The organism is Delftia sp. 60, from assembly GCF_002754395.1.
GTDB classification, from domain to species: Bacteria; Pseudomonadota; Gammaproteobacteria; order Burkholderiales; family Burkholderiaceae_C; genus Comamonas; species Comamonas acidovorans.
In genome coordinates this window covers 4,747,237-4,856,565 of record NZ_PEFD01000001.1, presented here as the reverse complement: position 1 = coordinate 4,856,565, position 109,329 = coordinate 4,747,237, and the positions used below count along the sequence as shown (strand labels likewise).

Annotated in this window: 105 protein-coding genes, 3 tRNA genes, 1 other RNA gene and 4 pseudogenes (2 of these 113 cut by a window edge); 51 read left to right on the top strand and 62 right to left on the bottom strand. The window is 66.1% G+C overall.

Going from position 1 to position 109,329, the window contains the following annotated elements; translation table 11 throughout:
• The 14 genes from CLV01_RS22040 to gyrA form a co-directional block, all read right to left on the bottom strand.
• Nucleotides 1-481, bottom strand: partial view of a Na+/H+ antiporter subunit E gene (locus CLV01_RS22040; protein ID WP_013801620.1) — the 5' portion only. 11 nt of this gene lie to the left of the window's left edge; only the first 481 of its 492 coding nucleotides appear in the window; the start codon lies at nt 479-481; its stop codon lies off the left edge, out of view.
• A complete protein-coding gene (locus tag CLV01_RS22035; RefSeq protein WP_012206530.1) occupies nt 478-2,274 on the bottom strand; it encodes a monovalent cation/H+ antiporter subunit D in 1,797 nt (598 codons plus the stop codon). Before CLV01_RS22035 ends, CLV01_RS22040 begins: the two co-directional genes overlap by 4 nt.
• The gene (locus tag CLV01_RS22030; protein WP_012206529.1) at nt 2,271-2,636 is read right to left on the bottom strand and encodes a Na+/H+ antiporter subunit C; all 366 of its coding nucleotides are present in this window, start codon (nt 2,634-2,636) and stop codon (nt 2,271-2,273) included. Before CLV01_RS22030 ends, CLV01_RS22035 begins: the two co-directional genes overlap by 4 nt.
• Nucleotides 2,636-5,614 (bottom strand): monovalent cation/H+ antiporter subunit A, encoded by a 2,979-nt coding sequence (locus CLV01_RS22025; protein WP_099733200.1) that lies wholly within the window; start codon nt 5,612-5,614, stop codon nt 2,636-2,638. The genes CLV01_RS22030 and CLV01_RS22025 overlap by 1 nt, the downstream gene beginning before the upstream one ends.
• A 139-nt stretch (nt 5,615-5,753) precedes the next feature.
• Nucleotides 5,754-6,155, bottom strand: coding sequence for a ComEA family DNA-binding protein (locus CLV01_RS22020; RefSeq protein ID WP_071956410.1), 402 nt, complete (start codon nt 6,153-6,155; stop codon nt 5,754-5,756).
• A gap of 260 nt (nt 6,156-6,415) precedes the next feature.
• Nucleotides 6,416-7,591 (bottom strand): lipopolysaccharide assembly protein LapB, encoded by a 1,176-nt coding sequence (gene lapB, locus CLV01_RS22015; RefSeq protein WP_043820625.1) that lies wholly within the window; start codon nt 7,589-7,591, stop codon nt 6,416-6,418.
• Complete coding sequence (locus tag CLV01_RS22010; RefSeq protein ID WP_013801625.1) at nt 7,581-7,901, bottom strand: LapA family protein; 321 nt, start codon at nt 7,899-7,901, stop codon at nt 7,581-7,583. The genes lapB and CLV01_RS22010 overlap by 11 nt, the downstream gene beginning before the upstream one ends.
• A gap of 80 nt (nt 7,902-7,981) precedes the next feature.
• Complete coding sequence (locus CLV01_RS22005; protein ID WP_013801626.1) at nt 7,982-8,323, bottom strand: integration host factor subunit beta; 342 nt, start codon at nt 8,321-8,323, stop codon at nt 7,982-7,984.
• A gap of 90 nt (nt 8,324-8,413) precedes the next feature.
• The gene (gene rpsA, locus CLV01_RS22000; protein WP_288124655.1) at nt 8,414-10,117 is read right to left on the bottom strand and encodes a 30S ribosomal protein S1; all 1,704 of its coding nucleotides are present in this window, start codon (nt 10,115-10,117) and stop codon (nt 8,414-8,416) included.
• 167 nt (nt 10,118-10,284) lie between these two features.
• Nucleotides 10,285-12,312 (bottom strand): bifunctional 3-phosphoshikimate 1-carboxyvinyltransferase/cytidylate kinase, encoded by a 2,028-nt coding sequence (locus CLV01_RS21995; protein WP_099733201.1) that lies wholly within the window; start codon nt 12,310-12,312, stop codon nt 10,285-10,287.
• Between the two features lie 114 nt (nt 12,313-12,426).
• Nucleotides 12,427-13,305, bottom strand: coding sequence for a prephenate dehydrogenase (locus CLV01_RS21990; protein WP_012206521.1), 879 nt, complete (start codon nt 13,303-13,305; stop codon nt 12,427-12,429).
• Nucleotides 13,305-14,405 carry a prephenate dehydratase gene (gene pheA, locus CLV01_RS21985; protein WP_013801628.1) on the bottom strand — a complete coding sequence of 367 codons (1,101 nt, stop codon included), beginning with the start codon at nt 14,403-14,405 and terminating at the stop codon, nt 13,305-13,307. Before pheA ends, CLV01_RS21990 begins: the two co-directional genes overlap by 1 nt.
• Before the next feature lie 19 nt (nt 14,406-14,424).
• Nucleotides 14,425-15,534, bottom strand: a complete 1,110-nt coding sequence (gene serC / locus CLV01_RS21980) for a 3-phosphoserine/phosphohydroxythreonine transaminase (protein ID WP_012206519.1) — start codon at nt 15,532-15,534, stop codon at nt 14,425-14,427.
• 123 nt (nt 15,535-15,657) lie between these two features.
• Nucleotides 15,658-18,324: a DNA gyrase subunit A gene (gene gyrA, locus CLV01_RS21975; protein ID WP_034395021.1), complete on the bottom strand. Its 2,667-nt coding sequence runs from the start codon at nt 18,322-18,324 to the stop codon at nt 15,658-15,660.
• A 229-nt stretch (nt 18,325-18,553) separates the two neighbouring features.
• Between gyrA and ompA the strand changes: the two genes are divergently transcribed.
• From ompA to ssrA, 4 genes are all read left to right on the top strand, one after another.
• Complete coding sequence (gene ompA / locus CLV01_RS21970) at nt 18,554-19,213, top strand: outer membrane protein OmpA (RefSeq protein WP_013801631.1); 660 nt, start codon at nt 18,554-18,556, stop codon at nt 19,211-19,213.
• A gap of 84 nt (nt 19,214-19,297) precedes the next feature.
• A complete protein-coding gene (ubiG, locus tag CLV01_RS21965; RefSeq protein ID WP_012206516.1) occupies nt 19,298-20,020 on the top strand; it encodes a bifunctional 2-polyprenyl-6-hydroxyphenol methylase/3-demethylubiquinol 3-O-methyltransferase UbiG in 723 nt (240 codons plus the stop codon).
• A gap of 5 nt (nt 20,021-20,025) precedes the next feature.
• Nucleotides 20,026-20,691, top strand: a complete 666-nt coding sequence (locus CLV01_RS21960; RefSeq protein ID WP_099733202.1) for an HAD family hydrolase — start codon at nt 20,026-20,028, stop codon at nt 20,689-20,691.
• 12 nt (nt 20,692-20,703) lie between these two features.
• Nucleotides 20,704-21,081, top strand: a transfer-messenger RNA (tmRNA) gene (gene ssrA / locus CLV01_RS21955).
• Between the two features lie 142 nt (nt 21,082-21,223).
• On the opposite strand, the gene CLV01_RS21950 is transcribed toward ssrA, so the two are convergent.
• Together CLV01_RS21950 and CLV01_RS21945 are read right to left on the bottom strand one after the other, a co-directional pair.
• The gene (locus CLV01_RS21950; RefSeq protein ID WP_013801634.1) at nt 21,224-21,442 is read right to left on the bottom strand and encodes a hypothetical protein; all 219 of its coding nucleotides are present in this window, start codon (nt 21,440-21,442) and stop codon (nt 21,224-21,226) included.
• 96 nt (nt 21,443-21,538) lie between these two features.
• The gene (locus tag CLV01_RS21945) at nt 21,539-21,835 is read right to left on the bottom strand and encodes an H-NS histone family protein (protein WP_071956406.1); all 297 of its coding nucleotides are present in this window, start codon (nt 21,833-21,835) and stop codon (nt 21,539-21,541) included.
• Between the two features lie 456 nt (nt 21,836-22,291).
• On the opposite strand from CLV01_RS21945, the gene CLV01_RS21940 reads away from it, so the two are divergent.
• Nucleotides 22,292-26,110 carry an ExeM/NucH family extracellular endonuclease gene (locus CLV01_RS21940; protein WP_099733203.1) on the top strand — a complete coding sequence of 1,273 codons (3,819 nt, stop codon included), beginning with the start codon at nt 22,292-22,294 and terminating at the stop codon, nt 26,108-26,110.
• 982 nt (nt 26,111-27,092) lie between these two features.
• Nucleotides 27,093-27,419 carry a tetratricopeptide repeat protein gene (locus tag CLV01_RS21935; protein ID WP_099735076.1) on the top strand — a complete coding sequence of 109 codons (327 nt, stop codon included), beginning with the start codon at nt 27,093-27,095 and terminating at the stop codon, nt 27,417-27,419.
• Between the two features lie 43 nt (nt 27,420-27,462).
• Here CLV01_RS21935 and CLV01_RS21930 read toward each other — a convergent pair whose 3' ends face one another.
• A complete protein-coding gene (locus CLV01_RS21930; RefSeq protein ID WP_099733204.1) occupies nt 27,463-27,927 on the bottom strand; it encodes a ribonuclease HI family protein in 465 nt (154 codons plus the stop codon).
• Nucleotides 27,928-28,029: 102 nt separating this feature from the next.
• Here CLV01_RS21930 and CLV01_RS21925 point away from each other — a divergent pair, with 102 nt between their 5' ends.
• Complete coding sequence (locus CLV01_RS21925; RefSeq protein WP_099733205.1) at nt 28,030-28,653, top strand: glutathione S-transferase family protein; 624 nt, start codon at nt 28,030-28,032, stop codon at nt 28,651-28,653.
• A gap of 71 nt (nt 28,654-28,724) precedes the next feature.
• Here the strand turns inward: CLV01_RS21925 and CLV01_RS21920 are convergent, their stop codons facing one another.
• The 3 genes from CLV01_RS21920 to infA form a co-directional block, all read right to left on the bottom strand.
• Entirely contained in the window at nt 28,725-29,159 is a 435-nt protein-coding gene (locus tag CLV01_RS21920; protein WP_099733206.1) for a YbaY family lipoprotein, read from the bottom strand.
• A gap of 258 nt (nt 29,160-29,417) precedes the next feature.
• Nucleotides 29,418-29,494: transfer RNA gene (locus CLV01_RS21915), tRNA-Pro, on the bottom strand.
• A 60-nt stretch (nt 29,495-29,554) separates the two neighbouring features.
• A complete protein-coding gene (infA, locus tag CLV01_RS21910; protein WP_012206460.1) occupies nt 29,555-29,803 on the bottom strand; it encodes a translation initiation factor IF-1 in 249 nt (82 codons plus the stop codon).
• A gap of 450 nt (nt 29,804-30,253) precedes the next feature.
• On the opposite strand from infA, the gene asd reads away from it, so the two are divergent.
• Entirely contained in the window at nt 30,254-31,108 is an 855-nt protein-coding gene (gene asd, locus CLV01_RS21905) for an archaetidylserine decarboxylase (protein WP_012206459.1), read from the top strand.
• Nucleotides 31,109-31,153: 45 nt separating this feature from the next.
• Here asd and CLV01_RS21900 read toward each other — a convergent pair whose 3' ends face one another.
• The 8 genes from CLV01_RS21900 to CLV01_RS21865 all read right to left on the bottom strand — a co-directional run bounded on the left by CLV01_RS21900 (nt 31,154) and on the right by CLV01_RS21865 (nt 38,443).
• Complete coding sequence (locus tag CLV01_RS21900; protein WP_224986237.1) at nt 31,154-31,426, bottom strand: hypothetical protein; 273 nt, start codon at nt 31,424-31,426, stop codon at nt 31,154-31,156.
• Nucleotides 31,427-31,513: 87 nt separating this feature from the next.
• A complete protein-coding gene (locus CLV01_RS21895; protein WP_099733207.1) occupies nt 31,514-32,566 on the bottom strand; it encodes an NAD(P)/FAD-dependent oxidoreductase in 1,053 nt (350 codons plus the stop codon).
• 13 nt (nt 32,567-32,579) lie between these two features.
• Nucleotides 32,580-32,909, bottom strand: a complete 330-nt coding sequence (gene fdxA / locus CLV01_RS21890) for a ferredoxin FdxA (RefSeq protein WP_012206456.1) — start codon at nt 32,907-32,909, stop codon at nt 32,580-32,582.
• A 164-nt stretch (nt 32,910-33,073) separates the two neighbouring features.
• The gene (locus CLV01_RS21885) at nt 33,074-34,465 is read right to left on the bottom strand and encodes a sulfate adenylyltransferase subunit 1 (protein WP_099733208.1); all 1,392 of its coding nucleotides are present in this window, start codon (nt 34,463-34,465) and stop codon (nt 33,074-33,076) included.
• Nucleotides 34,465-35,397, bottom strand: a complete 933-nt coding sequence (cysD, locus tag CLV01_RS21880) for a sulfate adenylyltransferase subunit CysD (protein ID WP_013801646.1) — start codon at nt 35,395-35,397, stop codon at nt 34,465-34,467. Before cysD ends, CLV01_RS21885 begins: the two co-directional genes overlap by 1 nt.
• A 41-nt stretch (nt 35,398-35,438) precedes the next feature.
• Nucleotides 35,439-36,197, bottom strand: a complete 759-nt coding sequence (locus CLV01_RS21875; RefSeq protein WP_099733209.1) for a phosphoadenylyl-sulfate reductase — start codon at nt 36,195-36,197, stop codon at nt 35,439-35,441.
• 1 nt (nt 36,198) lies between these two features.
• Nucleotides 36,199-36,582: a DUF934 domain-containing protein gene (locus tag CLV01_RS21870; RefSeq protein ID WP_012206452.1), complete on the bottom strand. Its 384-nt coding sequence runs from the start codon at nt 36,580-36,582 to the stop codon at nt 36,199-36,201.
• 28 nt (nt 36,583-36,610) lie between these two features.
• The gene (locus tag CLV01_RS21865) at nt 36,611-38,443 is read right to left on the bottom strand and encodes a nitrite/sulfite reductase (RefSeq protein ID WP_099733210.1); all 1,833 of its coding nucleotides are present in this window, start codon (nt 38,441-38,443) and stop codon (nt 36,611-36,613) included.
• Between the two features lie 264 nt (nt 38,444-38,707).
• Here CLV01_RS21865 and CLV01_RS21860 point away from each other — a divergent pair, with 264 nt between their 5' ends.
• Nucleotides 38,708-39,751 (top strand): hypothetical protein, encoded by a 1,044-nt coding sequence (locus tag CLV01_RS21860; protein ID WP_099733211.1) that lies wholly within the window; start codon nt 38,708-38,710, stop codon nt 39,749-39,751.
• On the opposite strand, the gene CLV01_RS21855 is transcribed toward CLV01_RS21860, so the two are convergent.
• The 9 genes and pseudogenes from CLV01_RS21855 to CLV01_RS21815 all read right to left on the bottom strand — a co-directional run bounded on the left by CLV01_RS21855 (nt 39,748) and on the right by CLV01_RS21815 (nt 49,426).
• Nucleotides 39,748-40,542 carry an ABC transporter ATP-binding protein gene (locus tag CLV01_RS21855; RefSeq protein ID WP_099733212.1) on the bottom strand — a complete coding sequence of 265 codons (795 nt, stop codon included), beginning with the start codon at nt 40,540-40,542 and terminating at the stop codon, nt 39,748-39,750. The two genes, CLV01_RS21860 and CLV01_RS21855, sit on opposite strands and share 4 nt — an antisense overlap.
• Nucleotides 40,535-41,547 (bottom strand): annotated as a pseudogene (locus CLV01_RS21850) (FecCD family ABC transporter permease). The gene CLV01_RS21855 and the pseudogene CLV01_RS21850 overlap by 8 nt, the downstream one beginning before the upstream one ends.
• Nucleotides 41,547-42,608 carry an iron ABC transporter substrate-binding protein gene (locus CLV01_RS21845; protein ID WP_099733214.1) on the bottom strand — a complete coding sequence of 354 codons (1,062 nt, stop codon included), beginning with the start codon at nt 42,606-42,608 and terminating at the stop codon, nt 41,547-41,549. The pseudogene CLV01_RS21850 and the gene CLV01_RS21845 overlap by 1 nt, the downstream one beginning before the upstream one ends.
• A gap of 112 nt (nt 42,609-42,720) precedes the next feature.
• Nucleotides 42,721-43,101: pseudogene (locus CLV01_RS21840) on the bottom strand (DUF2478 domain-containing protein); the annotation flags it as partial.
• A 92-nt stretch (nt 43,102-43,193) separates the two neighbouring features.
• Nucleotides 43,194-44,069, bottom strand: coding sequence for a tungsten ABC transporter permease (locus tag CLV01_RS21835; RefSeq protein ID WP_099733215.1), 876 nt, complete (start codon nt 44,067-44,069; stop codon nt 43,194-43,196).
• Nucleotides 44,070-44,092: 23 nt separating this feature from the next.
• A complete protein-coding gene (locus CLV01_RS21830; RefSeq protein WP_099733216.1) occupies nt 44,093-46,174 on the bottom strand; it encodes a TonB-dependent receptor plug domain-containing protein in 2,082 nt (693 codons plus the stop codon).
• 191 nt (nt 46,175-46,365) lie between these two features.
• Nucleotides 46,366-48,297 (bottom strand): FAD-dependent 5-carboxymethylaminomethyl-2-thiouridine(34) oxidoreductase MnmC, encoded by a 1,932-nt coding sequence (mnmC, locus tag CLV01_RS21825; RefSeq protein WP_099733217.1) that lies wholly within the window; start codon nt 48,295-48,297, stop codon nt 46,366-46,368.
• Between the two features lie 15 nt (nt 48,298-48,312).
• Nucleotides 48,313-48,981, bottom strand: a complete 669-nt coding sequence (locus CLV01_RS21820) for a trimeric intracellular cation channel family protein (RefSeq protein WP_099733218.1) — start codon at nt 48,979-48,981, stop codon at nt 48,313-48,315.
• A 172-nt stretch (nt 48,982-49,153) separates the two neighbouring features.
• Nucleotides 49,154-49,426, bottom strand: a complete 273-nt coding sequence (locus tag CLV01_RS21815; protein ID WP_013801659.1) for an oxidative damage protection protein — start codon at nt 49,424-49,426, stop codon at nt 49,154-49,156.
• 144 nt (nt 49,427-49,570) lie between these two features.
• Here CLV01_RS21815 and CLV01_RS21810 point away from each other — a divergent pair, with 144 nt between their 5' ends.
• From CLV01_RS21810 to CLV01_RS21780, 8 genes are all read left to right on the top strand, one after another.
• On the top strand, nt 49,571-50,593 hold the full coding sequence (locus tag CLV01_RS21810) for a sulfate ABC transporter substrate-binding protein (protein WP_013801660.1): 1,023 nt from the start codon (nt 49,571-49,573) through the stop codon (nt 50,591-50,593).
• An 81-nt stretch (nt 50,594-50,674) separates the two neighbouring features.
• The gene (locus tag CLV01_RS29250) at nt 50,675-50,845 is read left to right on the top strand and encodes a hypothetical protein (RefSeq protein ID WP_180288444.1); all 171 of its coding nucleotides are present in this window, start codon (nt 50,675-50,677) and stop codon (nt 50,843-50,845) included.
• Nucleotides 50,846-51,001: 156 nt separating this feature from the next.
• Entirely contained in the window at nt 51,002-52,003 is a 1,002-nt protein-coding gene (locus tag CLV01_RS21805; RefSeq protein ID WP_016448337.1) for a sulfonate ABC transporter substrate-binding protein, read from the top strand.
• Nucleotides 52,004-52,026: 23 nt separating this feature from the next.
• Nucleotides 52,027-53,082 (top strand): aliphatic sulfonate ABC transporter substrate-binding protein, encoded by a 1,056-nt coding sequence (locus CLV01_RS21800; RefSeq protein WP_099733219.1) that lies wholly within the window; start codon nt 52,027-52,029, stop codon nt 53,080-53,082.
• 38 nt (nt 53,083-53,120) lie between these two features.
• Nucleotides 53,121-54,281, top strand: coding sequence for an FMNH2-dependent alkanesulfonate monooxygenase (gene ssuD / locus CLV01_RS21795; protein ID WP_099733220.1), 1,161 nt, complete (start codon nt 53,121-53,123; stop codon nt 54,279-54,281).
• 82 nt (nt 54,282-54,363) lie between these two features.
• Complete coding sequence (gene ssuC, locus CLV01_RS21790; protein WP_180288484.1) at nt 54,364-55,143, top strand: aliphatic sulfonate ABC transporter permease SsuC; 780 nt, start codon at nt 54,364-54,366, stop codon at nt 55,141-55,143.
• Nucleotides 55,144-55,158: 15 nt separating this feature from the next.
• Nucleotides 55,159-56,142, top strand: a complete 984-nt coding sequence (locus CLV01_RS21785; protein ID WP_099733221.1) for an ATP-binding cassette domain-containing protein — start codon at nt 55,159-55,161, stop codon at nt 56,140-56,142.
• 54 nt (nt 56,143-56,196) lie between these two features.
• Nucleotides 56,197-56,412 carry a TOBE domain-containing protein gene (locus CLV01_RS21780; protein ID WP_099735077.1) on the top strand — a complete coding sequence of 72 codons (216 nt, stop codon included), beginning with the start codon at nt 56,197-56,199 and terminating at the stop codon, nt 56,410-56,412.
• A 41-nt stretch (nt 56,413-56,453) separates the two neighbouring features.
• Here CLV01_RS21780 and CLV01_RS21775 read toward each other — a convergent pair whose 3' ends face one another.
• From CLV01_RS21775 to CLV01_RS21760, 4 genes are read right to left on the bottom strand one after another with little or no spacing between them, the layout of a single operon-like run.
• The gene (locus CLV01_RS21775; RefSeq protein WP_034395341.1) at nt 56,454-56,933 is read right to left on the bottom strand and encodes a DUF2269 family protein; all 480 of its coding nucleotides are present in this window, start codon (nt 56,931-56,933) and stop codon (nt 56,454-56,456) included.
• A complete protein-coding gene (locus tag CLV01_RS21770) occupies nt 56,930-57,334 on the bottom strand; it encodes a DoxX-like family protein (RefSeq protein ID WP_034395344.1) in 405 nt (134 codons plus the stop codon). The genes CLV01_RS21775 and CLV01_RS21770 overlap by 4 nt, the downstream gene beginning before the upstream one ends.
• The gene (locus CLV01_RS21765) at nt 57,327-58,196 is read right to left on the bottom strand and encodes an NAD-dependent epimerase/dehydratase family protein (RefSeq protein WP_099733222.1); all 870 of its coding nucleotides are present in this window, start codon (nt 58,194-58,196) and stop codon (nt 57,327-57,329) included. Before CLV01_RS21765 ends, CLV01_RS21770 begins: the two co-directional genes overlap by 8 nt.
• 32 nt (nt 58,197-58,228) lie before the next feature.
• The gene (locus CLV01_RS21760; RefSeq protein WP_012206430.1) at nt 58,229-58,789 is read right to left on the bottom strand and encodes a GbsR/MarR family transcriptional regulator; all 561 of its coding nucleotides are present in this window, start codon (nt 58,787-58,789) and stop codon (nt 58,229-58,231) included.
• Nucleotides 58,790-58,976: 187 nt separating this feature from the next.
• On the opposite strand from CLV01_RS21760, the gene CLV01_RS21755 reads away from it, so the two are divergent.
• The gene (locus CLV01_RS21755) at nt 58,977-59,294 is read left to right on the top strand and encodes a hypothetical protein (protein ID WP_013801667.1); all 318 of its coding nucleotides are present in this window, start codon (nt 58,977-58,979) and stop codon (nt 59,292-59,294) included.
• A gap of 76 nt (nt 59,295-59,370) precedes the next feature.
• A complete protein-coding gene (gene rlmD / locus CLV01_RS21750) occupies nt 59,371-60,843 on the top strand; it encodes a 23S rRNA (uracil(1939)-C(5))-methyltransferase RlmD (protein ID WP_088164226.1) in 1,473 nt (490 codons plus the stop codon).
• Between the two features lie 101 nt (nt 60,844-60,944).
• Here rlmD and CLV01_RS21745 read toward each other — a convergent pair whose 3' ends face one another.
• Complete coding sequence (locus CLV01_RS21745; RefSeq protein ID WP_099733223.1) at nt 60,945-61,373, bottom strand: hypothetical protein; 429 nt, start codon at nt 61,371-61,373, stop codon at nt 60,945-60,947.
• A 66-nt stretch (nt 61,374-61,439) separates the two neighbouring features.
• Complete coding sequence (locus CLV01_RS21740; RefSeq protein ID WP_012206426.1) at nt 61,440-62,132, bottom strand: Bax inhibitor-1/YccA family protein; 693 nt, start codon at nt 62,130-62,132, stop codon at nt 61,440-61,442.
• Between the two features lie 190 nt (nt 62,133-62,322).
• Between CLV01_RS21740 and CLV01_RS21735 the strand changes: the two genes are divergently transcribed.
• On the top strand, nt 62,323-62,730 hold the full coding sequence (locus CLV01_RS21735) for a GlcG/HbpS family heme-binding protein (protein ID WP_063325750.1): 408 nt from the start codon (nt 62,323-62,325) through the stop codon (nt 62,728-62,730).
• 261 nt (nt 62,731-62,991) lie between these two features.
• Here the strand turns inward: CLV01_RS21735 and hemP are convergent, their stop codons facing one another.
• The 8 genes and pseudogenes from hemP to CLV01_RS21695 form a co-directional block, all read right to left on the bottom strand.
• Nucleotides 62,992-63,213 (bottom strand): hemin uptake protein HemP, encoded by a 222-nt coding sequence (hemP, locus tag CLV01_RS21730; protein WP_012206424.1) that lies wholly within the window; start codon nt 63,211-63,213, stop codon nt 62,992-62,994.
• Between the two features lie 200 nt (nt 63,214-63,413).
• Nucleotides 63,414-63,827: an ExbD/TolR family protein gene (locus CLV01_RS21725; protein ID WP_013801671.1), complete on the bottom strand. Its 414-nt coding sequence runs from the start codon at nt 63,825-63,827 to the stop codon at nt 63,414-63,416.
• A 3-nt stretch (nt 63,828-63,830) separates the two neighbouring features.
• Complete coding sequence (locus CLV01_RS21720) at nt 63,831-64,553, bottom strand: MotA/TolQ/ExbB proton channel family protein (RefSeq protein ID WP_012206422.1); 723 nt, start codon at nt 64,551-64,553, stop codon at nt 63,831-63,833.
• A 15-nt stretch (nt 64,554-64,568) separates the two neighbouring features.
• Nucleotides 64,569-65,269 (bottom strand): annotated as a pseudogene (locus CLV01_RS21715) (energy transducer TonB).
• A gap of 101 nt (nt 65,270-65,370) precedes the next feature.
• The gene (locus tag CLV01_RS21710) at nt 65,371-65,643 is read right to left on the bottom strand and encodes a (2Fe-2S)-binding protein (RefSeq protein WP_012206420.1); all 273 of its coding nucleotides are present in this window, start codon (nt 65,641-65,643) and stop codon (nt 65,371-65,373) included.
• 106 nt (nt 65,644-65,749) lie between these two features.
• The gene (locus CLV01_RS21705) at nt 65,750-66,877 is read right to left on the bottom strand and encodes an alpha-hydroxy acid oxidase (protein ID WP_099733224.1); all 1,128 of its coding nucleotides are present in this window, start codon (nt 66,875-66,877) and stop codon (nt 65,750-65,752) included.
• 117 nt (nt 66,878-66,994) lie between these two features.
• Entirely contained in the window at nt 66,995-67,294 is a 300-nt protein-coding gene (locus CLV01_RS21700) for an SWIB/MDM2 domain-containing protein (RefSeq protein WP_012206418.1), read from the bottom strand.
• A gap of 216 nt (nt 67,295-67,510) precedes the next feature.
• Complete coding sequence (locus tag CLV01_RS21695) at nt 67,511-68,461, bottom strand: DMT family transporter (RefSeq protein WP_071956350.1); 951 nt, start codon at nt 68,459-68,461, stop codon at nt 67,511-67,513.
• A 362-nt stretch (nt 68,462-68,823) separates the two neighbouring features.
• Here CLV01_RS21695 and aceA point away from each other — a divergent pair, with 362 nt between their 5' ends.
• The 10 genes from aceA to CLV01_RS21645 all read left to right on the top strand — a co-directional run bounded on the left by aceA (nt 68,824) and on the right by CLV01_RS21645 (nt 78,644).
• A complete protein-coding gene (gene aceA, locus CLV01_RS21690) occupies nt 68,824-70,155 on the top strand; it encodes an isocitrate lyase (protein ID WP_013801675.1) in 1,332 nt (443 codons plus the stop codon).
• A 308-nt stretch (nt 70,156-70,463) separates the two neighbouring features.
• Nucleotides 70,464-72,395: a threonine--tRNA ligase gene (thrS, locus tag CLV01_RS21685; protein ID WP_099733225.1), complete on the top strand. Its 1,932-nt coding sequence runs from the start codon at nt 70,464-70,466 to the stop codon at nt 72,393-72,395.
• A gap of 80 nt (nt 72,396-72,475) precedes the next feature.
• Nucleotides 72,476-73,093, top strand: a complete 618-nt coding sequence (gene infC / locus CLV01_RS21680) for a translation initiation factor IF-3 (protein WP_012206414.1) — start codon at nt 72,476-72,478, stop codon at nt 73,091-73,093.
• Between the two features lie 203 nt (nt 73,094-73,296).
• A complete protein-coding gene (gene rpmI, locus CLV01_RS21675) occupies nt 73,297-73,500 on the top strand; it encodes a 50S ribosomal protein L35 (protein ID WP_012206413.1) in 204 nt (67 codons plus the stop codon).
• A gap of 26 nt (nt 73,501-73,526) precedes the next feature.
• Nucleotides 73,527-73,886: a 50S ribosomal protein L20 gene (gene rplT, locus CLV01_RS21670; RefSeq protein WP_012206412.1), complete on the top strand. Its 360-nt coding sequence runs from the start codon at nt 73,527-73,529 to the stop codon at nt 73,884-73,886.
• Nucleotides 73,887-73,996: 110 nt separating this feature from the next.
• A complete protein-coding gene (gene pheS, locus CLV01_RS21665; RefSeq protein ID WP_012206411.1) occupies nt 73,997-75,049 on the top strand; it encodes a phenylalanine--tRNA ligase subunit alpha in 1,053 nt (350 codons plus the stop codon).
• Nucleotides 75,050-75,124: 75 nt separating this feature from the next.
• Complete coding sequence (gene pheT / locus CLV01_RS21660; protein ID WP_099733226.1) at nt 75,125-77,572, top strand: phenylalanine--tRNA ligase subunit beta; 2,448 nt, start codon at nt 75,125-75,127, stop codon at nt 77,570-77,572.
• A 33-nt stretch (nt 77,573-77,605) separates the two neighbouring features.
• On the top strand, nt 77,606-77,938 hold the full coding sequence (locus tag CLV01_RS21655) for an integration host factor subunit alpha (protein WP_012206409.1): 333 nt from the start codon (nt 77,606-77,608) through the stop codon (nt 77,936-77,938).
• Nucleotides 77,939-78,126: 188 nt separating this feature from the next.
• A complete protein-coding gene (locus tag CLV01_RS21650; protein WP_099735078.1) occupies nt 78,127-78,537 on the top strand; it encodes a MerR family transcriptional regulator in 411 nt (136 codons plus the stop codon).
• Nucleotides 78,538-78,567: 30 nt separating this feature from the next.
• A tRNA-Pro gene (locus tag CLV01_RS21645) sits at nt 78,568-78,644 on the top strand.
• A gap of 130 nt (nt 78,645-78,774) precedes the next feature.
• On the opposite strand, the gene CLV01_RS21640 is transcribed toward CLV01_RS21645, so the two are convergent.
• Nucleotides 78,775-79,773, bottom strand: coding sequence for a LysR substrate-binding domain-containing protein (locus tag CLV01_RS21640; RefSeq protein WP_099733227.1), 999 nt, complete (start codon nt 79,771-79,773; stop codon nt 78,775-78,777).
• A gap of 53 nt (nt 79,774-79,826) precedes the next feature.
• Here CLV01_RS21640 and ydiJ point away from each other — a divergent pair, with 53 nt between their 5' ends.
• From ydiJ to CLV01_RS21620, 4 genes are all read left to right on the top strand, one after another.
• Nucleotides 79,827-82,880 (top strand): D-2-hydroxyglutarate dehydrogenase YdiJ, encoded by a 3,054-nt coding sequence (gene ydiJ, locus CLV01_RS21635; protein WP_099733228.1) that lies wholly within the window; start codon nt 79,827-79,829, stop codon nt 82,878-82,880.
• A 107-nt stretch (nt 82,881-82,987) separates the two neighbouring features.
• A tRNA-Pro gene (locus tag CLV01_RS21630) sits at nt 82,988-83,064 on the top strand.
• A gap of 248 nt (nt 83,065-83,312) precedes the next feature.
• Nucleotides 83,313-83,663, top strand: coding sequence for a single-stranded DNA-binding protein (locus tag CLV01_RS21625; protein WP_012206405.1), 351 nt, complete (start codon nt 83,313-83,315; stop codon nt 83,661-83,663).
• 134 nt (nt 83,664-83,797) lie between these two features.
• Entirely contained in the window at nt 83,798-84,616 is an 819-nt protein-coding gene (locus tag CLV01_RS21620; protein WP_099733229.1) for a MetQ/NlpA family ABC transporter substrate-binding protein, read from the top strand.
• A 186-nt stretch (nt 84,617-84,802) separates the two neighbouring features.
• Here CLV01_RS21620 and CLV01_RS21615 read toward each other — a convergent pair whose 3' ends face one another.
• The 6 genes from CLV01_RS21615 to CLV01_RS21590 form a co-directional block, all read right to left on the bottom strand.
• Nucleotides 84,803-85,528: a nitroreductase gene (locus tag CLV01_RS21615; protein WP_099733230.1), complete on the bottom strand. Its 726-nt coding sequence runs from the start codon at nt 85,526-85,528 to the stop codon at nt 84,803-84,805.
• Between the two features lie 4 nt (nt 85,529-85,532).
• The gene (locus tag CLV01_RS21610; RefSeq protein WP_099733231.1) at nt 85,533-86,732 is read right to left on the bottom strand and encodes a thiolase family protein; all 1,200 of its coding nucleotides are present in this window, start codon (nt 86,730-86,732) and stop codon (nt 85,533-85,535) included.
• Nucleotides 86,729-88,255: an AMP-binding protein gene (locus tag CLV01_RS21605; RefSeq protein WP_099733232.1), complete on the bottom strand. Its 1,527-nt coding sequence runs from the start codon at nt 88,253-88,255 to the stop codon at nt 86,729-86,731. Before CLV01_RS21605 ends, CLV01_RS21610 begins: the two co-directional genes overlap by 4 nt.
• Entirely contained in the window at nt 88,248-88,841 is a 594-nt protein-coding gene (locus CLV01_RS21600; RefSeq protein WP_099733233.1) for a biotin transporter BioY, read from the bottom strand. Before CLV01_RS21600 ends, CLV01_RS21605 begins: the two co-directional genes overlap by 8 nt.
• Nucleotides 88,842-88,911: 70 nt before the next feature.
• A complete protein-coding gene (locus CLV01_RS21595) occupies nt 88,912-89,505 on the bottom strand; it encodes an energy-coupling factor transporter transmembrane component T family protein (RefSeq protein WP_013801686.1) in 594 nt (197 codons plus the stop codon).
• 17 nt (nt 89,506-89,522) lie between these two features.
• On the bottom strand, nt 89,523-90,263 hold the full coding sequence (locus tag CLV01_RS21590; protein ID WP_099733234.1) for an energy-coupling factor ABC transporter ATP-binding protein: 741 nt from the start codon (nt 90,261-90,263) through the stop codon (nt 89,523-89,525).
• Nucleotides 90,264-90,649: 386 nt separating this feature from the next.
• Between CLV01_RS21590 and CLV01_RS21585 the strand changes: the two genes are divergently transcribed.
• From CLV01_RS21585 to CLV01_RS21570, 4 genes are all read left to right on the top strand, one after another.
• Nucleotides 90,650-91,531: a methionine ABC transporter ATP-binding protein gene (locus tag CLV01_RS21585; protein ID WP_034395395.1), complete on the top strand. Its 882-nt coding sequence runs from the start codon at nt 90,650-90,652 to the stop codon at nt 91,529-91,531.
• 51 nt (nt 91,532-91,582) lie between these two features.
• Nucleotides 91,583-92,248 carry a methionine ABC transporter permease gene (locus CLV01_RS21580; RefSeq protein ID WP_012206396.1) on the top strand — a complete coding sequence of 222 codons (666 nt, stop codon included), beginning with the start codon at nt 91,583-91,585 and terminating at the stop codon, nt 92,246-92,248.
• A 62-nt stretch (nt 92,249-92,310) separates the two neighbouring features.
• The gene (locus CLV01_RS21575) at nt 92,311-93,141 is read left to right on the top strand and encodes a MetQ/NlpA family ABC transporter substrate-binding protein (RefSeq protein ID WP_065345079.1); all 831 of its coding nucleotides are present in this window, start codon (nt 92,311-92,313) and stop codon (nt 93,139-93,141) included.
• A gap of 95 nt (nt 93,142-93,236) precedes the next feature.
• A complete protein-coding gene (locus CLV01_RS21570; RefSeq protein WP_099733235.1) occupies nt 93,237-93,785 on the top strand; it encodes an NADPH-dependent FMN reductase in 549 nt (182 codons plus the stop codon).
• Nucleotides 93,786-93,885: 100 nt separating this feature from the next.
• Here CLV01_RS21570 and CLV01_RS21565 read toward each other — a convergent pair whose 3' ends face one another.
• Both CLV01_RS21565 and CLV01_RS21560 read right to left on the bottom strand, forming a co-directional pair.
• On the bottom strand, nt 93,886-94,272 hold the full coding sequence (locus tag CLV01_RS21565) for a hypothetical protein (RefSeq protein ID WP_257221448.1): 387 nt from the start codon (nt 94,270-94,272) through the stop codon (nt 93,886-93,888).
• 437 nt (nt 94,273-94,709) lie between these two features.
• Nucleotides 94,710-95,348 carry an FMN-dependent NADH-azoreductase gene (locus CLV01_RS21560; protein ID WP_012206392.1) on the bottom strand — a complete coding sequence of 213 codons (639 nt, stop codon included), beginning with the start codon at nt 95,346-95,348 and terminating at the stop codon, nt 94,710-94,712.
• A 176-nt stretch (nt 95,349-95,524) separates the two neighbouring features.
• On the opposite strand from CLV01_RS21560, the gene CLV01_RS21555 reads away from it, so the two are divergent.
• From CLV01_RS21555 to CLV01_RS21525, 7 genes are all read left to right on the top strand, one after another.
• Entirely contained in the window at nt 95,525-96,454 is a 930-nt protein-coding gene (locus CLV01_RS21555) for a LysR family transcriptional regulator (RefSeq protein WP_012206391.1), read from the top strand.
• Nucleotides 96,455-96,569: 115 nt separating this feature from the next.
• Nucleotides 96,570-97,229: an RBBP9/YdeN family alpha/beta hydrolase gene (locus CLV01_RS21550; RefSeq protein WP_013801694.1), complete on the top strand. Its 660-nt coding sequence runs from the start codon at nt 96,570-96,572 to the stop codon at nt 97,227-97,229.
• A gap of 158 nt (nt 97,230-97,387) precedes the next feature.
• On the top strand, nt 97,388-98,389 hold the full coding sequence (locus CLV01_RS21545; RefSeq protein WP_013801695.1) for a sulfate ABC transporter substrate-binding protein: 1,002 nt from the start codon (nt 97,388-97,390) through the stop codon (nt 98,387-98,389).
• 74 nt (nt 98,390-98,463) lie between these two features.
• Complete coding sequence (gene cysT / locus CLV01_RS21540; protein ID WP_013801696.1) at nt 98,464-99,369, top strand: sulfate ABC transporter permease subunit CysT; 906 nt, start codon at nt 98,464-98,466, stop codon at nt 99,367-99,369.
• A 1-nt stretch (nt 99,370) separates the two neighbouring features.
• Nucleotides 99,371-100,378: a sulfate ABC transporter permease subunit CysW gene (gene cysW, locus CLV01_RS21535; RefSeq protein WP_099733236.1), complete on the top strand. Its 1,008-nt coding sequence runs from the start codon at nt 99,371-99,373 to the stop codon at nt 100,376-100,378.
• A 37-nt stretch (nt 100,379-100,415) separates the two neighbouring features.
• A complete protein-coding gene (locus CLV01_RS21530; protein WP_013801698.1) occupies nt 100,416-101,543 on the top strand; it encodes a sulfate/molybdate ABC transporter ATP-binding protein in 1,128 nt (375 codons plus the stop codon).
• Between the two features lie 98 nt (nt 101,544-101,641).
• On the top strand, nt 101,642-102,148 hold the full coding sequence (locus CLV01_RS21525; protein ID WP_099733237.1) for a disulfide bond formation protein B: 507 nt from the start codon (nt 101,642-101,644) through the stop codon (nt 102,146-102,148).
• Nucleotides 102,149-102,153: 5 nt separating this feature from the next.
• Here the strand turns inward: CLV01_RS21525 and dhaL are convergent, their stop codons facing one another.
• Together dhaL and CLV01_RS21520 are read right to left on the bottom strand one after the other, a co-directional pair.
• Nucleotides 102,154-102,810 carry a dihydroxyacetone kinase subunit DhaL gene (gene dhaL, locus CLV01_RS29245; RefSeq protein WP_180288483.1) on the bottom strand — a complete coding sequence of 219 codons (657 nt, stop codon included), beginning with the start codon at nt 102,808-102,810 and terminating at the stop codon, nt 102,154-102,156.
• 137 nt (nt 102,811-102,947) lie between these two features.
• A pseudogene (locus CLV01_RS21520) lies at nt 102,948-103,949 on the bottom strand (dihydroxyacetone kinase subunit DhaK); the annotation flags it as partial.
• A 294-nt stretch (nt 103,950-104,243) separates the two neighbouring features.
• Between CLV01_RS21520 and rpiB the strand changes: the two are divergent.
• The 6 genes from rpiB to CLV01_RS21490 form a co-directional block, all read left to right on the top strand.
• A complete protein-coding gene (gene rpiB / locus CLV01_RS21515) occupies nt 104,244-104,717 on the top strand; it encodes a ribose 5-phosphate isomerase B (RefSeq protein ID WP_099733239.1) in 474 nt (157 codons plus the stop codon).
• Between the two features lie 2 nt (nt 104,718-104,719).
• Nucleotides 104,720-106,222: a sugar ABC transporter ATP-binding protein gene (locus tag CLV01_RS21510; protein WP_099733240.1), complete on the top strand. Its 1,503-nt coding sequence runs from the start codon at nt 104,720-104,722 to the stop codon at nt 106,220-106,222.
• Between the two features lie 63 nt (nt 106,223-106,285).
• Nucleotides 106,286-107,341 carry a substrate-binding domain-containing protein gene (locus CLV01_RS21505; protein WP_016453276.1) on the top strand — a complete coding sequence of 352 codons (1,056 nt, stop codon included), beginning with the start codon at nt 106,286-106,288 and terminating at the stop codon, nt 107,339-107,341.
• A complete protein-coding gene (locus tag CLV01_RS21500) occupies nt 107,338-108,102 on the top strand; it encodes a GolD/DthD family dehydrogenase (RefSeq protein ID WP_099733241.1) in 765 nt (254 codons plus the stop codon). Before CLV01_RS21505 ends, CLV01_RS21500 begins: the two co-directional genes overlap by 4 nt.
• Nucleotides 108,103-108,150: 48 nt before the next feature.
• Nucleotides 108,151-109,131 carry an ABC transporter permease gene (locus CLV01_RS21495; protein ID WP_016448253.1) on the top strand — a complete coding sequence of 327 codons (981 nt, stop codon included), beginning with the start codon at nt 108,151-108,153 and terminating at the stop codon, nt 109,129-109,131.
• Between the two features lie 48 nt (nt 109,132-109,179).
• Nucleotides 109,180-109,329, top strand: partial view of an alcohol dehydrogenase catalytic domain-containing protein gene (locus CLV01_RS21490; RefSeq protein ID WP_099733242.1) — the 5' portion only. Its footprint extends 972 nt past the window's final position; 150 of the gene's 1,122 nt are visible here — the first part of the coding sequence; the start codon lies at nt 109,180-109,182; its stop codon lies beyond the right edge, outside the window.

The following is a 109,329-nucleotide window of genomic DNA, read 5'->3' as shown; positions in this document are numbered from 1 at the left end:
TCTCCATCAGGGGGCGCTCGTAGCAACGCTTGACGTGCTGGACGATCTCCTCGGGATCATCGACCTCCAGCACATGCAGCATGAGCTGCGAGCGGTCGCGCGAGATCTCGGCCCAGGCCGTGCCGGGCGTGATGCACACGATCATGGCGAGCACGGCCAGGCCGTTGGGGTCGCGCAGTTCCAGCGGGATGCGCACGAAGTTGGCCGGGTGCTTGCGCATGCCCGGAAACAGCATGAAGCGCACGACGTTGAAGTTGGACAACGAGGTGTCCCAGACCACGCGCAGCGCCAGGCGCAGGATGGTCAGCGGATGGCGCACCCGCACGGGCAAGGGGCGCAGGCCGCGCAGCAGCAGCGGCAGCAGCAGGCCCAGCAATGCGCCGAGCAGGATCTGTCCACTGCTGAACGAACGGTTGAGCAGCAGCCACAGCAGGAACAGCGCCACCGACAGCAGCGGCGCGGGCAGCAAGGTTTTCATCATCGGGAATCCTCCTTGCCCGCCGTCGTGCCTGCATCGCCTATGCCTGCGGGTATGGGCGCGCCACTGGCCTGGGCCGCGGCGCGTGCCGCGCCTTCAGGGCCGGCTTCCAGGCGGGCCTTCTTTTCTGCCGGGCTGGGCTCGGGCTGCGTGCCCATGACGGAGCGCACATAGACATCGGGCGCCAGCAGCGCATCCGCTGCGCGCTGTGTGTAGCCCATCAGTTCGCCGCCGCGCATCGTCAGTGCCACGCAGCAGGCCAGCAGCAAGGCGATGGGCAGCCCTTCGACCACGCGCAGCGAGGGGGAGTTCTGCTCCTCGGTCGCCCAGAAGTGGCGTATGCCGGCGCGCACCAGCGACAGCAGGGCCAGCAGCCCGGTGATGATCATCAGCGCCACCAGCACCCAGCCGGCCCAGCCGGCCTGGAAGCCGCTGGAGTTGCCCAGGCCCAGCGGGTTGAGCAGGGCAGACAGCATGGCGAACTTGCCCACGAAGCCCGACAGCGGGGGCAGGCCGGTAACCACCAGGGTGGCCAGCATGAAGCTCAGGCCGATGAAGGCGGCTGCGGCGGGAATGGCGCGGCCGATCAGCACCTCTTCGGATTCGTCAAGGTTGAATCCCTCGGTGGGAAGCAGCTCGGCGTTGAGGAAGGGCGCCTCATCGTCTTCATAGGGCTCGCCCGCGTCGTCGTCCACGCGCCAGCGGTCCACCACGTCGGCAATCAGGAAGAGCGCGCTCACGGCCAGGGTGGAGCTGGGCAGGTAGTACAGCAGCCCCGCCGTCAGCGCGTTCTGGCCAAAGCCCGTGGCAGCCAGCAGGGTGCCTGACGACAGGATGGCCGCAAAGCCCGCGATATGCGTCAGGCGCTGCGAGCCCAGCATGCCCAGGCCGCCGAAGGCCATGGTCAGCATGCCGCCGACGATCAGCCAGGTGCTGCCGAACAGGGCGGAGGACCCGGCCTCGGAGCTGAACAGCAGCGTCCACAGCCGCAGCACCACGTAGACGCCCACCTTGGTCATGAGCGCGAACACGGCACCGACGGGCGCGGTGGCCGCGCTGTAGGCCGGCACCAGCCAGAAGTTCAGCGGCCACATGGCCGCCTTGGTCAGGAAGGCGATGCCCAGGATGGCCGCTGCCGAATGCAGCAGCCCGCGGTCGGCACTGCTGATCTGGGGAATGGCGCGCGCCAAGTCTGCCATGTTCAGCGTGCCGGTCAGGCCGTAGAGCATGGACACGCCGATGAGGAACAGCGACGAGGCGGCCAGGTTGATGGCGATGTAGTGCAGGCCCGCCTGGATGCGCGCCCGGCCCGAGCCATGCAGCAGCAGGCCGTAGGAGGCCGCGAGCATGATCTCGAAGAACACGAACAGGTTGAACAGGTCCGCCGTGAGGAAGGCGCCGCTCAGGCCCATCAGCTGGAACTGGAACAGCGAGTGAAAGTGCATCCCCGCGCGGTGCCAGCGGGCGCTGGAGAAGATCAGCGAGGCCAGGGCCACCGTGTAGGTCAGCACCAGCATCATGCCGGTCAGGCGGTCCAGCGCCAGCGAGATGCCGAAGGGCATGGGCCAGTTGCCCGGCATGTAGACGCCCAGGTTGACGGGTGCGCCGGCCTGGTCGGTCCACAGCATCAGCAGCACGGCCACGCCCAGGCCCAGCACGGTGGACACCAGGCCGAGGGCGAACTTCACGCGCTGGCGCTCCTCGCGCAGCAGCAGCATCAGCGCTGCCGAGAGCATGGGCAGCACGATGGGCGCCAGCATCAGGTGCGGCATGAGACGGGCGGTCAGCTCGTTCATGGCATCTCCTGCTCGGTGCGGGAATGGGCTCCGTCCACATGGTCGGTGGCGGTGGTGCCGCGCGAGGCCAGCAGCACCACGAGGAACAGCGCCGTCATGGCAAAGCCGATCACGATGGCCGTGAGCACCAGCGCCTGGGGCATGGGATCGGCATAGTGCGCGAGATCCTGCGGTACGCCGGCCCGCAGCACGGGCTCCTTGTCAATGGCCAGGCCCTGGCGGCCCATGCTGAAGATGAACAGGTTGACTGCGTAAGACAGCAGGGCCAGGCCCATGATGACCTGGTAGGTGCGTGGGCGCAGCAGCAGCCACACGCCCGAGCCGGTCAGTACGCCGATGGCAATGGCAAGCACGACTTCCATCAGAAACCTCCTCGTGCAAGCGCTGCAGCGGTGGCCTGCTGCACGGCGGCTTCGGCCTCCTCGGCCTGTTGTTGCTGCTCCTCCAGCAGGCGGGCGTGGTAGCGGTGGCTGCGCACCGATTGGTGGGCGATGGCCGTCAGAATGAGCATAGTCGCGCCCACCACCAGCGAGAACACACCGATGTCGAAGAACAGGGCGCTGGCGAGATGCACGTCGCCGACGACTGGCAGGGTCATATGGAAGGTGTGGCTGGTGAGGAAGGGATAGCCGGCCACGATGGAGCCCATGCCGGTACCCAGTGCGAACAGCAGGCCGACACCGATCCATCGGCGCGGGAAGATCGGCAAGTGGGCCTCGACCCACTGCGTGCCGGAGATGATGTACTGCATCAGCAAGGCGACCGAGAACACCAGGCCGGCGACGAAGCCGCCTCCGGGTTCGTTGTGGCCGCGCATGAAGATGTAGACCGAGACCAGGGCCGCGAAAGGCAGCAGCAGGCGGACCAGCACGGCGGGCACCATCAGGTAGCCCACGGCCGTATCGCCGGCATTGCGCGGATTGAACAGATCGGTCTGCAGGTCGCCTGGCACGTAGCGCTGCTGTTCGGGCAGGTCCAGCGTCTCGCGGGCCGGGCGGAAGCGCCGCAGCAGGGCATAGACCACCAGGGCCACGATGCCCAGCACCACGATTTCGCCGAAGGTGTCGAAGCCACGGAAGTCCACCAGCATGACGTTGACCACGTTGGTGCCGCCGCCGTCGCTGAGCGCATGTTCGAGGAAGAAGGTGGAGGCGCCGTCATAGAAGGGGCGGCTCATCATGGCGAAGGCCAGCCAGGCCATGCCGCCCCCGGCCACCAGCGACAGCAGCAGGTCGCGCATGCGGCGCGAGCGCGCACGCAGCTCGGCGGACAGCACGGGAATGTGCAGGCTCTTGTCGCGCTTGGGCATCCAGCGCAGGCCCAGCAGCATCAGCACCGTGGTGGCGACCTCGACCACCAGCTGGGTCAGCGCCAGATCGGGCGCCGAGAACCACAGGAAGGTCAGGCAGGTGCACAGGCCGGCGCCGCCCAGCATGATCAACGCGGTCAGCCGGTGGTACTTGGCCTTCCAGGCCGTGCCCAGGGCGCAGAGAATGCCCACGGCCCACAGCAGCACGAAGGCGGGCGACAGCGGCAGCATGCCCCGATCGCCCAGCTTGATGCCCTGCAGCCACAGCGGTAGAACGCCCGCCAGCACGGCCGTGCAGACCAGCCACAGCATCTGCCACTGCAGGCGCATGGTGGACAGGCGCCGGCGCGACCAGCGGCCCAGCAGGGACAGGCGGGCGAGCAGGTTCTCGAAGATGCGCTGGCCGCTGAGCGTGCCCACCAGCGGTGCGTTATCGATATGGCCGGCCTGGCGCTGCCAGCGCAGCAGCATGTACAGCAGGATGCCGCCAATCAGGGCGACCAAGCTCATGATCAAGGGCATGTTCCAGCCGTGCCAGATGGCCAGGCTGTACTCGGGCAGATCGCCGCCGACCACGGGCGTGGCGGCCGCTGCAAGGAAGCTGCCCACCGCCCACGCCGGCAGCATGCCGACCACCAGGCAGGCCAGCACCAGCAGCTCGACGGGCACGCGCATCCAGTGCGGCGGCTCGTGCGGCTCGTGCGGCAGGTCGGTGGCCTTGGGGCCGAAGAAGACGTCGATGGTGAAGCGCAGCGAATAGGCCACGCTGAACATGCCTGCCACCGTGGCGGCCACGGGCAATGCTGTGCGCACCCAGGGGGCAGCGTCCAGGTAGACGGTCTCGGCGAAGAACATTTCCTTGGACAGGAAACCGTTGAGCAGCGGTACGCCCGCCATGGCCGCGCTGGCCACGCAGGCCAGCGTGGCCGTGATGGGCATCATGTGCCGCAGGCCCGAGAGGCGGCGGATGTCGCGCGTGCCGCTCTCATGGTCAACGATGCCTGCGGCCATGAACAGCGAGGCCTTGAAGGTCGCGTGGTTCATGATGTGGAACACCGCAGCCACGGCGGCCAGCTTGCTGTTGAGGCCCAGCAGCAGCGTGATCAGGCCCAGGTGGGAAATCGTCGAATAGGCCAGCAATCCCTTGAGATCGTGCTGGAACATGGCCAGATAGCCACCGATGAGCAGCGTTGCAGCGCCGGCTCCGCCCACCAGCCAGAACCAGGCATCGGTGTCTCCCAGCACGGGCCACATGCGCGCCAGCAGGAAGACGCCGGCCTTGACCATGGTGGCGGAGTGTAGGTAGGCCGACACCGGCGTGGGCGCGGCCATGGCGTGCGGCAGCCAGAAGTGGAAGGGGAACTGCGCGCTCTTGGTCAGTGCGCCCAGCAGGATCAGCACCAGGGCGACCAGGTACAGCTGGTGGTCGCGCACCTGCTGGCCGGCGATGAGCACGTTGTCCAGGTCATAGCTGCCCACGATGTGGCCCAGCACCAGCATGCCGGCCAGCATGGCCAGGCCGCCCGTTCCCGTCACCGTCAGCGCCATGCGCGCGCCCCGGCGTGCATCCTTGCGGTGGTGCCAGTATCCGATCAGAAGAAAGGAGAAGAGGCTGGTCAGCTCCCAGAAGAAGGCAATCTGGATGATGTTGCCCGACAGCACCACGCCCGCCATCGCGCCCATGAAGGCCAGAAAGAACGAGAAAAAGCGCGGCACGGGATCGGCCGGCGACATGTAGTAGCGCGCATAAAGCACCACCAGCGAACCGATGCCCAGCACCAGCATGCAGAACATCCAGGCAAAGCCGTCCATGCGGATCACCAGATTCAGCCCCAGTGCCGGCAGCCACTCGATCTCCTGGCGCAGCACCTCTCCATCGGCGATCTGGGGGAACAGCAATGCCGTCTGGATGGCGCAGCCGAGGGCAATGACGCCGGCCAGCGTTGACTCCGTATTGCGCGCATTGGCGGGCAGCATTGCGGCAATCAGGCTGCCGATGAAGGGTAGGAGGATGAGGGTGATCAGGGGCATGGGCGGTTCATTTTACGGGCAAGGTTTTTTGCTTCGCTATGAAAACCTGAGCATGTTTCAGGCTATGGCCGCGCATACCCCGAGGGTAGTACGCATGAAAAACCCGCCGAAGCGGGTTGGATAGAGACAGTTGGCGTACTCAGGAGGCCGCGCCGGCCTTGGCCGGCGTGGCCGGTTTGGCGGCCTGGTCCTTGGTCGGCTTGGCGCCTTTGGCTGCCGTGTCCTTGGTGTCCTTGGCCGCCGTGTCCTTTGCATCGGGCTTGGCTCCCTGGCCCTTGTAGCTGGCGCCATTGACCGTCAGGCCGTCACCCGAGAACTTGGCGGCGGTCGGTTCGCCCACGCCTTTGACGCGTGCAATGAAATCGGGCCAGTCCTTGAAGGCGGAGGATTTGCGCTCCTCGAGAATGCGTGCCGACATGGCCGGGCCAATGCCCTTGATGGATGTCAGTTCGGCTTCATTCGCCTTGTTGACTTCCACGGCAGCCAGGGCCATCACGGACCACAGCAGTGCAATGAAGCCAGCCATCAGTTTTCTGAACATACAAACCTCCTGATCCCAAAATGTTGAGGGCCGCAACATTGCGACCCAGAGGCATCTTATGCAGGGCCTTGGCGTGCGGCTAGGCGGTGAAGGGGGCCAGCAGGCCCGTGCAGGCATGGCCGAACGTGTGCAAAGTCAATGGCCATGCGCCTGCCAAGGCGGTTTCTAGGAATACTCTGAAAATACACCGTCCATGCCGTGTTTGCCAATGGGGGTGACGCGATGCAGGGGGTGGAGCTGCTTCTCGCGCCTGCCCCGCATCACAGCTCCTCGACGCGCCGGGCCGGATAGCTGTCCCAGCTCTGGCAGCCGGGGCAATGCCAGAAATGCTGGCGTGCCTCGAAGCCGCAGGCCGCGCAGCGGTAGCGGGTCAGCGGCTTGGCCGCGTGGTCCAGCGCGCGTTGCACGGCCGGGTGGTATTGCTCCTCGGCCAGCTTCTCGCCTGCCAGCCACTGCGCGGCAGCCACCAGGGAGGGCTCCCTGTCCAGATGCTGTACCAGGCGTGCGCGTCCCGGTGCCCTGGTTTCACCATCGTTGCTCTGTTCTTCAATCTGAGCGTCCAGCGCGACCAGCGCCTGCAGCAGATCCAGCGAGGGTGCCTGCTCGTACTGCTGGCTGAGCAGTTGGTGGATGTGCTGGCGCTGGCCCGTGGCGGCGGCAATGTCCACCAGCAGCTGAGCCGCCAGCGGCAGCGAAGCCGGGGACTGCTCGGCCAGGCTTTCCAACGTGTGCAAGGCCTGGGCCGATTGCCCCATGCGGTGCTGCAGCTGCGCGTGCTCAAGGCGCGGGCGTGCGGCCTGGGGGGCGGTGGTGATGGCCTGCTGCAGCCGCTGCAGTGCCTCGGCCTGCTGGCCCTGGGTCAACAGGGCCTGGGCGTCTTCGCAGAGGTAGTGGGCCAGGCGGCCGCTGAAGTCGCCCTGGTTGGCTTCCTGCATGCGGCGCGCAATGGCGGCGGCCTGTGTCCAGTCGCGCGAGCGTTCGTAGATGGCCAGCAGGGCCAGACGGGCTTCGGCCTCGAAGGCCGTGCCTTCCAGGCGGCGCAGCGCGTCCTCGGCACGATCGAGCAGGCCTGCCTTCAGAAAGTCCTGGGCCAGCGCGTGCTGGGCGCGGTCGCGGTCCACGCGGCTGAGGTCGCCGCGCGACAGCAGGTGTTCGTGCACGCGCACGGCGCGGTTGTATTCGCCACGGCGGCGAAAGAGGTTGCCCAGCGCGAAGTGCAGCTCCGAAGTGTCGGGGTCGTTCTGCACGGCTTCGATGAAGGCGTCTATGGCCTTGTCCTGCTGCTCGTTGAGCAGGAAGTTCAGGCCCTTGAAATATGCTTTTGGCGCCTGGCGGTTTTCGGCGCGAATCTGCCTCAGGTCCCAGCGCGAGGCCAGCCAGCCCAGCACGAAGGCGACGGGCAGGCCCAGCAGTATCCAGCTCAGATCAAATTCCATGCACGTCGCCTGGCAGGATGGGGGATGGGGCGGGCTTGGGCGCCGTGGCCGCTGCCGGTGCCTCGGCTGCGGCAGGCACCGTGGCCTGGGTCGAGCGCGCGGCGTTGCGGTGCTTGAGCCAGCGCGGCACCATGCCCAGAACGCCCACGATCAGGCCCAGGGCGAAGGCGGCCAGCACCACCAGTACCAGCGGCGCAGTCCAGGAGGTGCCGAAGAAGAAGTGCACCGTCGCGTCCTGCTGGTTGTTCAGGGCGAAAGCGAACAGCGTAAAAAAAATGGCCGCCTTGAGCAGCCACAGGAAGTACTTCATGTGTTCCCTTGTGTGACGGGAACGATTCTAGAGCCTGGCGGAGAGGGCGGCTGCGGCGCGCGCAGCCGGTCAGCCCGCTTTCAGGCGGCAGGGCCGGTGCCTGTGCCGGAGCCTGTGTTGTCTGTATCGATGGCCGCACCGGGGCGCAGGTCCACGGCTTCACGCAGGGCCTTGCCGGGCTTGAAGTGCGGCACGCGCTTGGACGGAATGTGGACGGCCTCGCCACTGCGGGGATTGCGGCCCATGCGGGGCGGGCGATGGTTGACCGAGAAACTGCCAAAGCCGCGGATTTCGATGCGATGGCCTCGCACCAGGGCATCGCTGACGGCGTCAAGAATCGTCTTGACGGCCTGCTCGGCATCGCGCTGGCTCAGTTGGCCAAAGCGGGCGGCGAGTTCTTCGACGAGATCGGATCGGGTCATCAAGGATAGGAATCAGGGGTTGAAATGGCGACGGGCGCCCGGAGGCGCCCGTCGCATCCGACCTTCAGCGGTCAGCAGACTGGCTGCTGATTACTTGTCGGAGTTGTCCAGCTTGGCGCGCAGCAGGGCGCCCAGGCTGGTCGTGCCGGCGTTTTCCTTGGCCGACTGAGCGGACAGGGAAGCCATGGCTTCTTGCTGGTCGACCTGGTCCTTGGCCTTGATCGACAGCTGGATGTTGCGGGTCTTGCGATCCACATTGACCACCACGGCGGTGATCTCGTCGCCTTCCTTCAGCACCGAGCGGGCATCTTCCACGCGGTCCACGGCGATTTCCGAAGCACGCAGGTAACCGATGATGTCTTCGCCCAGGTCGATTTCAGCACCACGTGCGTCCACCGTCTTGACCTTGCCCGACACGATCTGGCCCTTGTCGTTCACGGTCACGAAGGTCGTGAAGGGATCGCTGTCCAGCTGCTTGATGCCCAGGGAGATGCGCTCGCGCTCGACGTCCACGGCCAGCACGATGGCTTCGACTTCCTGGCCCTTCTTGTAGTTGCGCACGGCAGCTTCGCCGGGCTCGTTCCAGGACAGGTCGGACAGGTGCACCAGGCCGTCGATACCGGCAGCCAGACCCACGAACACGCCGAAGTCGGTGATCGACTTGATCGGGCCCTTGACGCGGTCGCCGCGCTTGGTGTTCTGCGCGAACTCTTGCCAGGGGTTGGCCTTGCACTGCTTCATGCCCAGCGAGATGCGACGCTTGTCTTCGTCGATCTCCAGCACCATGACTTCGACTTCGTCACCCAGGGTAACGAGCTTGGTCGGAGCAATGTTCTTGTTGGTCCAGTCCATTTCGGAGACGTGCACCAAGCCTTCGATGCCGGGTTCCAGCTCGACGAACGCGCCGTAGTCGGCAATGTTCGTGACCTTGCCGAACAGGCGGGTGCTCGAGGGGTAGCGGCGCGAAACGCCCATCCACGGGTCGTCGCCCATTTGCTTCAGACCCAGCGAGACACGGTTCTTCTCGGTGTCGAACTTGAGGATCTTGGCGGTGATTTCCTGGCCAGCCTGCACGACTTCCGAGGGATGACGCACGCGGCGCCATGCCATGTCGGTGATGTGCAGCAGGCCGTCGATGCCGCCCAGGTCCACGAACGCACCGTATTCGGTGATGTTCTTGACCACGCCTTGAACGATGGCGCCTTCCTTCAGCGTTTCCATCAGCTTGGCGCGCTCTTCGCCCATCGAGGCTTCGACCACGGCGCGGCGGCTCAGCACCACGTTGTTGCGCTTGCGGTCCAGCTTGATGACCTTGAACTCCATCGTCTTGTTTTCGTACGGAGTCAGGTCCTTGATCGGACGGGTGTCGATCAGCGAACCGGGCAGGAAGGCGCGGATGCCGTTGACCAGCACCGTCAGGCCGCCCTTGACCTTGCCGGAGGTCGTGCCGGTCACGAATTCGCCCGATTCCAGGGCCTTTTCCAGAGCCAGCCACGAGGCCAGGCGCTTGGCGGTGTCGCGCGACAGAATGGTGTCGCCGTAGCCGTTTTCGATCGAGCCGATGGCGACCGACACGAAGTCGCCCACCTGGACTTCGATTTCTCCCTGGTCGTTCTTGAATTCGTCGATTGGCACGTAGGCTTCCGACTTCAGGCCAGCGTTCACGACGACGAAGTTGTGCTCGACGCGCACGACTTCAGCGGTGATGACCTCGCCAGGACGCATTTCCGTGCGTTGCAGCGATTCTTCAAACAGGGAGGCAAAAGATTCAGACATGTATTTCCTTGCCCGCAAACAGGTTTCCGCCGGCACTATTGCCAGGCGTTTCTAGGACTGTTTGCGGAGGTGTTGTGGGTTCAACCACGGTGTTGGAGTCTATGGACCTCGGGCCGTACATGGGGCGGTGCCGCCATGTCTGGGCCCGGAGGGCGGGTTTGCCGACCGTGCGGCGCAACTGGCAATCAGTCGCGGCCGAACGGCTGGCGTTCCTGCCACCACGAAAGCACCTGTTCTGCCACCTCTTCGATGGAGAGCTCGGAGCTGTCAAGCAGCATGGAATCCTGGGCGGGCTTGAGCGGTGCGACGCTGCGGTTCATGTCCCGCGCATCGCGTGCTTCAAGGTCAGCCCGAAGGGCGCTTATGTTAGCGGCAATTCCTTTGGAAATCAACTGCTTATGCCGGCGCTCGGCGCGACAGGCGGCGGAGGCCGACAAATAGACCTTGAGGGGAGCATGGGGAAAGATCACCGTGCCCATGTCGCGGCCGTCGGCAACCAGCCCCGGAAGCTGCTGGAAGGACAGCTGCAGGTCCACCAGCGCGTCGCGCACGGCAGGCAGGGCCGAGACGCGCGAGGCGTTCATGCCCGACTCCTCGCTGCGCAGCAGGAGGGTGACATCCTCGTCACCCAGCCAGATGCGCTGCTCGGCGTCAAAGCGCACGGGCAGCTCGCGCGCCAGCACGGCGATCTGCTGGGCGTGCGGTTCGTCCAGCACCAGGCCGGCGCGCGATGCGGCCAGCCCCGTGAGCCGGTACAGCGCGCCCGAGTCCAGCAGGTGGTAGCCAAGAGCCTGGGCGACCTCGGCGGCAATCGTGCCCTTGCCCGAGGCCGTGGGGCCATCGATGCAGATCACGGGAATGCGCGCGCGGGCCGTCTCGCAGACCGAGAACAGGGCCTCGAAGTAGTCGGGGAAGGTCTTGGCGACGCACTTGGGGTCTTCGATGCGCACGGGCAGGGCGGCCGGGTTGAAGGCCGCCAGCGAGAAGCACATGGCCACGCGGTGGTCGTCATAGGTGTGGATGCTGGCCGCACGCCATGCGGCGTTGGACGCGGGCGGCGTGATGCGGATGTAGTCCGCGCCCTCCTCGACGTCGGCGCCCAGCTTGCGCAGTTCCTTGGTCATGGCCGCGATGCGGTCGGTTTCCTTGACACGCCAGCTTGCGATATTGCGCAGCGTGGTCGTGCCATCGGCATACAGGGCCATGACGGCCAGCGTCATGGCGGCATCGGGGATGTGGTTGCAGTCCAGGTCGATGGCCTTGAGCGGCCATGCGCCACGGCGGATGCGCAGCCAGTTGGGGCCGCCTTCCACCTCGGCGCCCATGACGCGCGCGGCCTCGACAAAGCGGATATCGCCCTGGATGGAGTCCAGTCCCACGCCGAGGATGCGGATGCCTTCGGCGCTGTCCGAGGCGATGGCGCCCAGTGCGATGAAGTAGCTGGCCGACGAGGCGTCTGCCTCGACATGGATCTCGCCCGGCGAGCTGTAGCGGCTGCCGGCCGGGATAGTGAAGCGCTGCCAGTTCTCGTTGTGCACGGCAATGCCGAAGCGGGCCAGCAATTCCAGCGTGATGTGGATGTAGGGCTTGGAGATCAGCTCGCCCACGACTTCGATGGTGATGTCGCGCGTGTTGGCCAGCAGCGGCAGTGCCATCAGCAGCGAGGTCAGGAACTGGCTGGAGACATCGCCACGCACCTGGATGGGGCTGTGCGGCAGCTGCGAGAAATCGGGCTGGCGGATGTGCAGCGGAGGAAAGCCCTCGTTGCCCAGATAGTCGATGCGGCAGCCGAGCTGGCGCAGCGCATCGACCAGATCGCCGATGGGGCGCTCATGCATGCGCGGCACGCCGCTGAGCTTGAAGTCGCCGCCCAGCACGGACAGGGCTGCCGTCAGCGGTCGCATGGCCGTACCGGCGTTGCCCATGAACAGTTCGGCACTGGCGCCAGAGGGCAGGACGCCGCCCAGGCCGGTGATGCGCACGGGCTGGCCGAGGGTGATGGTGGCGGGCTCCACCGTGCAGCCCAGTTGCTGCAGGGCCCGGAGCATGACGCGCGTGTCGTCCGAGTCGAGCAGGTCGTGGACCACGGTCGTGCCCTGGCTCAGTGCCGCGAGCAGCAGCACGCGGTTCGAGATGCTCTTGGAGCCCGGCAGGCTCACCGTGCCCTGCGCGCGGGAAAGAGGGGGGATATCGAGGAAGGCGGTACTGAACATGGCAATTCGAAGGCAAACAGGCTGTCGGGAGGCATTGCGGCCGCGCCGGCCGCAATGCACAGGAGCGCTTTGGGTGCGCCGGGCTTGCGTCTGGCGCTTGCCCTGCGTTGCGCGTCAGCGGCGCGGAGCGCCCATGCGCCAATGGGCGCGCGCGGCGCTGGCCAGGGTCAGGCGGTCTTCAAGACCTTGTCCGTCACCGGCCTGGATCAGGGATTCGAGTTGCTGCAGCGCCTGCTGGAACTGGCGCGACTGTGCCAGAACCTGCTCGCTGTTGGCCAGCAGCACATCACGCCACATCTTGGGATCGCCTGCGGCAATGCGCGTGAAGTCGCGGAAGCCGGGGCCGGCCAGGGACAGCACGTCGTCGGAGTCGGGCTGGGTGATCACGCTTTGCATCATGGCGAAGGCCAGCAGATGCGGCAGGTGGCTGACCGTGGCAAAGGCGCTGTCGTGGGCTTCGGGCGACATGGCGCGCACGCGGCAGCCCAGCAGTTCCCACAGGGAGCGGGCCTTTTGCAGGTGGTCGGTCAGCGTGCGTTCGGTGGGCGTCAGGATGACCTGTGCGCCCTTGTACAGCTGGGGGTCGGAGTGCTCGACGCCCGAGACTTCCTTGCCTGCAATGGGGTGGGCCGGCACGAAGGAGCCGAGCTGGTCGCGCAGGGCCGAGCGCGCGGCGTGCACCACATCGACCTTGGTGGAGCCCACGTCCATGATCATCATCTCGGGCGTGACCAGGTGCTTGATGGACTTGAGCGTGGCCTCGGTCGCCGCCACGGGCACGGCCAGCAGCACCAAGTCGGCACCGGCGGCGGCCAGCAGGGCGGAGGGGGCCTCCACATCGATGACGCCCATCTGGCGAGCGCGTTCGGTCGTCGAAGGCGACTTGCTGTAGCCCACGACGCGCTTGACCAGCCCTGCCTGCTTGAGCGCCAGGGCGAACGAGCCGCCCATGAGGCCGCAGCCGATCAGGCCCAGTTGTTCAAAGGGCTGCATCACTTGGATACCGGGTAGGTGCCCAGCACCTTGTAGAAGGCGCACAGGCCGCGCAACTCTTCCAGCGCGCTGGCCACGTTGGGCTGTGCCGGGTGGCCTTCGAGGTCGATGTAGAAGTAGTACTCCCACTGGCCGGTGCGCGCGGGGCGCGACTCGAAGCGCGTCATCGACACGCCGTGCCTCTTGAGCGGCACCAGCAGGTCATGCACGGCACCGGGGCGGTTGGGCACGGAGATGATGATGCTGGTGCAATCCTGGCCGCTGGGCGAGGGCGTGGCCAGCGTGTGCGGCAGGCAGATGACGGCGAAGCGCGTGCGGTTGTAGGCATCGTCCTGGATGGCATGCGCCACCACATGCAGGCCGAATTGCTGGGCCGCGCGTTCGCTGGCCAGGCCGGCGATGTTGGGGTGCAGCGCCGCCAGGCGGGCGCCTTCGGCATTGCTGGACACCGGGCGGCGCTCGGCATGCGGCAGGTGCTTGGCCAGCCAGCCCTGGCACTGGGCCAGGGCCTGGGGATGGGCTGCCACGACCTCGATGCCTTCGGTCGTGTTGCTGCTGCGAAGCAGGTTGTGGCGCACCAGCAGGCTGACCTCGCCCACCACGTGGCAGGGCGTGTGCAGGAACATGTCCAGCGAGCGCGTGACCACGCCTTCGTTGGAGTTCTCCACGCCCACCACGCCGTACTGCGCGCTGCCTGCGGCCGTGGCGTGGAACACCTCGTCGAAGCTGTTGCAGTACATCAGATCGGCCGCGCCGCCGAAGTACTGGATGGCGGCTTCCTCGCAGAACGTGCCCGCCGGGCCCAGCACGGCCACGCGCTGGGGCGACTCCAGCGCCAGGCAGGCCGACATGATCTCGCGCCAGATCGCCGAGACATGGCCGTTCTTGAGCGGGCCGGGATTGGCGGACTCGATCTTCTGGATGACCTGGGCCACGCGGTCCGGGCGGAAGAAGGGCGTGCCTTCACGCTTCTTGACCTCGCCGACCTGCTCTGCCACGCGGGCGCGTCGGTTCAGCAGGTCCAGCAGTTGCTGGTCGATATCGTCGATCTGCACGCGCAGATGCGCCAGATCGGGAGAGGCTTGGGGTGTGGTGCTCATGGGCGGGAGTGTGGGTCGGTCAGGCGTTGCGCTGTTCGAATTCGCGCATGTACTCCACCAGCGCCTGCACGCCAGCGATGGGCATGGCGTTGTAGATGCTGGCACGCATGCCGCCGACGGACTTGTGGCCCTTGAGCTGCAGCAGGCCGCGTTCCCGGGCTCCGGCCAGGAAGGCGTCATTGCGCGATTCGTCGCGCAGGAAGAAGGGGATGTTCATGCGCGAGCGGCAATTGGCAGCGACCTTGTTCACGTAGAACGAGGACTGGTCCACGTACTGGTAGAACAGGTCGGCCTTGGCGATGTTGCGCGCTTCCAGGGCGGCCACGCCGGTCAGGCCGCCTTCGGTCTGGCGCTTGATCCATTGGAACGTGAGGCCCGCGATGTAGATGCCCCAGGTCGGCGGCGTGTTGTACATCGACTGGTTGTCGGCCACGGTCTTGTAGTCGAAGGCCGAAGGGCAGGCCGGCAGGGCGTGGCCCAGCAGATCCTCGCGCACGATGACCAGGGTCAGGCCGGCCGGGCCCAGGTTCTTCTGCGCGCCGCCGAACGCCAGGCCCACGCGGCTCCAATCGACGGGGCGCGAGGCCACGTGCGAGGAGAAGTCAACCACCAGCGGAGCATCGCAGCCCAGCGCCTTCAGGTCGGGCAGCTCCTGGAACTCCACGCCATGGATGGTTTCGTTGCTGCAGATGTGCACGTAGCTGGCACCGCGGCTCAGTTGCCAGCTCTCGGGGGCGGGCAGGGCGGTGAACTTGCCGTCCTCGCCGCTGGCCGCGATGTGCGCGTCGGCCACGTACTTGCGTGCTTCCTTGGCCGACTTCTGGCTCCAGCTGCCGCTGAGCACGAAGTCCACCGTGCCTGCGCGCGAGAGGTTCAGGGGAACGATGGCGTTCTCGGCCAGGCCGCCGCCCTGCATGAACAGGATCTTGAACTCGGGCGGTACGGCCAGCAGCTCGCGCAGGTCGGCCTCGGCCTGTTCATAGATGGAGATGAACTCCTTGCCGCGGTGGCTCATCTCCATCACGCTCATGCCGGACCCGTGCCAGTCGAGCATTTCGGCGGCTGCCTGCTGCAGCACTTCGGCGGGAATGGCGGCGGGGCCGGCGGAGAAGTTGTAAGGGCGGTTCATGGAGTTCACTGTCAAGTCACGCGCAGGCGCCAGTTCGGGCGGTGCCTGCAACTGTCAAAAATCTGGGCCGCCGCAGGGGCTGCGCTCCCGGTGCGGGAGGCAGCCCCTGCGGCGGCTGGGTCATCAGGCGGGCTCGCCCGTGCCTTCGGCAGCGGCTTCGTCGCCGCCCGTGGCCTCCTCGCCCGTGGCCTCGTCCTCGACTTCGTTGGCATCGTTTTCAACGATGCGCTGCAGGCCGCCGAGCTTGGCGCCTTCGTCCAGGGAGATCAGCGTCACGCCCTGGGTGGCGCGGCCCAGTTCGCGGATTTCCGAGACCCGGGTGCGCACCAGCACGCCAGTGTCGGTGATCAGCATGATTTCGTCATCGGCATGCACCAGGGTGGCGGCGACGACCTTGCCGTTGCGCTCGGACTGCTGGATGGCAATCATGCCCTTGGTGCCGCGGCCATGGCGCGTGTACTCCACGATGGAGGTGCGCTTGCCGTAGCCGTTCTCGGTGGCCGTGAGCACGCTTTGCGACTCGTCCTCGGCCACCAGCATGGCGATCACGCTCTGGCCTTCTTCCAGGTTCATGCCCTTGACGCCACGCGCGTTGCGGCCCATGGGGCGCACGTCGTTTTCGTCGAAGCGCACGGCCTTGCCGCCGTCGCTGAACAGCATCACGTCATGCTTGCCGTCGGTCAGGGCTGCGCCGATCAGGAAGTCGCCCTCGTCCAGGCCCACGGCGATGATGCCGGCCTTGCGCGGGTTGGAGAACTCGTCCAGCGCCGTCTTCTTCACGGTGCCCATGCTGGTGGACATGAACACATAGTGGTCGGCCGGGAAGCTGCGGTACTCGCCCGTCAGCGGCAGCACCACGTTGATCTTCTCGCCATCCTGCAGCGGGAACATGTTGACGATGGGGCGTCCGCGCGAGCCGCGCGAACCTGCGGGCACTTCCCAGACCTTGAGCCAGTACAGGCGACCGCGGTTGGAGAAGCACAGCAGGTAGTCGTGCGTGTTGGCGATGAATAGCTGGTCGATCCAGTCGTCTTCCTTGGTGGCCGTGGCCTGCTTGCCGCGTCCGCCGCGCTTTTGCGAGCGGTACTCGGACAGCGGCTGGCTCTTGATGTAGCCCGTGTGGCTGAGCGTGACCACCATGTCGGTGGGCGTGATCAGGTCCTCGGTGGACAGGTCCTGCGCGCTGTACTCGACCGTGCTGCGGCGGGCGCCGACCTTGCTCTGTCCGAACTCGGCCTTGATCTGCTTGAGCTCGTCGCCAATGATGGCCGACACGCGCTCGGGCTTGGACAGGATGTCCAGCAGGTCCTCGATGACGGACATCACGTCCTTGTACTCGGCGACGATCTTGTCCTGCTCCAGGCCGGTCAGGCGCTGCAGGCGCATCTGCAGGATTTCCTGGGCCTGGGTTTCGGACAGGCGGTACAGGCCATCGGCCTGCATGCCGAATTCGCGCTCCAGCCCGTCGGGGCGGTAGTCGTCGGCGTTGACCACGCCGCCATCGGTGCGGGTGCGCGTGAGCATCTCGCGCACCAGCTTGCTGTCCCAGTTGCGCGTCATCAGTTCGGCCTTGGCCACAGGCGGCGTCGGTGCGTTGCGGATGATGGCGATGAAGTCGTCGATATTGGCCAGTGCGACCGCCAGGCCTTCCAGCACATGGCCGCGCTCGCGCGCCTTGCGCAGCTCATACACCGTGCGGCGCGTGACCACTTCGCGGCGGTGCTGCAGGAAGACCTCGACCAGATCCTTCAGGTTGCACAGCTTGGGCTGGCCATCGACCAGCGCCACCATGTTCATGCCGAAGGTGTCTTGCAGCTGGGTCAGCTTGTACAGGTTGTTGAGCACGACCTCGGGCACTTCGCCGCGCTTGAGCTCGATCACCAGGCGCATGCCCGACTTGTCGGACTCGTCCTGGATGTGGCTGATGCCTTCGATCTTCTTCTCGTGCACCAGCTCGGCCATGCGCTCCTGCAGCGTCTTCTTGTTGACCTGGTAGGGCAGCTCGTCAACGATGATGGCCTGGCGCTGGCCACGATCGATGTCCTCGAAGTGGCACTTGGCGCGCATCACCACGCGTCCGCGACCCGTGCGGTAGCCTTCCTTGACACCGTTGATGCCATAGATGATGCCGGCCGTGGGGAAGTCAGGCGCGGGAATTATCTCCATCAGCTCGTCGATGGTGGCCTGAGGCGTCTGCAGCAGGTGCAGGCAGGCATCCACCACCTCGTTGAGGTTGTGCGGAGGAATGTTGGTGGCCATGCCCACGGCAATGCCCGAGGAACCATTGACCAGCAGGTTGGGCAGCCGCGCAGGCAGCACCAGCGGCTCGCGCTCGCTGCCGTCGTAGTTCGGGCCGTAGTCCACCGTCTCCTTGTCGATGTCGCCGAGCATCTCGTGGGAGATCTTGGACAGGCGGATTTCGGTGTAACGCATCGCCGCCGCGCTGTCCCCGTCCACCGAACCGAAGTTGCCCTGCCCGTCGACCAGCATGTGGCGCAGCGAGAAATCCTGTGCCATGCGCACGATGGTGTCGTACACCGCGCTGTCTCCGTGCGGGTGGTACTTACCGATCACGTCGCCGACGATACGCGCCGACTTCTTGTACGGCCGGTTCCAGTCGTTGTTGAGCTCGTGCATGGCGAACAGCACGCGCCGATGCACAGGCTTGAGACCATCTCGCGCATCGGGCAGCGCCCGGCCCACGATCACGCTCATTGCGTAATCGAGATAGCTGCGACGCATCTCCTCTTCGAGGCTGATGGGCAGGGTTTCTTTAGCAAACTGGGTCATGTGTGGCGATACTCTGACGGCGGGAAAAGGCCCATTTTAGGTCGAATGACGTGTAGCAGCCGAGCAACATAACCCTGGAATTCCGCCGCTGTCCTACTTGTTGGCGCCCGCTTGGCGGTCCGTCTGCTTGTGACGTATGGCACAATCAATTCAACGTTTTTGGTGATGGTCACTGATAACGTCCACAGATTCGCAGCCCTGCTGCGGCTTTTTCCCCAAGAGGAGAACCATGAAGAAACTGAACAAAGTGGCGATGTTGTTTGCCTCTGCCGCCCTCGCAACGGCTGCTGGCGCACAAGTGAAGGCTGCTGACGGTGGCAAGACCATCGACAACTGGCAAAACGGCACCAGCGAACTGGTGTGGAAGAACGGCACGAACGAACTGTGCTGGCGCGATGCCAACTGGACGCCCGCCACTGCAGCAGCTGACTGCGACGGTGCTCTGAAGCCTGTGGCAGCCGCTGTGGCTCCTGCCGCAACGCCCACCCCGGCAGCTCCCGCTCCGGCACCGGCTCCCGCTCCGGCCGTGGCTTCCAAGGTGACCTTCTCTGCTGACGCTTTCTTCGACTTCGACAAGTCGGTTCTGAAGCCCGAAGGCAAGGCCAAGCTGGATGACCTGGCCTCCAAGGTCAAGGGCATCAACCTGGAAGTGGTCATCGCCGTCGGTCACACCGACTCCGTTGGCTCTGACGCCTACAACCAGAAGCTGTCGGTTCGCCGCGCTGAAGCTGTGAAGGCTTACCTGGTGTCCAAGGGCATCGAAAAGAACCGCGTCTACACTGAAGGCAAGGGCGAAAAGCAGCCCATCGCCGACAACAAGACCAAGGAAGGCCGCGCAAAGAACCGTCGCGTGGAAATCGAAGTGGTCGGCACCCGCGCCGCTCAGTAATCTTTCGATTGCTTCCCGCAAAAGCCCCGGCAACGGGGCTTTTTTTATGGCCGAACGGTCGTCGCAATCACCGACAATCGAGCCATGAGCAACGCAATCAACGTCAATGCCGACCCGGCGGAGCTGGAGAAATTCTCCAGCCTGGCCCATCGCTGGTGGGACCCGGAAAGTGAGTTCAAACCTTTGCATCAGATCAATCCGTTGCGCCTGGACTGGATTGATGCGCAAGCTCCCTTGAAGGGCCGCAGGGTCCTTGATGTCGGCTGCGGTGGCGGCATCCTCGCCGATTCCATGGCCCGCAAGGGGGCCAGAGAGGTGGTGGGCATTGACCTGGCCACCAAGGCATTGCGTGTGGCCCAGTTGCATGCGCTGGAAACGGGTACTCCGAACATCCACTACCACGAAGTCAGCGTGGAACGTCTGGCCGAGGAGCAGCCGGGCTCCTTTGACGTGGTGACCTGCATGGAGATGCTCGAGCATGTGCCCGATCCCGCTTCCGTGGTCGCGGCCTGCGCCGAGCTGGTCAAGCCTGGGGGCTGGGTGTTCTTCTCCACGATCAACCGCAGTGCCAAGGCCTTTGGTCTGGCCATTGTGGCGGCGGAGTACCTGCTCAAGATGATTCCCAAGGGGACGCATGAGTACGCCAAGCTGATCCAGCCCAGCGAACTCGCCATGTTTGCCCGTCAGGCTGGCCTTGACCTGCAGGCGAGCAAGGGCCTGCAGCACAACCCCATCACCGGGCGCTACTGGCTCAGCGCGGACACGTCGGTGAACTACATGCTGGCAACGCGCCGGGCAGAAGGGTGAGCCGCATGTGGCAAGAAGTCCGAGCAGTTCTGTTCGACCTGGACGGCACCTTGATCGACAGTGCACCCGACCTGGGTGCGGCCGCAGACAGGATGCGCATTGACCGTGGCCTGCAGTCGCTTCCCTATGAGCAGTATCGGCCCATGGCGGGCGCCGGGGCACGGGGGATGCTGGGAGTGGGCTTCGGGCTCACGCCTGACTCGCCGGAGTTTCCGGAGATGCGCGAGGAGTTTTTCCGCAACTACGAGCAGTGCATGACCGAGCGCACCTATGCGTTCGATGGTGTCCCGGAGCTCATTGCACAGCTCCAGGCGGCATCCATGCCCTGGGGTGTGGTCACCAACAAATCCATGCGTTTCACCGATCCGCTGACGCAGCAGATGCCGCTTTTCGCGAGCGCGGGTGCCATCGTCAGCGGTGATACCACGCCCCACGCAAAGCCCCATCCAGCGCCGTTGCTGGAAGCTGCCGCGCGTATCGGCCTGCCTCCGCAGTGCTTTGTCTATGTGGGTGATGATGAGCGCGACATCGTTGCAGGCAAGGCCGCAGGCATGAAGACCGTGGCGGCCTGCTACGGCTACCTCGGCGCAGCCGGCGATACGCTGCAGTGGCAGGCGGATGCGCAAATCTATTCTCCGCTGGAGCTCTTGAAACTGCTGGAAAGAGGCTAAGATAGGAGGCTTGGGGCTGTCCTGGTTTCGACGTGGGTTCGGGACCGGTGTGGTGCATGTCGAGCTTGAGTGACGCTCGTAAATCTCCATTCAAAAAACTAACTGCAAACGACGAACGTTTCGCACTCGCCGCTTAAATCCGGTGAGCCTTGCAACAGCACGCTGATGGGCTGGGCAAGGGGGTAGCAATACCTCCCGGCTGCAAGGGAATTTACATCAGCTGGCTGCGTGCTGGGCTTCTTAGTACGTGGCAAGATCCAAGGAAGCTGGCATCCCGGGTAGCGTGCGCCTGCGCGACTTGGGAGGCGAGACTCAAAACAGAACGCTAAACATGTAGATCTGCCCGGCGAAGGCTTGCGGACGCGGGTTCAATTCCCGCCAGCTCCACCATCCAAGACACCGCCACACACTGATGACCTCAGCGTGTGGCGGTTTTTTTTGCCCTCAAGTGTCCTGCGGTGTCGTCAGAATCGCACGGATTTCGCGCGGGCTGCGGGGGCGGGCTCGACAAGGAGGCTGGCCCAGGGTTGATTCAGCTGCTGCCCATGTCTGGCATGGGCTGTTGCGACAGTTCCTGGATCAGCGTGAGGCGGAAATGCGCCAGGGCCTTGGCGCCATGCTGTATGTGGTGCAGGTCTGCCACCCCGCCGATGCCCGAGACCAGCAGCTCCGGTTTGTTGGACAGGATGACTTCTATGAAGTGGTCAGCCAGTTCTGCTGCCAACAGGGTTTCTGTGCTCTGTTTGCTCATGTGCGTTTCCTCCTTGTGTTGGAAATCGCATGGTATGGCATCGCGGCGGAATAGGGGGTGCCGACTGGAGGCATGGCCGGCGCCCGGTGTCGATTCTCAGATGGCGAGGCTTGCGCGGTCCTTGCCTTCTATCCACTTGGGCGGCTTGCCGCGGCCTGTCCAGGTGGCACCGGTTTCTGGGTTGCGGAATTTGGGCTCTCCCACGCTGTGCTTGCCGGGCTTGCCGGATTTGCTCTTGGCGGAGGGGAAGACATCCTCCTTCGTCAAACCATATTGCTGCACCATCGCCTTTGCTTCAGCGATCGCATCGGTTTTCGCGTGCTGGATGAGTGCGTCGATTTTTTTCTCAAGCTCGGCTTTTTGTTGCAGCAGGGCCTTGTAGTCGGATGTCATGGCAATGATGATTTTCAGTGGGAGATGCGCGTGTATATCACGGGCATGAATATTTTGTAAGTTATGAGTAAGAAAAAGAGTGTGCGAATGCAGGAACGGTCACCAGCGACGTAGCGCGTTCAGAACAGGTGATGGGGATGGTTGGGGCGACGAGGTGCGCCCAAGAAAAAGGCCAGCGGCTTGCGCTGGCCTGGGAAGAAAGAGCCGGTGCTTTTTGAAAGCTTCCTGGGGGAATGAGAGGGAGGGAGGAGGAAATGCCCCAGACCCGGCAATGAAACGGTGCAGAAACTGATGGCGATGATGCCTGCCGTGCGCAGGCCGGCCGATGGGTGAGAGGCGAGTCTGCACGTAGGACGGGGGAGCATCTGCCGAGTCACAGGCTGGTCATCTCCATGCGCGATAAACCGGGAGTTGCGCAACCATGGGGGGAGCGCATTGTTTTTTTATTGCGCATCCATGTCCATTGCTGCCACGCTGATTCCATTTGTTTTCAACCCGGCCAATCCGATGAGTGCGCCATTGCAGCGCCATCGTTGGCGCCTGTATGGTGCGGGCCTGCTTCTTTCGGCATCTGCCGGGGTATGGGCGCAGGTTCCCTTCAACGGCACCTACACGCAGGATTTCGACACCCTGGCCGCGTCCGGGGCGGGGCTGGCCTGGGCCAATAACAGCACCTTGCCGGGCTGGTTTCTCTTCAACAAGAGCCTGGCATCCATCACCTCTTATGTGGCTGGCAATGGTGCCTCCAACACCGGCAGCTTCTACAGCCTGGGGCTGAGCGCGGACCGTGCCTTGGGGGGCGTGGCATCAGGCGGTGCCTACTTTGGCAGCCCGGCCCAGGGCGCTGTAGCGGGTTGGATTGCGCTGGCGGTGCGCAATGACACGGGTGGCTCGGTCGACGGCATCACCTTGCGATTCAACGGCGAGCAATGGCGCAATGGCGGCAATACGGAATCGCAGCCCATGGTGCTGGAGTACGGCATGGGAGCCACCTTTGCCGACGTGCCTGAATGGCTGCCTGCCGGCGCGAACTTCAATTGGCAATCGCCTGTTGCCACTGGCACTGCTGCCGCCGTGGACGGCAATGTGGCCGGGCGGGTGAGCAATGTGGGCGGGGATCTGCGCGGCCTGGGCTGGGCGCCAGGTGCCACGCTGTGGCTGCGTTGGGTGGAGCTCAATGATGTGGGCAACGACCACGGCCTGGCCATTGATGACGTCTCCATCACCCTGGCGCTGCCCGACACCACAGCGCCCACGCTGCAGGCAAGCATTCCCGCGGCGGCGGCAACCGGGGTGGCGCTGAATCCCGAAATCAAGCTGAGTTTCGATGAGGCGGTGAAGCCCGGTAGCGGCAGCTTCGAACTGCGCCAGGGCGGCACGGTGGTGGCAACGCTGCAGGCTGGCGATGCGGCACAGGTGAAATTCAGTGGCTCGACCATCACGCTCAACGCGGGTGTGCGGCTGGCGGTCAATACGCCCTACAGCCTGGTTTCCGTGGGCGAGCCGGTGCTGGATACCTCGGGCAATGCGTGGACCGGCACGACGCTGGGCTTCACGACGGGAGACGAGCCGCCGGTCACCAGGATTTCTGCGGTCCAGGGCTCTGGCGATCAGTCTCCGCTGGTGGGGCAGAAGGTGACGGTGAGTGCCGTGGTGACGGCCTATATGCCTGGACTGAGCGGCTTCTTCGTGCAGGAAGAGGCGGCAGACTCCGATGGCGACGCTGCTACCTCGGAGGGCGTCTTTGTCTACTACGGCAACGCCAATCCTGGCGTGGATGAGAGCACGGTGGGCAAGCTGGTGCAGATTTCCGCCTCGGTGAGCGAGTTCCGCAATCAGACCCAGCTCAGCGCCATCACGGACTTCGTGGTCCGCGGCGCGGCGGCCTTGCCGGAGCCGGTGCGTATCGCACTGCCTGTCAGCGACATGGGGCAATGGGAACGTCTGGAAGGCATGCGTGTGGAGGTGGCATCCGCCACCGCAGGCGGCAAGCTGGTGGTGAGCGACAACCGCACGCTGGGCCGCTACGGCAATGTCACGCTGTCTGCCGATACGCCGTTGGCGCAGTACACCGAAGTCAACGCTCCCAGCGTGGCGGGCTATGCAGCCTACGTGCAGACGCTGCAGCGCAGCCAGATCATTCTCGATGATCGCTCCGGGGCCCAGAATCCCGAGTTCGTGCCGGGTCGTGGCGGCTTGCCGCTGTCGGCGTCCAACACGCTGCGCGCTGGCGATGGCGTGGATCTCGTCATCGGCGTGCTCGACCAGTTCTTTGATGCCGCCGCCAGCGAGCCCTATCTGACCAGCTACCGCGTGCAGCCCACGCAGACGCCGCAGTTCACGGGGGCCGCGCGACCTTCAGCTGCTGAATTGCAGCAGGCCGTGGGAGCGGCCACGCTCAAGATCGCATCGGCCAACGTTCTCAATTTCTTCAACCTGACCGGTGCCACAAGCGGCTCTTCCCAGGTGATGTTCAACACGCCGCTGGGCAACCAGCAGGGCATTCGCGGTGCCAACAGCATTGCCGAACTGGACAGGCAGCGCGCCAAGATCGTGGCCAATCTGCTGGGGCTGGGCGCCGATGTATACGGCCTGATGGAGGTGCAGAACAATGGCTTTGGCCCGGGCAGCGCCATCCAGGATCTGGCCGACGCCTTGAACGCGAGTGCGGACAAGCCTGCCGGCGCCGTGTATTCGGTGGTCAAGGCGCCCTTCAGTGAGGCTGCAGGCACGGTGCCAGGCGCGGGCACGGATGCGATTACCGTGGCCATCGTCTATCGCAGCGACCGCGTCACGCCGATGGGCAGCGCAGCGGCACCCAATGTCTCTACCTACGATGCCTTCAACGGAAGCATCGGTGGAGCCCGGGTGCCGATTGCGCAGACCTTTGCCGTGGGCGGCAGCACGGAGCAGTTCACGCTGGTGGTGAACCATCTCAAATCCAAGGGCAGCGTGCTCGGTGGCGCAGGCAATGCGGACGTGCTCGACGGCCAGGGCGCCAACAACGCGGCGCGCGTGAAGACGGCCCAGCAACTGAGCAGTTGGCTGGCAACCCGGCCCACAGGCGCGACCAGCCCCCACGTGGTGCTGGTGGGCGATTTCAACGCCTATGCAAAGGAAGACCCCATCACCACGTTGGAGACCGGCGGCTATGTCAAGGTCTCCCAAGGGCTGTCCTATGCATTCGACGGAATGTGGGGTTCGCTGGACCATGTGCTGGTAAGCACCAGTCTGCAGCCCAGCGTGGGGCGTGCGGTCAAGTGGGCCATCAATGCCGAGGAGCCCGAGGTGCTCGACTACAACGTCGAGTTCAAGTCGCTGGATCAGCAGGCCAGCTTCTATGCGCCCACCGCCTATCGTTCAAGTGATCACAACCCCATCCTCCTGGGCCTGAATTTCGGTGGCCGGGCGCCCTCGTTCAGTGGCGTGCCTGCCAATGCGCAGGCGGTGGTGGTGGGGCAGGCGGCCGATCTGGCGGACGTGGTGGTGGCCGATGCCGACAGCCCCGTCGTCACACTGTCCATCGTCGCCAGCGGCGGACAGGTGCTGGGCCTGGAGGATGCAGATGCTGCACAGCCCGGCATACAACTGCGCGGCAGCCCCGAACAGGTGTCGCAGCAATTGCGCGCCGCCATGTACATGGCTTCGGTAGCCGGCCCGGCCAGCCTGCAACTGAGCGTGAGCGATGGTGTCCATGCGGCTGTGACGGCCAGCTATCCGCTGCTGGCGACCGCAGCGGGCGCGGTGGACCCGGCCAATCGATTCAACATCACCGGAACAAGCCAGATTGCGGTTGCGGGCGAGGTCGTGGGCGGTGGTGCCAACTGCCGCCTGGCCGAGCCGCCGCAGGTCGTGGCGGCACCGGGTACTCCACGTCCTGGGGCCGTGGTGCCACACGGGCTGTTGAAGCTCAATACCGATGGCTGTGATGCGGGTGCGCTCGTGACGGTCAGGCTGACCTATCCGAACGATCTGCCCAGTGGTGCTGAATACTGGAAGTGGGGCCGCACGGCAGATAACACCACGCAGCACTGGTACCGCATACCTGCAACGCTGCAGGGGCGCGTCGTCTCCTTCGTGCTGCGCGATGGCGGCCTGGGCGATGACGATCTTCTGGCCAATGGCCGTGTGGAAGATCCTTCGGCCCTGGTGCTGCCTGCAGCGGTCGGTGGCGGTACGCCGGCGGCGATTCCGTCACTGAGCGAGTGGGCGGTCGCGCTGCTGAGCCTGATGATGGGTGGGCTGGCCATCCGTCTGCGCCGCCGCAAACCTTGATGCTGCCGTGAAAGCCCGGTCTGCACCACGTGCAGGCCGGGCTTTTTGCTTTGGGGCAGGGGAAACTGCGGACAGGCATTTGCCCGACTGCGTGCAAGAGGGATGGGTGGGAGAGGATCTTGGTGTGCAACCGCAAGCCGATGCTTGATGATGGCCGGGCTGGGTGCGAAAGTGGCGCGTCTGCTGCTGCGGGCGCCGTCTCGGTGCAAGGAATGAGAGAGATACCCAGAAACGATCGTGCTTGAAAAAGAGCCTGGCTAACCGGCATACCGCTGGCTGGCAAAAACGACTGCAGGCTGAACTGGCCTGACGAGTCGCCCCACGATGAAACTGAACTGCTGCAACACCATGAATGCTGCAGCATGGGTTGAATGATATACGCAAACAAGAATCATTCTCAAATAAACCCAGAACTTTCTCTGGAATTAGAAAAAGCTTGTGTTTTGCGGTTTTCGCCTGCTGGGCTGGTATCTGGCGTGGTGCCGCTCCAGAAAAAACGCCCCGGCTGCGGAGGCGGCCGGGGCGCTGAATGGAGCGTTCCATGCGATCAATCCAGGAAGGACACATGCTAGGGGTTTTGAATGAGAGCGCTTGCGTCTGCGTCTCCGGTCCTTCCTGGTTGTCAAGTGTAAATTGAAACAAGGTGCTTGATGGGGTCAAAGCAGCCGAAGTTGCATGCATCTGAGCCGTAAAGCTGTTTTTTTGTACTCCGATGCAACCGCCTCAAACCAAATGCGCCATGCAATGCAAAAAGCCCGCTGTAGAGCGGGCTTTTTTCTGGGAATGTGGACGATGGCTCTTACGCGACCATCGTTTTACGGCAGAACGTCTCTGCGGCTGTCACCGTTGTTTTTTTCGTCGTAGTGCACGACGCGCCGGCGTGAGATACAGCATTGCCTGCGCAGACAACCACGGGATTATAGCAGAGGCAGAATTTGCCGCTGGAGCCATGGGCCTGTGTTGCCGCAGAAGGGGTTTGAAGATGAATGAAATGACGCAAAGGCTTGAGGGCCTGCTCGCATCCGGCAAGGACTCGGCCCTGCTGCGCTGTACCTTGGGCAAGACCTATCTTGAAAACGAGGCGCCTGAGGTGGCTCATTCACATCTGGAGCGGGCCATTGAACTCGACCCCGGCTATTCGGTGGCGTGGAAGCTGCTGGGCCGGGCATTGCTGGCGCTGGGCGACGCTGCTGGAGCGCGGCGGGCGTGGTGTACGGGATTGGCCTGCGCGCAGCAGAAGGGGGACGCCCAGGTCGTAAAGGAGATTGGTGTGTTCCTCAAGCGCCTGGACAGGCAGCAGGTGGCCTGAGTCGAGACCCTGTGCAAGGGTGGGTGTGGGTGCGGAGCGGGATTCATGCCTGCAAAAGAGCTTCCCTGGCCAAGGCGTCTGCCTCGGTGTTGCGGTGGCGGGGTATCCAGCGCAGTTGCACGTGCTCGAACCCGGTCAGCATGGTGCGGGCCTCGTCAAAGAGGTCTGCCAGGCGCGCGATGGGCTTGATGGGGCGTGGCGATGGAGTCAACTGCTCCACCAGGATGCTGCTGTCCGTGAAGATGCTCAGGCGGCGCGCCTGCAGGGCTTGCAGGGCCTGCAGCGCGGCCATCAGGGCGCGCAGTTCGGCTTCGTTGTTGCAGCCTCGCTCGGGGCAGGGCTCGGACAGAAGGTGGCGGCGTCCGTCGGGTGCGGTGATGACGGCGCCCATGGCCATGCGTCCGGGGTTGGGTACGGCGCTTGCATCGATGTAGGTAGTCCAGAGGTCGGCATCTGAGGGCGCGGGGCCGCAGGCGCTTGGGCGTGATGAGGGCTTTTCCAGGGGCATGCCCGCATCATGCGGCAGCGGTGGAGGTTCGGTCGCATTTCTTGTCGGATGGCGCGGGACAATGCAGGTCTGCAAAATCACCGAAACCGAAGAAGGCAGCGAATGATCAGGATTCTGGGCAAGTCATCGTCCATCAATGTGCGCAAGGTGCTGTGGCTTTGCGTGGAGTTGGGAATTTCTTTCGACCAGGAGGAATGGGGTTCAGGCCATCGATCGACGCAAGAGCCGGGATTTCTGGCGCTCAATCCGAATGCGATGGTTCCCGTGCTGCTTGATGGACCGCTGGTGCTGTGGGAGTCCAATACCATCTGCCGCTACCTAGCGGCCCGCCATGACCGGCAGGACCTGCTGCCGGCAGCGCCCGCCGAGCGCGCGCTTGTCGAGCAGTGGATGGATTGGCAGGCCACCGAGCTGAACAATGCCTGGCGCTATGCCTTCATGGGATTGGTGAGAAACAGCCCTGAGCACCAGGACCCCGCGCAACTGGCTGGCAGCATGGCGAACTGGCATCGCCACATGCGCATTCTGGAGGACCAGTTGTCGCGCACCGGCGCCTTTGCTGCTGGCACGCAATTGAGCCTGGCCGATATCGTGCTGGGTCTGTCCACGCACCGCTGGATGTCGGCGCCCATGGAGCGCCCTGAATTGCCTGCAGTCCGCGCCTACTACGAACGGCTTTGCGAGCGGCCGGGCTTTCGCCTGCACGGCGCCAACGGCATGCCTTGATGGTGGTCTGGCGCCCTGCGTGACAAAGCCCGCCAGGTTTCCTGCGGGCTTTGGTTGTTGAAAGCGTGGGGTCAGGGGGTGACGCGCACCAGCATCATGTCGGCCTTCGAGCCTGCACCACGGGTCAGGACCGGGTGGACGGTGTCATTGATGAAGATGAGTTGGTTACCCTGGGTAATGCGTGAGGTGACCGTGTACTGCGAGGCAGGATTCAGGCGGCTGGGTTCGACGGGCAGCTTGAAGCTGTAGGGCGGCTTGAGGCCTTCGAGCCGCATGGACTGCTGGGATATCACCGGGGCGGGAGCATCGGCGCGCGAGGTGTCCTGCAATTCGACGACCAGCACGGCATCGGGCGCAAGCGGAGCGGGCTCCCTCAGGTCAACCGTTCCCATGACCGCAGTGACGGGCGCATTGGGCGCCGGCTGGGTCTGGGCGCATGCACCCAGCAGTGCTGCGGACATCACGAGGGCCAGGGCGGTGCGGCGCTGAAGGCTGTTGGAATTCATTGGAGCTCCTTCTTGATTTGGGAGTCCCAGTCTGGCCTGACGCGGCTTGAGGGGCTGTAGGAGCAGGCTCAACGCAAGCTGCTGCCATTTCCCAAAGTCGCATGGGCCGATCTGCTGGCTGGTTGCCAGTCTTGGCGGCAAGGGTGTGAAAGGTTTGTGCCCGTGCTGCGGGCGCTGCGCTGGCGACGCTCGGTTGGACACTTGCGATCTGGGCAGACAAAAGCCCCTGGTTCTTTCGAACCAGGGGCTTGAATCATTTGGTCGGAGCGGCGGGATTCGAACTCGCGACCCTCTGCTCCCAAAGCAGATGCGCTACCAGGCTGCGCTACGCTCCGACTAAAACGCTATTGTAGCGTCAAAAAAATGGGTATTTTCGGAATGGGCGAATTTTTTGCTTAACGCGAGCCAGGTCCCGGGCCGCGGTTGGCCAGATGGCGGAAGGTGATGCGGCCCTTGGTCAGGTCGTAGGGCGACATCTCCAGCGACACCTTGTCGCCAGCCAGGATGCGGATGTGGTGCTTGCGCATCTTGCCGCCGGTGTAGGCGATCAGCTGGTGTCCGTTTTCCAGCGTCACACGAAAGCGAGAGTCAGGCAGGACTTCCGTGACGGAACCCTGCATTTCAATCAGTTCTTCTTTGGCCATGTGTTCAATCTCTCAGGTCTGGGTCGGTTGCGGCACTCACTTGTCGGAACCACGAAGGCCTTGCCTGGCCCACAGAACATGGGGTACGTGGGCCGAGGCTGAAAAAGCAGTGGATGTTCTGCGCAAGAGGCGCAGACCGAACGGAAGGCCAGGTCACAATGGTGTCGCAAAGGCAAAGCCCGGCAACAGCTAAACCTCCCAATTCTACAGCGTTGCATTCCCGCGCGTGCGCGGCCCAATGCGGCCGTCGCACGCAAAACACAGGTTGGATTTTTGCTGGAACGGTGCTGCCTTTGTCATCTGCGTTTCATCCGCGGCCTCCGGAAATCGTGCGCTTGGCTTCGAGGCGGGTATGACAAGTGCTGAAAGCGGCGGGAGGAGTTGAGGGCGAGGGGTGTGGGTTGGCTAGAATCCGCCCACAACTTCTATTACTTTCATAGCAAAACCTCGATGTCTGATCGACTTGCCGTTCTCTCCCAGTATCTTTTGCCCAAGCAGGCGCTGACTGCCGTCATGGGGCGCCTGGCCCAGGCGCGTGCTGGCGACCTGACCACGGCAGTCATCCGGCGCTTCATTGCACGCTATGGCGTGGACATGTCGGAGGCGGCCGATTCCGATCCTGCGGCCTATGCCAGCTTCAACGAGTTCTTCACGCGGGCGCTCAAGCCCGGTGTGCGGCCGCTGGCTTCGGCCGACTGGGTCTGTCCGGTGGATGGCGCCATCAGCCAGATCGGCGCCATCGAGGGCGAGCAGATCTTCCAGGCCAAGGGGCACAGCTACAGCGCCACGGCGCTGGTTGGCGGCGATGCGCAGTTGGCGCGGCAGTTCGACAACGGGCATTTCGCCACCATTTACCTGAGCCCGCGCGACTACCACCGCATCCACATGCCCTGTGCAGGCCGGCTGCGGCGCATGATCTATGTGCCGGGCGAACTGTTCTCGGTCAACCCGGTCACGGCGCGCGGCGTGCCGGGCCTGTTTGCGCGCAACGAGCGCGTGGTCTGCGTTTTCGATACCGACCACGGTCCCATGGTGCTGGTGCTGGTGGGGGCCACCATCGTGGGCAGCATGGGAACGGTGTGGCACGGCATCGTCAATCCGCCCCGTCCTGGACGCATCCAGGACTGGCGCTATGACGACCAGTCCATCGTCCTGGGCCAGGGCGAGGAAATGGGGCGCTTCCAGCTGGGCTCCACCGTCGTCATGCTGTTTCCCGCATCGGCAGGGCTTCGCTTCAACGGGCAGTGGACGCATGCTGCGCCCGTGCGCCTGGGCCAGAAGATGGCAGGGCGCAACGAGGCCTGAGCCTGGATGGATGATCGATGAAACCGGGCCCAGGCCCGGTTTCTTTCAAAGGATCCAGCTCAGGGCTTCAGGGCGCCTCTGTGTGGTGAACATCGAAGGCGTGATGCTCAGCCGTTCAGGCCTGACGGGGTCTTCATGGCCGACCAGGTAGACCATCAGTTCGCGACGGCGCAGTATCACGTGGCTGACCTTCTCGGCCTTGCCGTTTTGCGTGACATGCGTGCCGGGGCGAAACAGCGGCATCTGGAAGGTGAAGCTGCGCGGATCGGCCGGTGGCGCGATCGCGGTGCTGGGAGGGGCTTCGAGTGTGGCAACCATAGGCTTGATGTGCATGAGTGGACGCTGCCAACTCTATCGACACTGCCGCGCCAAACTGTAGGGCCGCCGGGGTGCGGCCACGAGCAATCATGCCTGCGGGTGGGAAACGCCAAGGATGGCGTGCAGCCGTGCGCTGGTCGTCGTGTACTGCAGCAGCGGTTTTTCGCCCTGCAGATACTCGGCGGCGGCAAAGGCCGCCATGGTGGCTTCATGGAAGCCGCACAGGATCAGCTTGTGCTTGCCCGGGTAGCTGACGATGTCGCCAATCGCATAGATGCCTGGCGCATCGGTGGCCTGGGTTGCAGGGTTCACCAGCAGCTGCTTGCGTTCCATGGCCAGGCCCCATTCGGCGACCGGGCCCAGGCGGGGGGAGATGCCCAGGCAGACGACCAGTTGCTGCGCCGCCAGTTCGTGCTCCTGGCCTTCGCCATCCATCCATTGAACGGCGCGCAGTTGGCCTGCATCGGCATGCAGTTGCGTGATCTGGCCGATCACCACGCGGATGGCGCCGCTGTCGCGCAGCTCCTGCAGGCGCTCCAGCAGTGCGGCCGAAGCCTGGAAGGCGTCGCGGCGGTAGAGCAGGTAGGTGGCCTGGGCCCTGTCGGCGCAGGCAATGGCTGCGGCCACGGCCTCTTCGTCGCCACCGTGGACGATGGCGGTCTGGCCGCGCACCATTTCCAGATCGGCAGGATGGTAGTGAAGCTGGCCAGCAGCCAGCAGCTCCACGCCGGGCACCTTCAGCGCCTTGGGCACAAAGGCCCCCACGCCAGCCGCAATGAAGACGCTGCGCGCGTGCAGTTCAAGGCCTTGCGAGGTCTGCGCCAGCCAGCGGCCATCGTCCATGCGCTGCAGCTGGGCGACCTGCTGGGAAAGGTGCAGTTGCGCGTCCATGGGCGCGACCTGCCGCTGCAGCAGCTGGACCAGTTCATGGCCCGTGCATACCGGAATGCCCGGGATGTCGTAGATGGGCTTGTCGCCGTACAGCTGCGCGCACTGCCCGCCCACATGGGGCAGGGCATCGACGACATGGCAGCGAATGCCTTGCAGGCCCAGCTGGAACACCTGGAACAGGCCCGCCGGGCCCGCGCCTATGACGAGTGCATCGGTCTGGATCGGTTGCGTGCCGGAGGTGTCTTGCATGGGCTGCGCGGCTTCAGCGTTCGAGCTGGTCTAGCTTGCCGGGCTTGCCGTTCCAGTCGTCGGCGTCGGGCAGCGAGGCCTTGCGCTTGGTGATGCTCTTCCAGCCCTTTTCCAGCGACAGCTCGGCATTGAGCTTGATGAAGGCCAGTTGGTCGGCGGGGACGTCTTCCTCGGCAAAGATGGCATTGGCCGGGCATTCGGGAATGCACACGGCGCAGTCGATGCACTCGTCAGGATCGATCACGAGGAAGTTGGGGCCTTCGCGGAAGCAGTCCACGGGGCAGACATCCACACAATCTGTGTATTTGCACTTGATGCAGTTTTCGGTGACGACGTGAGTCATGGGAGTCTTTTATGGCAGTGTGAATGTCGGTATCAACCCGGGATTCTAAAATTTTTCAGGAGCCAGTCCCGCACATGGCAAGGATTCTGGCGCGGACTGCTGCGGTTTTCCGAAAGCCCACGAGCCGGCATGTGCCGGCTCGCGAAGCGGGACTGTCCAGTTGCTCAATCCAGCAGTGCAGCGCCTGCGGTAGCGTGGCTGGCCGTGTCCACAAGGATCAGCGCACCCAGCTGGCGGGCCTGGGCGAAGGACGCTGCGGGAATGCTTTCCTGCAGCAGCAGCTCCACGCGGCCGATGGCGTTGGGCTCCAGCTGGGTGGCCTCTTCCTGGGCCAGCGTGTGGATGTTCAGGCGGTGCACCACGCGGCGGGCCTTGGCCTTGATCCAGCGGTGGCCGTGCAGCGCCAGGTAGGTGCGGCCGGGGACCAGCGGCTGCTCGTCCATCCAGGCCACGGTGGCGGTCAGCTCGCGCTTGCTGGGCCATGCGGGCTGCGCTTGCGGGGCGTCGAAGTCGTCATCGGCAGCGGCCGCTGCAGCCGCAGGGGCTGCGACGAGCCAGTCGCCGCGCGAGACATCGACCTCGCGGTCCAGCGTGATGCCGGCCGACAGGCCTGCGTCGATGGAGCCGGGAACGCGGGCATGGTCCAGCACCTGGGCAATCACGGCCTGCTGGCCGCTGGGCAGGATCTGCACGGCGTCGCCCACGCGTGCGCGGCCTGCGGCCACGCGGCCCCAGAACACGCGGCGGCCCTGGCTGGTATCGGCCGAGGACGAGAATTTCTCCACCCATTGCACGGGAAAGGCCAGCGCCAGGCCGGTGTCGGTCGGCGTGTTGGGCAACTGCTCCAGCAGTTGCAGCAGGCTGGGGCCGTCGTAGCCGGCCCAGCCGGGCTCGGCGTTGACCACGTTGAAGCCCTTGAGGGCCGAGACGGGCACGGTGGCTGCGGAGGCAATGCCGGCCTCGGCCGTGAAGCGCTCCAGCGCGCCGCGGATGTGGACGAAGGCCTGTTGCGGGTCTTCGACGGCGTCGAGCTTGTTGACGGCAAACACCAGCGAGTGCACGCGCAGCAGGTGGGCCAGCAGGCTGTGGCGGCGCGTCTGTGGCAGCAGGGTGAGCTGCGGGTTCTTCCAGTCGAGCTTGGTGGCATCGACCAGCACCACGGCGGCGTCGGCGCTGCTGGCGGCGGTGACCATGTTGCGCGTGTACTGCTCATGGCCCGGCGCGTCGCCGATGATGAACTTGCGGCTTTCGGTGGCGAAGTAGCGGTAGGCCACGTCGATGGTGATGCCCTGCTCGCGCTCGGCCGACAGGCCGTCGGTCAGCAGCGCCAGGTCGGTCTCGCCGCTCTTGGTGACGCCGGCCAGCTGGTCCTGCAGCACGGCGCGCGTGTCCACCAGCAGGCGGCCGATCAGCGTGCTCTTGCCGTCATCGACGGAGCCGCAGGTGATGAAGCGCAAGGCCGAGGCGTTGGCGGCGGTCTGCTGTGTGGCCTGGCTGGCCTGGGTGGCCGTGGAATCCGCGACGGCTGCGTCGGCGGCAATGCTTGCGGTGGTCATCAGAAATATCCGTCCTTCTTGCGCTTTTCCATGGAGGCGTCGCTGGTCTTGTCGTCCATGCGCGTGGCGCCGCGTTCGCTGACTTCGGCGGCCAGGGTTTCGAGCACGATGTCGGCTGCCGTGGCGGCTTCGCTTTCCACGGGGCAGGTGCAGGTGATGTCGCCCACGGTGCGAAAGCGCACGTCGCGCACCACGACTTCCTCGCCGTCGCGCGGGGGCGTGAGTTCGGTCACGGGCACCAGCAGGCCGCGGCGCTCCACCACCTCGCGCTTGTGCGTGTAGTAGATGCTGGGCAGGGCGATCTGCTCGCGCTCGATGTATTGCCACACGTCGAGTTCAGTCCAGTTGCTGATGGGGAACACGCGGAAGTGCTCGCCGGGGGCCAGACGCGTGTTGAACAGCGTCCACAGCTCGGGGCGCTGGGCCTTGGGCTGCCATTGGCCGAAGCTGTCGCGGTGGCTGAAGATGCGTTCCTTGGCGCGGGCCTTTTCCTCGTCGCGGCGGGCGCCGCCGATCAGGGCGTCGAAGCGGAATTCATCGATGGCCTCCAGCAGCGTTACCGACTGGTGGACGTTGCGGCTTTCGCCCGGATGGGCCAGGCGCACGGTGCCGCGTGCCATGGAGTCCTCGACGCTGCGCACGATGAGTTCGGCGCCGAGCTCCTTGGCGCGCAGGTCGCGGAAATCGGTCACTTCCGGGAAGTTGTGGCCGGTGTCGATCATCAGCAGCGGATAGGGGATGCGGCCCTTGCCGAAGGCTTTTTCGGCGCAGCGCAGCATGACCAGCGAGTCCTTGCCGCCCGAAAACAGCAGGGTGGGGCGCTCGAAGGCGGCGGCCACTTCGCGCAGCACGAAGATGGTTTCCTCTTCGAGGGCGTCGAGGTGGCGGTTGCTGAGATGGCTCAGCACGGAGGTGTCCACACGGGCATTCATTTCTTGGTTTCCAATCAGATCGGTGTCAAACCCTGCAGGCTTCACTTCTTGGCGTGCAGGCCGCATTCCTTGGCTGCTTCGTCCTCCCACCACCAGCGGCCGGCGCGGAAGTCCTCGCCAAGGCTGACCGCGCGCGTGCAGGGTGCGCAGCCGATGCTGGGATAGAACTGGTCGTGCAGCGGGTTGTAGTCCACACCATGGCTGGCGATGTAGTGCCAGACATCGCCCTGGGTCCAGTCGGTCAGCGGGTTGAACTTGGTCAGGCCCTTGGTCTCGACCTCGCTGCGGTCCACGGCGGGCACGTCGGCGCGGGCATTGGACTGCTCGCGGCGCAGGCCCGTGATCCAGGCGGTCTTGCCGGCCAGCGCACGCGCCAGCGGCTCCATCTTGCGCACACCGCAGCAGGCCTTGCGCAGCTCGATGCTGCGGTACATGGCGTCCTGGCCGTTGTCGCGGATGAAGTGGATCACCGATTCGAGCTGCGGCCGGTAGACCTTGACGCTCAGGCCGGGCAGCGACTGGGTGCGCTCCAGCAGGGCCAGGGTCTCGGTGTGCAGCGCGCCGGTGTCCAGCACGAAGACGGGGATGTCCAGGCCCAGGCGGTGGATGATGTCGGTGATCACCACATCCTCGGCGCCCAGGCTGGAGGCCTGCGTCACGGCCTCGGCGCCCAGCGCCGCAGCCTCGCGCAGCAGGGCCTCGGTGGCGGCCAGCTTGTCGGCAAAGCCGCTGCTGGCACGGCCGTTGACCTCGGTGGCCTTGGCCGATGCCTGTCGCGACAGAAAGCTTTGCGCACCCATGTCAGGCCGCCTTGACGAAGTGGGGCTCGGGATGGACGGCATCACCCTGGTAGAAGCCGTGGAAGCGGTCCAGCTGGCGCTGGGCGTCGGCGATGTCCACGCCTTCGCGCAGCACGGCCACGTCGAAGCCGCAGCGCTGCATCTGCACCAGCTGGTCGATCAGCACGTCGCCCGTGGCGCGGATCTCGCCCTGGAAGCCCAGGCGCTTGCGCAGTAGGCGGGCCTGGCTGAAGGCGCGGCCATCGGTGAACTTGGGAAAGTTGAGGTCGATGCGCTGCACGCCGGTCAGATCCAGCGTGAAGGGATCGGCGTCATTGGCCGGGGCGATGATGGTCTGCTGGCCTTCGGCCGGGCTTTGGTGCTCTTGGGCGGCGATGATTTTCATGGGGATCTCCTGCGGCTCTCACCTGGGGTCAGGCGGCCGCTTCCTCGGTGTGCTTGGCGGGGTGGCGGGCGCCATTGCCGGCGGCCTTGAACGGGTCGATGCCCACGCGGCGCACGGTGGCGATGAAGGTCTCGAAACGGCCGCCTTCGCTTTGGCGCTGCTCGCGGTAGGTGGCCAGCAGGGCTTCGATCACGCCGGGCACTTCGGCGGCGCTGAACGAGGGGCCGATGATCTTGCCGGGCGTGGCCGGGCCCGACAGGTGGGAGCCGTCGGCGCCGCCCAGCGTGATCTGGTACCACTCCTTGCCGTCCTTGTCCACGCCCAGGATGCCGATGTGGCCGCTGTGGTGGTGGCCGCAGCTGTTGATGCAGCCGCTGATGTGCAGGTCGATCTCGCCCAGGTCCCACAGCTCGTCCAGGTCCTGGTAGCGCTCGGTGATGGCCTCGGCAATGGGCAGGGAGCGTGCATTGGCCAGCGAGCAGAAGTCGCCGCCGGGGCAGGCGATCATGTCGGTCAGCAGGCCGATGTTGGGCTTGGCCAGGCCCAGGGCCTTGGCCGCCTTGTACAGCTGGGGCAACTGGTCGCGGCGCACCCAGGGCAGCAGCAGGTTCTGCTCATGGGTGACGCGCATCTCGCCGGCCGAGAACTGGTCGGCCAGCGCGGCGGCGGCATCCATCTGGTCGGCCGTGGCGTCGCCGGGCGCGTAGCCCAGGCGCTTGAACGACAGCAGCACGGCGCGCAGTTGCGGGTGGCGGTGCGGGCGCACGTTGCTGATCAGCCAGCGGCCGAAGTCCTTGTCTTCCTCGGCGGCCGTGCGCAGCAGGGCCAGGGTCTCGGCCTCGGCATTGGCGGGCGACAGGTCCAGCTCGGGCTCGCGGAAATTGGCGGCCACGCGGTCGTACTCGGCTTGCGTGATGGTGTGGGGGCCACCCTCGACCTCGACGATCTGGCGGAATTCCTCATCGACCTGGTCGATGAAGTTCTGGCCCTCGGACTTCACGAGGATCTTGATGCGCGCCTTCCAGGCGTTGTCGCGGCGGCCGTAGCGGTTGTAGACGCGGATCACGGCTTCCAGGTAGTTCATCAGCTGGTTCCAGGGCAGGAACTCGCGCAGCACCGGGCTGATGGTGGGCGTGCGGCCCATGCCGCCGCCCACGCGCACCTTGAAGCCCAGCTCGCCAGCCTCGTTCTTGAGCAACTGCAGGCCCACGTCGTACCAGCCCAGCGCGGCGCGGTCTTCCTCGGCGCCGCTGATGGAGACCTTGAACTTGCGCGGCAGGAAGCTGAACTCGGGGTGCAGCGTGCTCCACTGGCGCAGGATTTCGGTGAAGGGGCGGGGGTCGGCGATCTCGTCGATGGCAATGCCCGCCAGCGCGTCGCTGTTGATGTTGCGGATGCAGTTGCCGCTGGTCTGGATGCCGTGCAGGTTCACGCTGGCCAGCAGGTCCATCACGTCGGCGGCCTTGGACAGCGGAATCCAGTTGTATTGGACGTTGGTGCGCGTGGTGAAGTGGCCGTAGCCGAACTTCAGGTCGGAGCCGATGCGGCGGCCGTCGTGCAGCGGGATGTCGCCCAGCCTGTCCTGTGTGGCGCGGGCCTCGGCCAGCAGGGCGGCGTCGGGCTGGTCGTACTCGCGGGCCACGCGGGCCAGCACGCGCAACTGGGCGCTGGACAGTTCGCCGTAGGGCACGGCCACGCGCAGCATGGGCGCGTAGCGCTGCACATACCAGCCGTTTTGCAGGCGCAGGGGCTTGAACTCATCCTCCGAGAGCTTGCCGGCCTGCCAGCGTTCGAGCTGGTCACGGAACTGCTCGGCGCGCAGGCGGATGAACTGTTTGTCGAATTCGGTGTATTGGTACATGGCGCTTCGGATGTGGGGTCTTCGACTGCCGCCAGTGGCGGCGGTGCAGGGGTTCATTGCGTGGCACCGAGGCACTTGCGGGAAACGCGCGCAGAACCCTGCATGGACGGAAATGTAAGCAATGGCCTTATAGAAGCAAACGATTGTTTTGTCCTGCAAGTATGTGGATATGGATATAAGTGAATGGCAGCAGGCTTTGTGGGGCTGGGTATGTCAAACGCATGAGCGGCCGATATGCTTTCCGGCCAGAGGGAGGATTTCAGAATGCGAAACCGTTGTGCCGCCATCGGGCTGGCCTTGGCATTGGCAACTGCTGCTCAGGCGCAGGCCCAGAAGCCGGCACCGCCGCCGTCTCCGTTGTCAGCAGCGCACACAGCTGACACGCCTGAACCCGACGAATCCGCACGGGAATCGGCCTGGGATGCGTATCTGCATCGCGTGGCGGCGCAGTTGGCCGGTTCCGGCAGCGGGCGCGATCTGGCCTTTGCGGCCATCCTGATCAATCTGTCGGTCCCACCCTTCCTGCAAGAGGATGCCGACAGCCGAGCCCCGCAATGGCGCCAGGCCGCCTTGGAGCGGGCCGGGCAGGACGTGCTGGCCTACCAACTGCTGGCTGCCAGGGCGCCTGAACGTGAAGGCGAGTTGCGGTCGCAGGCTGCGCGCCGCTGGCTGGCGCTGGAACCCAGTAATCTCACTGCGCTGATGTGGCAGGCGCTGGGGCCGCAGGAGTTGCTGACTGCCGCGCGCGACAGCCGCTATGCGGACCTGCACATGTATGAGGGCGTGCGCTGGATGCAGTCGGTGCTGCTGAAACACCCGCCCACGGCCGAGGAGTTGCAGGCGTTTGGAGGTGGGCAGCCCTACCGCCCCGAGGAAGGCGCTGCCATCACGGCCATGGGCATCTGGGCGGCCTTTGAACTGCCGGGCTACCGGACCTTGATCGATGCCTGCAAACCCGAAAAGCGGGGCGATGCCCCGGCGCGAGATGCCGACTGCCTGCATGTGGCGCATCTGATGACGGAACGCTCATCCACCGTGCTGGATGAGGCCTTTGGACTGGCGATACGGCGCTGGCTTGCCAGCACCCCTGCCGAGCGCGCTGCAGTGCAATCCCGGCGGCGCCAGCTGGACTGGCTGATGCACAAGTCCAACCCACTGAGCATGCAGGCGGGTGGCGATCCGTTTGTCCGGCTGTTGTCCGATTCCTCCATCCACAGCGAACAGCAACTGCTGGAGCGCATGCTCAAGGACGCAGGTCGCCCGCTGCAGCCCCCGCCTGGCTGGAAGCTGCCCGTTCCCAAGCACTAGATGCCAACGCTGCGCCTGTCCAGGTCTGCGGGCAGCCGCGCCGCCACCGCCGCCTCGCTCACCCCATAGAGCGCAGCCAGCGCGGCCGGTGTCGCCACCTGCGCCGCCGCACCGCAGGCCTGCAGGCCGCCGCGGCCCAGCAGGGCGATGCGGTCGGCCACCTGCAGCGCATGCTCGGGCTGGTGGGTGGACAGCAGCACGGCCATGCCGCGTGCACGCAGCGCGGCAATCTGGTCCAGCACGCGGATCTGGTTGCCGAAGTCCAGGCTGGCCGTGGGCTCGTCCATGACCAGCAGCGCGGGCTCCTGGGCCAGGGCGCGTGCGATCAGCACCAGCTGGCGCTCGCCGCCGCTCAGCTCGGTATAGGGGCGCAGCGCCAGATGGGCGATGCCCAACTGCTCAAGGCAGCCCAGCGCCAGGGCACGGTCGGCACTTGAAGGCCGGGCCAGCGCAGGCAGGCGCGCGGCACGGCCCATGAGCACCATGTCCAGCACTTCGAAGCCGAAGACGCCGGCCTGCGCCTGGGGCACATAGCCCACGCGCCGCGCAAACTCGGCACGCGGCCAGCTGTGCACGGGCTGGCCCTGCACGCGCACCTCTCCGGCCAGCGGCGCCAGCAGGCCCAGCACGGTGCGGAACAGCGTGGTCTTGCCGCAGCCGTTGGGGCCCAGCAGGCACAGCACCTCGCCTGCGGTGATGGCCAGGTCCAGCCCCTGGCTGACGCGCCGGCGCCCATGGCCCGTGGCCAGGGCCAGCGTCTGCAGCACGGGTGGGGCCTGCACTTCAGTCATTGCGCCCCGTGCGCGACAGCAGGTAGAGAAAGAAGGGCGCGCCGACCAGGGCCGTGAGAATGCCCAGCGGCAGCTCGATGCGCGCCGCGCTGCGCGCCAGGGTGTCGGCCGCCACCACGAAGCCCGCGCCCAGCAGCGCCGAGGCCGGCAGCAGGCGCACGAAATTGGGGCCGACCAGCAGGCGCGCCACATGCGGCACCACCAGCCCCACCCAGCCGACGATGCCGGCCAGCGACACGGCCGCCGCCGTGCCCAGCGTGGCACAGGCCACCAGCAGCAGGCGCAGGCGTGCCACGGGCACGCCCAGGGCCAGTGCCTCCTCGTCGGGCAGGCCCAGCAGGTTGATGCGCCAGCGCAGCAGCATCAGGGGCAGCAGGGCGCACAGCATCACGGGTGCCGTGGCACCCAGCTCGGGCAGGGTCACGGCGCTCAGGCCGCCCATGAGCCAGAAGGTGATGGATGGCAGCTGCGTATTGGGGTCGGCCAGCGTCTTGACCAGTGCGATGCCCGCGCCCAGCAGCGCGCCCAGCGCAATGCCGGCCAGCACCAGAACCAGCACCGGGTCATGCCGGCGCACGCTGGCGCTGATGGTCACCACCACGGCCACTGCGGCCAGCCCGCCACCAAAGGCCAGGGCCTGAACGGCCGCCATGGACCAGCCCAGGAAGATGCCCAGCACCGCGCCCAGGCCGGCACCGGCCGAGACGCCCAGGATGTCGGGCGAGACCAGCGGGTTGCGGAACATGCCCTGGTAGGCTGCGCCTGCCGCCGCCAGCGTGGCGCCCACGGCCAGGCCTGCGGCGATGCGCGGCAGGCGGATGTTCCAGAGCACGGTCTCGGCGCTGGCGGACAAGGGGACGCCGTGCCCGTGGCGCGCGCCAGCAGCGACTGCCACAGCTGCTGCGGCGCGATGGAGAACTGACCCACCGCCAGCGCCCACAGCAGCACGGCGGCCAGCAAGGCCAGCGCGAGCACCCAACCCAGGCGGCGGCCTGTGGCAGGCATCAACGCGCAGTCTCCATCAGCCTGCCCAGCGCTGCGGGCGACAGGTCGGCGCCGTAGAACAGGCGGTAGAAGTCGCGCACCTCGCGTTCCAACGGCGGCAGTCCCTGCAGGTCCGGCGCCTGCGGGTGGAGTTTTTCCAGCAGCCAGCGCACACCGATCAGCCGGTTGACGCCAGGCGGACCATCCAGCCAGCCGAAGGGCCAGACCGGCGCGCCGTGCACGCGGCCCGAGCGCACGGCGGCCACGCCGCGCCACAGCGGGTCCTGGCGCATGCGCTCGGCAAGGCCGGGTTCCTGCGTGACGATGACCTGCGGGTCCCAGGCCAGGATCTGCTCCATGGACACGCGCGTGAGCCCGCCATGCCCTGCATCGGCGGCCACATTGCGCCCGCCCGCGTACTCGACGGCTTCCACATTGATGGAGCCCGCCAGCCCTGTTTCCAGCCCATTGGCGCTGCGTGCGAAGTACACGCGCGGGCGCTCGGCCGGTGCCATGCCCTTGGTGGCACGCTGCGCCAGCGCCGCCACGGCATCGGCATGGCGGGCCAGGGTTTCGCCGCGTGCGGCCTCGCCCAGCAGGGCGCCGACCTCGCGCAACTGGCGTGGCTGGTCGGCCAGCGAGCCCTGGATCAGCACGCAGGGCAGGCCGGTCTGGCGCGCCAGCCGCTCGGTGGCCGAGATATAGGTGGCATCGGCCGTGCCGGCGTCCAGCACCAGGTCGGGCTGCAGCTTCAGCAGCGACTCCAGCGGCATGGTGCTGCCGCGCCCGGACAGGCGGCCCAGATGCGGCAGCGCCTGCAGTGTGGGCCCCAGATAGGCGCGCGAGACATCGTCCAGCTGCTGGGGCCAGCCCAGCAGCTTGTGCGGTGCCAGCGTGGCCACCAGCACGCCTGCGGGCGGGCCGGCAGCAAACACCCGGCGCAGTTTGGTCGCGTCCGGTATCTGGCCTATGCGCGCGGCAATGGTTGTGGTCTGGGCATGGCCGGGAACAAGAGCCGATGAGGCCAGTGCCGCCATGGCCTGGCCCAGCCAGCGGCGGCGGGTGAACAGAAGATCGGTCATGAAAGTCAGGGGATGGGCTGGCGCGGCCACGGCGCTCAAGCTGTGCCTGGCACCATTGCTCTATCTGCACCTCATCGGCTGCCAGCTCGGCATGCAGGCTGCCGGTGTACCTGCGCCAGTCTTCAAGATGGCGGGCCGCGACGGCCGTGAGCACGGGCGTGCCGGCCTCGACAAAGGCCGCGAATTCGGCGGCAAAGCCCTGGCCCGAGGCCTCGACGATGCCGAAGCGGTTGATCACCACCAGATCCACGCCATCGTCCAGCGCCTGGCGCAGCACGGCGCTGGCCTGGGCCAGGGCCTGGGGGTTGAGACTGCAGGCGCGCGAGGCGCAGCCCAGGTCCTGGGACAGCTCGAATTGGCGGTCACTGCGCAGGTCGAACAGCTGCATGCGCTTGTTGCCGTTGGCATAGCGGTCCTGGCGATGCACCAGCCCGCCCACCCGCCAGCCCGCGCCTTGCAGGCGGCGTGCCACGCGTTCGAGCAGCAGCTCCATTGCATGTTCGTCGTCGGGATGGACCAGGGCGGCCAGGGCAGGGTGGCAGGTGAGTTCATGGCATGCGGTGCTTGTGGAATCCAGGCAGGTTTTTACTCCTGGCCGCCGCCGGTGTCGTTGACCAGGGGCATGCTGTCGCGCCCGAAGATCCAGGGACCTCCGGCTGCCACATTGGCCAGCGCCAGTTCCTGCTGGCCCGGTGCGGACAGCAGATGCTCTGCCAGCCGTTGCGCGCTGCGGCGCTGGCCAGCGTCGGCCGGATGGCGCGGCCCGGGCGTGAGCAGCACATAGGGCCGGCGCATCAGCGGGTCGCCGTGCAGCAGCAGCTCGATGCCGGGTGCGCCCATCTTGCCGAAATGCAGCGGGATATGGCCGACCACGGCATAGGCCTGGAGCTCGGCCGCCAACTGCAGCACGGCCTGGGGGCGCGGCCCGGTGTCGGCGCGCAGCCAGCGGACGTCCGGCCGTATGCCGGCGCGGCGCCACAGCCGCTGGACCACGGTATAGCTGCCGGGGTCGCGCAGCGCGATGAAGGGCGAGCCGCTGGCAACGATGCGACGCATGGCCTCCACGCCATCGGCCGCGCCGCGCACGCGGGCCGGGTCGTGCGAAGGGCCGGCGAACACATGCTCGTTCCAGCCCCAGACCCGCGCGGCCGATGCCAGGCCGGCAGCCTCCAGCGACATGGCTTCGTCGCTGGCGTGGATGAGCAGCAGCTGGGCGCGGCCCTGGGCCATGGCGGGGATCACGCCCTCCTTGGGCGCGGCAACGGCGGTGCGCACGGACAGGCCCAGGCTGCGGCCCGCCATGTCGGCCAGGCGCGGCCAGACGCCGCATAGCGACAGGCCACCAACCACGGCCACGTCGACGCTGACAGCTTCTGCCGGCAGGCTGGCGCAGCCGCTCAGGGCTGCCAGCGCGGGCAGGGCGCCCAGCAGGCGGCGGCGATCGGGGCAGAGCGGTTCCATGGATTCAGGGGGCAGTCCGTGCTTCAGAAGCGATAGCCCAGGTTGACATACCAGCTGCGGCCCGGCATGGGCAGGCCGTCATCGAACTGGTACCACTTGTCGCCGATATTGGCCACGCCGAAGTCCACGGTGATGTCGCTGCGCGGCTTGTAGCGTGCACGCAGGTTGGCAATGCCGTAGCCCGACAGCTTGAGCGTCTGCAGCTGACCGCTGCCCGACAGCGGCACGTAGCGGCCCTTCTCGGTCTCGACCTCGGCATTGAATTCCCACTGCGCCAGCGGACGCCACTGAACGCCGGCCAGCAGGCGGTGGCGCGGCGTGTTGGTCAGCGTGATGCTGGAGTCGCTGGTGTTGCGGCGGTTCAGGTAGGTGTAGCCGGCGTTCATGCTCCACTGTGCCGACAGCTGCTGGGCCAGGGACAGCTCCATGCCGATGTTGCGCGTGCGCCCCACGTTCTGCGCCTGGTTGCAGGTGGTGCCGCCGCATTCGGCCGAGGCCACGACCACGGTCTGGATCTGGTTGCGCACGCGGCTGTAGAACAGCGCGGCCTGGCCCTGGCCGCCCTGCCAGGGCGAGCCGCTGACGCCCAGCTCCAGGTGGTTGGCCGTCTCGGGCTGCAGGTCGGGGTTGGCCAGGGCCGTGCCCATGCGTGCCGAGTAGCGGTCCTTGATGGTGGGAAAGCGCGTCTTGTGCGAGGCGATGAAATACGCCTCGCTGCCACCGCCCAGCGCATAGCCGAGCTTGGCCACGCCATTGGTGGCGCTGGCGGAGCCCGTGGGCCACTGGTAGACCTCGCGCGCATCGCGCTGGTCGTGGCTGAGCGCCAGGTTCAGGCTCCAGCGTTCGGCCAGGGAGATCGTGTCCTCGACCACCAGCGAGCGCGTTACGTCGCGGTAGTGCTTGCTGGGGTCCTTGGCCGAGGCGGCATCGGTGTGCTCGTCGATCTTGTAGTGCGCACCCAGGCGCAGCGCATGGCCCTTGAAACTGTAGTTGGCCCACTCGACGCTGGCGCCTTGGCTCACGTCCTTGTAGCTGCTGGTGGGGTCATGGCGCGTGTAGCTCGCGTCCGTGTACATGTCCAGGCCGTTTTGGTAGGTGTCGTGGTAGATGCGGGTCTTGAGCAGGTTGTCGGCATTGATGCGCGTGGTGCTCAGAAAGTACACGCTGTCCTTGTCCCAATAGGGCCAGCGCCAGTAGCGGATGACGTTCTTGCCCGTGGCGCTGCCGGTATACACGGGGTTGCCCTTCTCGCCTTCCTGGCGCACATAGCCCAGCGCGTATTCGTCCGTGGCATTGGGCGTGAGGCCCAGCTTGAACGACAGCCGCTTGTCCGTGCGGTAGGCGTTGTCGCGGTAGTTGCCCGTGTCGGTGGGCTGCTTCTTGAAGTCCTTGAAGCCCTTGGGCAGCGGAAAACTGTCCGCGTCCAGGTAGGAGGCGCCCAGCTGGTAGTACCAGGTGCCCAGGTTGCCGCCCAGGTTCACGGCGGCCTTGCGTTCGCCGCCTGCGCCTGCGCCGATGCGCGCATCGCCCTCGAAGGATTTGACCGGCTTGCGCGTGACCAGGTTGATGGCGCCGCCCAGCGTATTGGGGCCATACATCAGCGAGGCGCCGGCCTTGGCCACGCGGATCTCGGACAGGTCGAAGGTGGTGAAGCGGCCGAAGTCCACATAGCCGTCATAGGGCACGTACAACGGCACGCCGTCCACGAAGACCGGCACCTGGCGCGGATCGAAGCCGCGCAGGTAGATCATTTCCTCGTTGCGATTGTTGCGCGACAGCGTGGCGCCCGGCAGCAGGCGCACGGCGTCGGCCACGGTGTCGGCATTGCGCTGGCGCATCTCGGCGGCGCCCAGTCGCTGTTCATCGCCGGATATGGCCTCTGCTTCATCACGCGCACCGTGCACATCGACCGTGCCCAACTGGAAGGTCTGCGAAGCCGGTGCTGCAGGTGCACCCGATTGGGCCTCGACCTGGGCTTGCGCCTGCGTGCTGGCGGCCAGGCCTGCGAGCAGCAGGGCGTGTGTCAGCGTGGAACGAAGGCGGAGCGAGGGTGAGCAGAGGGCGGGTGAAGATGCGGGAGCGCAGGAGCGGGGCTGGCGGGTCACGGTTTCAGGTTCTTGTGTGGTTGAACGCGGGGAGCGGCTGGTTGTTTCCTTTTGAAAACAGGTTCCGGATTCTAGCGATATGCACTGAAAAACATAACGAGTGACAAAAAACCGTCTGCGGGAAGACTCGGGTTTTCTTTCAGGCCGTTGTGTGAATGCCGGGCCGTTCAGCGGCCGGGCGGTTCAACGGCTCAGCGCCTGCGGCCCAGGCGCTCGCTGGCCAGGGCAGCCGCCAGCCTGGCGTCCAGGGGCAGCGGTTCGTCGTGCAGGCGTGCTGCCAGCAGCTCGCCGCACAGCAGCGACAGGGTGAGCCCGCGCGAGCCCATGGCCGTCAGCGCCCACAGGCCGGGAGCCTGATCGGACACCGGTCCGACCACGGGCAGCCGGTCTGGCGAGGCCACGCGCACGGCGCCCCAGGTGGCGCGCGGTGGCGCGTCGAAGAAGCCTTGCAGGCCCTGGTAGGCACGTGGCAGCAGCTGCGCCAGCTTGGCGCCATTGGCTGCATGGGCGGCGGCCTGGTCTTCGGGGCTGGGCGGCAGCGCGGTCTGGTCGCGCTCGAAGGTCGATCCCATGACCCAGCCTGGCCTGGCTGCATCGCCGGGCAGCGGCATGGCAGGCACCAGGTTGCCATGGCCGTTGACGGGAAAGGGCGGCATGGCCTGCGCGCTGGCCGGGGTGTGCACATCCCAGCTGACCTGGCCGCGAATGGGCTGCAGCGGCCAGGTGGCCTGCGCATCCAGGCTGTGCTCCAGCAGCGCATTGGTTGCGGGGCCCAGGGCGAGAACGACCAGTTCAGCCTCGGCCAGCAGATTGCCCTGTGCATCCAGGGCCTGCCAGACGGGCGCGCCACCGGCTGTGTCGATGCATGCAAGACGCGCCACGCAGGCGCGGCCCTGCCAGCGCACGCCGGGCAGCGCCAGCTGCGCCTGCACCAGCCGCGCCGGGCGCACCCAGCCGGCCTGCACATGCCAGCAGGCCGGGGCGTCGGCGGGCAGGCCGGCCGCCGAGAGTTGATCGGCGCTTGCGGGCCGGCTCCAGTGGTCGCCCGGGCCGGGGGATTGCCAGTCGCGCGGCAGCCGCGGGGCGGCTTCCACGCCGTGCTCCAGCACGCCGGTATCGCACCAGTCCGTGCCCGGTTGCAGCAGGCCCTGGCCGGAGAGCATTTGCAACTGCGCCAGGGTCAGGCGTGCGCCGTCGCGGCTCAGGCGGGACAGCAGGCTGTCATCGGGAGAGACATGGGGGCAAAACAGGCCCGCGGGCAGGGCGGAGGCGCCCGCTGCAGGCGCGTCGGCAGCATCCAGCACGGTGACCTGCCAGCCACGGCGCGACAGGCTGGCGGCAGCGGCCGCGCCGGCGATGCCTGCACCCAGCACCATGCAGCGCCGTGCGGTGATGGCTTCCTGCGGCTGCGCACGCGGCCCGCGCGGTTGCCAGGCCGGGTCGAAGACGGCATGCAGGTTGTGGCGCTTGGGGCGCACGCCATCCACCTTGCGCACCTGAAAGCCGTGCTGGGCCAGGCCATCGCGCACCGTGCGCGCCACGCACCAGGTGGACAGCTGTGTGCCCCGTCGGCAATGGCGCACCAGCGCGCGCAGGGTGTCGGCGCTCCAGAGGTCGGGGTTGAGTTCCGGCGTGAAGCCGTCCAGGTAGATGCTGTCGGCCGTCAGCTGCTGGCGCCGCAGCATGGCCTGGGCATCGCCGATGTACAGCGTCAGCAGCACGCGGCCCTGCTCGAAGGCGAGGCGGTGCACGCCGGGCAGCAGGCCCTGGAACCGGGTAGCCAGCTCTTCGGCCAGCAGGCGCAATCCTGGTTCGCGCGGGATGGCCTGGCGCATGGCGTCGGCACTGACGGGAAAGGCCTCGGCCGAGACGAAATGCAGCAGCCTCGGGCGCCGGGGATCGGCCTTCCAGGCTTCCCAGGCCACGAGGAAATTCAGCCCGAACCCGAAACCGGTCTCCAGGATGCGCCATTGCGGCGCATCTGCCCAGGCCGCCGGCAGGCCGCAGCCGCCCAGAAAGACGTGGCGGGCCTGGTCCAGGCCGCCGAGTTCGCTGTGGTAGCGGTCGCCGAAGCGCGGGCTGTAGGGCGTGCCATCGGGCAGCCAGTCAATGGGTTCGGACATGGGCAAGGGGCAGAACTACTCCTCCCAGCGCTGCTGGTAGGAGAACACGGGCAGCCGCCACTTGAAGCGGATGGCGGCCAGGCGCAGCGTGAGTCCGCCCGCAAAGCAGACGACGGTGCTGAGGTTGGAGCCCACTTCCAGCGTGCGCAGCCCCAGGAACAGCAGGCACACGGCCAGGGACACGCTGGCGTACAGCTCGCGCCGGAAGACGACCGGCACCTGGTTGCACAGCACGTCGCGCAGAATGCCGCCGCTGATGCCGGTCAGCATGCCCGACATCACCACCACCACGGGCGGGTAGCCCAGCTCCAGCGCCACGTTGCAGCCGATCAGCGAGAAGGCGATCAGCCCCATGGCGTCCAGCAACAGAAAGACCTGCTTGAGATGGTGCATGTGGCGCGCCAAGACGATGGTCAGCAGCCCGGCCGAGATGACCAGGTAGACATATTCAGGGTGCTGCGTCCAGCCGATGGGGTAGTGGCCCAGCACCATGTCGCGGATGGTGCCGCCGCCCAGCGCGGTGACGAAGGCGATCACGGCCACGCCGAAGATGTCCATGTTGCGCCGGCCCGCCGCCAGCGCGCCCGACATGGCTTCGGCCGTGATGGCCACGAGGTAGATCACCAGCATGACGGTGAACTGCGATGCCTGGAACGATTCCAGCAGGGAGACGGATGGAAGCACGGAAAACCTCGGGTGAAGACCGGCCCGCGCCGCAGGGTGTGCGGCCACTGCGCCGTCCAGCGCAAGAAGGCGGGCATTGTAGGCGGTCTCTGGGCGGCGGCCGTTTGCGGCACCGCAAATGAAACCGCCCCCGGCGCGGTGCGACGGGGGCGGTGAAAGGGCGCGAAGCGGCTCAGGCCGAAGGAGGCACGTAGCCGGCCGCAGCATCGGCGCCGCCGCCGAAAAAGTGGTTTTCCATCTGGCGGGCCAGGTACTGGCGGGCGCGTGCGTCGGCCAGGTTCAGGCGGTTTTCGTTGACCAGCATCGTCTGGTGCTTGAGCCAGTCGGCCCAGGCCTGCTTGCTCACGCCTTCAAAAATGCGCTTGCCCAGCTCGCCGGGGTAGGGCGGGAAGTCCAGGCCTTCAGCGTCAACGCCAAGCTTGATGCAGTGAACGGTACGTGCCATGGGGAATTGAGTCCTTGTCTTGTGGAGATTCAGATGTTTTGGGAATAACAAACTGAAATCTTATTGGTTTGAGTTTTAAGAGTTGGCTTTGAGAATGCTTTCCACGGCACCAGACCGTCGTCTCCACTCTCTACCGACACTCCAATGAAAATTCGCCGCCACTTTATCAAGTTTCCTGTCGCCGCCGGCCTGATCGCGGGCTTGACCCTGTCGGCTCTGCCGGCGTTGGCCCAGTCGGTGCAATTGCTCAATGTCTCCTACGATCCGACGCGCGAGCTGTACGTGGAATACAACCAGGCCTTCGCCAAGCACTGGAAGGCCAAGAGCGGGCAGGACGTGAGCGTCAAGCAGTCGCATGGCGGCTCGGGCAAGCAGGCGCGTTCCATCATCGACGGCATCGACGCCGACGTGGCCACGCTGGCGCTGGCCGGCGACATCGACGCCCTGGTCAAGAACGGCAACCTGCTCAAGGCCGACTGGCAAAAGCGCCTGCCGCACAACTCGGCGCCCTACAGCTCCACCATCGTCTTCCTGGTGAAGAAGGGCAATCCCAAGAACCTCAAGGACTGGGACGACCTGGTCAAGCCCGGCGTGCAGGTGATCACGCCCAACCCCAAGACCAGCGGCGGTGCGCGCTGGAACTACCTGGCCGCCTGGGAATTCGCCAAGCGCAAGTACGGAGGCGACGCACAGGCCAAGGACTTCATCGGCAAGCTGTTCAAGAACGTGCCCGTGCTGGACACGGGCGCACGCGGCGCCACCATCACCTTCGTGCAGCGCGGCGTGGGCGATGTGCTGCTGGCCTGGGAGAACGAGGCCTTCCTGGCGCTCAAGGAGTTCGGTCCCGAGAAGTTCCAGATCGTCGTGCCTTCGCTGTCCATCCTGGCCGAGCCTTCGGTGGCCGTGGTCGACAAGGTCGTGGACAAGAAGGGCACACGCGCCGTGGCCGAGGAGTACCTGAAGTACCTGTACTCCGAGGAAGGCCAGCGCATCGCCGGCCGCAACTACTACCGTCCCACGGATGCCAAGGTCAAGGCCGAGTTTGCGGACAAGTTCCCCAAGCTGGAGCTGGTCACCATCGACCAGGCCTTTGGCGGCTGGGCCAAGGCCGACAAGGACCACTTTGCCGATGGTGGCAGCTTCGACCAGATCTACACCAAGAAGTGAGTGCGGCGCGCCGGCCCGGCCGGCGCCCACCCACTGAATTCACCCGCTTTCCCAGACCCCTGCCAACCCCCACGATCCGCCATGTCCATCTTCCTGACCTCCCGCCACTCTTTGCCGGCCGCGCGCCGCACGGCGCAGGCAGGCGTGCGGATGCACAAGGCAGGAGTGGCAGGCAAGGCAGGCGTGGTGGCATCCAGCTCTTTTCTTCGCTTCGAGGCCATGGCCTTCGCCAGCCGGCGATGTAGCACCTGACGACTTCGTGCGGCGCGTCTGCAGGTCTGGTCCTGCAGGCGGCCGCCCCTTGCTCCGCCTTCCCTTTTTTGTTTTCTGGCTGCATGCCGCGCGCATGCATGGGCAGCGCTTTGCCTGCGCCACGCACCACGCACCACTCTTCCAAGGATGTCCGTCATGGTCTCGTTCGATTCTTTCCCCCGACACACAGCCAACTGGCGCCGACGCCAACTGCTGGGCGCGGGCCTTGCCGCAGCAGTCGCCACGGTGGGCGGCCCGGCCCTGGCCCAGGACAAGGCGGGTGACCGCGTGCTGCGCGTCGGCCACCAGAAGGGCTGGCTGTCCATCCTGAAGAGCCGGGGTACGCTGGAAAAGCGGCTGGCGCCGCTGGGCGTGTCGGTGCGCTGGATCGAGTTCAACGCCGGCCCCGTGCAGCTGGAGGCGCTGAACGTGGGCTCCATCGACTTCGGCGATGTGGGCGAGGCCCCGCCTATCTTTGCGCAGGCCGCAGGCGCGCCTTTGGTCTATGCGGGCGCCACCGTGCCGCGCCCCGGGCTGGAGGCGGTGATCGTGCCCAAGGATTCGCCCATCCGCAGCGTGCAGGACCTCAAGGGCAAGCGCGTGGCCTACAACAAGGGCTCGAACGTGCAGTACTTCCTGGTCAAGCTGCTGGAAAAGCATGGCTTGAAGTACGGCGATGTGCAGTCCGTCTTCCTGGCGCCGGCCGATGCGCGTGCCGCCTTCGAGCGCGGCTCCGTCGATGCCTGGCTGATCTGGGACCCCTTCCTGGCTGCCGCGCAAAAGACGCTGGACGCCCGCCTGCTGGCCGATGCCACGGGCGTGGTCAACAACCGCGCCTACTACTTCACCTCGCGCGATTTCGCCACGCGCAATGCCGATGTGCTGCGCATTGCCATCGAAGAGGTCGATGGGATTGACCGCTGGGCCTCGAAGAACCAGACGGCGGCGGCCGCCGAGCTGTCCAGCATCCTGGGGCTGGACAAGTCCATTACCGAGCTGTACCTGAGCCGTGCCCGCTTCGGCACCTCGTCCGTGACGCGCGAGATCCTGGCCGAGCAGCAGCAGATCGCCGACACGTTCTTCGAGCTCAAGCTCATCCCCCGCAAGCTCAACCTGCTGCATGCCGCGCCCGTGGACCTGATCGCGTCGCGCCCCTGAGCCCACTGCAAGGAGTCCGCACCATGAACGCCATCCCCAAGAAGCCCCGCCTGGACCGCGTGCGCCGCCAGGCCCTGCAACTGCTGGGCACCACCGCTTTCAGCTGGAGCCTGGCTGGCCAGTACGCACGCGCCGAGACGCCGGCCGCCGTGGCCGGGCCCGAGCAGTTGCGCATCGGCTACCAGAAGTCGGCCGTCAACCTGGTCATCCTCAAGCAGCAAGGCGTGCTGGAAAAGCGCTTTGCGGGCACCAAGGTCAGCTGGCTGGAGTTCCCGGCCGGCCCCCAGCTGCTGGAGGCCCTGGCCGCAGGCAGCCTGGATTTCGGCCTGACCGGCGATTCACCCCCGGTCTTTGCCCAAGCCGCGGGCCGCGACCTGCTGTACGTGGGCGCCGAGCCGCCCAAGCCCGAGAGCTCGGCCATCCTCGTGCCGTCGGACTCGCCGCTGCGCGCCCTGGCCGATCTCAAAGGCCGGCGCGTGGCTCTGCAAAAAGGCTCCAGCGCCCATTACCTGCTGGTGCGTGCGCTGGACAAGGCGGGCCTGGCCTGGAACGAGATCCAGCCCGTGTACTTGGCCCCGGCCGATGCGCGCGCCGCTTTCGAGCGCAAGAGCGTGGACGCCTGGACCATCTGGGACCCGTTCTACGCGGCCACCGAGCTGGCGATTCGCCCGCGCGTGCTGGCCAATGGCGAAGGCCTGTCGGGCAACGCCTCGTTCTACCTGGCCGCGCGCGGACTGGTGGAGCGTCATCCGCAGGTGCTGCGCGCGCTGTTCGACGAGCTCACGCGCGCCGATCGCCTGGCCCAGAGCGCACGCCAGGAGGCCGTGGCCCTGGTGGCCGGCTTCAGCGGCCTGGATGCGGCGGTGGTCAGCCGCTTCATTGCGCGCCGGCCCAGCTCCCCCGTGGGCCTGCTGGCTGCGCAGACCGTGGTGGACCAGCAGCGCGTGGCCGATGCATTTTTTCGGCTGGGCCTGATTCCGCGCCAGGTGCAGGTGGCCGACATCGTCTGGCGGCCCTCGGCGGCCGAGTACGCGCGGCTGGCCGAGCCTGCGGCGGCACGGCCTTCTTCCGCCCTTTGATTTCCTTCCTCGATTCCGTCCCCTGACTGGAGCAGCGCATGCAGGTTTTCTGGTTCATTCCCACCCACGGCGACAGCCGCTACCTCGGCACGGCCGAGGGCGCCCGCCCGCTCAGCCACGACTATGTCAAGCAGGTCGCCATCGCGGCCGACAGCCTGGGCTACGAGGGCGTGCTGATTCCCACGGGCCGCTCCTGCGAGGACCCCTGGGTCGTCGCCTCCAGCCTGATTCCGGTCACCAAGCGCCTGAAGTTCCTGGTCGCCGTGCGGCCCGGCCTGCACCAGCCCAGCCTGGCGGCGCGCATGGCGGCCTCGTTCGACCGCCTGTCGGGCGGGCGGCTGCTGATCAATCTGGTCACGGGCGGCGACCGCGCCGAGCTGGAGGGCGACGGCGTCTTCCTCGACCATGCGCAGCGCTACGAGCAATCGGCCGAGTTCATCCGCATCTGGCGCGAGATCCTTGAGCGCAGCCATGAGGGCGGCACGCTCGACTACGAAGGTGAACACCTCTCGGTCAAGGGCGCCAAGCTGCTGTTCCCGCCGCTGCAAAAGCCGTATCCGCCCGTGTACTTCGGCGGTTCATCCGAGGCCGCGCACGACCTGGCCGCCGAGCAGGTCGATGCCTACCTGACCTGGGGCGAGCCCCCGGTCGAGGTGGCCAAAAAGATTGCCGATGTGCGCGAGAAGGCGGCGCGCCATGGCCGCAGCGTGAGGTTCGGCATCCGCCTGCACGTCATCGTGCGCGAGACCGAGGACGAGGCCTGGGCCGATGCCGATCGCCTGATCAGCCGCCTCAAGGACGAGACTGTGGTCCAGGCCCAGGCCGCCTTCGCGCGCATGGACTCGGAAGGCCAGCGCCGCATGGCCGCCCTGCATGCCGGCGGCAGCCGCCGCACGCGGGCCGAGCTGGAGATCAGCCCCAACCTCTGGGCCGGCGTGGGCCTGGTGCGCGGCGGCGCGGGCACGGCCCTGGTGGGCGATGCGCAGACCGTGGCCGACCGCATCAAGGAGTACGCGGACCTGGGCATAGACACCTTCGTGCTGTCCGGCTATCCGCACCTGGAGGAGGCCTACCGCTTTGCCGAGCTGGTCTTCCCGCTGCTGCCGCTGTCCGTGCGCGACAGGCTGGCTGGCGGCGTGGGCGGGCCGCTGGGCGAGACCGTTGCCAACCTGTACTCGCCGCGCGCGTCGCAAAGCTGAAGGAGTCACGCATGTCCGATGCACGTACCGTTACTGCGCTGCCGGCCTCCTCGGCCCCCCGGCCGGCGATTCCTGGTCGCCGCTGCTGCGCTTTGCGGCCGGCGTGGGCCGCCGCCTGGTGCCCTGGCTGGTGCCGCTGGCGCTGATCGCCGTCTGGCAGGCCGCCTCGGCCTTCGGCTGGCTGTCCACGCGGGTGCTGCCCGCTCCGCTGGATGTGCTGCGCGCCGCGCAGGCGCTGGCCGAGTCGGGAGAGCTGCTCAAGCATGTGCAGGTGAGCGCGGGCCGCGCGCTGGGTGGCTTGGCCATCGGCGGCGGGCTGGGCCTGGCGCTGGGCCTGCTCACGGGCTCGCTGCGCTGGGCGGAGACGCTGCTGGACTCCACCATCCAGATGGTGCGCAACATTCCCGCGCTGGCGCTGATTCCGCTGGTCATCCTGTGGTTCGGCATCGACGAGAGCGCCAAGCTGTTCCTGATCAGCGTGTCGGTGTTCTTTCCCATCTACCTGAACACCTTCCACGGCATACGCAATGTGGACCCCGCGCTGATCGAGATGGGGCGCAGCTACGGCCTCACGCGCTGGCAGCTGTACCGTGAGGTCATCCTGCCGGGTGCGCTGTCCTCCATCCTCGTCGGCCTGCGTTTTTCGCTGGGCCTGATGTGGGTGATCCTCATCGTGGCCGAGACCATCTCGGCGCAGTCGGGCATCGGCTACCTGACCATGAACGCCCGCGAGTTCCTGCAGACCGACGTGGTGCTGGTCGGCATCCTGCTGTACGCCCTGCTGGGCAAGCTGGCCGACTGGTTTGCGCGTGCGCTGGAGCACTGGTGGCTGCGCTGGCATCCGGGCTACCAGCCCAAGTGACACAAGGAGCACGACATGAGCCGATGGAACCGTATGAAGACCACGCTGGCACAGGCCGTGGAGCTGAACACCACCGCGCCGGCGATGGCCTGGGAGGCCTCGTTCGATGCCGATGGCCTGGACGTCAGCGACCGCCTGGCCCAGAACGACGATGCGCCGCAGTCCGCATCCCCCCAATCCGCACCACGCCGTGGCGTGCGCCTGCAGGCCGGCGGGTTGACCAAGCGCTACGGCCAGCGCGAGGTGCTGCACGAAGTGCAGCTGCAGGTGGAGCCTGGCGAATTCGTCGCCATCGTGGGCCGCAGCGGCTGCGGCAAGAGCACCTTGCTGCGCCTGGTCGCAGGCCTGGAGCAGGCCACGGCCGGCACCTTGCTGCTGGACGGCGAGCCCGCCCGCGCCGTGCAGGGCGCGCAGGGCGGCACGCGCATCATGTTCCAGGACGCGCGCCTGCTGCCCTGGCGGCGCGTGCTGGCCAACGTGACGCTGGGCCTGCCCGCCTCGGCCCAGGAACGTGGCCGCGAAGTGCTGGCCCAGGTCGGCCTGGCCGACCGCGAGGGCGAATGGCCGGCGCGCCTGTCCGGGGGCCAGCGCCAGCGCGTGGCCCTGGCACGCGCCCTGGTGCATCGCCCGCAGCTGCTGCTGCTGCTGGACGAGCCGCTGGGCGCGCTCGATGCGCTCACCCGCATAGAGATGCACCGCCTGATCGAAGGCCTGTGGCAGCGCCACGGCTTCACGGCGCTGCTGGTCACGCATGACGTGCAGGAGGCCGTGGCCCTGGCCGACCGCGTGGTGCTGATCGAGGGCGGCCGCATCGCGCTGGACGAACGCATCGCCCTGCCACGGCCGCGCGTGCACGGCAGCGTGGCGCTGGCGGCCATCGAGCAACGCATTCTCGACCGCGTGCTGCAAAAGCCCGCCGCCGAGCCCGAAGCCAATCCGCTGACCGACACCACGGCCTGGCCCGGCGTACCGGCCCATGGCCTGCGCTGGGCGGTCTGACTTTCCGTTTCCCCCAACCTTCCTTTGATTCCTTTTGATCCCCAGGAGAAAAACATGCCCATTCAAGCCATCAACGTGCGCAACCAGTTCAAGGGCCAGGTGCGCGAAATCATCCGAGGCGACGTTGTCTCCGAAGTCGATGTGCAGACGCCCTGGGGCGTGGTCACCTCGGTGATCACCACGCGCTCGGTGGACGAGTTGGGCCTGGTCGTGGGCTCCGACGTGGTGGCCCTGGTCAAGTCCACCGAAGTGTCCATTGCCAAGCTCTGAGGCCAAGCTCTGAGGCCAGGCACTGAAGGCACTGCCGATGCTCAACCGCCCCAGAGCATCGGCTTGTTGACCATGAGGTAGTAGGTCACGGCCATGGCGATGAAGGCCGGGTAGCCCAGCGCTTCCCAGCGCCGGGCGTAGACGGCATACAGCGCGGGCAGGGCGGCCTGCGCTGCGTGCGCGCCGCGCGCCATGGCGGCCATGCGCACCTGCAGCCAGACCACGGGCAGCCAGCAGGCGCCGGCCAGCAGGTACAGGCCCAGCGACAGTGCCAGCCACGGCGTGGTCAACGGCCAGCCCGCCATGTGGGCCAGGGCAATGCCGCTCAAGGGCTGTATGACCACGCAGGGCGTGGTGAACCACCAGTCCGCACGCACCACCAGGCGGCTGACCACGGCCTGGGCAGCGACGCTGCCGCTGCGGTTGGCGAAGAACATGTAGAAGGCCGAGCCCAGGCCGGTGCCGACCAGCAGCACGCTGGACGCGATATGCAGCGTCTTGAGCAACAGGTAGAGATTCATGCGGACTCCTTCGGGGTGACAGGTGCCGACATCAGGTGCAGCAGCATGGCTGCGATCGGCAGGTTCTTGAGCAGCGGCCCCAGCGGATGCAGCCACAGCGTGGGCTGCAGCACCGTGGCCAGCACCGTCATTGCAGCCATCAGCAGCAAAGCCGCCAGATAGCTCTCCCGGCCCGGCCGCAGCCACAGCGCCAGGCCCACGGCCAGGTCGGCGAGCAGGCCGCTCCAGATCAGGAATGTCTGCCAGCGCGCATCGTGGATGCCGGCATCGGCCAGCACCTGCACGCTCAGGCCGCGGTGCTCGATGGCGCTGACCAGGGCCGTGCCCAGCCAGACGGCGATCAGGCTCAAGTGCATGGTGCGCAGCGGCGCTGGAACAGGGCGGGAGCGGCGCTCATCCATGGCGCAAGGTGGACAGCAGTTGGGAGGGCGCAATGCCGGGCCGGCCCAGCAGGGCTTGCAATCCGGCCGGATCGGTGACGTTGTCGCTGGCCAGCAGTGCCAATGTCTCGCTGCACCAGGGTGAGGCGCTGACCCAGTCGCCAGCGCGTGCGCTGGCGCGGGTGAGCCAGCCGGGCAGCGTGCCCACGCGGGCGGGAGCGCGGCCCATTTGCGCGCGCAGGCTGGCAATCAGCGCGGCCAGCGGCAAGGGCAGGGGGCCGCCGATCTCGATCATGCCCACGGGCTCGGGGCGCGTCACCAGGCCGGCCACGACCTCGGCCAGGTCGCGCACGGCCACGGGCTGCACGCGGGCCTGCAGCACGGGGCGCGGCAGCAGCAGCGCCGGCAGGCGCGCCATGGACAGGAACATCTCGCTGCTGGCGCCGCCAGCGCCGAACACCACGCTGGGGCGGACCACGCAGCCTTGCAGATGGCCGGCTGCCGTGAGTGCCAGCAGATGCTCGTCAGCGGTGCGCTTGGTGGTGGCGTAGCGCGTGGCACTGCCTTCTATGCCCAGGGCAGAGATCTGCACCACGCGCCGCACGCCAGCCGCCGCGCAGGCATCGAACAGGGCGATGGGGGCCTGGGCGTGCATGGCATCGATGGGCCGGGAGGCGCTGTCGCGCAGCACGCCCACGGCATTGACCACGGCATCCACGCCCGCCAGGTGCGGCAGCCAGGCCTCGGGCGTGGTGGCCTTGGCGTAGTCGAGCGCAGGCAGGGAATGGCGGCTGCGCGCCACGGGATCGTGGCCGGCCAGTGCCAGCCGGTTGACGATATGGCGGCCGATGAAGCCGTTGCCGCCGCAGACCAGAATGCGCATGGTGACCTCCAGTTTCTCTTGTGACGGAAATTTCAGGCTCGGCGTCCGCGCTTGACGCGGGTGTCAGCGGCCTCGGAGCGCACGAAGCGCTGCACGCTGGCGCCCAGGCGCAGCAGCTTGTCCAGCGTGGAGGGCGACAGCCGCAGCATTTCATCGGTCCAGATGCCCAGTGACTCCATGAGGCGCAGCGTCTCGTGCACGCGGTCCTGGGTGTCGGGGGATTCGGCATCGAAACCGGGCTCGGCGATCAGTTCTCGCAGCATCTCCGAGGTCGGGTCGAACTCGCGCTGCTTGCGCTCTCGCACGATGGTGCGCAGCAGCTCCCAGACATCGGACGAGGTCTCGAAGTAGTCGCGGCGGTCGCCAGGCCTGCGGCTGGTGCGGATCAGCTCCCAGCCTTGCAGTTCCTTGAGGCTGTTGCTCACGTTGGAGCGAGCGGCGCCCAGCGTGTCGGCAATCTCTTCCGCGTTGAGCGGGCGGCCATGGAAAAACAGCAGGGCGTGGATCTGGGCGACCGTGCGGTTCACCCCCCAGGAGCTGCCCATGTCGCCCCAATGGTGGATGAAACGGTGTGCGATGGGACTCAGTTGCATGGCCTCAGTGTCTGCAGGCCTGAAATTTCTGTCAAGAGAGAAATTTGAGAAAGCTGAAAAATCAAAACCGGCTGCAGCGCGGAGGCGGCGCCTGGCGGGGCGCGGCATGTGCTGCTCCATAATGCTGGGCAGCCTGGCCTGCCACCCAGTACATACACAGGCGGGCCGCCGTTTTGAGGGGAACACCATGACTGCTGTGCAAAACCTGCGTGCCATCACCGTGCTGGCCGCCTGCGCGCTGGCGCAGGCCGCGTCTGCCGCCTGCTATTCCGTCTACACGCCCGAGCAGGAACTGATCTACCGCTCCAACCGCCCGCCGGTGGACCTGACCTTGCCGCTGCACCAGACCGTGGACAAGATCGAGCGCGGTGCCACCATGGTGTTCACGCTGGACGAATTCAACTGCATCACCGAAATCAACCTGCTGGCCGAACGCGAGCAACTGGCCCGGGCGCGCCAGGAGCGGCAGCGGGACCTGGGCCGCAGCAGCACTCCGCGGTCCTGAGAGGCAAAAGCGAGTTGGGGGCTTTTTTGGGGAGCCGCCAACAGGGCAAGGGGAGAGCCTGAGACAATCGTGCCCCATGAGTGAACCCCGCGACAACAAGATCCCCGACAACCTGCCCGAAGCCGACATCGACGCCCCTGCACTGCCCGAAGGCTGGCTGCAGGTGCTGTCCATGGATATGGACGCCCAGGGCGTGGCCCGCAAGAGCGATGGCAAGGTGGTATTCATCGACGGCGCCCTGCCGACCGAACTGGTCAGCGCCAACACCCATCGCAAGAAAAACAACTGGGAAGCCGCCAGCCTGACGGCCATCCACCGCGAATCTTCCCAGCGCGTGCGCCCCGGCTGCCCGAATTTCGGTCTGCATGCCGGTGCCTGCGGCGGCTGCAAGATGCAGCATCTGCACGTGGGCGCCCAGGTGGCCATCAAGCAGCGCGTGCTGGAAGACAATCTCTGGCATCTGGCCAAGGTCAAGCCCGAGACGCTGCTGCGCCCCATCGAAGGTCCGTCCTGGGCCTACCGTTTCCGCTCGCGCCTGTCGGTGCGCTATGTGGCCAAGAAGGGCAAGGTGCTGGTGGGCTTTCACGAGCGCAAGAGCCGCTACATCGCCGACATGGAGACCTGCAAGATCCTGCCGCCCCATGTGGACGCCATGCTGCTGCCCATGCGCGCGCTGATCGCCTCCATGGATGCGCGCGAAACCTGCCCGCAGATCGAGGTTGCCTGCGGTGACTCCGTCACGGCCCTGGTGCTGCGCCATCTGGAGCCGCTGTCCGAGGACGACCAGGCCCGGCTGCGCGCTTTCGCAGCCGAGCACAACGTGCAGTGGTGGCTGCAGCCCAAGGGCCCGGACACCGTGCACCTCATGGAGCAGGGAGGCGCCCAGCTCGACTATGGCCTGCCCGATTTCGGCATCACCATGCCGTTCAAGCCCACGGACTTCACCCAGGTCAATCCGCACATCAACCGCGTGCTGGTCACGCGCGCGCTGCGCCTGCTGGATGTCAAGAAGGATGAGCGCGTGATCGACTGGTTCTGCGGTCTGGGCAACTTCACCCTTCCCCTGGCCACGCAGGCGCGCGAGGTGCTGGGCATCGAGGGCAGCGATACCCTGGTCAAGCGCTCCCATGAAAACTACGCCGCCAACAACGCACAGCGCGCAGAGGGCGACAAGCTCGCGCCCACGCGCTTTGTGGCGCGCAACCTGTTCGAGATGACGCCCGAGATGCTGTTCGCCGACGGCGTAGCCGGCAAGTGGCTGGTTGATCCGCCGCGCGAAGGCGCGTTTGCGCTGTCCAAGGCCCTGGCCGACATCCACCAGGCGCGCATCGGTGCCGAAGGCGCCGAGCCCCTGCCGGCAGGGCATGAGGCCTGGCGCTTTCCCGAGCGCATCGTCTATGTCAGCTGCAATCCCGCAACGCTGGCGCGCGATGCCGGCCTTCTGGTGCATCTGGCCGGCTATCGCTGTGTGTCGGCAGGCGTGGTCAACATGTTCCCCCACACGGCCCACGTGGAGAGCATGGCGGTGTTCGAGCGCTGCGCAGACTGACGGCCTGGCTGCCCGTGCCATGGAAAAAGCCGTGGAGCCCTCGGGCGGCCACGGCTTTTTAATGTGCGAATCCAGATCTCAAATCCGGATCTCAAAAGGGGTCAGCTGCGATTGCGGCCTGAGGTCGGCTCGGCAGGCGCCTCATCCTTTTCGCTGCGGCGGCGGTCGCTCTGGCCCAGGACCGAAGGCGTGCCCTCCATCTTGTTGGCGCGCATGTATTCGTCCATATCCTTCCAGCCTGCAAACACCAGGGCCTTGGACGATTTGGGGTTGAGCGTGTAGCAATCCTCCAGCCCGCGCAGGGCATGGCGGCACGCCCCGCCGATGGCCTTGGCCTCGGCCTCCTTGGCGACGGTGCGGGGATCCGGTCCCAGGCCCGGAATATCATCCAGCTTGCAGCCGGCGAGCAGCGTGGGCAGCAGCAGGATGGCGAAGGTGCGGGGAAGATTAGGCATGGTCATCTTGAGGAGATTATCGGCAGGCCCTGGAAGAAGTTGAGTCCGCTTTGCACAAATGATGATCCCGGACATGCAAAAGGCCTCCCGAAGGAGGCCTTTGGTGTGCAGCAGGGAAGGTGAAGCCTTCCGCGCGCGGCATCAGTCGCGTTCGCCGCCCATGATGCCCAGCAGGGCCAGCAGGCTCTGGAACACGTTGAACAGGTCCAGGTACAGAGCCAGCGTGGCGCTGATGTAGTTGGTCTCGCCGCCGTCCATGATCTGCTTGAGGTCATAGAGCATGTAGGCGCTGAAGATGCCGATGGCCGCCACCGAGATCGCCATCATGCCGGCCGTGGAGCCGATGAAGACGTTGATGATGGAGCCCACGAACAGCACCAGCACGCCGACGAACAGGAACTTGCCCATGCCCGACAGGTCGCGCTTGATCACCGTGGCCAGCGAGGCCATGACCAGGAACACGCCGGCCGTGCCTGCAAAGGCGGTCATGATCAGCTCGGAGCCGTTCTTGAAGCCCAGGATCATGCCGATCATGCGCGACAGCATCAGGCCCATGAAGAACGTGAAGCCCAGAAGCACGGGAATGCCGGCTGCCGAGTGCTTTGTCTTCTCGATGGCGAACATGAAGCCGAAGGCTCCGCCCAGGAAGACGATGAGCCCCAGACCGCCGCTCAGCGAGCGCGTGATGCCCGTGGCCACGCCCAGCCAAGCGCCCAGCACGGTGGGGAGAAGACTCAGGGCCAGCAGCCAGTAGGTGTTGCGCAATACGCGATTGCGCTCTTGCTGCGAGACACCGTAGCCCGCAGAGCCCAGTGTGGTGACTTGATCATTCATGTGGCCAGTCCTCCGAAGGAGTGTTGTTGCGACTTGCCCATTCTAGGTGGCGGCTTGCGCGCGACTTGCAATACCCCGAGCCGCCGCCATGGTTTGGTTTCGAATGTTTTGTTCTGCGCATGCATTGTCAGTCCTCATACGATTGCTATGCTTATAGGACATTTGTGATGGAATGGATAATTGGAATCTTATGAAGACCAAGCATGAACTCGAACTGGCCGACGTGAAGGCCATTGCCGCCGCCGCAGAAGCCGAGGCGCTGAAGAACAAGTGGGCCGTGACCATTGCCATCGTCGATGACGGCGGCCACCTGCTGTGGCTGCAGCGCCTGGATGGCGCCGCCGCCGTGTCGGCCCACATCGCTCCGTCCAAGGCCCGCTCGGCGGCCCTGGGCCGCCGCGATACCAAGGGCTATGAAGACATGATCAACAACGGCCGCACGGCCTTCCTTAGCGCGCCCACGCTGGACGGCTTGCTCGAAGGTGGCGTGGCCATCATGAAGGACGGCCAATGCCTGGGCGCCGTGGGCGTCAGCGGCGTCAAGGCCAGCGAGGATGCGCAGGTTGCCAGCGCCGGCATTGCTGCTCTGGGCCTGTAATAGCCCCTGGTGCACCCATGCTGCATGAATCGGTCCCTGGGGACTGATCCATGCAACCAAGAAAAAGCCCCTGTGCCGATGGACAGGGGCTTTTTCTTTGGTCAATCTGCGCTGCAGCGCGGGGAAAAAATGCTTGGCTACGCAAAATCCGGAGATTTTGTTGGCTGGCTAATCGACCTCTGAGACTGGAAGCCCCAAGGTCGCCCCACGATGAAACGAAGAAGCCGCCGGTCGGGCATCCGACGACGGCTGGAATCTTGCTTATTTAGTCAGGATGAGCTTGCCCAGCTTGGTGGCCTGCAGGCGGTAGGGCGTGCCGTTGTGCACGATGGTCACAGCCTTTTGTCCATTGAGCAGCAAGGTGCTGTCGAGTCCGCTGGCGGCCCCGGTCAGGGCTGCAGATGCTGCGGCCTGCAGCGCTGCAAAGGCCTGGGCGTTGGAGTTGCCGGACAGATGCGAGGTGGCGGCGGAAGTGGCAGACATGCAGGGAATTCCTCAAAAATTGGAAAGTTTTGTGAATGATAACAATTCTCAATTGAAAATCAAGTGAGACTTACTCGCATTGTGGTTTCTGGGACCAGTCCTATCCCTGCGACCCGATGCACTGCCAACGCGAAGAGAATGAAAAACGGCCCCGAAGGGCCGTTGTCGTTGATCGCCATGCAAGGAATGCCTGCCACGGCCTACTTGGCCGGGTCCGTCACGAAGCCGATCTTGCGCACGCCTGCACGCTGTGCGGCGGCCATGGCCTGGGCCACGCGCTCGTAGCGGACTTCCTTGTCACCCTGGATATGCAGGTCAGGTTGCGGCTCCTTGGCCGCCTCGGCCTTGAGGTTCTCCTCGAACTGCGTATCGCTGACGGCAACGCCATTCCAGTGGTACTGGCCATCGGCGGAGACGGCCAGGCGCACGGTGGCGGGCTTGACGTCCTCGGGCTGGTTGGTGGCGCGGGGCAGGTCCACGTTCACCGAATGCTTCATCACCGGCACGGTGATGATGAAGATGATCAGGAGCACCAGCATGACGTCGACCAGCGGCGTCATGTTGATCTCGTTCATCACCTCTTCGCCGTCATCGTCCATTGTTCCGAATGCCATGGCTTACGCGCCTTTCTTCAGCGGCAGCACGTTGCCGGCTTCCTTGCCGTCGATGGACACGCGGGCGCCGGTCACGAAGTAGGCGTGCATGTCGTGGGCAAAGCTGTTGAGGGCGTTGAGGATGGACTTGTTGCCACGCACCACGGCGTTGTAGCCGAGCACGGCGGGGATCGCCACGGCCAGGCCCAGGGCGGTCATGATCAGCGCTTCACCGATGGGGCCCGCGACCTTGTCGATCGAGGACTGGCCGGACAGGCCGATGGCGACCAGCGCGTGGTAGATGCCCCAGACGGTGCCGAACAGGCCGATGAAGGGAGCGGTCGAGCCCACGGAAGCCAGAATGGCCAGGCCCGATTGCAGGCGGGCGGTGAACTCGCTGATGCCGTTGCGCATGCAGCGGGTCACCCAGTCGCTGATGTCCAGCGTGTCATGCAGGTGGGCGCTGGTCTTGCGGTGGTGGGCAGTGGCTTCGCGGCCTTCGAGCACCAGGTAGCGGAAGGGGTTGGAGCGGTCATCGCCCAGCTTTTCCAGGCCGCTGGCCAGGTCGGGGCTGTGCCAGAAGTCCTGGGCGTTGCGCGCCAGCTTCTTGAACTTCACGATGTCCAGGGCCTTGATGATCATCACGAGCCAAGAGGCCACCGACATGGCCAGCAGGATGATGGCGACGGCACGGGTGACGAAGTCTCCCTGCGTCCAGACGTGGGCAATGCCGAATTGGGAATCCATGGATACTCCTGAGAATCAATTGAGGGTGAATTTGACCGGGACGGTGACCCACATGGGGGTTGGCGTGCCGTTGCTCTTGCCGGGGACGAATTTCCAGTTCTTGACGCCGTCCACGGCCTGCTGGTCCAGACGGTCGTAGCCGCTGGATTTGCTGACCTCGATCTTTTGAGGCAGGCCTTGCGCGTCCACGAAGATGCGCAGCGTGACCGTTCCCTGTTCCCCCATGCGTCTGCTGATGGCGGGGTAGTTGGGGGCCGGGTTGTTGAGGTAGGCCGCGTTGTTGGACGGCAATTCGATCTTGGGCGGAGCCGGTGGTGCCGGGGGCGCGGGAGGCGCTGGCGGTGCAGGAGGGGCGGGCGGTGCCGGCGGTGCTTCCACCACGGGCTTGGGCTCGTCGTCCAGCGTGCCGCGCGGCGCCGCAGGTGCAGGCTTGGGGTCAGCAATGGCCTTGGGCAGCGGCGGTGCCTTCTTCACGACCGGCTGGGGTTTGGGAGGTGGTGGCGGAGGAGGGGGTTTGGGTGCCTCGGGCTCGGGAGCGGGTGGCGAAATGAATTCCGCAATCACCTGGGCTGGCACGATGACCTCTTCGGGTGCGCGCTGGAGCAGTCCATGCTGCATCGCCCAAAGGGTTGCTGCATGCAAGACCACGACCGAACCCGCGATGGCCACGTTACGGCCAAGGCCCCCGGGGGGCCAAAACGATCAGACTGGGACATAGAGACAGAAGGAGCGGTCAGCGTATGGGAGCCGGGTGCTGTCGCTCGGAAGACGGAGTATCAGCTGCGCAGAATCCACCAGGTGCATGTAACGACGAGGATCAGGCTGCCGACAAGTGCTGAGAGGAGGACCATGCTTTGCTCTCCAGAATGTTGTTGGCAAGCTGGACGGTCTGGGCCGCGACCTCGTTGTGGATGGCCGCCACGGGCTGGCTGGCGCAGCATTGCGCCACCACATCCCGGGCGCAGCTCTCGCAGCGGCCGCACTGCATGGCGATACCCAATTCGAATTGGATCTCGTCAAAGCTCATGCCCGCATGAGCGTGGCGTGCGATCTCACGGTCGGAAACCCGGCGGCATACACAGACGATCATGGCTACAGGCAGTAGTGGCTGGCTATTGATAGGATGAAAAATTATAAATGAGAATTCATCGCATTTGCAATTCTTGGTTGTCTGTAGGGCTGTATGGCGCTCGGCTTTACTCGGTATCCAGTAGTTCCACAGTGGCCTGGGCAAGGGTGGCACACCCTGTCAGCGCCATGGCGATCTCCAGTTCATCGCGCAGCAACCTGAGCACATGGGCCACGCCGGCGGCGCCCGCATTGGCCAGCCCCCAGAGTACGGGGCGGCCTATCAGAACCGCCGTCGCACCGAGGGCGATCGCCTTGAGCACGTCTGTGCCGCGCCGTATGCCCCCGTCGGCCAGCAAGGGGAGCTCGTGGCCCGCGCCGCGCACGGCCCTGGCCACACGGGCTAGGGCTGTTGCCGTGGCCGGTGCGGTGTCCAGCGTGCGCCCTCCATGGTTGGAGACGATGATGCCCGCTACTCCCAGTCTCGCGGCCTGCAGCGCATCGGCCGGGTGGAGCACGCCCTTGAGCAGCAGCGGCAGCCGTGTCTGCTGCTGCAGCCACGCGACGTCATCCCAGGTGGGTGCATGGTGCAAAAGGCCGTCGAACAGGGGGCTCTGGCCTGGTGCGAGTTGCATGGCTGCAAGTGGCGCCATCCCCTGCAGATTGACGGCAGACACTCCCGGCGGAAGACAAAAGCGCGCGCGGCGTTCACGGTCCCGCACACCGCTGGTGGGCGCGTCCACGGTCAGCACCAGCGCTTCGTAGCCTGCGGCCTCTGCGCGCTTGATCAGTTGCGTGGTGAAGCCGCGGTCATGCTGCAGATAGAGTTGGAACCACAAAGGGCCATGGCCAGGCGTGAGCCGTGCTGCCTGTGCCACTGTCTCCAGCGGCAGGCTGGCCTGTGTGCTGAGCACCATGCCCGCCCCCAGCGCCGCTGCGGCATAGGCCGTTGCAAGCTCTGCGTCCGCATGGGCCATGCGCTGGAAGGCCATGGGGGCCACCAGCAGCGGGCAGGCCAGCTCCCTGCCCAGCAACTGCAGCCGGGTATGGCCGCCTGCAAGGGGGCGGAGCACGCGCGGCCACAGTGTCAGCGCGTCCCAGGCGCTGCGGTTGGCCGCAAGACTGCACTCATCGGCCGCGCCGCCCGAGAAATAGGCCCAGGCGTTGTCGTCCATCCGCTGCCGCGCATGCGCCTCGTGGTCGGCCAGATTGATGATGCCGTCGGGAACGGCTTGCAGCGCGGGCACTTGACTCATGGCATTGGAATGTTGTCGGTGTGCAGCATCTCCGGCAAGAAGAGGAGATGGCATCCCGGAAAAAAGAAAAGCCGGCCCAGGGGCCGGCTTTCATCCGTCGTGGCGCAGGCCCGAGGATTACTTGACGTGCTTGCCGATCAGGCCAGCCATCTCGAACATCGAGACTTGGGGCTTGCCGAACACTTCCTTGAGCTTCGCGTCGGCGTTGATCATGCGCTTGTTGGCAGCGTCTTGCAGCTTGTTGGCCTTGATGTAGACCCACAGCTTGCTGATGATCTCGGTGCGGGGCAGGGGAGTGGAACCCACCACGGCAGCCAGAGCGGGGCTGGGGGTGAGGGGTTTCATGAAGGCGGCGTTGGGAGTGCGCTTCTTTGCGGGAGCTGCCGGAGCAGCCGTTGCCTTCTTTGCAGTTGCCATGTTGCTTGTTCCTAGTATGGAGTGGATTCTTTACCAGCGAAAAACCGTCGCTATCCACTGGCAGGCTGATGCTAATGGGAAAAAAACGCTCTTCCAAGCTTACCCGTCAAATTTTTGCCTCGATTTGTTGCTGTGGCGCTGTTTTTTGAGGAGTTTTTGCATTCTGGCTCGCTTTCGAGGGCCGCACTGGCAGGTTGGCCGTCGGCGGCAGCGTTTTCAGAAGGGGCTGGCACCGCTCGCGGAAGGGTGTTGTGCAAGGCGTTTTCTGCCCGGCCAGGTGGCCACGAGAATGCCCAGCAGGGCGATCGCAAAGGCCAGCGCCTGCATGGATGTGACCCGTTCGCCCAGCACGCACATGCCGACCACGGCAGCGCTGATCGGCAGCAGTACCGTAAAGGTGCCGGCCTGGGAGGCTGGCACGTTGCGCAAGCCTGTCATCCACAACCACACGGTCCACACGCAGGCGGCAAGGGCGTAGAACAGCAACAGACCCCAGATGCTCCATGCCACGCTGCCGAAGTCGAAGCGCCACGCCAGGTACAGCCCGAAGGGTGTAGACAGCGCAAATCCCCAGAGATTGACGATGGATGTGATGCGCTTGGGCCCCAGGGACGTGGTCAGGCGCTTGCCGATGACGGCGTAGAACGCCTCGCAAAGCACGGCGCCGACCAGCAGCATCTGCCCCAGCCACGCCTGCGGTGAGGCTGATGCTGCCGAGGCGGCGCCAGCGTCCGGACGGGACAGTGCATACAGGCCGATGCCCGCCACGGCCAGCGCAATGGCCAGCCAGGTGCGCGCAGCCACGCGCTCGCGCAGAAACAGCCAGCTCATCAAGGCCACGGCAGCAGGGATGGCAGCCATGGTGACGCCGGCCGTGACGGCGCTTGTCAGGCTCACGCCAGTCACCATGCAGATGGTGAAGAGAAAGTTGCCGAACAGCGACTCAAGAAACAGCAGGCCCTGCGTGCGTCGAGACAGGGGGGCCTCGTCAGCCGGCTTGCGCAGCCAGCGCAGCATGGCGATGGCCCCGATGCCAAAGCGCAGCCAGGCCAGCAGCAGCACCGGAAAAATGGCCGCCAGAGGCTTGGAGAGGGCGACATAGCTGCCGACCAGGGACATGCTCAGCGCCAGGCAGGCATAGGCAGATCTGCGATGGGAGGTGTTCACGGCAAGTGCTGGTTTGAGAGGCGGGAGCGCCGCCTGAACGCGCGATGGTACCTGTGAGCGCGTCCGGTGTGCGTGACATGTGCCTGTCGCGGACGCTTGCCATGCTGTGGTGACTTTTCATGGCATGGAATTCATGTTTTGCATTGTGAAATATTGAAATGCTGCATTGCGCCAATTTTTCTCAATACGAGAAATGTGATTTCATATTGAAAAATATGAAAATAACTCGTTGATTTATATGATAAAAAATTTAGTCTTGTATAAGACACAAGATGTTGATGAGGTCTTCTATAAGACTTAAATTTGATCCCAAGGCCGACGCAAGAAAGCCGCTTGTTTCAACCACCTCCCAGGAGAGCAACATGCCCCAATCCCTGACCCAGCAACTGAGCCGTGAACAGCAGATTTCCGCCCTTGAGAAAGACTGGGCGCAGAACCCCCGTTGGAAGGGCGTCAAGCGCGGCTACAGCGCCGCCGACGTGGTGCGCCTGCGCGGCAGCCTGCAGCCCGAATACACACTGGCCCAGCGTGGCGCGGAACTGCTCTGGGACAGGATCAACGGCGGTGCCAAGAAGGGCTACGTGAATGCCTTTGGCGCCATCTCCGCAGGCCAGGCCATGCAACAGGCCAAGGCTGGCCTGGAAGCGGTGTACCTGTCGGGCTGGCAGGTGGCTGCCGATGGCAACACCAGCGAAACCATGTACCCCGACCAGTCGCTGTACGCCTATGACTCGGTGCCCACCATGGTGCGCCGCATCAACAACACCTTCAAGCGTGCCGACGAAATCCAGTGGGGCCGTGGCATCAACCCCGGCGACAAGGAATTCATCGACTACTTCCTGCCTATCGTCGCCGATGCGGAAGCCGGTTTTGGCGGCGTGCTCAACGCTTTCGAACTGATGAAGAACATGATTGCCGCTGGCGCAGCCGGCGTGCACTTCGAGGACCAACTGGCTGCCGTGAAGAAGTGCGGCCACATGGGTGGCAAGGTTCTGGTGCCCACCCAGGAAGCCGTCGAGAAGCTGATCTCCGCCCGCTTTGCCGCTGACGTTATGGGCGTGCCTACCATCGTGCTGGCCCGCACCGATGCTGAAGCCGCCAACCTGATCACCTCAGATCACGACGCCAACGACAAGCCGTTCCTGACCGGCGAGCGCACACAGGAAGGCTTCTACCGTGTCCGCAATGGCATGGAGCAGTCCATCAGCCGCGGTGTGGCCTATGCGCCCTATGCCGACCTGGTGTGGTGCGAAACCGGCGTGCCCGACATCGGCTTTGCCCGCGAGTTCGCCCAGGCCGTGCATGCCGCCTGCCCAGGCAAGCTGCTGAGCTACAACTGCTCGCCTTCGTTCAACTGGAAGAAGAACCTCAACGACAGCCAGATCGCCTCCTTCCAGGAAGACCTGTCTGCTCTGGGCTACAAGTTCCAGTTCATCACGCTGGCCGGCATTCACATCAACTGGTTCAACACGTTCAAGTTTGCCCACGCCTACGCCAACGGCGAAGGCATGAAGCACTACGTGAACATGGTTCAGGAGCCCGAATTCGCAGCCCGCGAACAAGGCTACACCTTCGTGTCGCACCAGCAGGAAGTGGGTGCAGGCTACTTCGACGACGTGACCACGGTGATCCAGGGTGGCTCGTCCAGCGTGAAGGCACTGACCGGCTCCACGGAAGAGGAGCAATTCCACTGAAGCGCGGCTTCGGTGAGTGCAACTTCAGGTAGATAGGGGTGAGAAAGCGTCCGGAGCCTTGTGCTTCGGGCGCTTTTTCTTTGCTGGGGTTAAAATGGCGGAAGTTTTCAATTGACAACAACTGACAAGGGCGAGAAAGGCATCATGGTTATGACACCGCGAACTACATCGGAGATGTACACCGGCCGCTAGCGGCTGGCGGTTCGCGCCTGCACGAGATTCACTCGACCCCAAGAAAGCGCGGACCTGGCTCCGCGCTTTTTGCTTTTGGGGGATGCGCGCCCCCTGAGAAATATTTTAGGAATCCCATGATCCACATTACGCTTCCCGATGGTTCGCAACGTGAGTACCCCGGCCCGGTCACCGTGGCCGAAGTGGCCGCATCCATAGGCACGGGCCTTGCCAAAGCGGCACTGGCCGGCAAGGTGGGGGCTGGCGATGACGCCAAGGTGGTGGACACCAGCTTCGTCATCGACAAGGACATGCCCTTGTCCATCGTGACGGCCAAGGACCCCGATGGCCTGGAGGTGATCCGCCATTCCACGGCCCACTTGCTGGCCTATGCCGTCAAGGAACTGTTCCCGGAGGCCCAGGTCACCATCGGTCCCGTGATCGAGAACGGCTTCTACTACGACTTCTCGTACAAGCGCCCCTTCACGCCCGAGGACCTGGTCGCCATCGAAAAGCGCATGGCCGAACTGGCCGCCAAGGACGAGCCCGTGGTGCGCCGCGTGCTGCCGCGCGACGAGGCCGTTGCGTATTTCAAGGGCATCGGCGAGAACTACAAGGCCGAGATCATCGCCAGCATCCCCTCCAATGAGGATGTGAGCCTGTACCGCGAAGGCAGCTTCGAGGATCTGTGCCGCGGCCCGCACGTGCCCAGCACCGGCAAGCTCAAGTTCTTCAAGCTGATGAAGGTGGCTGGCGCCTACTGGCGTGGCGACCATCGCAACGAGATGCTGCAGCGCGTGTACGGCACGGCCTGGGCATCGAAGGACGACCTGCAGCAGTACCTGCACATGCTGGAGGAGGCTGAAAAGCGCGACCACCGCAAGCTGGGCCGCGAACTGGACCTGTTCCACATTGACGAGCATTCGCCGGGCACCGTGTTCTGGCACCCGAAGGGCTGGTCCCTGTGGCAAGAGGTCGAGCAGTACATGCGCCGCGTGTACCGCGACAACGGCTACCAGGAGGTCAAGGGTCCGCAGATCCTGGACAAGACCCTGTGGGAGAAGACCGGCCACTGGGACAAGTACCGCGAGAACATGTTCACGACCGAGTCGGAAAAGCGCGACTACGCGCTCAAGCCGATGAACTGCCCCGGCCACATCCTGATCTTCAAGCAGGGCATCAAGAGCTACCGCGACCTGCCGCTGCGCTACGGCGAATTCGGCCAGTGCCACCGCAACGAGCCCACGGGCGGCCTGCACGGCATCATGCGCGTGCGCGGCTTCACGCAGGATGACGGCCACGTCTTCTGTACCGAAGACCAGATCCAGCCCGAAGTGCTGGCCTTCACCACGCTGCTGCAAAAGGTCTACGCGGACTTCGGTTTCAGCGACATCATCTACAAGGTCGCCACGCGCCCCGAGGCGCGCATCGGCTCCGATGAGAGCTGGGACAAGGCAGAAGCTGCGCTGATCAACAGCCTGGAGGCTTCGGGCTGCGAGTACGTGATCTCGCCCGGCGATGGCGCGTTCTACGGCCCCAAGATCGAGTACACGCTCAAGGACGCCATCGGCCGCCAGTGGCAGTGCGGAACCATCCAGGTGGATTTCTCCATGCCCGAGCGCCTGGATGCGGAGTACGTGGGCGAGGATGGCGACCGCCATCGCCCCGTGATGCTGCACCGTGCCATCGTTGGCAGCCTGGAGCGTTTCATCGGCATTCTCATCGAGCAGCACGCTGGCGCCATGCCGACGTGGCTGGCTCCCGTGCAGGCCGCCGTGCTCAATATCACCGATGCGCAGGCGGACTATGTGCGGGAAGTCGCACAAAAGCTGCAAAAAGCATTTCCGAATCAAGGCCTTAGGGTGGCGACAGATCTGCGCAACGAAAAGATTACGTATAAAATACGGGAGCATTCGTTGCAAAAGCTGCCTTACATCCTTGTTGCTGGCGACAAGGAGAAGGCTGCTGGTGCAGTGGCAGTGCGCGCACGGGGCAACAAGGACCTCGGTGTGATGTCGGTCGATGCGTTCATTGAACTCGTGGCCAAGGACATCGCGGCGAAGGCCTGATGGAGCATCTCCAAAGGCGGTAGCCGCTTGCGTGTACTGCACACAAGCGGCTACGCTGTTGTAGCAACTTAAATCCAAGGGTGAGAACCATAGCTACTGAATTTCGTGATCGGCGCCACCGTGAAGAGCGCAAGCATCGTCTCAACCGTGAAATCATGGCGCCTGAAGTGCGTCTGTCCGGCCCGGAGAACGAGCCGCTGGGCATCGTGCCTCTGCAGGAAGCGCTGCGCATGGCGGGCGAACTGGACGTGGACCTGGTGGAAATCGCCGCCACTGCCACTCCGCCTGTCTGCCGGTTGATGGACTATGGCAAGTTCAAGTACCTTGAACAGAAGAAGGCTGCCGAAGCCAAGGCCAAGCAGACCGTCATCGAAATCAAGGAAGTGAAATTCCGCCCTGGTACCGACGACGGCGACTACAACATCAAGCTGCGCAACATCCGCCGTTTCCTGGCCGATGGTGACAAGTGCAAGATCACGCTGCGGTTCCGCGGCCGTGAAATCACGCACCAGCAGATTGGTCTGGACCTGCTGAACCGTCTGCGTGACGATCTGGCGGATTCCATCCAGGTGGAGCAGTTCCCCAAGCTGGAAGGCCGCCAGATGGTGATGATGATCGCCCCTGCGCGCAAGAAGCCCACAGCTGGCGGCAAGCCGGCAGAAGTTTCTGCTGCACCTGCGGTGGCTGATAAGGCATAATCGCGGTTTCGCCCTTCGTTGAGGGGCGACAGAATTTGCAGGCCGTGCGCGAGTTGATTGCGCGGGGCGTGCGATGCAAGGGACATGGTTTCCATGTCCCTTGTTCTTGCCGGCCTCCGGGCTGGCACAGAAGTGTCTCGGGGCCAGCAAGTGCGCGCAGTGTTGCGAGCCGCCTCACGAGCACAAACAACAGGAGCATTCAAATGCCCAAAATGAAGACCAAGAGCAGCGCGAAGAAGCGTTTTCGCGTTCGTCCCGGTGGCACCGTCAAGCGCGGTCAAGCCTTCAAGCGTCACATCTTGACCAAGAAGACCACCAAGAACAAGCGTCACCTGCGTGGTGCAGTGTCTGTGCATGAGACCAACATGGGCTCTATCGCACAAATGCTGCCGATGGCTGGCCTGTAATTCACTGACGAACAAGGAGAAAACACATGCCTCGCGTCAAACGTGGTGTAACGGCCCGCGCCCGTCACAAAAAAGTTCTGGCCCTTTCCAAGGGTTTCCGCGGCCGCCGCGGCAATGTCTTCCGCATCGCCAAGCAGGCGGTGATGAAGGCTGGGCAATATGCCTACCGTGACCGCCGTGCCAAGAAGCGCGTGTTCCGCCGTCTGTGGATCGCCCGTATCAACGCCGCTGCACGTGAACTGGGCCTGACCTACAGCCAGTTCGCCAACGGCCTGAAGAAGGCAGCCATCGAGATCGACCGCAAGATGCTGGCCGATATCGCGGTGCACGACAAGGCTGCGTTTAGCAGCATCGTTGATCAAGTCAAGGCCAAGCTGGCTGCTTGAGATAACGGTCTGCGGCCATCCTCGTGATGGTCTGCAGCGCAAACAGCAAGGGCTAGGGCTTGAAAAGGCTGCTAGCCCTTGTTTCTTTTCACAGTCGATAAAGAGTCGATATGAACGAGTTGGATTCTCTGGTCGAGAGCGCGCAGCAGCTGTTCGCGCAGGCACAAACCCCCGCTGATCTGGAAAACGCCAAGGCGCAGTTTCTGGGCAAGTCGGGCAAGGTGACCGAGCTCATGAAGGGCATGGCGCAGCTTTCCGTCGAAGAGAAGAAGTCGCGCGGAGCCGCCATCAACGTGGCCAAGCAAGGCATCGAGGCCGCGCTGACCGCGCGCCGCAAGGCCCTGGCCGATGCCGAACTGCAGGCCCACCTGAAGGCCGAGGTGCTGGATGTGACTTTGCCGGGCCGCCGCCGTGGCCAGGGTGGCCTGCACCCCGTGTCGCTGACGCTGGAGCGCATCGAGGGCATCTTCGGCTCCATGGGTTTCGATGTGGCTGAGGGCCCCGAGATCGAGTCCGACTGGTTCAACTTCACGGCGCTGAACACGCCGGAAGACCATCCCGCCCGTTCCATGCACGACACCTTCTACGTGGAAGGCGGCACGGAGCAGGCTCCCAATCTGCTGCGCACGCACACCAGCCCGATGCAGGTGCGCCACGCTGTGCAGCACGTCAAGAAATACCGTGAGCGGCTGGACGCCGGCCAGGGCATGCCCGAGATCCGCGTGATCGCGCCGGGCCGCACCTACCGCGTGGACAGCGATGCCACGCACTCGCCCATGTTCCACCAGTGCGAAGGCCTGTGGATCGGTGAGAACGTCAGCTTCAAGGACCTGAAGGTGGTCTTCACCGACTTCTGCAAGACCTTCTTCGAGAGCGACGACCTGGTGCTGCGCTTCCGCCCCAGCTTCTTCCCCTTCACCGAGCCCAGCGCCGAGATCGACATCCAGTTCCAGAGCGGCCCGCTGGCCGGCCGCTGGCTGGAAGTGGCCGGCTCCGGCCAGGTGCACCCCAACGTGGTGCGCAACATGGGACTGGACCCCGAAAAGTACATCGGCTTTGCCTTTGGCATGGGGCCTGACCGCCTGACCATGCTGCGCTATGGCGTCAACGATCTGCGACTGTTTTTTGACGGCGATATCCGCTTCCTGTCGCAATTCCGTTGATCCGGCTGCAAGCCTTCGCCAAAGAGTCCGCCAGCGCCACGGCGCGCGGACTGAACCAACGCCAAAGAGTCTGATATGCAATTTCCCGAATCCTGGCTGCGCGAGTTCTGCAATCCGCCGCTGACCACCCAAGAACTGGCCGACACCCTGACCATGGCCGGCCTGGAGGTGGAGGAGCTGGAGCCCGTGGCGCCGCCGTTCACCAAGATCGTCGTCGGTGAGATCAAGGCTGCCGAGCAGCATCCCAATGCCGATCGCCTGCGCGTGTGCCAGGTCGATGTGGGCGGACCCGAGCTGCTGACCATCGTCTGCGGCGCACCCAACGCGCGCGTGGGCATCCGAGTGCCCTGCGCCACGGTGGGCGCCGAGCTGCCGCCCGGTGAAGATGGCAAGCCTTTCCTGATCAAGATCGGCAAGCTGCGCGGTGTGGAGAGCTTCGGCATGCTGTGCTCGGCACGCGAGCTCAAGCTGTCCGAGGACCATGGCGGCCTGATGGAGCTGCCGCTGGACGCGCCCCTGGGCCAGAACATCCGTGAGTACCTGAATCTGGATGACACGCTGCTCACGCTCAAGCTCACGCCCAATCTGGCGCATTGCCTGAGCGTCTATGGCGTGGCGCGCGAAGTGGCTGCGCTGACCGGCGCGCCGCTCAAGCCTCGGTCGTTCACGCCTGCCGCCGTGGGCGTGCAGGACAGGCTGGCCGTGAAGATCGAGGCGCCCGACCTGTGCGGCCGCTTCTCGGGCCGCGTGGTGCGCAATGTCAACACCCAGGCGAAGACGCCGCAGTGGATGGTCGATCGCCTGGCGCGCTGCGGCCAGCGCAGCGTGGCGCCGCTGGTGGACATCTCCAACTATGTGATGTTCGAGCTGGGCCGTCCTTCGCACATCTTCGACCTGGACAAGATCCACGGCGGCCTGCAGGTGCGCTGGGGCAAGGAAGGCGAGCAGCTCAAGCTGCTCAACGGCAACACCGTCACCGTGGATGGACAGGTGGGCGTGATCGCCGATGACCGCGAAGTCGAGTCGCTGGCCGGCATCATGGGCGGCGACGCCACGGCCGTGTCCGACGACACGCGTCACATCTACATCGAGGCCGCATTCTGGTGGCCCAAGTCGATTGCCGGCCGTTCGCGCCGCTACAACTTCTCCACCGATGCGGGCCACCGCTTCGAGCGGGGTGTCGATCCCGAACTGACGGTCGAGCACATCGAGCGCATCACTGAGCTGGTGCTGCAGATCTGCGGCACGCCCGAGACCGTCTGCGGCCCCATCGACGATCAGCAGGCCAACATGCCCCAGCCCAAGCCCGTCACGCTGCGCGTGGCGCGTGCGGCCAAGGTCATCGGCATGCCGCTCACGCAGCAGCAGTGCCACGATGCGCTGGCCGGCCTGGGCCTGCCGGTGGAGCAGGGCGATGGCGTGCTCACCGTCACGCCGCCCAGCTTCCGCTTCGACATCAACATCGAGGAAGACCTGATCGAGGAAGTGGCGCGCATGGTGGGTTACGAGAACCTGCCCACGACCAAGCCGCTGGCGCCCATTGCGCCCAAGCTGCGCGCCGAAAACCGCCGCAGCCAGTTCGCCGTGCGCCGCGCGCTGGCCGATCTGGGCTACCAGGAAACCATCAACTTCAGCTTTGTGGAAGCCGCGTGGGAGAAGGATCTGGCTGGCAACGCCAATCCCATCCAGCTGCTCAACCCCATCGCAAGCCAGCTCAGCGTGATGCGCTCCAGCCTCATCGGCTCGCTCATGCAGGTGCTCAAGTTCAATGCCGACCGCAAGGCCGAGCGCGTGCGCGTGTTCGAGCTGGGCCGTGTCTTCCTCAAGGATGACAGCGTTGTTGACAGCGACACCACGGTCAAGGGCTTCTACCAGCCCATGCGCGTGGCGGGCCTGGCCTGGGGTGCTGGAGAGCAGCTGCAATGGGGCCGCGCCGAAGCCAAGGTGGACTTCTACGACGTCAAGGGCGATGTCGAGGCGCTGCTGGCGCCGCGCAAGCCCGTGTTCGAGCCGGCCGAGCATCCGGCCATGCACCCGGGCCGCTGCGCGCGCGTGCTGCTCGATGGCCAGTCCATCGGCTTCATCGGCGAGCTGCATCCCCAGTGGCGCCAGCAATGGGATCTGGCACAGGCGCCCGTGCTGTTCGAGCTGGAGCTCGATGCCGTGCTGGCGCGCGAGGTGCCGGTGTTCAAGCCCGTGGCCAAGCACCAGGCCGTGGAGCGCGACATTGCCGTGGTCGTGAACGAAAAGGCCACGCATGCCCAGCTGATGCAGGCGGTGGAAGCTGCCCAGACCGGAGGCCTGCTGCGCTCCGCCGTGCTGTTCGATGTGTTCCGCCCCAAGGCGCTCAAGGCCGGCGAGACAGCGGCACCGGGCGCGCTGGCGCAGGACGAAAAGAGCCTGGCCGTGCGCCTGACGCTGGGCAATGACGACAGCTCGCTGACCGATGTGCAGATCGAACAGGCCGTGCAGGCCGTGCTCGAGCAGCTGCAGCAACGCCTGGGCGCGCGCCTGCGCGCCTGATGGAAGGCCCATGCCGTGAAAGGAGATCCCGTGATGGAACTGACGGTGGAAAGTCTTGATTCGCCCGCGCTGACCAAGGCGCAGCTGGCGGACCTGCTGTTCGACGAGATCGGCCTGAACAAGCGCGAATCCAAGGAAATGGTGGATGCGTTCTTCGAGCTGATCTCGCAAAGCCTGGTGACGGGCGAGGATGTGAAGCTGTCGGGCTTCGGCAACTTCCAGATCCGCACCAAGGCGCCGCGTCCGGGGCGCAACCCGCGCACTGGCGAGGCCATTCCGATCGAGGCACGCCGCGTCGTGACCTTCCATGCGAGCAGCAAGCTCAAGGAGCAGATCCAGGAAGGCACGACGGGCTCCGCGTCCTGAAGGGTCGCCCCCGGGGCCCGGCTTGCCGTGGCCCAGCTGTCGTCAGCCTGTCTGCCTTGCGGTGGATGGGCTGTTTTTACGACAGGGTGCTGGCCTGCAAGCGAGCTGTGCAGTAGGCTCGGCCTTCTTCCCGGATCGGCGTCCGCGCACCAGCGGCATTGCACATCCTGACCTCATCCACATTTGCCATGGCTTCACTTCTGCCCCAGATTCCCGCCAAGCGCTACTTCACCATCGGTGAGGTCGCGGATCTGTGCGACGTCAAGCCGCATGTGCTGCGCTATTGGGAGCAGGAGTTCACGCAGCTGCGTCCCATGAAGCGGCGCGGCAACCGCCGCTACTACCAGCACCACGAAGTGCTGATGATCCGGCGCATCCGTGAGCTGCTGTACGAACAGGGCTTCACCATCAACGGCGCGCGCAACCGCCTGCGCGAAGCCGCGGGGTCTGCCGTGGTTCCCGCGCTGCAGGCCGGTGTCGTGGTGTCGGCGCCGGCTGCGGCGCCGCTGCTCGGTGGCGATGCCGCGGCCAGCGTTCCGCTGGAGCCGGAGGCCGTGCGCGAGGAGCTTTTGCAGATTCGTGCGCTGCTTTCTATTTGAGAGCAAAAAGCTGTATATAATTGAATTCTTCGGCGTGTAGCGCAGCCTGGTAGCGCACTTGCATGGGGTGCAAGGGGTCGCGAGTTCGAATCCCGCCACGCCGACCATAAATGAATACGGACCACAGCTTCTGGCTGTGGTCCGTTTTTCTTTGTGCCGTCGCCAACCGCTACCAACCGCTAACAGGTGCTTCCGTGTGCCGCCAACCCCTGAAGGGGAGCGGCCGTTGCGCAGGAATCAACCCTGAGCGCAGGTTGCAAGCAGCCATTGCCGGAAGGCTGCCAGCGCCGGCAGTGTCGCGTTCCTCTCGGGATAGACCAGGTAGTAGCTGCGCTGGCTGGGGATGACGTCTCCCACCACGTGCAGCTCACCGCGCGCTATCTCCTCTTCCACCAGCACCCGTGGCACCAGGCCCACGCCCATGCCTGCCAGCACGGCCTGTATCAGGTGTGAGGTCAGCTCGAAGCTCGGCCCTATCCGCATCTGCCGGTGATCGAGCCGATAGTGCGTGAACCACTCGCTCCAGGCCTGCCGGTTGCTGGCCACCGTGAGCAGCACCTGCTGGCCCGCCCAGTCCGGCGAGGCTGCTGCCTGCCCGGCCTGCTGCAGCGCCTGCGGGCTGGCCACCGCCACCAGAAACTCGTGGTACAGGCGATGCGCGGTCAGCCCGGGCCAGTCTCCCGTGCCCACGGTGATGGCGGCGTCTATCTCTGCGCTGTCGAAGTCGATATCGCCGATGCGCGAGTGGATGTGCATCGTCACCCCGGGCTGCGCCTGGTAGAAGCCATGCAGGTGCGGCAGCAGCCATTTGGAGCCGAAGGTGGGCAGGGTGGCCAGGTTGAGCGTGCCGCCGCCGGACTGGCGTGACATGGCCTGCAGGGTGGCGCTGCGTATGCGGCCCAGCGCGGCGCCCAGGTCGATGAAGTAGCGGCGCCCCACGTCGGTCAGGCGCACCGTGCGGCCCTCGCGGCGGAACAGGCTGATGCCCAGCTGCGCCTCCAGTGTCTGCACCTGCCGGCTGATGGCGCTCTGGCTGAGCGACAGCTCCTCGGCCGCACGCGCATAGCTTTCGTGGCGCGCGGCCGCCTCGAAGACCAGCAGCAGGGACATGGAGGGCGTCAGGCGTCGGTAATTCATGAGTTTTATGCAGTGTTTGCGGCAGCAATTTTCGTTTGTTCCAGAGGAAGAGTGTAGGGATACTTGCGGCCATGGTCGGCCTGAAATCGTGTATTGCATGCATGGGTTTTCTGGGCTGATCGCCTGCAACAAATCTCCCCACCTTGCCTTCCATGTCGATTGCCCCACTGCCCCACGCCAGCGCCCCCGTGCCTGCCCAATACCTTGAGTTTCTTGACGCGTTGAAGGCCGCCGGCTTCGAGGGCGACGTGGACACGGACCATGCCAGCCGCACCGTGCTGGCCACGGACAACTCCATCTACCAGCGCATGCCGCAGGCGGCCATCTACCCGCGTCACGCCGAGGATGTGGCCAGGGCGGCGCAGGTGCTGGCGCGGCCTGAGTTCCGCGATGTGGTGCTGACACCGCGCGGCGGCGGCACGGGCACGAACGGGCAGTCGCTCACGCATGGCGTGACCATGGACTTGTCGCGGCACATGAACGGCATCCTCGAAATCAATGCCGAGCAGCGCTGGGTGCGCGTGCAGGCAGGCGTGGTCAAGGACCAGCTCAACGCCGCGCTCAAGCCATACGGACTGTTCTTTGCCCCCGAGCTGTCCACCTCCAACCGCGCCACCATCGGCGGCATGATCAACACCGATGCCAGCGGGCAGGGCAGCTGCACCTATGGCAAGACGCGCGACCACGTGCTGGCGCTGGACTTCGTGCTGCTCGGCGGCGAGCGCCTGCACAGCGCGCCGCTGGATGCCGAGGCGCTGGAGCGCATGTGCGCCGATTCGGGCCGCATCGGCAAGGTGCACCGCACGGCGCGGCGCATCAGCGAGGATCAGGCGGAGTTGATCGAGGCCAGATTCCCCAAGCTCAACCGCTGCCTCACCGGCTATGACCTGGCCCATCTGCGCGAAGGCGACGGGCGCTTCAACCTCAACAGCGTGCTGTGCGGCGCCGAAGGCTCGCTGGGCTTCGTAGTGGAGGCGCGGCTCAACGTGCTGCCCATTCCCCGGTACTCGGTCCTGGTCAACGTGCGCTATGCGGGCTTCATGGATGCGCTGCGCGATGCGCGCGCTCTGATGGCGCACCGGCCGCTGTCCATTGAGACGGTGGATTCCAAGGTGCTGTTGCTGGCCATGAAGGACTTCGTCTGGAGCAGCGTGGCCGAGTACTTTCCGCAGGACGGCCAGCGCCCCACGCTGGGCATCAACCTGGTGGAATTCAGCGGCGACGATCCGAAGGAGGTCGATGGCCGCGTGCAGGCCTTCCTCGGCCACCTGGGCGCCGACGCCTCGGTGGAGCGGCTGGGCCACACGCTGGCGGCGGGCAATGCAGCGGTGCACCGCGTCTATGCCATGCGCAAGCGCGCCGTGGGCCTGCTGGGCAACGTGGCGGGCGAGGCGCGGCCCCAGCCCTTTGTCGAAGACACGGCCGTGCCGCCCGAGAACCTGCCCGAGTTCATTGCCGAGTTCCGCGCGCTGCTGGACAGCCACGGCCTGCAGTACGGCATGTTCGGCCACGTCGATGCCGGCGTGCTGCATGTGCGCCCCATCCTGGACATGAAGAACCCCGTGGACGCCGCCCTGGTACGCCCCATCTCCGACGCGGTGGCCGAACTCACGCAGCGCCATGGCGGCCTGCTGTGGGGCGAGCACGGCAAGGGCCTGCGCTCCGAATATGTGCCGGCCTTCTTCGGCGAGCTGTATCCCTCGCTGCAGCAGCTCAAGGCCGCCTTCGACCCGCACAACCAGCTCAACCCCGGCAAGATCGCCACGCCGCCGGCCAGCAAGACCTTGCTGCTCAAGGTGGACGGCGTCACCACGCGCGGCGAGCTGGACCGGCAGATCGACGAGCGCGTATGGCAAAGCTATGGCGCAGCCATGCACTGCAACGGCAACGGCGCCTGCTACAACTTCGACCCGGACGACGCCATGTGCCCTTCCTGGAAGGCCACGCGCCAGCGCGTGCATTCGCCCAAGGGCCGGGCCTCGCTGATGCGCGAATGGCTGCGCCTGCAGGGGCAGGCTGGCGTGAACGTGCTGGAGGTCGCGCAGCGGCCCCAGCCCTTCCTGTCCAGCCTGGCCGCGCGCTGGCGCAACAGCCGTGCGGCGCGCCGCGGCGAGGCCGATTTCTCTCACGAGGTCTATGACGCCATGGCCGGCTGCCTGGCCTGCAAGTCCTGCGCCGGGCAATGTCCCGTCAAGGTCAACGTGCCCGAATTCCGCTCGCGCTTTCTGGAGCTCTACCACCGCCGCTACCTGCGGCCCGTGCGTGACTACCTGATCGGCTCGCTGGAGTTCACCATGCCGTGGCTGGCGCGCATGCCCGCGCTCTACAACGGGGTGATGGGCTCGCCATGGATGCGCGATGTGCTGAGCCGTCGCATCGGCATGGTCGATGGCCCGCTGCTGAGCCGGCTGGACCTGGCAGCCACCTTGCGGCAATGGAAGGTGCGCGCGGCCGGTGCGCAGGCGCTGGCCGCGCTCACGCCCGAGCAGCGCGCACGCAGCGTGGTCATCGTGCAGGACAGCTTTACCCGCTACTTCGAGACCGGCCAGCTGCAGGTGCTGATCGAGCTGGCGGCGCGCCTGGGATTCCAGGTCTGGCTGGCGCCGCTGCTGCCCAATGGCAAGCCGCTGCATGTGCAGGGATTCATGGGCGCCTTTGCCAAGGCGGCCATCCGCAATGCCGCGCAGCTGGCGCAACTGGCGCAGTCCGGGGTTGCGCTGGTGGGGCTGGATCCGGCCATGACGCTGGCCTATCGGCAGGAATACCTCAAGGTGCCGGGCATGGGCGAGGTGCCGAAGGTCGCGCTGCCCCAGGAGTGGCTGCTGCAGGTGCTGCCCGAGGCGGTGACCAGTGTGGCCAGCGTGGCCTACCGGCTGCTGCCGCACTGCACTGAAAAGACCAATGCGCCCGACAGCGGCAAGCAGTGGACGCAGCTTTTCGAGCGACGGGGGCTGCGCCTGAGTGTGGAGGCCACGGGCTGCTGCGGCATGTCGGGCACCTACGGGCATGAGGCGCGCAACCTCGAAACCTCCAAGACCATCTATGCCCAGTCATGGGAGAAACAGATCGAGAGCAAGCAGAACCTGGGCGAGCCGCTGGCCACTGGCTACTCCTGCCGCAGCCAGGTCAAGCGACTGTCTGCACGCCAGCTGCGCCATCCGTTGGAGGCCTTGCTGGACCACGTGCGCGCCACGCATCAGGGGTGAGAAGATGCGGGGGCTGATCGTCGCCATTTCAGGAATTTGCAGACATTTTTGAAAAATCTCTGCGTTTTCCCTGAAGGCCTGTTTTTAGTCCCTATAATTCAATGCTTCGGCGTGTAGCGCAGCCTGGTAGCGCACTTGCATGGGGTGCAAGGGGTCGCGAGTTCGAATCCCGCCACGCCGACCAAAACGCAAAGCTCCTGACGGAAACGTCAGGAGCTTTTTGCTTTGTACGTTCGTTTTTTTGCGCGTTCGATTTTGCGCGCGATGGCGCCTTGCCGCGAAGAGCAAGGGCAAGGGCAAGGGCAAGGGCAAGTGCAAGTACAGCTTCGCCAGGCAGGTCCATCACGGATGGCGAGGGCAGCCAGCGCATGAAAAGTCCATGCACCGCGAAGATGCGCGTCCCGGTCTGGGCACGTAAAACCTGCACCTACAATGGCGTCTTTTGTAACTGACGATTTCTTCCTGGTCTCGCACATGATGGATGGACTGATTACCGGCAGACTCACCGGTACGCCCGAACACCGCAGCGACCGCAATCGGCGCCCCTTCATGGTGGCCCGCGTGCGCTCCGAGGCATCCGATGGCACCTCCATCCCGGTCAACGTGGTTGCATTCGATGCCCAGGCCTGCGAGGTGCTGCGCAATCTGATCGAAGGCGATGCCGTGGCGCTGCGTGGCAGCTTCACGCCCAAGGTCTGGATAGACCGCCAGGAGCAACCCCATCCCGTACTGGATGTCGTGGCCCACCAGGTGATGGCAACGCCCGAGTTCCAGGACCGCTGACGCCCGCGCTGCGGCGCCGGTTGTGAGCTACTGAAAAAACTGTCTAGCCGCAGTGTGCCGGTACGGCCGCCGCGCGCTGTGTTGGCGCTACAGTGTGCGCCTGTGTTTTTGACAGGTTACAAGGAACCTCATCCATGCCCACCAAGCGCCATTTCCTCCGCCGCACGTTCACGGCCGCTGCGATTGCCGGCACCGCAGCCATGACCCTGCTGGCCATGCCCGCGCAGGCGCAGGACAAGCCCATCAAGGTCGGCGTCACGGCCGGCCCGCACGCCCAGATCATGGAGCAGGTCAAGAAGGTCGCCGAGAAGAACGGCCTGAAGATCCAGATTGTTGAATTCGGTGACTACGTGCAGCCCAATGCCGCGCTGTCTGCCGGTGACCTGGATGCCAACAGCTACCAGCACCGCCCCTACCTCGACGCCCAGGTGCGCGACCGCGGCTACAAGATCGGCTGGGTGGCCGACACGGTGAATTTCCCCATCGGCATCTATTCCAAGAAGATCAAGCAGCTGGCCGACCTGCCCCAGGGCGCCAAGTTCGGCATCCCCAACGACCCCACCAACGGTGGCCGCGTGCTGCTGCTGCTGCAGGCCCAGGGCCTGATCAAGCTCAAGGAAAGCGCGGGCCTGAAGGCCACGCCGCTGGACGTGGTCTCCAACCCCAAGAAGCTGCGCTTCGTGGAGCTGGACGCAGCCCAGCTGCCACGCTCGCTGGATGACCTGGACGCCTCGGCCATCAACACCAACTTCGCGATCTCGGCGGGCCTGAACCCCAAGACCGATGCCATTGCGCAGGAAAACGCCAAGAACCCCTATGTGAACATCCTGGTCGCGCGCGATGCCGACAAGGGCAAGCCCTGGGTGGCGCAGCTGATCAAGGCCTACCACTCCGATGAAGTGCGCCAGTTCATCGATGTGCAGTTCAAGGGATCGGTGATTCCTGCGTTCTGAAGAACGCACCCCCTGAGGCGCTGACGCGCCTTCCCCCTCTCTACCAGCTTCGCGGGGAGGGAGACGACACCCTCGGTGCGGGGCTGCCCTTCCTCGGTGTCCCCGAGTTGGGCCTTGGTGGTGCCATCGCCATGACCCGTACTAGTGGGCGCGAGCTCGCAAAGCTGCCGATTTCGGCAGCTTTTTTTATTCTCCCAGCACTCTGAAGTATTCGGTCAGCGGTGCGCGGGTGGTCTGGGTGCGGTTGACGGGGGCGGCCTCGTCGGGCCAGCCCAGGGCCAGGCCGCAGACGATGTGCTCGCCGGGCGCAAGGTCGAGCACGCGGCGCACGGTGTCGGGGTAGGAGGCCAGGGCGCCGATGGCGCAGCTGCCCAGGCCCTGGGCGGCTGCGGCCATTTGCAGGCCGTACAGGGTCATGCCCAGATCCATGTAGCCGCCTGCGCCGAAGCGGGCGTCGATGCTCACGACCAGGGCCACGGGCGCGTCGAAGAAACGGTAGTTGCGGCCGAACTGCGCGTCGCGCCCTGCGCGGTCCTCGCGGGCCACGCCCAGGGCGCTGTACAGGGCCTGGGCCGACGCCACCTGGCGCTTGCGCAGCGCCATGGGCATGGGGCGGGGGAAGTAGCCGTAGTCCTCGCGCTCAGGTGCTCCGCCTTGCCAGTCGGCCAGCAGTGCCTGTGTGAGTGCGCCGCGCAGGCTGCCACGCACCTGGATGAACTGTCCGGGCTGCAGGTTGCCGCCGCTGGGCGCCCGGCGGGCCGATTGCAGCAACTGGTGCAGCAGCGCATCCGGCACGGGATCGGGCCGGTAGGCGCGCACGGAGCGGCGCGCGTGCACCAGGGCTTCATGCGCATCGCCAAAGGGAAGGGTGTCGGACGGTGGGTTGGGGGACATGGGAAATGCGGAGTCCATGGATTCAAAGTGCCTGCACCAGGCAGGCCGCGCCTATGCCGCCAGCCCCTGCAATGGCGGCCAGGCCCAGGGCCGGTCTGTGGGCTGCTGGCGTGCGGTGCAGGTCGCAGAGCATGCGCACCAGCGCAACCGCGCCCGATGCGCCTATGGGATGGCCGCGCGCCAGGCCACCGCCGCCGGTGTTGAGCTGCTGCAGCGGCAGGCCCAGGGTTTCGGCAAAGGCCAGGGCCTGCACGGCGAAGGCATCGTGCAGCTCCACAGCCTGGAGCTCTGCCGCAGTCAGGCAAGGCAGCTGCAGCGCTGCGGCTGCACGCTCCAGCACCTGCTGGGCCGCCAGTGCGGCGGCGACCAGCGGTGTTTCGGGCGCATGGCCCAGCGAGGCACTGGCCACCCAGCGGGCGCGTGGCTGCAGGCCCAGGCGTGCACAGGCCTGCGGCGTGGCCAGCAGCACCAGGGCTGCGCCATCGGCCTTGGGCGAGATGGTGGACGTGCTCAGCGCATGGCGCTGGCGTGCATGGGCGTCCACGGCGCCACCCGCTTCGGCCACCACGGGCATGCGCGCAACGCGGGCCGGATTCAGGGCGCGTGGATAGGCGTCATGGTCCAGCCCCGCCATGGGCACGATCTCTTGGGCCAGCCGGTCGCGGTGCGCGAGCGCCTGCGCGTGGCTGTGGATGGCATGGGCCTCCTGAACGGCGCGGGTGATGCCATGGGCCAGCGCGTGGTCTGCGGCCGATTGCAGCAGGTCCGGGTCGCGTGCGGGATCGGGGGCGAACGCGGGGCGGTCATAGGTGACGGGCAACTCGTCTGCATGGCGCGGGCGTGTCTGGCGGATGGGGGCACGGCTCCAGGCCTCGGCACCACCGGCCACCACGATATCGGCCTGGCCCGACAGCAGCAGGCCCGCAGCCAGGGCCACGCTGTCCAGGCCAGAGCAGCATTGAGTGTCCACGCTGTGGGCCGCGCAGCGCTCCGGCAGGCCCGCAGCCAGGGCCAGCATGCGGGCCGGGTTGCCGCCTGCGCCCAGGGCGTTGCCTAAGACCACGGCATCCACGGCCTGGGCAGGCAGGCCGGCCCGGGCCAGCAGGGCCTGGAGCACGGGCGCGCCCAGTTCGTGCGCCGCAAGCTCGCGCAGCGCACCGCCCACGGGGGCGACGGGGCTGCGCGCCCAGGCCAGGATGACGGGGGCGTCTTGCGGGTTCATGGCAGGGGCAGCAGCGCGGGTTCGCCGGGCAGTGCCCGGCCAGTGTCCGTTTCCGTGGCGGTGGCGGTGGCGGTGGCAGTGGCCGCCAGCGCGCGCGCCAGCCGGCCATGGTCGGTCTTGCCGCTGGCGGTCTGCGGCCAGTCGGTGCAGCTCCACCATTGGCGCGGCAGCTTGTAGCTTTCCAGCCGGTCGCGCAGCCAGGCCGCCAGCGCCTGCGTGGAGCCTGCGGGCGCGGCGCCGTGCCATTGCACGACGGCGTGCACCTGCATGCCGCGCAGGGCGTCGGGCAGGCCTTGGATGGAGACCTGGGCCACGCCCGGATGCGCGGCCAGCAGGGTCTCGACTTCCTCGGGGAACAGGTTCTTGCCCTGGGTGACGAGCATGCGGCTCTGGCGCCCGGCCAGGCACAGCTGGCCGCCGGCATCGATATGGCCCATGTCACGCACGGACAGCCATTCGCCATCGCGCAGCGCGGCCGTGCCATCGCGCGCCTCGCCCACATAGTCCATGAACAGCATGGGGCTGCGCATGTAGATCAGGCCGTCCTCGCCCGGCTGCAGGGGCTGGTCGCCGGGCTGCTGCGTGGCCGGGCGGATCTGCAACTGCACATTGCTGAAGGGCCGGCCCACGGCCTGGGGCGGGGCCTGTTCGTCGGCCTCCATCCAGGCGATGAAGCTGGCCTCCGAGGCACCGTAGAACTCGATGATGCGTGCGCGCGGAAACAGCGCGCGCAGGGCCGGGGTCTGGGCGCGCATCCAGCGCGCGCCGCTGATCATGATCAGCTCCACCTCGGGGATGGGCGCCAGCGCGCGGTGTGCGGCCCATTGCAGCATCAGCAGCAACTGGCTGGGCACGGCGACCAGGCAGGGGGCTTCGCCGCGCGCCAGCGAGGCCAGGCAGCGCGCTGCCGAGAACCGCTCCTGCACCACGGCGCCTTCGCCGCACCACAGGCCCTGCATCACGCCGAACAGGAACAGCGAATGCGAGATGCGCCCGGGCGCCATGGTGCGCTGCGCGGCCACGGCGCCGAAGTCCTCGAGGCAGACGCGAAAGCTCTCTGTCCACGAACGGTGGTGGCGCATGAAGCCCTTGGGCAGCCCGGTGCTGCCCGAGGTGAAGCCGGTGTAGAAGGCGCCAGTGGCGGTGGCCTCGGCCAGCGGGCTGGGCGCGGTGGGAAGCCAGCCTTCGATGCGCTGGCGCACGGCCTCGGGCCAATCGGGGTCGGCCACGGCGGCGCAGCGGCCGCTGTGCAGGATGGCGAGGAAATCGACGATGGCATCCACGGTGCTGGCGCTGCCACCCGTGTCCAGCAGCAGCATCTCTGGCGCCTGGCCGGCCACCAGCGCGGCCGAGCGCTGCAGCACGGCGGCATGCAGCGCGGCAAAGCTCCATTGGCCCGCCTCGCTTTGCAGCGCCATCGCATCGGGGCGCTGCCGTGCCCAATGCTCCAGCGGGCCATGGACCAGGGTCCACGGGTGCTGCAGCGGCGCGGCCAGCGGGTGGGGCGCGAGCGGCTCAACCATGCTGGCGGCCTCCGAACGGCCAATCCGGCATGCCGCGCGCCACCGTGTGCACCACCAGGGCGCACAGCACGCACTTGATCAGATCGCCGGGCACGAACAGCAAGGTGGCCATGAAGGCCTGCGACAGGCAGAGCTTGGCCATCAGCATGAGGCCCAGCACGCCAAAGGCATGCAGGGCCACCAGCCCGCCCAGCGCCGAGGCTGCAAAGGCGCTGAACGCCGCGCGCCGGGGCGAGCTCTGGGGCAGGGCACGCATGACCAGGCCGGCAATGCAGGCCGCCAGCGGGTAGCCCAGCAGGTAGCCGGCCGAGGGCGCCATGAAGACGGCAATGCCGCCGCGCCCGCCCGACAGCAGGGGCAGGCCCACGGCCACGGCCGCGAGGAACAGCAGCATGGACTGCATGCCGCGCCAGGGGCCGAGCATCACGCCGGCCAGCATCACGCCCAGCGACTGGATGGTGATGGGCACGCCCAGCGGCAGGTCGATCTTGGGAATCAGGCCCATGACCGCCATCAGCGCCGCAAACAGCGAGACCTGGGCCATGGAGCGCGCGGAGGCGCGTGAGACGGTGGAGGGGGCGGTCATGGACGTTTCTCGGAAGGTTCTCGCAAGGCTCTTGCGTATGGATCGGTCGGGAAATGGGGCAGGGCAGGCCTCAGCGGCCCAGGCGCGCCCACAGCGCGTCGGACACGCGGCGCGTGGCCTGCAGCATGTGGATGGTCAGCGGCGCAATCAGGCGCAGGCCGCCGGCGCGGCCCGTGCGCAGCCGGTGGGCATCGTCCATGCGCTTCCACTGCACAAAGAAATGCTCGGTGAAACGCAGCATCAATGCCAGCTGCAGGGCCACCTGTTCGGGGGAGATGCCGATGCGCTCCAGCGGCGCCAGCAGCCGCTCCAGCACATCGACCAGATCGCTGGGGCGCGTGCTCACGGTCAGCGCCATGCCCAGCGTGGAGGCGCAGACCAGGCGCAGCGCGCTGGCGGCGGCCAGGGCGTAGTGCTGCATCCACGCATGGAAGGCAGCAACCAGCAAGGCGGCCACGGTGACCGACAGCATGAGCCGCCGTGCGCCCTCGGTGGCACGGCCCAGCGACAGCCACAGCAGGCCGCAGGCGGCGCCGGCCAGGGCCAGCAGCCACGGTGAATCGATGAGGAACAGGCCCGTTCCCAGCAGCGCCATGAGCAGCAGCTTGCGGCCCGCGCTCCAGGCATGGAGCCAGCTGGTGTATTCGCTGTAGAGGCTTCCCATGGCGGCCGGCTCCTGCGTCAGTCCTGCGCTTGCAGCCGCCGGGCCACGTCGGCTTCATAGGCCGCGCAGACCGCGTGGCCGGGGCCGTCTGCGCGCACTTTGCCGCGCTCCAGCCAGAGCACGCGGCCAAAGCTGCGCACGTGGTCCAGCACATGGGTGGAGACCAGCACCTGCTGCTCGGCGGCCGCGATGTCCCGGGCCAGCCGCGCCTGGCCCGGCAGGTCCAGGCTGGCGAAGGGCTCGTCCAGCAGCAGCACGCGCGGCGCGGCAATGAGCAGGGCCAGCCAGCACACCTGCTGGCGCTGGCCCTGGCTGAGCCCGGCCACGGCGCGCGGTGCCCAGTCGGCCAGGCCGCGGCTGGCCAGCAGGGCACGGGCGCGCTCCGTGGCCTCGCGCCGCGAGATGCCCGAAGGGCGCAGACCCAGGGCCAGCTCTTCCTCCACGGTGGGGAAGATGATCTGGTCGTCGGGGTTCTGGAACATCAGCCCGACCTGGCCCGGGCGCTGTGCACGGGCCTCGTGCAGTTCGGTGCCGTCCAGCAGCACGCGCCCGGCCTCAGGCGCATCCAGGCCGCACAGCAGGCGGAACAGGCTGGTCTTGCCGGCGCCGTTGTCGCCGATGAGGCCCACGCGCGGCTCGTCCAGCCGCAGGTCGAGGCCGTCAAAGACTGTTGTGATGCCGCGCCGCAGGCGCACGGCTTCCACGCGCAGGCTGGCGGTGCTGGCAGGACGGTCGGCAGTTCGGGAGGATTCGGGCATGGCAAAGGAAAGCGGGCACTTACCTGTAATGCACGCAACCGCAAGGGATCTTGCCGTTGTACAGGCCTGTCGGGGGCGGATTCTAGCAATGCCGTCCAGGCCGTACATCAAGGCCTGAAAGACGGCAATCGATATAAGCACCGTATTTTTTATTCTTTTGTTTGAACAACGTTTTGCAACACACTCGTTAGAACACTAATGACGGCAGATCCTGGGGATTCGCCTGTGCTTGGCGACGACGCAAGACAACGCATGCCCATCGGCTTGCAACTGCGTCCAACTGCGCAGCACAGGGCCCGGAAATTGCGCGCCATTGCCTGGAGATGGCGGTGCAAAGGCTGCCGTTGCCGATCCCAGGACCGTTTTCACTGCCGAACCGAGACTCCATGACCGTCCAGACCGCCCATTTGGCCCCGGAAAACGCGCTGATCCGCCTGCGCGACCTGCAAAAGAAATTTGTAACAGCCGATGGCAAGCACTTCGATGCCGTGCGTTCGGTATCACTGGACATCGGCCAGGGCACGGTCTTCGGCCTGATCGGCAAGAGTGGTGCGGGCAAGTCCACGCTGCTGCGCCTGATCAACCTGCTCGAGCGTCCCGACAGCGGCGAGGTGGTGGTGGCAGGCCAGCGCCTGACCGACCTGGGCCGCCGCGCGTTGCGCGAGGCGCGCCAGAACATCGGCATGATCTTTCAGCAGTTCAACCTGCTGCAGAACGCCACCGTGTTCGAGAACGTGGCCTTTCCGCTGCGCATCCACGGTGGCCATTCGCGTGCCCAGATCGAGCAGCGCGTGCGCGAGTGCCTGGACATCGTCGGCCTGACCGACAAGGCGGCCAGCCATCCTGCCCAGCTGTCGGGCGGCCAGAAGCAGCGCGTGGCGATTGCGCGCGCCCTGGCGCCGCGCCCGCAGGTGCTGCTGTGCGACGAGCCCACCTCGGCGCTGGACAGCGAGACCACGCGCTCCATCCTGGCCACGCTGGCCGACATCAACAGCCGCCTGGGCGTGACCATCGTCATCGTCACGCACGAGCTGGCCGTGGTCGATGCGCTGTGCAGCGAGGTGGCCATCATCGAACAGGGCCAGGTGGCCGAACGCTTCACGCTGCCCGCCCTGCCGCAGGGTCGTGCCTACGAGGCGCCGCAGCGCGCCACGCTGCTGGGCAGCGAACTCGAGGCCCTGCGCGTGGAGCGCGCCGACAAGGCCCTGCGCGAGCGCGGCGCCACCCGCCCCGTAGTGCTGCGCGCCGTGGGTGGCTCCGAGCACTGATGGGGTCTTCACCCCTTCCCGTTTTCCCCTTCTTTTCGATTCCGCATTCCCATGTCTGAAAACATCGTCGAAATCCTGCCCGAGCTGTGGCTGGCCATGGGCCAGACCCTTTTGATGCTGGGCATCGGCCTGTCGGCCGCCGTGCTCATTGGCGGCCCGTTGGGCGTGCTGCTGTTCCTGCTGGGCCCCGGCCAGTCGCTGGACAACCGCCCGGCCTTCGCCGTGCTGAACTGGACGGTCAACACCGTGCGGTCCTTCCCCTTCATCATCTTGCTGGTCGCGCTGGTGCCCTTCACGCGCTGGCTGGCCGGCACCTCCATCGGCCCGCTGGCTGCGGCCGTGCCGCTGTCCGTGGCGGCCATTCCCTACCTGGCACGCCTGGTGGACCAGTGCCTGCGCGATGTGCCGCGCGGCGTGATCGAGGCCGCGCACGCCATGGGCGCATCGGAGCTGCAGATCGTCTGGCGCGTGCTCATCGTCGAGGCGCGTTCGGGCCTGGTGCTGGCGCTGACCGTGCTGGCCGTGAGCTTTCTGTCGTACTCGGCCATTGCCGGCGTAGTGGGCGGCGGCGGCATTGGCGATCTGGCCATCCGCTACGGCTACTACCGCTTCCAGACCGATGTGATGGTGCTCACCGTGACCATCCTCGTGGCCATGGTCCAGGTCATCCAGTTCGTGGGCAACACGGCGGCCCGCCGCCTGGACAAGCGCGGCTGAGCGCGCTGTCCAGACCCGCTTTCTTCTTTCTTCCCGCTCTTTCCCAAAAAAAGGATTCCGACATGACCGCATCCCTTTCCTTCGTGCGCCGCCATCTGCTGGCCTCGGCCGCCGCCCTTGCCGCTGCCAGCGTGCTGGCGCTGCCCGCCTACGCCCAGGCCGACAAGAAGCAGCTGGTGATCGGCGGCACGGCAGGCTCCAACATCGACCAGCTCAAGCAGGGCATCGTGCCGCTGCTGCAAAAGAAGGGCTACCAGGTCAAGCTGGTGGAGTTCAACGACTACGTGCAGCCCAACCTGGCGCTGGCCCAGGGCTCGCTGGACGCCAACTTCTTCCAGCACCGCGTCTACCTGCAGAAGTTCGCGGCCGACCAGAAGCTGGATCTGGTGGAGCTGGTGCAAGGCCCCATCGCCCCCCTGGGCGTGTATTCCAAGACCCGCAAGACCCTGGCCGAGGCCAAGGAAGGCGACCGCGTGACCCTGCCCAACGACCCCAGCAACCTGGCGCGTGCGCTGGTGCTGCTGGAGCAGGCCGGGCTGATCAAGGCCAAGCCCGGCATCGATCCGCTGCGCGTGTCCGAAAAGGACCTGGCCGAGAATCCGCGCAAGCTCAAGTTCATCCCGCTGGAAGCCGCACAACTGCCGCGTTCGCTGGGCGACACCGAGTACGCCATCATCAACGGCAACTTCGCCATCTCCTCGGGCCTGAAGCTGACCGAGGCCGTCTCGCTGGAAAAGACCCCCGACCACTATCTGAACGTGGTGGCCATCAAGAAGAAGGACCAGGGCACGGCATGGGCCAAGGACCTGGCCGAGGTCTACCGCTCCGCCGAATTCAAGGCCGTGGTGGACAGCAAGTTCCAGGGCTACGCCAAGCCCTCCTTCCTACAGTGAGCCTGCTGAAGGCGGCCACATAATGGCTGCTTGCGGGAGGTGCCCCTCCCGCCTCTTTCCCGCCCGTTTCCCGCCATTTCCTCCAGGAGCAATGCATGAGCCAGATCAAGGTCGCTGTCATCGTGGGCAGCCTGCGCAAGGATTCCTTCAACCGCAAATTCGCCGACGCCATTGCGCGCCTGGCGCCCGAAGGCCTGGTCTTCGAGCAGGTCGCCATCGACAACCTGCCCCTGTACAACCAGGACCATGACGGCAATGAGGTGGACGTGGTCAAGCAGTTCCGCGCCCAGATCCAGTCGGCCCAGGCCGTGCTGTTCCTGACGCCCGAGTACAACCGCTCGATTCCCGGTGTGCTCAAGAATGCGCTGGACCAGGGCTCGCGCCCCTACGGCAAGAGCGTCTGGGCCGGCAAGCCCGCTGCCGTGGCCGGCGTCTCCGTGGGTGCCATCGGCACGGCGCTGGCGCAGCAGCATCTGCGCAATGTGCTGGCCTACCTGGACATGCCCACGCTGGCCCAGCCCGAAATCTTCATCCAGGCCAAGGACGGCCTGTTTGCCGAAGACGGCTCCATCGGCGCCGGCAGCCGCGACTTCGTGAGCGGCTTTGTGCAGAAGTTCGCGGCCTGGGCGCGCAAGCACCAGTGAGCGGTGCGGCAAGGCCGCTCAAGACACAAAAAAGCCCGGCAATGCCGGGCTTTTGCGTTGCGGCTCCTGTGAGCGCAGAGGTCAGGAAGCGTCAGAAGCGTCAGGAAGCGGGAGACGGGTTGGCAATCGCCGCAGCAGGGCGTGCGGCGGACGATGCCTTCTCGCGCGCCTGGGCCTGGTCGATGGCGTCGATGATCACCACGCCCGTCGACTTGACGCCGGGCGCCGAAAAGCCGGCACCGGGCGTCACGCCGGGATGGGCCAGCAGCTTGCGCGTCATTTCCTGGTTCAGCTGCTGCTGGCTGGGCTTGGCGGGGGTGGGCGCTGCGGCGGGCTGCTCGGGCTCCTCGGGCGCAGGTGCCTCGTCGGTGTTGCGCACATAGCTGCGGTACACGCGCGAATTGAGCTGCTCCTGATCCTGCTCGCGCTGGTACTGCATGAACTGGTAGACGCCGATGCCCAGCACGGTAATGGCCAGGAGGGACACGGCAATCACCGTGATCACCAAGTTTTCATCGGACGGCGGGCGGACATGGACATGGACAGGGCCGCGGGGCCGGGCATGGGGACGGTGGCTTGTGGCTGGCATGGATGGAAGGCAGTGAATGCAATAAGGCTGCCTGGATATCGGCAGGTCCGCCGTCCTTCTGAAATACAGACGGTTCGTGTCGGACAAAGCCGCGAATATGGCGGTGATGGTTCAGCCTACCAGCTTCGTGTGTCTGCGAAAGCCCATCGCGCATTGCTTTTTTCAAAGGAGGTGCAGAGGCGGATACCTCTTTTATTCGCCACAGTCCATTGGGAGCATTCCGGACGGGTCGGCACGGCCGCGGTCGTGCCTCTCCAAAAGCAAAAGCGCCTGGGCCGAAACCCAGGCGCTTGTCCATTCATTGAGCAGGCAGCCCCTGCGGGCTGCAATGGCCCTCAGGCGGCGATGGCCGCTTCCTGATTGGCGGCAGCCGCTGCGCGCACGATGTCGCTGCGGGCCGATTCCAGGGCCTTGGCCTTGGACTCATCGCCCATGGCCACGCCTTCTGCGCGCACGATGCTCACATCGGTGATGCCCAGGAAGCCGAACACCGTCTTCAGATAGCTTTCCTGGTGCTCCAGGGCCTGGCCCATTTCGCTGGTGGAGTACACGCCGCCGCGCGTGGAGGCCACGATGACCTTCTTGCCCTTGGCCAAGCCTTCGGGGCCGGCTGCGGTGTAGCGGAAGGTGCGGCCGCCCTGGGCGATGCGGTCGATCCAGGCCTTGAGCTGGCTGGAGATGGTGAAGTTGTAGAACGGAGCGCCGACCACGACCACATCGGCCGCCAGGAACTGGCTCACCAGGGCTTCGGAGATGGCGTTCTGTGCGCGCTCGGCTTCCGTCGTGGCGGCCTGGCCGGTGCGAAAGCCCATGGACACCGCGTTCAGGTGGTCGGGGGCGTTCACGGCCAGATCCAGGTATTCGACCTTGGCGCCGGGGTTGGCGGCCACCAGGGCAGCTACGGTCTGGGCGGTCAGCTGGCGGGACACCGAAGCGGCGCCGGTGATGGAAGAGTCGATGTGCAGCACTTGCATGAAAAAGCTCCTGAGATGTCGGTTGGGATCGCGGTTGGGATCGGCCACTCGGGAAAGCTTGTAGGGCCGACGATGGGATCAATTGTGAATTTGGACAGAGTCTTTGATAAGCCGCCGAAATTGCGATAGATTGTCCTGAATTTGCAGTCAATGAGCACAGGGGAGGGGCGCGCGACATGATGGATCTCAACGACATGCTGTACTTCGCCGAGGTGGTGGAGCGCGGCGGCTTTGCCTCTGCCGGGCGGGCGCTGGGCATACCCAAGTCGCGGCTGTCGCGGCGGGTGGCGGAGCTGGAGGCCCGGCTGGGGGTGCGCCTGCTGCAGCGCACCACGCGCAAGCTTTCGCTGACCCAGGTGGGTGAGGCCTATCTGCGCCATTGCCAGGCCATGCGCGATGCGGCCCTGGCCGCCGCCGACACCGTGGCCGAGGTGCAGACCGAGCCGCGCGGCACCATCCGCGTGAGCTGCCCCGTGACCCTGGCCCAGACCGTGCTGGGCGAACTCATGCCCCAGTTCCTGCAGCGCTGCCCGCTGGTGCATGTGGAGATGCAGGTGACCAACCGGCCCGTGAACCTGGTGGAGGAGGGCATCGACGTGGCGCTGCGCGTGCGCCCCAGCCTGGAGGACAGCGGCTCCATGGTCGTCAAGCGGCTGGATGTGGCGCGCCAGATCCTCGTGGCCAGCCCGGAGTTGCTGGAGCGCCAGGGCACGCCGCGTGCACTGGCCGACCTGCAGCACCTGGACAGCATGTCCATGTCGGCGGTGGATGGCCAGTCCAGCCTGCTGCTGGTCGGCCCCGAAGGCCGCGAGCAACGCCTGCAGCTGCAGCCACGCTATGTGGTGGATGACCTGCTGACGCTGAAATTCGCGGCGCTGGCCGGCAGCGGCATGTGCTGGCTGCCTGACTACATGTGCCACGAGGAGCTGGCCGAGGGCCGGCTTGTGCACCTGCTGCCGGGCTGGGAGCCGCCCCAAGGCATCGTGCACGCGGTCTTCCCCTCGCGGCGCGGCCTGGCGCCGGCCGTGCGGCATTTCCTGGACTTCCTCGGCGAGACAGTGCCGGGGCGCAACAGCCATGCCACGCGCGAGCCGGCGGCACGCTAGGGTTGGGTTGCACCTCGCCACGCCATAAGAAAACAACAAAACGTTCGTTGGGATAGTTGGCGGTGTTCTCCACAATCGGGGCCCATGTCCAGCAATGGACAGTCCAGGAGAACCCATGAATCCCCACCGCATCATCATCGTGCCCGGCTGGCGCAACTCCGGTCCTGACCACTGGCAAAGCCTGTGGGCGCAGCAGCTGCCGCATGCCGAGCGCGTGGAGCAGGACGACTGGCTGGTGCCCCACCGCGACCCCTGGGTGGCCGCGCTGGAGCAACTGGTGCTGTCCCGGCCCGAGCCGGTGGTGCTGGCCGCCCACAGCCTGGGCTGCATCACGGCAGCGCACCTGGGCCCCGAGGCCAGTGCGCGCGTGCGCGGTGCGCTGCTGGTGGCGCCGGCCGATCCCGAGCGCCGTGCCCAGCTGGCCGACTTTGCGCCCGTGCCCTATGCGCCACTGCCGTACCGCAGCGTGCTGGTGGCCAGCAGCAACGACCCCTACTGTCCGATCCGCCGGGCGGGCGCCTATGCGCGGGCCTGGGGAAGCGAGTTCGTGCGGCTGCAGAACGCGGGGCACATCAATGTCGAATCAGGCTTTGGCGACTGGCCCCTGGGCCTGGCGCTGCTGCAGTCGCTGATGCAGGGCGACAGCTGGCAGCCGGCCCAGCCCCGGCCTGCCGTGCGTTCGCCGCGCTCGCCGCGTCCGCCACGTGTGGCGGCTGCGCATGCCTCCGTCTCTGCGGGTACTGGCGCTGGCGCGCCATGGGCTGCCGGTCTGTGATGGGCCGGCGGGTGACCGCGGGCAGGGCAGGTTCTTTATATGGTGACAGGCCATTAACAAACAAAAATATATTCTTTTGAGTTTTAAGTCAGCGTTCGCACAATGTGACTGTCTGTGAATACACCGCAGAGATGTCCACTAATAAAAGGCAGCGAACCATGCATTCTTTGAAGCTCAAGACTTTGTTGGCCACCCTGGCGCTGGCCGCCGCGGGAACGGTATCGGCGCAGAACCAGCTGCTCAACGTTTCCTACGACGTGGCGCGCGAGTTCTACAAGGACTACAACGCCGCCTTCGTCGCCCACTACAAGAAGACCAAGGGCGTGGACATCAAGGTGGACCAGTCGCACGGTGGCTCCAGCGCCCAGGCGCGCGCCGTCAACGACGGCCTGGCCGCCGACGTGGTGACCTTCAACACCACCACCGACGTGCAGTTCCTGGCCGACAGCGGCGTGGTCGCCAAGGACTGGGCCAAGAAATTCCCCAATGACGCATCGCCCACCACATCGACCATGCTGTTCCTGGTGCGCAACGGCAATCCCAAGAACATCAAGGACTGGAGCGACCTGATCCGTCCCGACGTGAAGGTCGTGGTGGTCAATCCCAAGACCGGCGGCAATGGCCGCTACGCTTACCTGGCGGCCTGGGGTTCGGTGCGCGAGAAGGGCGGCACCGACGCGCAGGCGGCCGAGTTCGTGCAGCAGCTCTACAAGAACGTGCCCGTGCTGGGCAAGGGCGGCCGCGACGCGACCAGCATCTTCCTGCAGCGCAACATCGGCGACGTGCTGATCACCTTCGAATCCGAAGTGGTCTCCGTGGACCGCGAATTCGGCAAGGGCAAGGTCGATGCCGTCCATCCCTCGGTGTCCATCGTGGCCGAGAACCCCGTGGCCGTGGTCGAGCGCACCGTGGCCAAGAAGGGCACGGGCCAGCTGGCGCACGACTACCTGGCCTGGCTGTACTCCGACGAAGCCCAGGAAATCGCCGCACAGCACGCGCTGCGCCCCCGCTCCGAGGCCGTGCTCAAGAAGCATGCCGATGTGTTCAAGCCCATCAAGCAGTTCACCGTGGCCAAGTATTTCGGCTCGCTGTCCGAAGCCCAGAAGGTGCACTTCAACGACGGCGGACAGTTCGACAAGATCTACGTCCCGGGCAAGTAAGCACGCAAGCAGGCATGAAGGCGGCGCAGTCCGCCTGAGGCCCCCTCCCCACACTGGCTGATTTGGAATCCAACATGGTGTCTGCCGTTCCGACCAGCCCAAGGCCTGGCGCCGACGCTCCTGTGCCCGCACCGTCCGGTGCGGCGCGCAAAGGGCGCGGCGCCAAGCGCGTTTTGCCCGGCTTCGGGCTGACCTTGGGCTATACGCTGTTTTATCTGAGCCTGATCGTGCTGATCCCGTTGTCGGCACTGTTGTTCAAGACCTTCTCGCTCACCTGGCCCCAGTTCTGGGAGGCCGTGGCCTCGCCGCGCGTGCTGGCCTCGTACCGGCTGACGTTTGGCGCCTCGTTTGCGGCGGCCTGCGTGAACCTGGTGTTCGGCCTGCTGATCGCCTGGGTGCTGGTGCGCTACAAGTTCCCGGGCAAGAAGATCGTCGATGCGCTCGTCGATCTGCCCTTTGCCCTGCCCACGGCCGTGGCCGGCATTTCGCTGACCGCCTTGCTGGCCGGCAACGGCTGGGTGGGCCAGTACCTGGAGCCCTACGGCATCCAGCTGGCCTTCAACCCGAACGGCGTGGTCATTGCGCTGATCTTCATCGGCCTGCCCTTTGTCGTGCGCACGGTGCAGCCGGTGCTGGAAGACTCCGAGAAGGAGCTGGAGGAGGCGGCCACCAGCCTGGGCGCTTCGCGCTGGCAGATCTTCTACAAGGTGATCCTGCCGGCCATCACGCCCGCGCTGCTCACGGGCTTTGCCATGGCGTTTGCACGCGCCATCGGCGAGTACGGATCGGTCATCTTCATCGCGGGCAACATGCCCATGATTTCCGAGATCACACCGCTGATCATCATCGGCAAGCTGGAGCAATACGACTATGCAGGCGCCACGGCCGTGGCCGTGGTGATGCTGCTGTTCTCCTTCGTGATGCTGCTGGTCATCAACGCGCTGCAGGCATGGCAGCGCAAGCATTCGGGAGGGGCTTGAGATGGCGTTGTCTCCACAGGAAGCATTGCTTCTCAAGATCATTGGCGCGGTGCTGGTCGCCGTGCTGGTGCTGTACAGGCTCACCGCGCCCCCGAAGGGCCGGCGCGAAAAGCTCACCACCACCGAGCCGCGCGCCGTGCGCTGGATTCTCACGGGCATTGCGCTGATCTTCATCGGCCTGTTCCTCGTGCTGCCGCTGGCGGCCGTGTTCACCGAGGCGCTGCGCAAGGGCTGGGACGCCTATGTCGCCGGCCTGCAGGAGCCCGATGCCTGGTCGGCCATCAAGCTGACCCTGATCACGGCGCTGATCGCCGTGCCGGTGAACCTGGTGTTCGGCGTGGCGGCGGCCTGGTGCATCGCCAAGTTCGAGTTCCGGGGCAAGGCCTTTCTGATCACCCTGATCGACCTGCCGTTCTCGATCTCGCCTGTGGTGGCGGGCCTGATGTACGTGCTGGTGTTCGGTGCCCATGGCTGGTTCGGCCCCTGGCTGGCCGAGCATGACATCAAGATCATCTTCGCCGTGCCCGGCATCGTGCTGGCCACCATCTTCGTGACCTTCCCCTTCATCGCCCGCGAGCTGATCCCGCTGATGCAGGCGCAGGGCAGCGACGAGGAGCAGGCCGCCATCGTGCTGGGTGCCACGGGCTGGCAGACCTTCTGGAAGGTCACCGTGCCCAACATCAAGTGGGGCCTGCTGTACGGCGTGATCCTGTGCAATGCGCGTGCCATGGGCGAGTTCGGCGCGGTGTCGGTGGTCTCGGGCCACATCCGCGGCCAGACCAACACCATTCCGCTGCATGTGGAGATCCTCTACAACGAGTACCAGTCCGTTGCCGCCTTCGCTGCCGCCTCGCTGCTGGCCCTGCTGGCGCTGGTGACCCTGGTCATCAAGTCGGTGGCCGAGTGGCGTGCCGAGCAGCAGGCCAAGGCCGCTGCCGACCTGCCTCCCGAGCGCCCCACGGCGGCATCCCAGGCTTCCCAGGCATCCCAGGTGCCGCAGGTGTCCTGAACCTCGGCCCCGACCAGACAAAAGCAAGAGCAAGACCATGAGCATTGAAATACGCAACGTCAGCAAGCAGTTCGGCGATTTCCAGGCCCTGCGCGATGTGAGCCTGGACATCCAGTCCGGCGAACTCATCGCACTGCTCGGCCCCTCGGGCTGCGGCAAGACCACGCTGCTGCGCATCATCGCGGGCCTGGAGACGCCCGACGTGGGCAGCATCCACTTCAGCGGCGAAGACACCACCGATGTCCATGTGCGCGAGCGCAATGTGGGCTTCGTGTTCCAGCACTACGCGCTGTTCCGCCACATGACCGTGTTCGAGAACGTGGCCTTCGGCCTGCGCGTGAAGCCGCGCAGCCAGCGCCCCAGCGAGGCCCAGATCCGCGAGAAGGTGATGAGCCTGCTCAAGCTGGTGCAGCTGGACTGGATTGCCGAACGCTTCCCGTCCCAGCTGTCGGGCGGCCAGCGCCAGCGCATTGCCCTGGCCCGCGCCCTGGCGGTGGAGCCCAAGGTGCTGCTGCTCGACGAGCCCTTCGGCGCGCTGGATGCCAAGGTGCGCAAGGAGCTGCGCCGCTGGCTGCGCCGCCTGCATGACGAGCTGCACGTGACTTCCATCTTCGTGACCCACGACCAGGAGGAGGCACTGGAGGTGGCCGACCGCGTGGTCGTCATCAACCAGGGCCGCATCGAGCAGGAGGGCACGCCCCAGCAGGTCTGGGACAACCCGGCCACGCCCTTCGTCTACGGCTTCCTGGGTGATGTCAACCTGTTCAAGGGCCGTGCCAGCGATGGCCGCGTCTACCTGGACGACGGCACCCAGCTGGACAGCCACGACGCCAAGGGCGCCAGCGACAGCAAGGCCTTCGCCTATGTGCGCCCGCACGATCTGGAGGTGGAGCGCTACTCGCCCGGCCAGAACCTGGACGTCCAGGGACGGCCCACGGGCATCGTCGTGCAGCTGGCCCGCGCCATCGTCGTGGGGCCCATTGCGCGCCTGGAACTTATTCCATCGGAGAGCACCGAAAGCACGGACAATGCCGAAGAGGGTGGCCTGATCGAGGCGCAGATTCCTGCGCAGCAGTTCAGGGACATGGCCCTGCGCGAGGGGGAAACCCTGGTGGTGACACCGCGCCGTGCCAAGGTGTTTCTGGACGAGGCGGCTGGCATCTGACGGCGCGGCAACGGTTTCCTGCACCCGCTGAACAGGGCTGCAGCGCCGGGCCGGCGCCGCAGCCCTGATTTCATTCAACCGGGTGACGAAAGACAAGAATGCTTCAATGGTTTGACAACGCTCCGCGCCGCATCCTGGCGCTCATCAGCCTGGCCTGCGTGGCCATGCTGGCCTTCGGCATGTATCTGCAGCATGTGGTCGGGCTGGAGCCCTGCCCGATGTGCATCGTGCAGCGCTACGCGCTGATCGGCGTGGCCATCTTCGCGGGCCTGGGCAGCGCACGCGGCGGGCGCGGCTGGCTGATCAGCTGGGGCGTGCTGGCGCTGGTGGCTGCAGGCTTTGGCGCCTTCGTCGCCGCGCGCCAGAGCTGGCTGCAGTGGTATCCGCCCGAGTTCGCCACCTGCGGGCGCGACTTCTACGGAATGATCGAGAACTACTCCATCAGCCGTGCCGTGCCCATGATCTTCCGTGGCTCGGGCGACTGCGTTGCCGTGGACTGGAGCTTCCTGGGCGGCTCCATCGCCAACTGGTCCTTCATCTGCTTCGCCATCATGAGCGTGGCCGTCTTGGTGCTGCTGGTGCGCGGCGCTGCCCGCAAGCGCTGAGGCCTCTAGGCTGAGGCTTGCGCCAGTCGCCGCTGCAGCGACTGAGACATGGTGCTCAGGATGAGCCAGCAGGACGTGGCGCCCGCGTCCAGCACGCCGATGGAGCGCGGCCCCAGCCGGGCCGAGCGCCCGATACGGGCCTGCAGGTGGCGCGTGGATTCCTTGCCCGCCTCGGCCGCGGCCTCCATGGCCTGCAGCGCCTCGCGGAAACCGGCGCCGGCCTGCAGCGATTGCCGGTAGGCCTGCAGGGCCGGAGCCAGCGTGTCGATGAGGGTCTTGTCGCCCACCTGGGCCTTGCCCATCTCCTGCACATCGGCGACGGCCCGCGCCAGCGCCTGGCCGAACAGGGCGGCATCCATCTCCTGCTCCCGCCCAAGAACATCGGCGAAGCCTTGGAAGAAGCTGCCGTACAGCGGGCCCATGGAGCCGCCGATATCGTCCATCAACGCCTGGGACAGCTGCTGAAGCGCCGCAGGCAGCTGCGCCGCCTGGCTGGCGTCCATGGCATCGAGCCGTGCGCCGCAGCCGGAAAAGCCCTTGGCCATGTTGATGCCGTGATCGCCATCGCCGATCAGGCCGTCGATCTCGCTGAGGAATTCCCGGTGGCCGACGATGGCCGTGATCAGCTCGCGCACGATGCTGCCCGCGCCATCGAGCGCGATGGCCGGCCCTTGGCTGGTGCGCCTTGCGGCTGGGGGCGGGCGGTTTGTGCCTGTTCCTGCGCCTGTGCCGGTGTCCGTGCCGGAGCAGAGGGCGGCGTTGGAATGGCCTCCTGCGGCTGGGGTGGTAGCCCGCCGGTCAGGGTCAGGGCGACTGACTGGCAGGGTGCCTTGAGGCAGGCCAGCAGCTCGTCGTCCAGCTGCATCAGCGTGAGCGTGATGCCCATCATCTCCAGCGAGGTGAAGAGATTGCCCACCAGCCGGAAGGCCACCTGAATGCCGCGTTCGCGCAGGCGCCGGGCCACCTCGCCATAGAGGATGTACTGCTCCATCAGCGGCGTGGCGCCCAGGCCGGACAGCAGCACGGCCACGCGGTCGCCCGGGGCGAAGGGCAGGTCGGGCAGCAGGGCGTCCAGCATGCGCTCGGCCATATCGGCCGCCGTGGCCGTGCGGTGCACGGACATGCCGGGCTCGCCATGGTGGCCTATGCCCACCTCCATGCTGCCGCGCTCGATATGGAAGTTGGCTTTGCCCACGGCGGGAATGGTGCATGCCGACAGGCCGATGCCTATGCTGCGCGTGCGGGCCATGGCGTGCCGGGCGATGGCGATGACTTCGTCGAGGCTGGCGCCTATGGCCGCCCGGGCGCCCGCCACCTTCCACATCAGGATCTCGCCGGCCACGCCGCGGCGGCTGGCCTCGTCGCCCCGCGCGGCAGAAGGCACGTCGTCGTTGGCCACCACGGTCCTGACCGCCATGCCTTCGGCTGTCGCCATCTGCACGGCCATGGCCACGTTCATGTTGTCGCCCGCGTAGTTGCCATACAGGCAGGCCACGCCGGCGCCGCCATCGGCTGCGCGCATGGCGTCGTAGAAGCTTCTGGCCGTGGGGGACGAGAAGACCTCGCCCACGGCGGCGGCGTCGCACAGGCCTGCGCCCACATAGCCCAGAAAGGCCGGCTCGTGGCCCGACCCGCCGCCCGTCACGATGCCCACCTTGCCCCTGCGTGGCGCGCCATGCAGGCGCACGACGCGGGCATTGCCGGCGTCGATGCGCAGGGTGTCGCCATGGGCGGCGATCCATCCCTGGAGCATGTCCTCCACCACCCGGTCGGGGTCGTTGATCACGCGGTTGGTCGTCATGCCTTTGTCTCCTCCAGGTGCGGTCCCGGCGGGTGTGCCGAAGAATGTTCATATGATCATTGAATGGTCATTTTTGATTTGTTGAAATTGGCATGTCAATGCCTTTTGGCTATTCAATAGCCAAGGGAAAACGATAGGATTTGATGGATTTTGTAGAAAATTCAACAGGTTACGTCTTCATATTGCTGATGCACATAGCTTTCGTTGTTTGACAACTGCTCTTCGATTGAGAAGACTCTCAAAAAACATTGATCAAATGATCATGTGATGGTCTTTTGTAATGAAGGGGATGCCATGAAGCTGGCCATCGGCTGCGACGAAGCCGCCTGCGACCTCAAGAACGCCGTGAAGCAGCATCTGCTGGCCCAGGGCCACGAAGTGGCCGACTTCGGCACGCACGACGGCGAGCCGGTGCTCTACCCCGACATCGGCATCGCGGTGGCGCAGGCCATCGTCCAGGGCCGCCATGAGCGCGGCGTTCTCCTGTGCGGCACGGGCATAGGCATGGCCATTGCCGCCAACAAGGTGGTGGGCATCCGCGCCGCGCAGGCCCATGACACCTATTCGGCCGAGCGCGCCAGCCGCAGCAACGACGCGCAGATCATCACGCTGGGCTCGCGCGTGATCGGGGTGGAACTGGCCAAGGCCATCGTGGACCGCTTCCTTGCATCGCGCTTCGATGGCGGCAGCTCGGCCCTGAAGGTGGATGCCATCACCGGCTTCGAACGCTCGCAGGCCGCCGCGGCCGGGCGCGGGCAGGGCGCGTGACCATGGACACCGGCACCAGCACCGGCACCGCACTGCTGCAGGCGCGCGGGGTGGCCAAGAGCTTCGGCGGCGTGCCTGCGCTGCGCAACGGCTGCCTTGAGCTGCAGGCCGGCAGCGTGCACGCGCTGTGCGGCGGCAATGGCGCAGGTAAGTCCACCTTCCTGAACATCGTGATGGGCCTGTTGCGGCGCGATGCCGGCGAGATACTGCTCAAGGGCCGGCCGGTGGATTTCGCCACGCCGCACGAGGCACTGGCGCACCGCCTGTCCATCATCACGCAGGAGCTGTCCCCCATCCCGGGCATGAGCGTGGCCGAGAACATCTTCCTGGGCCGCGAGCCCCGGCGCGCCGGCGTGGTGGTCCGCCATGCCGCGCTGCTGGAGCAGGCGGATGCGCTGCTCAGGCAGCTGGGCTTCGATATCGATCCGCGCGCGCAGATGGGCCGCCTGAGCCTGGCGCAGACCCAGCTGGTGGAGATTGCCAAGGCCCTGAGCCGGCAAAGCGAGCTGATCATCATGGACGAGCCCACCTCGGCCATTGGCGAAAGCGAGACCGCCATCCTCTTCGACGCGATACGCCGCGTGACCGCGCAGGGCGCTGGCATCCTCTACGTGTCGCACCGCCTGACGGAGATCTTCACCATTGCCGACAGCTACACGGTGTTCCGCGATGGCGGCTTCGTGCAGACCGGCGCGCTGGCCGATATCGACCGGCGGCAGCTCGTGAAGCTCATCGTGGGCCGGGAGGTCCGCGCTGCCGCCAGCGAGCGCAGGGCTGCGGCGCCGGGCGAGCCGCTGCTGTCGGTGCAGGGGCTCACGCGCCGGGGCGAGTTCGAGGACATCAGTCTGGACGTCGCCCCTGGCGAGGTGCTGGGCATCTACGGACTGATGGGATCGGGCCGCAGCGAATTCCTCAACTGCCTGTACGGCCTCACGCGCGCTGACCAGGGGCAGGCGAGCCTGGGCGGACGGCCCCTGCCGCGCGGCAATCCGGCGGCGTCGATCAAGGCGGGCCTGGCCCTGGTGACCGAGGACCGCAAGGCCACGGGGCTGGTGATGAGCTCCTCGGTGCGCTTCAACACCAGCTTGCCCGCACTGCCGGGCCTGCAGCGCGCCGGGGTGGTGGATGGCGCGGCAGAGCGCGTGCTGGTGGGCGGCCTGCTGCAGCGCCTGCGCGTGAAGCTGGCCAGCCCGGCCATGCCGGTCTCGGGCCTGAGCGGCGGCAACCAGCAGAAGGTGGTGCTGGCCCGTTGCATGGCCACCAATCCCGTCTGCCTGCTGTGCGACGAGCCCACGCGCGGCATCGACGAAGGCGCCAAGCGCGAGGTGTACGCCTTCCTGGCCTCGCTGGCCGCGCAGGGCCATGCCGTGGTGGTGGTGTCCTCCGAGGCGCCGGAGCTGCTGGAGCTGAGCGACCGCATTGCCATCTTCCGCAAAGGCCGGCTTGACCGCGTGGTGGCCGGCCACGGCATCACGCAGGAGGCGCTGATGCACCTCGCGTCCTGAGCCCGGGCGATGCCCGTGCTGCGTTTTTCCCCTTGCCTTTCACAACACACAGGAGACATGACCATGCCGTTTTTCCGCTTCACCACCGTGCTTGCTGCCGCGCTTGCCGGTGGGCTGTTCCTGGCCGCAGCGCAGGTCCGGGCCCAGGCTCCGGCCCCGCTGTCGGCACCAGCGCCAGTACCAGCACCGGCCAAGCCCTACCGCATAGGCGCGGCGGTCTATGGGCTCAAGGGCGAGTTCATGCAGATGTGGACCAAGGAGCTGAAGGCGCATCCGGCCGTGAAGGACGGCACGGTGCAGATCACCGTGTTCGACGGCAACTACGACGCGCTGACGCAGAGCAACCAGTTCGACACCATGATCACGCAGAAGTACGACGGCATCCTCTTCGTGCCCATCGACCTGAAGGCGGGCGCGGCGCCCGTGCACAAGGCGGTGAAGGCCGGCATTCCCGTGGTGGGCTCCAACACGCGCGTGCAGGGCGATGTGCTGACCTCCTACGTGGGCAATGACGATGTGGTGGCCGGCCGCATGCAGGCCGAGGCGCTGATGAAGGCCATCGGCGGCAAGGGCAATATCGTCGTCATCGAGGGGCCCATAGGCCAGTCGGCACAGATCGAGCGGGCGCGCGGCAATGACGAGGTGCTGGCCCGCCACAAGGACGTGAAGGTGCTGGCGCGCAAGACCGCCAACTGGTCGCGCGCCGAGTCCATGGGCCTGATGGAGAACTGGCTGACCGCATTCCCGGGCCAGATCCAGGGCGTGATCGCCCAGAACGACGACGAGGCCCTGGGCGCGGTGCAGGCCATCAAGACCAAGGGCATCGATATCAAGACCATCCCGGTGGTGGGTGTGGACGGTGTGGCCGCCGCCATCACGGCCGTCAAGCGCGGCGAGATGACCACCAATTTCCAGGACGCCCAGGCCCAGGCGCAGGGCGCGCTGGATGTGCTGCTGCGCCAGCTTGTCGGCCCGTCCTACCGGCCGCGCTCGGTGGTATGGAGCGAGTATGCCCAGGCCATGCCCTGGGGCGATGGCACGGCCAAATCCTACGAGGTGCCCTGGACAGCCATCGTGCCCGCCAATGCCGACGCCTTCTTGCAGAAGGTGCGCAAATGAGCGCCGACAGCCTGGAGCGGGACTTCGACGGCCGCACGGCCCTGGTCACCGGCGGCGCGGGCGGCATCGGCCTGGCGATTGCCCGGCAGCTCGCCGAAGGCGGTGCGCGTGTCGTCCTGGTGGACCTGGAGCGGCAGGCACTGGACGCGGCCGCTGCCAGCCTGGCGGAGCCCCGGCACCACCTGGCGCTGGCGGTGGATGTGACCAGGCCTGCGGGCGTGGAGCAGGCGGTGGCCACGGTGCTGGAGGCCACGGGCCGCATCGACATTCTGGTCAACAGCGCCGGCGTGGCGCTGCTGGAGCCGGCCGGCGAAATCAGCGAGGCCGCGTGGGAGCGCACGCTGGCCGTCAACCTCACGGCGCCGCTGCTGCTGGCCCAGGCGGTGGCCCCGGCCATGCGCCGCCAGCGCCACGGACGCATCATCAACCTGGCCTCGCAGGCCAGCGTGGTCGCGCTCCGGCGCCATGCCGCCTATTGCGCCAGCAAGGCGGGCCTGGTGGGGCTGACGCGCGTGCTGGCGCTGGAGTGGGCATCGGACGGCATCACCGTCAACGCCATCTCGCCGACCGTGGTGGACACGCCGCTGGGCCGCAAGGCCTGGGCCGGGCAGGTGGGGGAGGCCATGCGGGCACTCATCCCCACGGGCCGCTTTGCGCAGCCCGAGGAGGTGGCGCGGCTGGCCGTGTTCCTGGCCGGTACGCACGCCGGCATGCTGACGGGCGAGAACATCGTCATCGACGGGGGCTACTCCATCCAGTGAGCGGCCTGCCGGCCCCACGCCTTTCTTCCATCAACGCGGGAGTTCTCCATGACGAATCTTCAAGCCGCATCTTCGCCGCCGCTCTTGGGGCGGCGCGCGCTGGACCTGCGCAGCCTGCGCGAGCGCTACGGCGTGGTCATCGCGCTGGTTGCGCTGTGCGCGGCGCTGGCGCTGGCCAACCCCCATTTCATGACCTGGGGCAACTGGGCCGACATCCTGCGCCAGACCTCCATCAACGGCATCCTGGCCATCGGCATGACGTGCGTGGTGCTGACGGCGGGCATCGACCTGTCGGTGGGCGCCATCCTGGCGCTGGCCGGCATGGTCGGCGCCTGGCTGGCGGCCGATGGTCAGGGGCTGGCGGTGAGCGTGGGCGCCGGACTGGGCGTGGGCATGCTGCTGGGCGGCGTCAACGGCCTGCTGGTGGCCTGGTTCGCGGTGCCGCCCTTCGTGGCCACGCTGGGCATGCTCAGTGCAGCGCGCGGCCTGACCTACATCTACAACGACGGCATGCCCGTGTCCGAGCTGCCCGACGGCTTTCTTGCCATCGGCGCCGGCCAGCTGGGCCCCGTGCCCATGCCCATCGTGATCTTTGCCGTTGCCGTCGCGGTGTTCGCCTTCGTGCTGCGCTACACCGTGTATGGCCGCTACATCTACGCCGTGGGCGGCAACCTGCGCAGCGCCAAGACCAGCGGCATCAACACCCGCGCCATCGTGCTGCTGGTCTATGTGGTCAGCGGCCTGCTCGCGGGGCTGGCCGGCATTTTGCTGGCGTCGCGCACCACGGCGGCGCTGCCGCAGGCCGGCGTGTCCTACGAGCTGGACGCCATTGCGGCCGTGGTGATCGGCGGCACCAGCCTGTCGGGCGGCACGGGCAGCCTGGGCGGCACGGTCGTCGGCGCCCTGCTCATCGGCGTGATCAACAACGGGCTGAACCTGCTGGGCGTGTCCTCGTACTACCAGCAGCTGATCAAGGGCGTGATCATCGTCGGCGCCGTGCTGCTCGACAGTTCGCGCCGCAGGGCATGAAGCGCTGCGCCCACGTCCTGTCCACCATCTGCAACCCGGGAGAGTTCCATGCAAAACACCCTGCCTGACGCCGTCGATACGAACATGCTGGCCGTGGTCTGCCACGGGCCCAGGGATTACCGGCTCGAACGCGTCGCGCGTCCGCAGGCCGGGCCGCGCGAGCTGGTCATCCGCGTGGCTTCCTGCGGCATTTGCGCG

Excerpts from the sequence above, each read along its gene's own strand:
- CLV01_RS22035 (WP_012206530.1), bottom strand. The coding sequence starts at position 2,274 with ATGAACGAGCTGACCGCCCGTCTCATGCCGCACCTGATGCTGGCGCCC.
- CLV01_RS22030 (WP_012206529.1), bottom strand. The coding sequence starts at position 2,636 with ATGGAAGTCGTGCTTGCCATTGCCATCGGCGTACTGACCGGCTCGGGC.
- CLV01_RS22025 (WP_099733200.1), bottom strand. The coding sequence starts at position 5,614 with ATGCCCCTGATCACCCTCATCCTCCTACCCTTCATCGGCAGCCTGATT.
- CLV01_RS22020 (WP_071956410.1), bottom strand. The coding sequence starts at position 6,155 with ATGTTCAGAAAACTGATGGCTGGCTTCATTGCACTGCTGTGGTCCGTG.
- lapB (WP_043820625.1), bottom strand. The coding sequence starts at position 7,591 with ATGGAATTTGATCTGAGCTGGATACTGCTGGGCCTGCCCGTCGCCTTC.
- CLV01_RS22010 (WP_013801625.1), bottom strand. The coding sequence starts at position 7,901 with ATGAAGTACTTCCTGTGGCTGCTCAAGGCGGCCATTTTTTTTACGCTG.
- CLV01_RS22005 (WP_013801626.1), bottom strand. The coding sequence starts at position 8,323 with ATGACCCGATCCGATCTCGTCGAAGAACTCGCCGCCCGCTTTGGCCAA.
- CLV01_RS21995 (WP_099733201.1), bottom strand. The coding sequence starts at position 12,312 with ATGTTCAGTACCGCCTTCCTCGATATCCCCCCTCTTTCCCGCGCGCAG.
- CLV01_RS21990 (WP_012206521.1), bottom strand. The coding sequence starts at position 13,305 with ATGCAGCCCTTTGAACAACTGGGCCTGATCGGCTGCGGCCTCATGGGC.
- pheA (WP_013801628.1), bottom strand. The coding sequence starts at position 14,405 with ATGAGCACCACACCCCAAGCCTCTCCCGATCTGGCGCATCTGCGCGTG.
- serC (WP_012206519.1), bottom strand. The coding sequence starts at position 15,534 with ATGAACCGCCCTTACAACTTCTCCGCCGGCCCCGCCGCCATTCCCGCC.
- gyrA (WP_034395021.1), bottom strand. The coding sequence starts at position 18,324 with ATGACCCAGTTTGCTAAAGAAACCCTGCCCATCAGCCTCGAAGAGGAG.
- ompA (WP_013801631.1), top strand. The coding sequence starts at position 18,554 with ATGAAGAAACTGAACAAAGTGGCGATGTTGTTTGCCTCTGCCGCCCTC.
- ubiG (WP_012206516.1), top strand. The coding sequence starts at position 19,298 with ATGAGCAACGCAATCAACGTCAATGCCGACCCGGCGGAGCTGGAGAAA.
- CLV01_RS21960 (WP_099733202.1), top strand. The coding sequence starts at position 20,026 with ATGTGGCAAGAAGTCCGAGCAGTTCTGTTCGACCTGGACGGCACCTTG.
- CLV01_RS21950 (WP_013801634.1), bottom strand. The coding sequence starts at position 21,442 with ATGAGCAAACAGAGCACAGAAACCCTGTTGGCAGCAGAACTGGCTGAC.
- CLV01_RS21945 (WP_071956406.1), bottom strand. The coding sequence starts at position 21,835 with ATGACATCCGACTACAAGGCCCTGCTGCAACAAAAAGCCGAGCTTGAG.
- CLV01_RS21940 (WP_099733203.1), top strand. The coding sequence starts at position 22,292 with ATGTCCATTGCTGCCACGCTGATTCCATTTGTTTTCAACCCGGCCAAT.
- CLV01_RS21935 (WP_099735076.1), top strand. The coding sequence starts at position 27,093 with ATGAATGAAATGACGCAAAGGCTTGAGGGCCTGCTCGCATCCGGCAAG.
- CLV01_RS21930 (WP_099733204.1), bottom strand. The coding sequence starts at position 27,927 with ATGCCCCTGGAAAAGCCCTCATCACGCCCAAGCGCCTGCGGCCCCGCG.
- CLV01_RS21925 (WP_099733205.1), top strand. The coding sequence starts at position 28,030 with ATGATCAGGATTCTGGGCAAGTCATCGTCCATCAATGTGCGCAAGGTG.
- CLV01_RS21920 (WP_099733206.1), bottom strand. The coding sequence starts at position 29,159 with ATGAATTCCAACAGCCTTCAGCGCCGCACCGCCCTGGCCCTCGTGATG.
- infA (WP_012206460.1), bottom strand. The coding sequence starts at position 29,803 with ATGGCCAAAGAAGAACTGATTGAAATGCAGGGTTCCGTCACGGAAGTC.
- asd (WP_012206459.1), top strand. The coding sequence starts at position 30,254 with ATGTCTGATCGACTTGCCGTTCTCTCCCAGTATCTTTTGCCCAAGCAG.
- CLV01_RS21900 (WP_224986237.1), bottom strand. The coding sequence starts at position 31,426 with ATGGTTGCCACACTCGAAGCCCCTCCCAGCACCGCGATCGCGCCACCG.
- CLV01_RS21895 (WP_099733207.1), bottom strand. The coding sequence starts at position 32,566 with ATGCAAGACACCTCCGGCACGCAACCGATCCAGACCGATGCACTCGTC.
- fdxA (WP_012206456.1), bottom strand. The coding sequence starts at position 32,909 with ATGACTCACGTCGTCACCGAAAACTGCATCAAGTGCAAATACACAGAT.
- CLV01_RS21885 (WP_099733208.1), bottom strand. The coding sequence starts at position 34,465 with ATGACCACCGCAAGCATTGCCGCCGACGCAGCCGTCGCGGATTCCACG.
- cysD (WP_013801646.1), bottom strand. The coding sequence starts at position 35,397 with ATGAATGCCCGTGTGGACACCTCCGTGCTGAGCCATCTCAGCAACCGC.
- CLV01_RS21875 (WP_099733209.1), bottom strand. The coding sequence starts at position 36,197 with ATGGGTGCGCAAAGCTTTCTGTCGCGACAGGCATCGGCCAAGGCCACC.
- CLV01_RS21870 (WP_012206452.1), bottom strand. The coding sequence starts at position 36,582 with ATGAAAATCATCGCCGCCCAAGAGCACCAAAGCCCGGCCGAAGGCCAG.
- CLV01_RS21865 (WP_099733210.1), bottom strand. The coding sequence starts at position 38,443 with ATGTACCAATACACCGAATTCGACAAACAGTTCATCCGCCTGCGCGCC.
- CLV01_RS21860 (WP_099733211.1), top strand. The coding sequence starts at position 38,708 with ATGCGAAACCGTTGTGCCGCCATCGGGCTGGCCTTGGCATTGGCAACT.
- CLV01_RS21855 (WP_099733212.1), bottom strand. The coding sequence starts at position 40,542 with ATGACTGAAGTGCAGGCCCCACCCGTGCTGCAGACGCTGGCCCTGGCC.
- CLV01_RS21845 (WP_099733214.1), bottom strand. The coding sequence starts at position 42,608 with ATGACCGATCTTCTGTTCACCCGCCGCCGCTGGCTGGGCCAGGCCATG.
- CLV01_RS21835 (WP_099733215.1), bottom strand. The coding sequence starts at position 44,069 with ATGGAACCGCTCTGCCCCGATCGCCGCCGCCTGCTGGGCGCCCTGCCC.
- mnmC (WP_099733217.1), bottom strand. The coding sequence starts at position 48,297 with ATGTCCGAACCCATTGACTGGCTGCCCGATGGCACGCCCTACAGCCCG.
- CLV01_RS21815 (WP_013801659.1), bottom strand. The coding sequence starts at position 49,426 with ATGGCACGTACCGTTCACTGCATCAAGCTTGGCGTTGACGCTGAAGGC.
- CLV01_RS21810 (WP_013801660.1), top strand. The coding sequence starts at position 49,571 with ATGAAAATTCGCCGCCACTTTATCAAGTTTCCTGTCGCCGCCGGCCTG.
- CLV01_RS29250 (WP_180288444.1), top strand. The coding sequence starts at position 50,675 with ATGTCCATCTTCCTGACCTCCCGCCACTCTTTGCCGGCCGCGCGCCGC.
- CLV01_RS21805 (WP_016448337.1), top strand. The coding sequence starts at position 51,002 with ATGGTCTCGTTCGATTCTTTCCCCCGACACACAGCCAACTGGCGCCGA.
- CLV01_RS21800 (WP_099733219.1), top strand. The coding sequence starts at position 52,027 with ATGAACGCCATCCCCAAGAAGCCCCGCCTGGACCGCGTGCGCCGCCAG.
- ssuD (WP_099733220.1), top strand. The coding sequence starts at position 53,121 with ATGCAGGTTTTCTGGTTCATTCCCACCCACGGCGACAGCCGCTACCTC.
- CLV01_RS21785 (WP_099733221.1), top strand. The coding sequence starts at position 55,159 with ATGAGCCGATGGAACCGTATGAAGACCACGCTGGCACAGGCCGTGGAG.
- CLV01_RS21780 (WP_099735077.1), top strand. The coding sequence starts at position 56,197 with ATGCCCATTCAAGCCATCAACGTGCGCAACCAGTTCAAGGGCCAGGTG.
- CLV01_RS21775 (WP_034395341.1), bottom strand. The coding sequence starts at position 56,933 with ATGAATCTCTACCTGTTGCTCAAGACGCTGCATATCGCGTCCAGCGTG.
- CLV01_RS21770 (WP_034395344.1), bottom strand. The coding sequence starts at position 57,334 with ATGGATGAGCGCCGCTCCCGCCCTGTTCCAGCGCCGCTGCGCACCATG.
- CLV01_RS21765 (WP_099733222.1), bottom strand. The coding sequence starts at position 58,196 with ATGCGCATTCTGGTCTGCGGCGGCAACGGCTTCATCGGCCGCCATATC.
- CLV01_RS21760 (WP_012206430.1), bottom strand. The coding sequence starts at position 58,789 with ATGCAACTGAGTCCCATCGCACACCGTTTCATCCACCATTGGGGCGAC.
- CLV01_RS21755 (WP_013801667.1), top strand. The coding sequence starts at position 58,977 with ATGACTGCTGTGCAAAACCTGCGTGCCATCACCGTGCTGGCCGCCTGC.
- rlmD (WP_088164226.1), top strand. The coding sequence starts at position 59,371 with ATGAGTGAACCCCGCGACAACAAGATCCCCGACAACCTGCCCGAAGCC.
- CLV01_RS21745 (WP_099733223.1), bottom strand. The coding sequence starts at position 61,373 with ATGTCCGGGATCATCATTTGTGCAAAGCGGACTCAACTTCTTCCAGGG.
- CLV01_RS21740 (WP_012206426.1), bottom strand. The coding sequence starts at position 62,132 with ATGAATGATCAAGTCACCACACTGGGCTCTGCGGGCTACGGTGTCTCG.
- CLV01_RS21735 (WP_063325750.1), top strand. The coding sequence starts at position 62,323 with ATGAAGACCAAGCATGAACTCGAACTGGCCGACGTGAAGGCCATTGCC.
- hemP (WP_012206424.1), bottom strand. The coding sequence starts at position 63,213 with ATGTCTGCCACTTCCGCCGCCACCTCGCATCTGTCCGGCAACTCCAAC.
- CLV01_RS21725 (WP_013801671.1), bottom strand. The coding sequence starts at position 63,827 with ATGGCATTCGGAACAATGGACGATGACGGCGAAGAGGTGATGAACGAG.
- CLV01_RS21720 (WP_012206422.1), bottom strand. The coding sequence starts at position 64,553 with ATGGATTCCCAATTCGGCATTGCCCACGTCTGGACGCAGGGAGACTTC.
- CLV01_RS21710 (WP_012206420.1), bottom strand. The coding sequence starts at position 65,643 with ATGATCGTCTGTGTATGCCGCCGGGTTTCCGACCGTGAGATCGCACGC.
- CLV01_RS21705 (WP_099733224.1), bottom strand. The coding sequence starts at position 66,877 with ATGAGTCAAGTGCCCGCGCTGCAAGCCGTTCCCGACGGCATCATCAAT.
- CLV01_RS21700 (WP_012206418.1), bottom strand. The coding sequence starts at position 67,294 with ATGGCAACTGCAAAGAAGGCAACGGCTGCTCCGGCAGCTCCCGCAAAG.
- aceA (WP_013801675.1), top strand. The coding sequence starts at position 68,824 with ATGCCCCAATCCCTGACCCAGCAACTGAGCCGTGAACAGCAGATTTCC.
- thrS (WP_099733225.1), top strand. The coding sequence starts at position 70,464 with ATGATCCACATTACGCTTCCCGATGGTTCGCAACGTGAGTACCCCGGC.
- rpmI (WP_012206413.1), top strand. The coding sequence starts at position 73,297 with ATGCCCAAAATGAAGACCAAGAGCAGCGCGAAGAAGCGTTTTCGCGTT.
- rplT (WP_012206412.1), top strand. The coding sequence starts at position 73,527 with ATGCCTCGCGTCAAACGTGGTGTAACGGCCCGCGCCCGTCACAAAAAA.
- pheS (WP_012206411.1), top strand. The coding sequence starts at position 73,997 with ATGAACGAGTTGGATTCTCTGGTCGAGAGCGCGCAGCAGCTGTTCGCG.
- pheT (WP_099733226.1), top strand. The coding sequence starts at position 75,125 with ATGCAATTTCCCGAATCCTGGCTGCGCGAGTTCTGCAATCCGCCGCTG.
- CLV01_RS21655 (WP_012206409.1), top strand. The coding sequence starts at position 77,606 with ATGGAACTGACGGTGGAAAGTCTTGATTCGCCCGCGCTGACCAAGGCG.
- CLV01_RS21650 (WP_099735078.1), top strand. The coding sequence starts at position 78,127 with ATGGCTTCACTTCTGCCCCAGATTCCCGCCAAGCGCTACTTCACCATC.
- CLV01_RS21640 (WP_099733227.1), bottom strand. The coding sequence starts at position 79,773 with ATGCAATACACGATTTCAGGCCGACCATGGCCGCAAGTATCCCTACAC.
- ydiJ (WP_099733228.1), top strand. The coding sequence starts at position 79,827 with ATGTCGATTGCCCCACTGCCCCACGCCAGCGCCCCCGTGCCTGCCCAA.
- CLV01_RS21625 (WP_012206405.1), top strand. The coding sequence starts at position 83,313 with ATGGCGTCTTTTGTAACTGACGATTTCTTCCTGGTCTCGCACATGATG.
- CLV01_RS21620 (WP_099733229.1), top strand. The coding sequence starts at position 83,798 with ATGCCCACCAAGCGCCATTTCCTCCGCCGCACGTTCACGGCCGCTGCG.
- CLV01_RS21615 (WP_099733230.1), bottom strand. The coding sequence starts at position 85,528 with ATGGACTCCGCATTTCCCATGTCCCCCAACCCACCGTCCGACACCCTT.
- CLV01_RS21610 (WP_099733231.1), bottom strand. The coding sequence starts at position 86,732 with ATGAACCCGCAAGACGCCCCCGTCATCCTGGCCTGGGCGCGCAGCCCC.
- CLV01_RS21605 (WP_099733232.1), bottom strand. The coding sequence starts at position 88,255 with ATGGTTGAGCCGCTCGCGCCCCACCCGCTGGCCGCGCCGCTGCAGCAC.
- CLV01_RS21600 (WP_099733233.1), bottom strand. The coding sequence starts at position 88,841 with ATGACCGCCCCCTCCACCGTCTCACGCGCCTCCGCGCGCTCCATGGCC.
- CLV01_RS21595 (WP_013801686.1), bottom strand. The coding sequence starts at position 89,505 with ATGGGAAGCCTCTACAGCGAATACACCAGCTGGCTCCATGCCTGGAGC.
- CLV01_RS21590 (WP_099733234.1), bottom strand. The coding sequence starts at position 90,263 with ATGCCCGAATCCTCCCGAACTGCCGACCGTCCTGCCAGCACCGCCAGC.
- CLV01_RS21585 (WP_034395395.1), top strand. The coding sequence starts at position 90,650 with ATGACCGTCCAGACCGCCCATTTGGCCCCGGAAAACGCGCTGATCCGC.
- CLV01_RS21580 (WP_012206396.1), top strand. The coding sequence starts at position 91,583 with ATGTCTGAAAACATCGTCGAAATCCTGCCCGAGCTGTGGCTGGCCATG.
- CLV01_RS21575 (WP_065345079.1), top strand. The coding sequence starts at position 92,311 with ATGACCGCATCCCTTTCCTTCGTGCGCCGCCATCTGCTGGCCTCGGCC.
- CLV01_RS21570 (WP_099733235.1), top strand. The coding sequence starts at position 93,237 with ATGAGCCAGATCAAGGTCGCTGTCATCGTGGGCAGCCTGCGCAAGGAT.
- CLV01_RS21560 (WP_012206392.1), bottom strand. The coding sequence starts at position 95,348 with ATGCAAGTGCTGCACATCGACTCTTCCATCACCGGCGCCGCTTCGGTG.
- CLV01_RS21555 (WP_012206391.1), top strand. The coding sequence starts at position 95,525 with ATGATGGATCTCAACGACATGCTGTACTTCGCCGAGGTGGTGGAGCGC.
- CLV01_RS21550 (WP_013801694.1), top strand. The coding sequence starts at position 96,570 with ATGAATCCCCACCGCATCATCATCGTGCCCGGCTGGCGCAACTCCGGT.
- CLV01_RS21545 (WP_013801695.1), top strand. The coding sequence starts at position 97,388 with ATGCATTCTTTGAAGCTCAAGACTTTGTTGGCCACCCTGGCGCTGGCC.
- cysT (WP_013801696.1), top strand. The coding sequence starts at position 98,464 with ATGGTGTCTGCCGTTCCGACCAGCCCAAGGCCTGGCGCCGACGCTCCT.
- cysW (WP_099733236.1), top strand. The coding sequence starts at position 99,371 with ATGGCGTTGTCTCCACAGGAAGCATTGCTTCTCAAGATCATTGGCGCG.
- CLV01_RS21530 (WP_013801698.1), top strand. The coding sequence starts at position 100,416 with ATGAGCATTGAAATACGCAACGTCAGCAAGCAGTTCGGCGATTTCCAG.
- CLV01_RS21525 (WP_099733237.1), top strand. The coding sequence starts at position 101,642 with ATGCTTCAATGGTTTGACAACGCTCCGCGCCGCATCCTGGCGCTCATC.
- rpiB (WP_099733239.1), top strand. The coding sequence starts at position 104,244 with ATGAAGCTGGCCATCGGCTGCGACGAAGCCGCCTGCGACCTCAAGAAC.
- CLV01_RS21510 (WP_099733240.1), top strand. The coding sequence starts at position 104,720 with ATGGACACCGGCACCAGCACCGGCACCGCACTGCTGCAGGCGCGCGGG.
- CLV01_RS21505 (WP_016453276.1), top strand. The coding sequence starts at position 106,286 with ATGCCGTTTTTCCGCTTCACCACCGTGCTTGCTGCCGCGCTTGCCGGT.
- CLV01_RS21500 (WP_099733241.1), top strand. The coding sequence starts at position 107,338 with ATGAGCGCCGACAGCCTGGAGCGGGACTTCGACGGCCGCACGGCCCTG.
- CLV01_RS21495 (WP_016448253.1), top strand. The coding sequence starts at position 108,151 with ATGACGAATCTTCAAGCCGCATCTTCGCCGCCGCTCTTGGGGCGGCGC.